Below are 115,343 nucleotides of genomic sequence, written 5' to 3' on the forward strand. Positions count from 1 at the left end.
ACATGCCCATAATTCTTCTGGAGTAATATAATCGTTTAATAATTGTTTGCCGTCTTCTTTAAAAGCACCACCGTTGGCATCTATATTTCTACCAACTTCTTCTAAACGATCTCTTGTATCCATCATAATTTTACGCGGAGACAACTTTTTACCTGTTAAATTAGCAGGACAAGAAGAAGTACATCTACCACATTCTGTACACGTGTAAGCGTTTAAAAGCTGTACTTTATTAAGATCTAAAACATCTGATGCACCAAACTTTTCTGGAACCTCATCTTCTGCTCCTTCTGCAGGTGCAGCATAAGGATCTGCATCCGGATCCATCATCAATTTTACTTCATTAGTTACAGATTCTAAGTTTGTAAATTGTCCTTTCGGATTTAAGTTTGCAAAGAATGTATTCGGAAAAGCTAATAAAATATGTAAATGTTTTGAATAGTATAAATAATTTAAGAATACTAAGATTCCTAAAATATGTATCCACCAAGATGCTCTTTCAATAAGGTGTAAAGTTTCTGCTGTAAAACCATCAAATAATGGCGCAACAAATTGACTTATCGGGTTTCCAATTCCGGCTTGCTGAAAACTTGTATCTGTTGCATTCATCACAATAAAAAGTGTCATTAAAACCATTTCGAAATATAGAATCATATTTCCATCTGCTTTTGGCCAACCTTTCATTTCAGAACTTAAAAAACGTTTAATATTGGCAACGTTTCTTCTTGTCCAGAAAATAATTACTGCTACAAATACTAAGAATGCTAAAATTTCGAAAGTTCCTATTAAAAATCCGTAGAAAGCGTCTCCTAAGAAACCTAAAAAGATTCTATGGGTTCCGAAAAGGCCATCAATAATAATTTCTAAAACTTCTATATTTATGATGATAAAACCAACATATACAACAATGTGTAGAAATCCAGAAATTGGTCTTTTCACCATTTTAGATTGCCCTAAAGCAATCTTTATCATATTTTTCCAACGTTCTTGCTTGTTGTCTGTTCTATCTATTTTTTTACCTAAATTAATATTTCTATATAATTTACGGATATTCATCACAAAAAAGCTGATACCAGCAATTAATGCGATGGCAAAAAGGATATTTGGTAAGTACTGCATGTAAATGGGGCTAATTATTAGTTAAAATTAGGTTTTATTTCTTCGTCGTAAGGTTCTGGACTTTTACCAAAGATAGAAAAATGTATATATCTTTTTGGATTAAGTTTAATATCTCTTAGCAATTCTTCTAATTCTTTTGTGGCTGCTTCTAAATTATCGTACATTCTTTTGTCGTTAATTAGTTTACCTATTGTACCGTCTCCTGAATTTATTTTTTTAGACATTGCATTAAAATTACTAACTGCTTCTTCTGCTTTTCTAATAATTTTATTAAAGTCTACAGTGTTTAAACTATCAGAAACTTTACTAAAGTTTTCAGTAATATTTTTAGTGTTTTCAAAAGTAACTTTTAAGTTCTCTTGATTATCTACAACCATGGCATTTACTGCTTGTATTGTGCTTCTAATATCTTGTATGGTTCCAGATAAATTAGAAACAGAACTATTTATACCGTTAATTGTTTTGTCATTTAAAATCTTATTAACACCACTAAATAATGTATCTGCTCTAACAATTACTCTTTCTATTTTTTGTTGTAACGGATTTAATCTTTCTCCGATAGAAGTAAAAAGACTTTCTTCCATTTCACCTTCTAAAATATCTCCAGGAACAGCCATTTCACCTTCGTAATTGGGCACAATTGCTAAATTAGAACCACTTAAAGGATTTGGTGAATAAATTTTTACAATACTTTTTTTAGAAAACTGAAAATCATTATCTACAATAAAAGTAACAATTAAGTGTCCTCTTTTTTCTACACTCGTATCAAACTCTATCTTATCTACCTTACCTACTTTTAAACCATTTATTGTTACTGCACTAGATCTAGAAAGCCCTCCAATTTTTGCGTATTCTACTTTAAAAACACGTGACCCAGGATCTAATATATTTTGTCCTTTTAGGAAATTAAATCCCCAAACAAATATTACAATAATGATTAATGCAATTATTCCTGTTTTTAATTCTTTAGACATGTATAGACGTTTTACAACAAAATTAGTGATAATTTTTGTTAGAATCTGTTTAATTTACTGCATTTTTAAAGCTTCTTTAACAGAAATTTTCTCTCCGTTTTTAACCGCAACAATAAATGCACTTTTGTAACCTTTTGATTTTGCAAGAGATAAAGCCTTTTTTACTAAATTATAAGAAGTTGAGTTACCGTAATAATACTTGTAATAACCACCTACTTTAACGCGCTCTATATTTTTTAAACCTTTAAAATTATAAGATTTTGTAGCAATCTTATTTTTACCAGAAGCTACTTGCACTTTAAATTCTACTTCATCAAAATAATTTTTACTAGTTACATCTTCTAAAACTGTGTTTAATTTTTGATTTTTGATGTAATTATAAATAGCATCTGCAATTTCATTTGCCATTTTTGTTTGACCGCTACTAGAGTTTAAAAACCTACCTTCTTTTTTATTTGTTAAAAAGCCCAACTCTACCAAAACACTTGGCATAATCGTTTCTCTTAAAACCTGAAAGTTATCTTGCTTAACCTTCCTGTTATTCCTCTTTAATTTAAATGTAAAATTATTTTGAATAAGGCTTGCAATGGCTAAACTTTTATCTAAGTTTTCTTCTTGTAACAAAGACAATCCAATTACAGATTCTGCAGAATTAGAATCGAAACCTTCATATCTGTTTTGATAATTATCTTCTAATAAAATTGCAGCATTTTCTCTTTTTGCAATTTCTAAGTTTTTTTTATTTCCTCTTAAACCTAAAACAAAAGTTCCTGCTCCGTATGCGTTTGATGTGTGCGAATCGCAATGTATTGATACAAATAAATCTGCCTTCGCATGATTTGCGATATCACCTCTTTTCCATAAATCTATAAAAACATCAGACTTTCTAGTAAAAATAACTTTAACATCTTTATATTTCTTTAAGTTAGCACCTACTTTTAATGCTACTTTTAAAGCAATATTTTTCTCTTTGTATCCGTTACCTAAATTACCAGGATCTTTTCCTCCGTGACCAGCATCTAAAACCACTACGTACTCTTTTTGAGCATGTATTGCAATACTGTTTCCTACAAATATGAAGAGTAGTAGAAAAAGAATTTTACTTTTGATGATATTTTTGTGTTTTTGTTGGGATTGCATCAATAAAATTTAACTAATTTTGAATTCTTAAATTTGGTGTTTCAAATATTACGCCATATTTTTATTCATTTACAAAAATAGTATTAAAAGCATTGCAAACAAACCTATCATATATACTTTTATTTTGCTGCTTCTTTTTTACAAAGTTAGGTTTTTCTCAAGATATTAAACCTACTAAAAAAATAGTAGTCCCAATAAAAAAGAAAGATACTATTCCGAATACAAAAAGAGATAGTATTTTTTCAGTAAAAAAAGACTCTTTAGCTATCAAACAAAAAGATTCTGTTTCTGTAGATTCTATAAAACCTAAAGAAACTATAGAAGATCTTATTACCCACGTTGCCAAAGATTATACTATTCAAAATGCCAAAGACAAATCTGTAACCTTATATAACGAAGCTAATATTACGTATACAGATATCGATTTAAAAGCAGGTATTATAAAAATTGATTATACTAAAAACACTCTTTTTGCAAAAGGAATTATAGACAGTACAGGCTACACACAAAGACCTATTTTTAAACAAGGTAACGAAGAATCAGAACAAGATTCTATAATCTATAATTTTAAATCTAAAAAGGCAATAATTTACGGTTTAAAAACCAAACAAGGCGAAATGTTTACGTTTGGTAATAAGACAAAACGTGTAAACGATTCAACAATTTATGTTAGAGATATAAAGTTTACAACTTCAGAAAAATTAGATTATTTTATTGGTACCAATAAAGCTAAAATTATTCCTGGTAAAAAGATTATTGTTGGTGGTAGTCAATTATACATTGCAGATATTCCAACACCAATTTACTTACCTTTTGCATATTTTCCTATCACACAAAATAGTATTTCTGGTTTTTTAATTCCGGCTTTTGATACTGGAAGTAGCGATCGAGGAATCGGATTTCAAAATGGAGGTTATTACTTTGCAATTAATGATTATGTAGATCTTGGTATTACGGGTGATGCTTATTCTAACGGTAGTTGGGGATTTAGAGCAAACTCTAACTATAAAGTTCGTTATCGCTTTAACGGATCTTTTAATTTTAGTTTCGAAAACAATATAAATGGTATTAGAGGTTTTGATGATTTTAGCAAGAGTAACAATTTTAATTTAAGATGGTCGCATAATCAAGACACAAAAGCGAGCCCTAATTCTCGATTTACAGCTTCTGTTAACTTAGGAAGTAGTAAGTTTTTTAGAGAATCTCAAAATCAATTTAACATTGCACAAACACAAACTAACACGTTTAATTCTTCTATAAATTATAGCAAAACATTTGTTGGCACACCTTTTAATTTAAATGTTACAGCGCAACATCAACAAAATACAAATACAGAAAAAATTACCATGACGTTGCCTGCTTTAACATTAAATATGAGCAGAATTTATCCTTTTGCAGGTAAAAACGGCGTAAAAAAGAACGCAATTCAAAAAATGGGTTTTAACTATATTTTAGATAGTAAATACCTTATTAATACTACAGATGATGATTTTTTAACGGCTAAAATGTTTGAAACTGCAAGAGCTGGTATGCAACACAGAACTGGAACAAATACCAATTTTAAAGCATTTAAATATTTTACGGTTTCACCAAGTGTAAATTATACAGAAACTTGGCAATTCGATTATATTGATAAAAAATACGATGCTGTTAATGAAACTGTTGTTACAGATACAATTAGCGGATTTAAAACATTTAGAGAATATAATGCCGGTTTAAGTTTATCTACTAATATTTATGGTACTTTTAATATAAACAGAGGACGAATAAAAGCTATAAGACATACAATTAGACCGTCGATCTCTTATTCTTACAGACCAGATTTCGAAGAACAATACATCCGTAAGGTACAAGCGAGTACAGATCCTAATGACTTAGAAGAATTTACAATTTTTGATCAGGGAATTTATGGCTCTCCTTCTTCCGGAATTAGTAATTCAATCGGAATTACCTTAAACAACGTTTTAGAAGCTAAAGTTGCACCCAAAAACCCTGATAGTGATGCCGAAGATGAAAAAATATCAATTTTAAATAATTTAAATTTTAGTAGTTCTTATAATATTGCTGCAGATAGTTTGCGTTGGTCTAATGTTAATTTTTCTGCAGGTACTAGGCTTTTAAAAGACAAATTATCAATAAACTTTAGTGGTTCTATAGATCCTTATAAAGTAGTGGCTTCAGAATCTGGATCGCCAATTAGAATTAATGAATTTAACTCTAACTTTTTAGGAAGATTGTCTAACGCCAGTTTAACAGCTAATTACTCTATTTCTAGTTCTGACTTTAAAAAAGATAAAGAAGGCAAAAAAGACAACAACAGAGATCCAAATAACACACCAGATGTTATAGGTGCAAATATTGATCCGACCAATAGATTCGGACAAGTTAACAATGCAGTAAATAATACAGAAGAAGATAAAAACAAATCAGCAAAACTATACCACGCAGACATACCATGGACTTTAAGTTTGGCGTATTCTACAAGTTATGTAAATAACGGAATCGACGGAGGAAATATTGGTATTCATAGCGTTATTTTTAACGGAAATGTAGAATTATCACCTAAATGGAAATTAGGATATTCTTCTGGATATGACTTTAAGAATGGTGCATTTACATTTTCTAGATTTAATTTTACAAGAGATTTAGATAGCTGGAATTTTAACTTTAATTGGGTTCCTTTTGGAACCAACTCTTCTTACACATTTTTTATCGGTGTAAAATCTTCTGTATTATCAGATTTAAAATGGGATAAAAATAAACCACCAGATAGAAGACTTTTTTAAAATGAATATAATATCCTTTTTAAGTTTAACAACTTTTGGATTTTATTTTTAATTAATTATTGGCTTGGTACTCATTTTTTGTGCGGCATATAATTATAATGGTGAAATTGATAGTATATTTAACTTTCTAAACAAGTTACTACGATGAAAAAAATAATTACAACTAAAAATGCGCCTGCACCTATTGGGCCATACAATCAAGCTGTTTTAACAGGTAACACATTATACACTTCTGGGCAAATTGCTATTAATCCACAAACCGGAGAATTGGTTTTAGATTCTATTACAAATGAAACAAAACAAGTAATGGAGAATATGAAACAAGTTTTATTAGCGGCAGAAATGACTTTTGAAAACGTAATTAAATCATCAATTTTTATTTCTGATATGCATAACTTCTCTGAAATAAACGCGGTTTATGGTACTTATTTTAATGAAGAAACGGCACCTGCTAGAGAAACTGTAGAAGTTGCAAACTTGCCTAAATTTGTGAATGTAGAAATTAGCATGATTGCAGTTAAATAAAGAGTAGAAAAATCAAAAAAAATCCTGATAGAATTTTCTATCAGGATTTTTTTTTAATCTTAATTTACAAACTACAAAGTTGCAGCATATTCAATTAAATCTACAATTTTAGTAGAATACCCTATTTCATTATCATACCAAGAAACAACTTTTACAAAATTATCGTTTAAAGCAATACCTGCTTTGGCGTCAAAAATAGAAGTTCTAGTATCTCCTACGAAATCTTGAGAAACAACCATATCTTCAGTATAACCTAAAATACCTTTCATTGGTCCGCTTTCTGATGCAGCTTTCATTGCAGCACAAATTTCATCATAAGAAGCAGATTTTTCTAATTTAACAGTTAAATCAACTACAGAAACATCCATTGTAGGAATTCTAAATGCCATACCAGTTAATTTTCCGTTCATTGCAGGAATTACTTTTCCTACTGCTTTTGCAGCTCCTGTAGAAGAAGGAATTACGTTACCAATTGCAGAACGTCCACCTCTCCAGTCTTTCATAGAAGGACCATCAACAGTTTTTTGTGTTGCTGTTGCAGCGTGTACAGTTGTCATTAAACCTTCTACAATACCAAAGTTATCGTTTAAAACTTTTGTAATTGGCGCTAAACAGTTAGTTGTACAAGATGCGTTAGAAAATATTTTTTGATCTGCTTTTAATTCTGTGTTATTAACACCCATTACAAACATAGGCGTATGATCTTTAGAAGGTGCAGATAATACTACTTTTTTAGCACCAGCTTCTAAGTGTTTACCAGCAGTTTCTTCTGTTAAGAAAAACCCTGTAGATTCTATTACGTAATCTACATCAACTTCGTTCCACTTTAAATTTGCAGGATCTCTTTCGGCAGTAATTCTAATTTCGTTACCGTTAACAACTAACTTACCATCTTTAACATCAACAGTACCATCAAAAGCACCATGAACAGAATCGTATTTTAACATGTAAGCTAAATAATCTACATCTAATAAATCATTAATTGCTACTACTTGTACATTATCTCTTTTTACTGTAGATCTGAATGCTAATCTTCCAATTCTTCCAAATCCGTTAATTCCTACTTTTATCATTTTTTTTACTTTAATTACTAGTTAATATTATGTTGTCATTATATCAGAAACTCTTAAAAGTTCTTGATTTATAGAATGACCACCTTTTATTGCTTCTGCAATACTTGTACTTATTACTTCGTTGTCTTTTAAACCTACCATAAGGTTTGTTTGTCCGTCTAATAACAATTCTACAGACTTAACACCTAATCTACTTGCTAAAACTCTATCAAAACAAGAAGGAGAACCACCTCTTTGCATATGCCCAAGAACAGACACTCTTACATCATATTCTGGCAAGTTTTCTTCTACATATTGCGCTAATTCGTAAACATTTTTACCCGATTTATCACCTTCTGCAACTACAACAATACTAGAAGATTTACCTGTTCTTCTACTCTTTTTAAGAGATTCTAACATTCTATCTAATCCCAGATCTTCTTCTGGAATTAAAATTTCTTCTGCTCCTGCACCAACACCTGCATTTAAAGCTATAAAACCAGCATCTCTACCCATTACCTCTACAAAGAATAATCTGTTATGAGAAGATGCGGTATCTCTAATTTTATCAATTGCTTCTACTGCTGTATTTAAAGCGGTATCATATCCTAATGTATGTGATGTACCAAAAATATCGTTATCTATAGTACCAGGAATTCCTATAATCGGAAAGTTGTATTCTTCATTAAAAATTACAGCTCCGGTAAAAGAACCATCTCCACCAATTACAACCATGGCTTCAATTTCATTTTCTTGCAAGTGTTCAAAAGCTTTTGCTCTTCCTTCTTTAGTTCTAAATTCTTGCGATCTTGCAGATTTTAAAACGGTACCACCTTTATTAATGATGTTATTTACGCTTCTAGCTGTAAGTTCTATAAAGTCACCTTCAATAAGTCCTTCATAACCTCTATATATACCCACACAACTAACTCTGTAGTATGCACATGCTCTAACTACAGATCTTATTGCTGCATTCATTCCTGGAGAATCTCCTCCAGAAGTCATGACTGCTATTTTTTTAATTTTCTTCATATTCTATATTGTAAAATTACTGCTTTTTAAGCACTTAAATAAATAAATCTACGAAATCGTTTTAGCCTATTTCCCCTTTATTATAAAGGAATCTTAATTTAAAAAATGATTAAAACTTAATGTTTTTAGTAAAAATAATAAATAATTTTGAAGTCTATTTAAACTATAAGTTATCAAACTAAAATCGTTAAAATTTTAATTTAAAAATTATATTAATTAATACTTCGGATTAATTTCCTTCAAAATTGTCAGGTAAAACTACCTTTGTTTTTGTGGTGTCTTTATTTTGTAGTTTACTCTTTTCTAATTTGGTTTTTTTCTTAAAACCTAACTTTTTTAAAAGCCCAGAAAGTGTGTTAAAATTAACTTGATAAGACAAACCTACACCTTGCGTATAACCTTGGTCTTCTATTGTGTATTGAATTTCGTTTTGTCTATTAAAAATAACTCCTCTAAAATTACCTTCTTTATTTAATAGAACCTCTACTTTAACTTCACCAACAACACTAGATTGTGTTTGAGTACCAATAGGAACCCCAACTTTACCGTTTATAATAACTCTTTCACTTACTTGCGTACTAACAGACAGATCTACTTGATTATCTGTATTTAATCGATCTAGATCGTTATTGCTTTGTCCTTGCTGATAATCTACACCCAACTGAAATTTACTATCCGGACTATTAAATAAACTAGAAAAAGCTGCTGCTATTGCACTAGAAGCTGTACTTGTAATGGTTGCATTGGCATCAAAATTTACTTTATCAGGATTTACAAAATTACCAAATGCTAATAATGATATAAACTGTGTAGTTTTTTCATTTACATTATTATCATTTAATATAAATTCTAATTCGTTTGCAATTGTTGGGTCTACGTTGGTAAGCTGAATATCTAATTCTTGCTTCGAATTAAACAAACCGCCAGTAATTCTTGTTACTAAATCTACTTCTATATTTCTGTTCGAATTAAAGTTTTCTAATAAAACTCCGGGATTTGCTTTTGCCTTATAAACAGCTGTTACATCTAAATTTGCATTTGCCGGATTCCCGTTCCAAGAAACAGTTCCTCCTTTTTGAATTACAAATGGCTTATTTACAAAACCACCATACTTAAAATCGTACACTCCGCTATCTACTACATAATCGCCAAACATATTAAACTTACCACGTGTGTTAATTTCTATTTGAAGATTACCAGAACCTTTACCAGATAACTGACTTCCGTAAACCTCATCAATAACAACTTGTGCAATTGCATCTTTTGTTACTTCTAAATCGATGTTTAAAGTCAAGCCTTTTAATGCTTCTAAAGCAATTTCGTTTTGCCTTTCTTTTACAACTGTTTCATCCGACTTAAAATGAATTAAGCTAAAACTATCTACGGTTTCTACATCTTTTAACGGAACTACAAAAATTGTTCCGGGCATTGTTTTAGCATTTACATCTATCGTTAATCTATCTGTTAACCCAAAAATATCTGCAGAACCATCAATATATGCTGTACCATAATACAAAGCTTCTTCTTCATTTTCGGTATCTAAAACCATTAAATTATCACTTTCAATTTTTAATCTTAAAAACCATTGTTTAAAATTAAAATGAGAGATATCTCCTTTTAGAATACCTCTAGTTTTATTTTTTGTGTCTAATAATTTAAAGTCTTCTAGAATAAATGATTGCTGCAATAAAGTAATTTCAGATTCGCCTTCAAAATCATAATCTACATTTAAATAAGGAAATTTTAATCCTGCATTTTTAAGACGTAAAGCTCCTTCCATATCCGGATTGCTTAAAAATCCTCTTAACGTAAAATCTCCAGAAGCTGTTCCTCTTAAAGAGGATAAAACATCTTGCCCTAACGGACTAAATGCATCTAATTTAAATTCTTCTAAAAAAACATTTAAATCTATTATTGGTCTTTGTGCAGAAAAATCTAAAGCACCAGTTGCTGCAATACTTTTAACGTCTTTATTTTCTATGGATAAATCTACACGGTATTTTTTATAAGAATTCTCTCCTTTAACATTTACAAACAAATTACCTTGTTTAAAATCGTTTACTTGAAAATCTTTTACCGTTAAAGAACCTTCTGGCGTATAGTTACCTTCGCTTTGAACAAAATCTAAATGCCCAGACAACACACCTTTTAAATCTAAACTATCTATTTTGGGTAAAAAACTTTGCAATTTAACTTTGGTAAAATCTGCCAAAAGTATTTTTTGTTCGGTACCTTTTAAATTACCTGTAAATTCTATTTTTTGTTCTCCGGAAACAAATTTAAATTGACTAAAATTGAATTCGTTTGTATTTAAATCGAATGTTATTTTATCTGTATTTTTTTTATCAGGATTAATATTCCAGGTGTTTTCTTTAAAAACAAAAGACGATTTCTCGAAACCTAAAACAGATTTTCCCTCTGGATTAAAAGTGTAAAAGAAATCTAAATTAAAATCTTCATTTTTCTTTTTTCCTCCTTTAAAAACAGATTTAAAATACAACGTATCGTTCTCTGTTCTGTTTAATAAATTTAACTTAGAAATATTATAATAATCTGTATTAATTTCTTCTGCAGTTAAAGAAGTATTATAAAGCGGATTCTTATTATCGGTTCTTAAAGAAATTGTTTTAACCTCTGTGCCATAAGCATCTATTTTGGGCGAATTAAATGTAAGCCTAAAGAAATTTTCATCAGAAATTATTCTTCCTTTTATTTTAGTTTTATCATCAATTGAAATTTCAGGAAAAAAAACATTTACAATTTGATTGTAAACAGTAAAATTAAAATCTAAAAACTGATTTGGAGCAACATCATAAGGATTATAATTGGTATAAATACTTCCTAACGCATTTTGCGCAACTTTTGGCAACTCAGAAAACGAAAACTTACCTGTAATATACCCTTGCGCAATATCTTTAGACGCAACATCTATGGTTTTAACACTATCTTTTATTGATGATGTAACCGCAAATTCTTTAAATGTGTATTCTTTTTTCTGATTAGTATACAATACATTTTTAAAAACTGCTTTCCCAAGAATATCATCAAAAGTATTTCCTTCTATATCTAATTCTATATTTCCTTTTACAACTGCCGTAGAATCTCTAACAAATAAATTAGTTTCTTTTAGATTTAAGTATTCGATATCAGACTTAAAATCGAACTTATGAATTTTTGCTGATAAATCTGCCAATCCATTAAACTTCATTTTAAAATTCGCATCATCAATAACTAAATCTCCATCGAATTTATTATTTTGATATTGGCCATTTGCCACAATATTTTTGTACGAATATTGGTTAAAATTTAATTCAGAAATATTACCAATAAACTTTGTATTGATGTTTTCTAATTTAAATCCGCTACCATTAACATCACCAATTAAAGAAACGGTACCAAACAAAGGATCATTAAAAAAAGTACCAATATTAAAATTGATTAACTCGATATCACCAACATAAGAAGCCGTATCAATTTCATCTATATTATCAATTTCTAAATCTGAAACCACACTACCAATTTGAGAATTCATCTTTAAAGAAGCTCTCATTCTAGTTGGTGTTACATTTACATTTCCGGCTATTCTAAATAAACCTAACTTGTTAAATTCTGTAGGTAAATTTTTACCTAACAAATTAGGTAGAATACTTTTTAGATCGTTATAAGTTGCAGTTAAATTATTTAAATCTCCATTAAAAACAAAGCCTCTTTCTGTATTAACCAAATTTTTAAAAGCTAAATTTCCTTTTAACTTAATTCCTTTTTCTGATGATAAATTTAAGTTGGTTAATTTAAAATCGTTTAGTTTCCCATTCATATCTCCAGAAAAACTAACTACCTCATTTCCGTTTAATTCTTTGTAAAACTTTTTTAAATCCTGAATTTTAATACTGCTTTTATCAAATTTTGCCCTTATATCTACTTTATCATTAAATTCTTTTAGATCTTCTCGCTTGTAAATAAAATCGATATCACCAAAAACATTCGAATTTTCCGTTTGTAATTGTGTGTCGTAAAACTTCATATCCGTTTTAGTAAACTTATAATCTGTTGTAAAATTGGTAATTTCTAAACCTTGATTCGTTTCAAAATGTAATCCTCTTGCATTTATAGACACATTGGCCCCTTCAATAGATAAATCTTGTACATTTCCACCAATCTTATAAGCTGCAAAGCTTAACGGCTTTTTATTGTTTTCATTTATTAATTTAAAATCTAAGTTTTGTACATATACGTTGGCAGCCTTTAAAATAAATTTTGGAGCTAAGGAATCTTTTTTCTTATTGCTATTAAATGAGTTTAGAAAAACAGCCATATTATCTTCTGTTTCTCCTTTATAAGTTTTCATGTAATATTGCGCATCTTGTAATGTAATATCGCCGAATAACAATTGATTATTTAAAACTTTTTTAGCACTTAATAACGAAGTGTTTAATGCTGAAACAAAAATTAAAGTATCTTTATGATGATCTCTAATTTCCACATCTTTAAAAGCCACACTTCCTAAAAAAGAAAGATTTACCTTGCCAATGCTTAAATTTGTATTGTAACTTTCATTAATTTTTTTAGTTGCATATACTCCTAACTTTGTTTGTACAAAAGATGTAGAAAGTAAGATGCTTATTAATAGCAGAAAGAGCACAAAGTACCCTAACCATTTTAATATTTTTTTACTAAAGTTTTTAATGATAGTGTGTTTTAGTTTTTATAGAATATTTAAAGAAAAGTAATCAAAAATATTGCCACGTATTACAAAGAACGTGCAAATTTAACAAAGAATTAAATTTCTATTATTAAAAAAGGAAAATCAACTTAAAATTATACTTAATTTTGCAATTTATATAGCTTTTTAATTTTTTATGAAAACACCCATTTATATTTTAGGTATAGAATCTTCTTGTGATGATACAAGTGCATCTGTAATTTGTAACGGTAAAGTACTAAGCAATGTCGTTGCAAACCAAGAAGTACATTCTAAATATGGTGGTGTTGTGCCAGAATTAGCTTCTAGAGCGCATCAACAAAACATTGTACCCGTTGTGCAACAAGCCCTAGAACAAGCTAATATTGATAAAGAAAAATTATCTGCAATTGCATTTACACGCGGTCCTGGTTTAATGGGCTCACTTTTGGTTGGTACCTCTTTTGCTAAATCTTTGGCACTTGGTTTACAAATTCCTTTAATTGATGTAAATCATATGCAAGCTCATATTTTAGCTCATTTTATAGAAGATGAAGACAGTAAAATTCCACCATTTCCTTTTATTTGTTTAACAATTAGCGGTGGTCACACCCAAATTGTAAAAGTTTCTGATCATTTTAAAATGGAAGTTTTAGGCGAAACAATTGATGATGCTGTTGGAGAAGCTTTTGATAAATCTGCAAAAATTTTAGGATTGCCTTATCCTGGTGGACCTTTAATAGATAAATATGCGAGATTAGGAAATCCGAAAGCATATCCTTTTACAAAACCAAAAGTAGGCGATTTAGATTTTAGCTTTAGTGGTTTAAAAACCGGAATTTTATATTTTATTCAGAAGCAACAAAGAATAAATCCTAAATTTATTGAAGAAAATCTTAACGATATCTGTGCTTCTATACAATATACAATTGTAGAAATTCTAATGACCAAATTAAAAAATGCGGTTAAACAAACAAACATAAAACATATAGCAATTGCTGGTGGTGTATCTGCAAATTCAGAAATTAGAAACCGATTAGAATTAGCAGAAAAACATTTTGGTTGGACAACTTACATTCCAAAATTTGAATTTACTACAGACAACGCTGCAATGATTGCGATAACAGGTTATTTAAAATATTTAAACAATACATATTCTGATGTTTCTGTTACCGCAAAGGCTCGCTTAAAAGTAACAGATTAACATTATGAAAAACCTTGCATATAGACTTTCATTTCTAATATCCTATTTTTTAATTTGGATTGCATATTTTGTCTTTGCTCGTTTATTCTTTTTACTTTTTTATGTTTCTGAAACTTCAAAACTAGATTTCATTACCATCTTAAAAACCTTTGGTTATGGTTTACGACTAGACGCTTCTTTTACTTCATATTTAAGCATTATCCCGTTTTTTCTTGTCGTAATTTCTATTTTAACAAGTCCTTTACAAATCAGAAATATTATTAAATTGTATTCTTATTTCACTATTACAATTATAACTTTATTTTTAATTATTGATGCAAGTCTTTATGCTGCTTGGGGCGTTCGTTTAGACACAACTTTTTTAAGTTACCTTAACACCCCAGAAGTCATGATTGCTTCTGCATCTAATTTTCAAATTATTTCTGGATTAATTTTATGGTTCTTAATTTCTTTTGCTTTTATTAAACTTTTTCAGAAAACAATAAACAAAACTTTTAAAACTTTTAATATCGAAAACCGAATACAAATACCGTTATTTCTTTTACTTACAGCTTCTTTAATTATACCTTTAAGAGGAGGTTTACAAGAGATTCCTGTAAATCAAAGTAATGTTTACTTTTCTAAAAAAATGTTTGCAAATCATGCTGCCATCAATTTTATTTGGAACTTTTCTAACACAGTAACTCATAAAACCAGTAACATCAATATTTATAAACAGTTTGATGAAGAAGTAGCTGTAAACATCATCAATAAAACTAAAAACCAACTTTTAAAAAGCGATAGAGATTCAATTTTAAACATAAAAAAACCAAATGTTATTTTAATTATTTGGGAGAGTTTAACCGCTAAAGTTGTTGGCGCATTAAATGGTGAACCTACTGTTACCGAAAACTTAAACAGGTTATCTAAAGAAGGTATTTGGTTTACAAATTTCTACGGAAATGGAGATAGAACAGATAAAGGAATTCCTGCAATTTTAAGTGGCTATTATCCGCAGCCGATTAAAAAAATAATGAGAATGCCCAACAAATCTAGAAGTTTACCAATGTTGCCTAAAGAAATGAGTGCTTTGGGTTACAATACGTCTTTTTATTATGGTGGCGATTTAAACTTCGGGAACTTAAACACTTATTTAAGAATTGCAGAAATAGATAAAATTGTTGATGGTAGCGAGTTTGATAAGAAAGATTGGAACTCTAAATGGGGAGCTTTCGATAACGTATTTTTAGAACGTTTTGGTAATGATTTAGCTAAAAAACAAGAAAAACCTTTCTTTGCTATTGCCTTAACATCTACTAGTCACGAACCTTTTGAATTAAACGACACTTATAAATTTGGCAAAAAAAATCAAGATGATTTATTTAGAAGCTCTCATGCTTACACAGATAAATATATTGGTAAATTTATTGATTTTGCAAAAAAACAAGATTGGTATAAAGAAACACTAATTGTTATTATGGCAGACCACGGGCATAGTTCTCCTAAACATGAAGGTGAATACTTTTCACCAAAAAAATTTCAAATTCCCATGCTTTGGTTAGGTGGCGCGCTGCACCAAAAAGGAATAAATATTGATAATATAACAAGTCAAGTAGATTTTTCTTACACGCTTTTAGATTTATTAAAAGGAAATAATTCTGAATTTAAGTTTGGTAAAAATCTCTTTAACAATTCAGATAAGCAATATGCGCATTATGTATTTAACAAAGGTTTTGGTACAATAAATAAAGATGGTTTTTATCTTTATGATTATGTAAGCAAAAAACCTATTACCAAATATGGTAAAACAAGCGCTAATTTAGATTCTTTAGGCAAAGCATTAACGCAAGATTCTTATCAAGATTTTTTAGAAAGAAAATAACTTAACTTCAACTATTCAAATAATTATAAGTTAAAAGAATAAGAGTAACTTAGCTAAAAATATTTATTTGTGATTTTAAAACTTAGAAAGTTTGGTTTTCTTACCAAAGGATTCGTTTACATAATTATTGGCATTTTAACCTTTTTAACCGCCTTAAATATTGGCGGTAAAATTTCTGATAAAAATGGTGTGATTTCATTTTTAGAAAATCAGATTTTTGGTAAAGTACTTTTATTAATTGTTAGTTTAGGCTTAATGTCTTTTGCTTTGTGGAGAGCATATAAGTTTTACGATGTTCTTAAAAACGAAGATTCCAATAAAAAATATTTTTCTGCTGTAAGTTACCTTTTTAGAACCTTTTTTTATGGGTCTTTTGCTATTTCAATATTTTTAAAAATTTTTAATCAAACATCAAACGATGTTACTAAAGAAACTTTAGTTTCAAGAATCTTACAAATAGAAAATGGTAATGTAATTTTAATTCTTATTGGTATTATTTTCTCAGGATCTGCAATCTATCAATTTTACAAAGTAATAACTAATAGTTATTTAGAGGATATTAAAAAAAATGAAAACATTGCTTCATTTAATTTTTTAAAAAAAACTGGAGCATTTGGAATCTTTGCTAGAGGAATTTCTTTTCTCATTTTTTCTTGGTTTATTTTTTCTGCAGGTTTTAATAATAATCCAGAAAAAATTAAAGGCACTCAAGAAATGTTTCGCTTTCTAAATTCTTTAACTTTTGGTAATATTTTAATGGCTGTAATGGCACTAGGTTTTGTGTGCTACGGAGTTTTTCAATATTTTTATGGAAGATATAGCAATTCTTAAAATCTAAAAAAACACATTATTTATGAAAAGTATTTCTTTTTTGTTGGTTTTTCTTTTTTCAATAAGTTTAAAAGCACAAGAATTGCCTAAAGGCTTTGTTTATCTTGATAATATAATTCCGACAGTAAAAGTTGAGTTAAGATATTTTTCGAACAATAACTTTATAGGTAAACCAATTGATGGTTACCGAAGCGATTGTATCATCACAACTACAACAACCGCAAAAGCATTAAAAAAGGTTCAAGAAGAACTAGCAGATAAAAACTTAGGTCTTAAAATCTTTGATGCTTATAGACCACAAAAAGCAGTAAAACATTTTGTAAAATGGGCTAAAGTTTTAGATGATACTTTAATGAAACAAACGTATTATCCAAAAGTTAGAAAATCTAAGCTTTTTAAGCAAGGTTATATCGCCTCACTTTCTGGTCATTCTAGAGGAAGTTCTGTTGATTTAACAATTGTGAATTTAGAGACAAACAAAGAATTAGACATGGGTAGTATTTATGATTTTTTCGGTTCAGAATCACATCCATCTTATACTGGTATCACAAAAGACCAACAAGAAAACAGAATGTTACTGCGTAAAATTATGATAAAACACGGCTTTAATCCATATAAAAATGAGTGGTGGCATTTTACAATAAGAAACGAACCTTTTCCTAAAACTTATTTTAATTTTGAAGTAAACTAATTAAGTTTAACAAAAACTAAACAAGTTCAATTTATTTAGGCATTATATTTGTATATACACGGTTAGAAAATTATTCTACATGAAAAAAAAACTTATTTTATTTACTTTATTCACCTGTATTTTATCGACATCTAACGCTGTTGCTCAATTAGATAAAAGCAATGGAGCTAGCAATAAAGGCAAAATTAAAGCTGTAGTTCTAAATAACGCAAAAACATTAGAAAAACCTAAATCAATTGAGTTAAAAGGCAATAATGGCTTTAAACAAGCGTATGATAATGAGCAAAAAAAATTAAAGAAAAAACAAGAAGAAGATAAAATCAATAATAAAGGCGTCATTTCTCAAAAAAGGATTAATGAAGCTCGATTTTTAAAAGCATTCAAAAAAATTAACGGTCAATACATTTATCCTGTTATAGATCAAGATCTCGGTAGCTTTAGAACCAACTCTAATAGTGTAAATATAATTTGTAGAGATTTTCAATATCCAGACGGTGACCGAGTTACCATAATGGTTAACAACATTCCTGTAGTTACAAACATTACTTTAAAACAAAGATATCAAAGCTTTACAATACCGCTAGAAGTTGGTATTAATAAGATTTCTTTTGTTGCATTAAATCAAGGTACTTCTGGACCAAACACAGCAGCTTTTAAAGTTTATAACGATGCAGGTGATTTACTTTCTTCTAATGAATGGAATTTAGCAACAGATGCCAAAGCAACGTTAGTGATCGCAAAAGACAAATAAATACCCAACGAAATCGTTGTAGTTAAATGTATAAAATCAAGTTTTTTTATTCTATTTAAAACAGTTATTTTTGTATTTCGATTATTCATATTTAATAAAATAATCTCACAACAAACAATTTATCACTAGAATGAAAAAAATCACTAAACAAACGTATTTAGACTGGTACAAAGACATGCTTTTTTGGCGTAAGTTCGAAGACAAACTAGCTTCAGTTTACATTCAACAAAAAGTTAGAGGTTTCTTGCATTTATATAATGGACAAGAAGCAATTTTAGCAGGAGCATTACACGCAATGGACTTGTCTAAAGATAAAATGATTACTGCATACAGAAATCACGTACAGCCAATTGGTATGGGAGAAGATCCTAAAAAAGTGATGGCAGAATTATATGGTAAAGCAACTGGTACTTCTAAAGGTATGGGTGGTTCTATGCATATTTTTTCTAAAGAATTTGGTTTTTACGGTGGTCACGGTATTGTTGGTGGTCAAATTCCTTTAGGTGCTGGTATCGCATTTGGTGATAAATATAAAGGTAGCGATGCTGTAACTTTAACATGTTTTGGAGACGGTGCTGCAAGACAAGGTTCTTTACACGAAGCTTTTAACATGGCAATGTTATGGAAATTACCTGTAATATTTATTGTTGAAAACAATGGATACGCAATGGGTACTTCTGTAGAAAGAACAGCAAATCATACTGATATTTGGAAATTAGGTTTAGGTTATGAAATGCCTTGTGGACCTGTAGATGCAATGAATCCTATTAAAGTTGCTGAAGCTGTAGATGAAGCTATTCAAAGAGCAAGACGAGGAGACGGACCAACATTTTTAGAAATGAAAACTTACAGATACAGAGGTCACTCTATGTCTGATGCACAACATTATAGAACTAAAGACGAAGTTGAGGAGTACAAAAAAATTGATCCTATTACTCAAATTTTAGATGTAATTAAAGAAAAAGAATATGCTACTGCAGAAGAAATTGCTGCAATAGACAAAGAAGTGAAGGCTAAAGTAAAAGAATGTGAACAATTTGCAGAAGATTCTCCTTATCCAGAAACTCAGCAAATGTTCGACATGGTTTATGAACAAGAAGATTATCCTTTTATAAAATAAAATATGGCTACAGTAATAAACATGCCCCGATTAAGTGACACCATGGAAGAAGGTGTTGTGGCAAAATGGTTAAAAAATGTTGGAGATAAAATTGAAGAAGGAGACATTTTAGCCGAAATTGAAACAGACAAAGCTACAATGGAGTTTGAGTCGTTTTATGAAGGAACATTATTACATATTGGTATTCAGGAAGGTGAAACCTCTCCAGTTGATGTATTGTTAGCTGTTATCGGTGAAGAGGGTGAAGATATTTCTGATATTTTAAATGGAAATTCTTCTAACGATAAAGCTTCTGAATCTAATAAAGAAGAAAAATCCGAAGAACCAAAAACAGAAAAATCTGAAGAAAATACTTCTAGTAGTTCTGTTACTATTCCTGAAGGAGTGCAGGTAATTACTATGCCTCGTTTAAGTGATACAATGACAGATGGTACTGTAGCAACTTGGTTAAAAAACGTTGGTGACGCAGTTGAAGAGGGTGATATGCTTGCAGAAATTGAAACCGACAAAGCAACAATGGAATTTGAATGTTTCTACGAAGGAACTATTCTTTACATTGGTGTGCAAGAAGGTGAAACTGCACCAGTTGATAGTTTGTTAACTATTATTGGACCAGAAGGTACAGATGTTTCTGCAATTGTAGAAAACGGAGGTGCTGTTTCTAGTTCAAATGATGCAGAAACTAAAAAGCCAGAAGCTAAAAAAGAGACTAGCAAAGAAGAAAGTAAACCTGAAGATTCTAAATCTACAGAAACAACTAATAACAATTCTACAAACTCTAATGGTGGTAGAATTTTTGCTTCACCATTGGCTAAAAAAATAGCTTCTGATAAGGGCATCAATTTAGTAGACGTAAAAGGTACTGGTGAAAATGGTAGAATTATAAAAAAGGATGTTGAAAATTACACACCTTCTGCTAAAACTGAAGAAAAAGCATCTGCAACTAATACACAAGCAGAAACTACAGTTGCAGCAGGTGTAGAAAACTCTAGAGAAGTTAAAAACTCTCAAATGAGAAAAGCAATTGCTAAGTCTTTAGGTAATTCTAAATTTACTTCTCCAGACTTTAGTCTAAATATTGAAGTAAGCATGGATAATGCAATGGCTTCAAGAAAAACAATTAATGCAATACCAGATACAAAAGTATCTTTTAATGACATGGTTGTTAAAGCTTGTGCAATGGCATTAAAGAAACATCCACAAGTAAATACATCTTGGTCTGATGCAAATACAATTTATCACGATCATATTCATGTTGGTGTTGCAGTTGCTGTTGCAGACGGATTGCTTGTACCTGTAATCAAGCACACAGATCAATTAAGTTTAACTCAAATTGGTGCTGGTGTTAGAGATTTAGCAGGTAAAGCAAGAAATAAAAAGATTACTCCTGCAGAAATGCAAGGAAGTACTTTTACTGTTTCTAACTTAGGTATGTTTGGTATTGATAATTTTACATCAATAATTAACCAACCAAACTCTGCAATTTTATCTGTTGGTGCAATTGTTGAAAAACCAGTTGTAAAAGACGGACAAATAGTAGTTGGTAACACAATGAAATTAACGTTAACTTGTGACCACAGAACTGTTGATGGTGCTGTTGGTGCTCAGTTTTTACAAACTTTAAAAACATATATAGAAAACCCTGTTACAATGTTAGCTTAGGTTTTTAAAAAATTTTTAATTTGAAAAGCCCGCTTTTAAGCGGGCTTTTTTATTTTTTGATGCATTTATGACTACACTAGAAGATAGATTAAAAAACCCTGTTTGGTACGCATTACAAGAAACACACAATAAATTTCTTATAGAATACGATGGCGTTCAATTTTACAATCCTGAAATAAATAATTTTGGTTCTTTTTTTCAAGCTAATAAAACATTAGATGCAGCAGACAAATACTCTAAAATAACAGATACTTTTTTCTTCGTTTCCGAAAAAGATACTCCCGCCGTTCATACTGATAAAATTAAACTAGAGAAAAAAATTAATGGTTGTCAAATGATTTTAGATCAATTAATAGAAGTTGATCTTATTGATGAGATTACACCTTTAACCGAAAAACACATAGAAGAAGTATATGACCTTATATGGTTAGTGATGCCTGGTTTTTACCAAAAGAGAGGTTTTGAAATGGGTAAATTTTTCGGAATTTTTAAGGAAGGAAAATTAGTAGCAATTACTGGCCAAAGGATGCAAACTAATGATTTTATAGAAATTAGTTCTGTTGTAACACATCCAAATTTTACAAGACGTGGTTTAGCAAAACAATTAATTTATCACACAACCAAAGATATTTTAAACGATAAAAAACTGCCTATTTTACATACAAACAAAGGCAATGCGGCAATACCCTTGTATGAAAAGCTAGGTTTTAAATATACTAGAGATATGAATTGGTGGCTTTACAAAAAGCTATAGCACAAAAAAGCCCTAAGATATATCTTAGGGCTCTTTAAGTTTAATATTTAAAAGCTTATTGTTTTGTTGTAGTACTTTTTGTTGTAATTTTCATTTCCATTCCGCCTGCATTCATGTTCATAATTAAGTTTAAGGTTTCTTGAACACCAGAATCAGCATTTACAATTAATTTTCCTTTTACATCTCCAGTACCCATACCAGAAACGGTTCCAGAAACATCAATATAAACCTTGCCTGCAGCAATTTTAGATACTGTATAAACAGTTTTTACAGTCATTCCCTGTTCGTTTACTTCATCTTCCCAAGAAGAACCTACAGATACTTTTTCTTCCGGATAAGTAACCCCTTTAGTTTGTTTTGTAAACTGATCCATCATAGGATTAGAAGGATCAACTTTTGTTTCTAAAATTTCACCTCTTGATGTTAAAGTAGAGATAATTTTTGCCTGCATCATTGGCTTAAACTGTTGACTCATCATCTTACCCATTTCATCTAAATCTTCTTCTTTTGTAGAAGAATCATAAGTCATCACATTACCACCTTGTAACATATTCATGTTAATAGACTTAATGTTAGATGAAGTTGTAATTTTTTCATCAGAAGCCTCTGAAACTTCCATAGACATTGTCATTTTCATATCAACACCACCTTGAGCGCCCATACTTTGAGACTGGTCTAAATTTACTAAATAAGTATCTCCTTTTTTATAATTAGCTCTTAACAACACAGATTCTTGAGCAACTGAATTAAAAGCAATAGACAATACAAATAATAATAACAATTTTTTCATTTTTATCTTTTTAAATTTTAGTTTTATATTGTCACGAAAATACTGTTTTAAAATAAAAAAACGCTCGAAAATTTCGAACGTTTTTTAAATTAAATATCTAAGTAGCTTAAACATCTTGATTTACATCCCAAGCTTCTAATGTTTCTTTCAAAGTTTTAATAAACATTCCTCCTAAAGCACCATTTACAACTCTGTGATCATAAGAATGAGAAACAAACATTTTTTGTCTGATTCCAATAAAATCACCTTCTGGAGTTTCTATTACTGCAGGCACTTTTCTAATAGCACCTAAAGCTAAAATTGCAACTTGTGGCTGATTGATAATTGGAGTCCCCATAACAGAACCAAAACTACCAACATTAGTAACTGTATAAGTTCCTCCCTGGATTTCGTCTGGTTTTAATTGATTATTTCTTGCTCTAACAGCTAAATCGTTTACCGACTTTGTCATACCAACTAAATTTAGTTGATCTGCATTTTTAATAACAGGCACAATTAAATTACCATCTGGTAAAGCAGCAGCCATACCTAAATTAATATTTTTCTTTTTGATGATAGTATCGCCGTTTAAAGCAATATTTATTAAAGGATATTTTTTTATTGTAGAAGCTACAGCATGCATTAAAATCGGCGTAAAAGTTAACTTTTCTCCTTCACGTTTAAAGAAGGCATCTTTAACTTTAGATCTCCATTTTACAATATTTGTAACATCGATTTCTATAAAAGATTGCACGTGTGCAGATGTCTGTACAGAATCTACCATATGTTTAGCAATCAATTTACCCATTCTGCTCATCTCTATCACCTCATCTTCTCCGTTTACAGAAACTGGTGCTGCTTTTGCTACAGTTTTTTCAACATTCTTAGCAGGCTGAACAGCTTTACTTGTTGTTTTAGGTGAATTGTTTCTGTTTTCTAAAAACGATAAAATATCCTCTTTGGTAACTCGCCCGTCTTTTCCAGAACCAGAAATAAGTTCTAATTCTTCCATAGAAACATTTTCTTTCTGAGCAATATTTCTAACTAACGGAGAATAAAATTTACCAGATTCTGAATTTTTAGAAATAGGTGTAGCCTTAATTTCTGCAGCCTTCTCTATTGTTTGCTCAACAGCAGCTACTTCGGTCGTTTTTTCTTCAGAAACTTCTTTAGTTGTTTCTGTTTTTACTTCTCCTGCATCTTCACCTTCTGTTTCTATAACAGCAATTACATCACCTACAGCAACTACGTCATCTTTTTGAAATAAAATTTCGATTAAAGTTCCTTCAACTTCACTAGGTACTTCAGAATCTACTTTATCCGTAGCAATTTCTACAACTGCTTCGTCTAATTCTACTGTATCTCCTACTTCTTTTAACCAAGAAGTTATTGTTGCTTCTGCAACACTTTCCCCCATTTTAGGTAATTTCAATTCAAATCTTGCCATTTCTATCTGATTTTAGAGATTGCAAAAGTACTAAATTTCATTCATTTTACATCAAAAAAATTAGTCCAAAATTAATTTTACAACGAAGTCTCATTTACATTATTCATAATTTTAAAATAATAAAGCCAATAATTTTATATAATTTTTATTTTTTAGCCTAAAATTTAAATATATCACAATAAATAAATCTACTTAATTCAATCATCATTTTAATTGTACACGTTTATTGACAAAGTAAAAAAATCACTCTTTATCACGCATATTAATAGATTAAAAAATCTATCTATGCAGTTATTTTATTCTTTTAAAAAAATTGAAAAACTAATCGATAAAATAATTATTTATCATTTTTAGCAACTATATTACTTTTGTTTTTAATTTTTGATGCAAAACTATCATTAGCTTCAGCTTCTAGCAAACTATAGGCTTTATTAAGAACATCATCTTTTAGCGTACTTTGTTGTAAAATGTCATATTTAGGTATAAAAGCTTCTCTTACGATACCATTGGCAGTATAAACTTTATCTGTAGAAATTCTATAACCGTATTTATCTTTAGTAAATAAGTAATCTTTTGTTTCTCCAGCTAATTTCATCATTTTAGTACCTAAAATTTTTCCTCTATTTATAGCATCTAAACCAATGGCTACGTCTTGCCCAACACTACCCGTCCATTTTCCTACCAAAACAATAACTGGTTGTTTAAATTGAATTCCTCTAGGATTAACAAATTCTAATCTACTTTTTATAATAGCAGGATTGTTACCATATTTATCTTTTGTAACATTCTTTTTAAAAGGTACTTCAGAATCTATAAACCTGCTTAAAATTGCATTTGCAACGTATGAATTTTTACCGTCTGTGGTATTTCTTAAATCTAAAATTAAACCTTTAGCATTTATATTTGCATTTAACTGATTATCGAAATATCTGATAAAGTTTGCGTGATTTAGCGAATTATTAATTTTAATAACAGTAAAATCATCTTTTTTAAGAACAGAAAGCAATTTTCTTTCTTCTCTAATTTTAATATTATCTACGTTTAAACTTATTTTTCTATCATCAACTAATTTTAAAGTTAAAACCCTAGACTCATTTAATCTACCTGAAATAATTTTATTTGCAATCCACTCTCTTACTTCTGGTATCTTTTTATTAACGCATTGTACAGGAAAATCATCTATAACTTTATTAAATTCTTTGCTATTAAAATTTAAAACTTCTGCCCCAATAATATTTTTTCCAAAATCTTTAATTTGTGAAAACCAAATGTTTTGAACGTAAAACTTATCTTCTTTAAGAACAATGTGTAGGGGCGAATGTAAACGAAAAGAAGATTTAGTTTTAGCGTTTAATTGTAAGTTACTGTCATAAAACTCATTTAATAAATATTCAAAAAAAAGTATTTTTTCTTGATTTGTCTTTACTTTTGATACAATTTCAGCGTATTTTTCTTTAACACAACTAAAATCGGTTTTTTTATCGTTTAAATAAATGTAATCGTTAGACAAATCTTGAATAATCTTTCCAAAATCTTGACTCATTTCATAATTATCAACATAATTATTTTTTTGAGAAAAAGTTAATTGAAAAGTTATTAATAATAAAAGGGATAGCAAATTTTTCATTTTTTCTTTTTTGTGCGAATTATCATAACTCGTAAAAATCACTATAAACGCGAATCTACTTTTTTAAAGTTAAAATTTTCATCTCTACAAAAAGCAAAGCAGCATCAAACTTATTAACAAAATGTTAATAAGTTTGACTAATTGATGTTAATAACTAAAAAACAAAATACAACCTCAAGAAGAAGAGAAAAACCCGCAAAACTAATTAACATATTAACAACTGAATATCAATACATTAAAAACCATTCTCCTTAAGAAAAACAGAAACTATTTTAAAAGTTAATAACGAATAAAGAACCAATACACCATTCACTAAAACCTCCTGAAGACCAAGGTTATTAACAATTTACAAATTAGTCATAAAAAAAAGGTTTTATTTTTTTAGCAAAAAAACAAAACCCTTTAAAAGATATATTACAATAAAGCTTAATCTTATTCGACCCAATTTCTAGGTTTAGCTAAAACGTCTAGCAATTTTGCTTCGTTGGAATTTTCTTCTGGTTGATGATTATATTTCCATTGAACAATTGGCGGTAAACTCATTAGAATACTTTCAATTCTTCCGTTTGTTTTTAGTCCAAATAAAGTTCCTCTGTCGTGAACTAAATTAAACTCTACGTAACGTCCACGCCTTACTTCTTGCCAATCTTTATGACTTTTATCAAATTCAACCTCTTTTCTTCTATTTACGATAGGTACATAACTTTCTAGAAAACTATCTCCTACTTGAGTAACAAAATCAAATCGATCTTTTATAGAGAATGCTTCTGTTTCTTTTAAGTAATCAAAAAACAAACCACCAATTCCGCGGGCTTCGTTTCTGTGAGCATTCCAAAAATACTCATCACATACTTTTTTAAACTTCGGATAAAACTCTGAATTATGAGCATCGCAAGCAGTTTTGCAAACAGAATGAAAGTGTATTGCATCTTCTTCAAACAAATAATAAGGCGTTAAATCTTGTCCGCCACCAAACCATTGCGTTACTATATTACCAGCATCATCGTACATTTCAAAATAGCGCCAATTAGCATGAACCGTAGGCACAAAAGGATTTATAGGATGCAAAACCAAACTTAAACCGCAAGCAAAAAAATTACCTTCTTTTACTTTAAATTGATTTCTTAAAACCTCTGGCAAATCACCGTGAACAGCAGATATATTTACACCTCCTTTTTCAAAAACATTTCCATTTTCTATAACACGTGTTCTTCCTCCTCCGCCTTCTGGCCTTTCCCAAATGTCTTCTTTAAACTTAGTTCCTCCATCAATTACTTCTAATTTAGAAGTAATTGTGTCTTGTAAATTTTCTATGTATTTATAAAACTGATCTTTCATGTGTTTTATTTAAAATAGTAATTGTTTTTGTAGTTGCAGCAGTTACAGATAAAGGCAAAACAATAATGATTCCTATAACAGGAACTAACAGACAAAGCATAAACACAATTCCGTTTCCTATAGCTATACCTTTGTTTTTACGAACAAAATAAATACTTTCTTTATAATTAAAATGACGCTCTAATGTGTAATCTATATTACCAAAACCTGCATAATAAGACTGTACTAAAAACAGTAAAATTGTCGAAAAAATATTAACTACAGGAATAAATTTTAATAATAAAATAGGAATTGTAATTAACAATTCTTTTGATAAATTTCTGATATTAATTCGAATCCCTCTAATTAATTGTTCGTTAAAACTTGTTTTTCTATGTTGATGCTTTAAACTTCCGTTGATATAGATTTCTATTTTTTCTGAAACCGGACTCATAAACGGAGCCGAAAAAGCTAAAACAATATGTTTGTATAAAATTAAACCTATAACCAGCACAAAAATTCCGCCAACAAAAGAGGCAAAAGATGTAAAGGCTTGTTTTCCCCAATCCCAAATCCAAATTTTTGATAAAAATTGACCTACATTATCAGACAATCCGTAAGCTGTAAAACCAATAATGGTTGCGGTAACAATGCTAATAATTATAGGAATTATAAAATATTTCCAAAGTTTTAATTTTGAAATTAAATTGACAGCTCCTAAATATGCTTTTATTGCAGAAAGTATATTTTTTATCATTAGCCTTGGTTTGCGTTAGCGATTGAAATGGCATCCTTTTTGCTTTTTCTGCAAAAAGATATAATGGAAAGCGCGACTTTGTTTTTTTTAACAAAGTAACGCCCAAATTACTTATTTAAATCATAGATTTATTACAATAAGTAGCTTGTTCAAAATTTCTAATATTCATAGAAATGATAGGCACATTAGGAAAAAGCGTTGTTAGTGTAGCTACAATAGCATAAGAAAGATCAGATTTTTGTTCTTCTGTTCTTCCTTCCATAATGTTACCAAAAACATGTATAAAATCTGCTTCGGCACTTTGTACTAAAGAATGTTTAAACGGATTTAGACGTACTTTAATATCATCTCTATCAAATAATCCGGTAGAAAATGCTGTTTCAAAAACAGCTTCAAGCACCTTTCTAGGTTCTTGAAGCTTTAAAATATTTTCTGAACAGTCTAAAATAAAATGAGGCATTTTTTAATTTGCTTTATATTCTTTTACCGCATCTACAAATGCTTTTGCATGATCTAACGGAATGTTTGGTAAAATACCGTGTCCTAAATTTACAATATACTTGTCTTTACCAAACTCGTTAATCATTTGAGTAACCATTTTCTTAATTTCTGATGGTGGAGAGAACAATCTTGTTGGATCGAAATTACCTTGTAAAGTAATGTTTCCGCCAGATAAATATCGTGCATTTCTTGCAGAACAAGTCCAATCTACACCTAATGCAGAAGCACCAGATTTAGACATTTCATTTAAAGCAAACCAACAACCTTTACCAAATGCAATTACCGGAGTAATATCTTTTAAAGCATCGATTATTTGCTGCATATATTGCCATGAAAACTCTTGATAATCTACGGGTGATAACATTCCACCCCAAGAATCAAATACTTGAACAGCGTCTACACCTGCCTCTACTTTTGCCTTTAAATACGCGATAGTTGTATCTGTAATTTTTTGTAATAAAGAATGTGCTACAACTGGGTTTGTAAAACATAATTCTTTTGCTTTATCAAAGTTTTTAGAACCTTGACCTTGTACACAATAGCAAAGAATTGTCCAAGGTGAGCCTGCAAAACCTATTAACGGAATTTCATCATTCAACTTTTCTTTAGTTGCTTTAATTGCATCCATTACATAACCTAAAGAATCTTGAATATCTGGAATAATAACAGCGTCTAAATCTTTTTGAGTACGAATAGGATTTGGTAAATAAGGTCCAAAATTTGGTTTCATCTCCACATGAATGTTCATTGCTTGTGGAATTACCAAAATATCAGAAAATAAAATTGCAGCATCCATACCGTATCTACGGATTGGTTGTACAGTAATTTCTGATGCTAATTCTGGAGTTTGACAACGTGTAAAGAAATCGTATTTGTGTTTAATTTCCATAAACTCTGGCAAATATCTTCCTGCTTGACGCATCATCCAAACTGGTGGTCTATCTACAGTTTCTCCTTTTAATGCTCTTAAAAATAAATCGTTTTTTATCATTTTATAGCTTTTGGCTATTAGCTTTTAGCTTTTGGCTTTGGCTTTTAGCTATTCTTTATTGTATTTATTAATCCGTTAATCATCTTGCCTTCTTTTTCTATAAGTTCAAAAATGATCTTTAATTCTTCTGATTCTATTAATTCTAATTCTTGAATTATTATAAGTTGAGTTTCAACCTCAAAAAGCGAACCTATCGCAATTTCTAAAAATCGTTTAAATTCAACTACACTATTTCTACTAGATCCTTCGGCTATATTTGATGGAATTGAAACGGCAGCCCTTGTAATTTGACTTTTCAATCCAAACTTTTCATCAGAAGGTAATTTTTGAGCTATTTTATAAATTTCTTTGACAATAACAATTCCTTGTTCCCAAATCTTTAATTTTCTAAAATTTCTCATAAATTCTCTACTAAAAGCAAATAGCTAAAAGCTATCGGCTACTTTTTTCATAGCCTTGTCAGTTGCATTTGCTATTATTTTTATATCCTTATCTTTTAATGCTGATGATAAAAACCAAGCTTCAAATTGACTTGGAGGTAAAAACACTCCATTTTTTATCATTTCCCAAAAGAAAACACCAAACTTTTCTGTATCAGAAGTTTGAGCTTCTTCAAAATTTGTAACTTTCGTTTTTGTAAAGAACGGATTTAACATAGAACCAAATCTATTTACAGTTAAATCTACGTTGTATTTCTTAGCTGTTTCCAATAAAATCACTTCTATTATCGCACCAACTTCTTCGAACTTTTCATACGGATTTTGTTTTTTCAACTCTGTTAAAGTTGCTATTCCACCAGCCATAGCTATCGGATTTCCAGATAAAGTACCTGCTTGATACATTCCTCCTAACGGCGCAACATTTTCCATGATTTCGTTTCTTGCACCATAAGCACCAACAGGAAAACCTCCGCCAATTACTTTACCTAAACACGTAATATCTGCTGTAACACCTAATAATTCTTGTGCGCCACCAAATTTAGAACGAAAACCGGTCATTACTTCATCAGCAATTAGCAACGCTCCTTTGGTTTCTAAAAATTCTTTTAATTCTTTTAAGAAATTATTTTGCGGAATTACAACTCCCATATTACCACCGATTGGCTCTATGATTACACCGGCAATATCATCGTGCTCTTCAAAGTGTTTTTTTACACTTTCTAAATTATTATATTCTGCTATTAATGTATTTTTTACCGCACCTTCTGGCACACCTTTAGAACCTGGTAAACTTAACGTTGCCAAACCAGAACCTGCTGCAACTAATAATGCATCTTGATGCCCATGATAACAACCAGAAAACTTAATAATTTTATCTTTTCCTGTAAATGCTCTTGCTAAACGAATTCCGCTTAAAACAGCTTCTGTACCAGAGTTTACAAAACGAACTTTGTCCATTTCCGGAAAAGCATCACAAACAATTTTTGCTAATTTTATTTCTGCCTCTGTTGATGCACCAAAAGAATAACCGTTCTTTAAAGCTTTATCAACACCTTTTTGCACTTTTTTATGTCTGTGACCTAATATCATTGGCCCGTAAGAAAGTACTAAATCTACATATTCATTTCCATCAACATCTGTAATTCTAGTTCCTTTTGCTTTTTTAATAAACAACGGATTTCCGCCAACAGAAGAAAATGCTCTTACAGGAGAATTTACTGCACCTACAAGGTTTTTTAAACCCTTTTTATATAATTTTTGTGATTTTTTAAAGCTCATACTTTACCAGTTATTAGTCTTTAGTTGTTAGTCTTTAATATTCTTGCCGCTTCTTTAGCAAAATAAGTAATAATTATATCTGCACCTGCCCTTTTCATAGACAACAGACTTTCCATCATCACTTTTTCTCCGTCAATCCAACCTTTTTCTGCAGCAGCTTTAACCATTGCATATTCTCCGCTTACATTATAACATGCAATTGGTCTATCGAAATTGTTTTTTAAATCTCTAATAATATCTAAATAAGAAAGTGCGGGTTTTACCATTAAAATATCCGCTCCTTCTTGATCATCAAAAGTAGCTTCTCGCATTCCTTCATCACTGTTAGAAGGATCCATTTGATACGTTCTTCTATCACCAAATGTAGGTGCAGAATCTGCCGCATCTCTAAAAGGACCATAAAAAGCTGACGCATATTTTACAGAATATCCCATAATTGGTAAATTAGTAAAACCGGTATTATCTAAAGACTGTCGAATCATATCTATTGTTCCATCCATCATACCAGAAGGCGCAACCATATCTACACCTGCTTTTGCATGAGAAATTACTTGTTTAGCAAGGTTTACCAAAGTTGCATCATTATCTACATCATTGTCATGTATAATTCCGCAGTGACCATGAGAAGTATATTCACAAAAACAAACATCCGTAATTACATATAAACTTGGGTAATTTTTCTTGATAAAACGAATTGCTTTTTGCATAATTCCGTCATCATTCCATGTTTCTGTACCTTCATCATCTTTTTCTGATGGAATTCCAAACAAAAGAACCGCAGGTATATTTAAAGAAACTACCTCATCTAATTCTTTTGAAATTCTATCTAAAGAAAAACGCTTGATTCCGGGCATAGAAACAATTTCTGTTTCTATGTTTTCTCCTTCTTCTATAAAAAGTGGATAAATAAAATCGTCTACAGAGAGTTTAGTTTCTCTAACTAATCTTCTAATACCTTCTGTTTTTCTTAATCTTCTCGTTCTAAACATGTATACTAACTTTAGTTATTTCGAAGAAAACTGACGAAATAATTATTATTAAATGCTCTTTGTCATTAATTAATTTGAAGAAGTTTCTTCTCCGGCATAATGGCTATTTACCAATTCTAAAACACTATCTACACTTGGTAAATTAGCAACTTGTACATTTTCGAAATGCTTTCTAGCTTCTACTGCAGTAGTTTCTCCAATACAAAATGCAGTTTTATCTTTAGAATTCACTTCTAAATAACTGTTTATTCCTGAAGGACTATAAAACAAAACCCCAGAAAATTCATCAGAAATTTTAACCGGACTTAACATTGTCTTGTAAGCTTCTACTTCGTTCACAACAATTTCATGTGCTTGCAAATAGGTAGGAAAAACATCTAATCTTACGTCGCTACAGAAATAAGTAATTTCTTTTACCTCTGTTTCTTTAGAGATATATTCTGCAAGTTTTAAAGCATTTTTAGCAACGTGCGTTACTTTTCCTATTCTTTTTTCTATTAACTTCTTTGTTCTTCTACCAACACAATAGATATTTTTAAAATCTAATTCTTCTTTGGTAAAAGAGTTTAAAATAGCTTCAACACCATTTTGACTAGTAATTGCAACGTTTTCATGCGAATGCTTAACTACTTTTGGTGAAATTCTATTAAATCTTATTTTTATGAAATCACTATCTTCTATACCTATCGCAGAAGAAAGATTTTCTTTTTGTAATTCCGATAATTTTTTAGTTGAATAAACTTTCGCAATCGAATCGTCTTTACCTTCATCTTCTTGCATTAATTCTTTACCACCTCTATTTATTACATAATCGGCGCAATCTTTTGCTAAAAATTTATGACTTCCAATTTTTGCAGTTTTGGTTACTGTAATTTTTTTAGAACCGTCTCTTTTTAATAAAATTCCTTTAAAATTAATTTCGCCCGTTTTATCATCAACATACGCTAAAGCACCTATTGGCGCTGTACAACCACCTTCTAGCAATCTTAAAAACTCACGCTCTATACCAACACAAACCTTAGTTTCATGATGATTTAGTTGCTCGCAAGCATCCATTACATATGTATCGTTTTCTAAAGCAGCAATCATAATTGCACCTTGAGCTGGTGCAGGAATCATCCAAGTTAATGGTATTGCACCTTTATCTCTTAAACCTAATCGCTCTAAACCAGCAGCTGCAAAAACAGCTCCGTTCCAAGTCTCGCTAGTTCTAAGTTTTTCTAAACGCGTATTTACATTTCCTCTTAAATCTTCTACCGAATGTGTAGGGTAACGATTTAACCATTGTGCTTTTCTACGTAAACTTCCAGTTGCAATTACTCCGTTTGGTTGACCAAAAAACTCTTCAGTATCTTTTAAAACCAAAATATCTGTATAGTTTGCACGCTTTAAAACTGCGGCTTGCACAATACCTTCTGGCAATGCTGTAGGTACATCTTTTAAAGAATGTACTGCAATATCAATATCGCCATTTAACATAGCAATATCTAAATTTTTAGTAAAAATACCTGTAATTCCCAATTCGTACAGAGGCTTATCTAAAACAATATCTCCTGTAGATTTTATTGGAACCAAAACAGCTTCATAACCTAATTCCTCTAATTCTTTGCGTACTTTATTTGCTTGCCAAAGCGCTAATTGGCTATCGCGAGTACCTATTCTTATTATTTTTTGCATGGAGTTTTAATTATGATTGAAACACTTTTTGAATAACTTCTATACTTTCTGAAACAGAAGTTTCTTCATCTTTTAAATGCTTAACAAACTGTGTAGTAATTTTTTGTATAAATCTCGAAGTTAAGATTTCTGCCTGATTTTCATCAAAATTTATAATTTTCTTTTTCTGAAAATTAATTTCATCTTTCTTAATAACTTCTAAAGATTCTTTTAACGCGGCAATTGCTGGGGTAAACCTTCTATGGTTTAACCAACTATTAAATTCTGCCTTGTGAGTTTCTATAATTTCTTTTGCAAACGGAATTTCTTGTTGACGAACAGCTAAAGTTTCATCAGTAATTTTAGAAAGTTCATCTACATTCACTAAAGAAACACCTTTAACCTCTAAAACATCTTTTGCCACATTTTCTGGCATCGATAAATCTAAGATTAAAGTTTCTTTTTTATTTACAATATGTTTTTTTGTAATTGTTGGCTTATCTGCACCTGTAGACACAATAATTACATCTGCATTTGCAACCTCTTCTGTTAAGTTTTCGATAACTGATTTACGAATAGAAGCATGCTCTTTTACAAAAGCATCTGTTTTTTCTTCGGTTCTATTGATTAAACTAACCTGTTTATTCTGCGTATATTCTGCTAAGTTTTTACAAGTATGTTTTCCCATTTTACCCAAACCGAAAACTAAAATATTTTTAGAATTGTAATCTGGTAAATTCTTAATAATGTATTGCACTGCAGCATAAGAAACTGATGTCGTACCAGAACTTAACTTTGTATCGTTTTTTACACGTTTACTTGCTTGCAGAACAGAATTTACAAGTCTCTCTATATAAGCATCTGTAGTTTTTAATTGTTTTGCCAATTTAAAAGATTGTCTTAATTGACCAACAATTTCATAATCTCCTAAAATCTGACTTTCTAAACCTGTACCAATCCTAAATAAGTGGCTAATTGCCTCTTGATCTTTATTGATATTACAAATAGCATTAAATTCTTTAACAGTACCTTCAGAAAAATCACAAAGCAATTCTATAAGAAGACAAGGTCTATTGGCAAAACCAAAAATTTCTGTTCTATTGCATGTAGAAATTATAAAGATAGATTTTATACCTCTTTCTTTAGCTGCATTTAAAAGTGCGGCTTGATTTTCTTTGGATACAGAAAATTTACCACGCATTTCTGCATCTGCCTTTTTATAACTTACACCAATATTGTAAAAATGTACTTGTCCTAATTCCTTCATAAATTGTAAAAGATGATGCAAAAATAAAAAGAGCAATCAAAAAAAAGTATCGCTTAAAGAACTTTTAATAACGTTCTGTGTTTTTTAATGCTTTTATTATTAAAAAACATTCTAAAATCCTTATTTTTGTAGTGTTAACAAGTAATTAAACATTTTTTATATAGAATGATTCTAAATAAAAGGAGTTTCAATATTTAAGAAAATTATGTTTAAAAATGTCGGAGAAAGTTCTTTTGATGAAATAAACCTAGAAAAAGGGTTTTATGTTCTTCATTTTCAGAACGAAAGCAAAAATGCAATCAATTTTGAAAGAGATATTGATAGTACATTTATACAAATGCACTTCTGTTTACGCGGTAATTCTAAATTTTTATTTAATTCTGGCGATTATACTTTTGATGTTTTAGACAATCGATCTATACTTTTATACAATCCGCAGAGAACATTACCTATTAATTTAGAAATTCAACCAAAAACAACATTGGTTTCTTTATTAATTTCTATTGAAAAATTTCACTCTTTATTCTCTAAAGAATCAGGCTATATTCCTTTTCTAAGTGACGAAAACAGCAATCGTAAATTTTACGACGATACAGAAATCAAACCAACGGTTTCTATTGTTTTGCAACAAATCATCAACTCTAACATTAACAGCTCTATTAGGCAATTATACGTAAAAGGAAAAATATACGAGTTACTAAGTCTTCATTTTCAAAAAGAAGAAAGTACAGATGCAGAATATTGCCCGTTTTTAGTTGACGAACAAAATGTTATTAAAATTAGAAAAGCAAAAGATATTATAATTTCTAGAATGTCTGAACCACCAAGCTTGCAAGAACTAGCAACTGAAATTGGTTTGAATTTAAAAAAATTAAAAGAAGGCTTTAAACAAATTTATGGCGATACAGTTTATAGTTTTTTATTCGACTATAAAATGGAACACGCAAGAAAATTATTAGAATCTAATAAGTATAATGTAAATGAAGTTGGCTCGCAGGTTGGTTACAGTACCGCAAGTCATTTTATTGCCGCTTTTAAAAAGAAATTTGGTACAACACCAAAAAAATATGTAATGAGTTTAAATAAATAATTATAATTTGGAACAACTTACACATTACGACATCGAAAACAAGCAACAACAATTTCCTATAACAATTGTATGTGATGCTATTAGAACTCCAGAAAATATTGGAATGTGTTTTCGTATTTCTGAAAGTTTTGGTGTAGAGAAAATATATTTTCATGAAAACTCACCAACTACAGAAAATAGAATCGTAAAAAAAACTGCTAGAAATACTCTTAACCAAATACAACACGAAGCTTACACAAATTTCGAAACATTAATTTCTGAATTAAAAGCAGCTGGTAACACAATTATTGGTATAGAAATTACTGATAAAAGTATCGATATTCAAGATTTTAATTTTAAAAATCACGAAAAAATCGTATTACTTTTGGGTAGCGAAAGAAACGGTATCGAAAATATAAACTTAGTAGATAAAACTGTTGCAATACCAATGTTTGGCAGAAACTCTAGCATGAATGTAATACATAGTTTAGCGATAACTTTATATGAAGTTACCAATCAAATATCAAAAAAATAAGTAAACAACCACTTTTGAAGCATATATAAATGAAAGGTATTTTATTAAACAATTTAGGGTCACCAGATTCTACGGATACAAAAGATGTAAAAAAATATTTAGGAGAATTTTTAATGGACGAGCGTGTAATTGATATTCCTTTTTGGAAACGCTGGATTCTTATTAAAGGAATTATCTTAAAAATTAGACCAAAAAAATCAGGTGCAGCTTACAAAAAAATTTGGTGGAAAGAAGGTTCTCCATTAGTTGTAATTTCTGAAAGGTTTACTAAAAAAGTTGCCAAAAAAGTAGATATTCCTGTAGAATTAGCAATGCGCTATGGTTCTATGTCTATGGAAAAAGGGATTAAAAACCTGGTTGATAAAGGTGTAACAGAAATTATGTTGGTTCCTTTATATCCGCATTACGCAATGTCTTCTTACGAAACTGTTGTTGTTTTAGCAGAAGAAATTATTGCAGAGAAATATCCGCAGGTAAAATTAGATACTTTACCACCGTTTTATAACAAACCAGATTATATAAAAGCGATGAGCAATAATATTGCAAATCATTTAAAAGGTTTCGATTATGATCATGTTTTATTTTCTTACCACGGAATTCCAGAACGTCACATCAAAAAATCTGACCCAACAAACAGTCATTGTAAAATAGATGGTTCTTGTTGCGAACGAAATTCTGTAGCGCATCATACTTGTTATAGACATCAATGTTTTGAAACTACAAAAGCAATTGCTAAAGAATTAGGTTTGGACGAAACAAATCATAGCAATTCATTTCAATCTCGATTATTAAAAGATCCTTGGTTAAAACCTTACACAGATTTCGAATTAGAAAAATTTCCAACAATTGGTAAAAAGAAACTTGCTGTAATTACACCCGCTTTTGTTGCTGATTGTTTAGAAACTTTAGAAGAAATTGCCATGGAAGGTAAAGAAGAATTTTTAGAAGCTGGCGGTACAGAGTACAAACACATACCTTGTATGAACGACAATGATGATTGGGTAGACGTTATGGTTTCTTGGATAAATGATTGGAAAAACAAATAATTTATATGGATTTTCTTTACGTTAAAGCATTACATATCGTTTTTGTAGTAACTTGGTTTGCAGGTTTATTTTATATTCCGAGATTGTTTATTTATCAAACAGAAGCAGAAAATAAATTAGAACCTGCAAAATCTATTTTGCAAACTCAGTACAAATTAATGACCAAAAGGTTGTGGTATATAATCACATGGCCTTCTGCAATTTTAGCAAGTACTTTTGCTTTTTGGATGCTTATAGAAAATCCTACTTATTTATCCGAACCTTGGATGTTGGTTAAACTAGCATTTGTTCTTGCCTTGTACTTCTACCATGGTTTTTGTCATTCAATATTTAAAAAACTTCAAAAAGATATTGTAAAATATTCTGCTTTCAGATTGCGAATATTTAACGAAATATCAACTATAATTTTATTTGCAGTCGTATTTTTAGTAACCGTTAAAAGTGCAATAAATTGGATTTGGGGAGTTATAGGAATTATTCTTTTCGGAATTTTAATGATGCTTGGTATTAAATTATACAAAAAAATTAGAGAGAAAAAATCTTGGGAAAAAGCAGAAAAAGAGGTTTTAGACAAAGATTAACTTAACCTCTTATACTTTGCTCGAACGGAATTCTATTTAAAATAGATCTTCCTAATGTAACCTCATCTGCATATTCTAATTCGTCACCAACAGAAATTCCACGTGCAATAGTACTTGTTGTAATTTCAAACTGTTCTATTTGCTTAAAAATATAAAAGTTAGTTGTATCACCTTCCATTGTAGAACTTAGTGCAAAAATTAATTCTTTAATTTCTCCGCTACTCACTTTATTTATTAAAGATTCTATTTGTAAATTCTGCGGCCCAATACCTTCGATAGGAGATATTTTACCGCCTAAAACATGGTACAATCCTTTAAACTGAGCTGTACTTTCAATAGCCATTACATCTCTAATGTCCTCTACTACACAAACAATCTCTGGGTTTCTCTTCGGATTTTGGCAAATATCACACAAAACAGTATCAGAAATATTATGGCATTTTTCACAAGTTTTTACATCATTTCTAAGATGCAAAAGAGCTTCAGATAAATATTTTGTATTTTCTGATGGTTGCTTTAATAAATGTAACACTAAACGCAATGCAGTTCTTTTACCAATTCCTGGTAATCTAGAAACTTCATTCACCGCATTTTCTAGTAATTTCGAAGAAAAATCCATAACTGCAAATTTAACTCTTTCAATAGAAAAGAATCAATAAAAAAGAAAAAAGACTGCTAAAAAACATATATTCGTAATCAAATAAAAACTAAAATGAAACCCGAATATATCATCTTATTAATTGTTGCATATTTTACTGTTTTAATTCTTATTTCTTACATCACAGGTAAATCTGCAGACAATAAAACCTTTTTTAAAGCAAATAATTCATCACCTTGGTATTTGGTCGCTTTTGGTATGATAGGCGCATCACTTTCTGGTGTTACATTTATTTCTGTTCCGGGTTGGGTAGAAGGTCAAAACATGAGTTATTTTCAAATGGTTTTGGGCTATATTGTTGGTTATGCTGTTATTGGTTTGGTTTTATTACCATTGTACTACAAGTTAAACCTAACCTCTATTTACACTTATTTAGAAGATCGATTTGGTAAAAGCTCATACAAAACCGGTGCTAGTTTTTTTTTGTTATCTAGAACTATTGGTGCCGCTTTTAGACTTTTTTTAGTTGCTAATGTTTTACAATTGTTGTTGTTTGATAGTTATGGCGTTCCGTTTTGGGTTACAGTTTCAATCACCATACTTTTAATATGGTTGTACACCTTTAAAGGAGGTATAAAAACAATTGTATGGACAGATACATTACAAACTTTATTTATGTTAATAGCAGTTGGTGTATGTATTTATACGATTTCTGATGAAATGGAAATTGGTAATCTTTTTGCATATATAGCAGATAACGAACTTTCTAAAACTTTCTTTTTTGAAGATGTAAATGCAGGTAATTATTTCTGGAAACGATTTTTAGCAGGTGCTTTTATCTCTATAGTTATGACAGGTTTAGACCAAGATATGATGCAAAAAAACTTAACCTGCAGAAACCTAAAAGATGCTCAAAAAAACATGTTTTGGTTTACAATTGTACTTGTTATCGTTAACTTTTTCTTTTTAGCATTAGGTGTTTTACTTACAGATTATGCAAAATCTAACGGAATTGACGCACACAAAGACGAGCTTTTTCCTATAATTGCAACTAAAGGTTCTTTAGGTTTAGCAACTGCAATCTTTTTCCTTTTAGGTTTAATTGCCGCGGCATACTCTAGCGCAGATTCTGCTCTAACATCTTTAACAACTTCTTTTAGCATTGATATTTTAGAAATTGACAAAGAAAAAGACAAAGCAAAACAAGAAAAAACCAGAAAAAAAATACACATACTTTTTTCTTTAATTTTAATAGCAACCATTTTAGTTTTTAAATATTTTATTGCTGATGCAAGTGTTATTGCTAAAATATTTACGTTTGCAAACTATACTTATGGCCCATTATTAGGCTTATATGCCTTTGGTCTTTTTACAGACATTAAAGTAAAAGATAAAATGGTGCCACTTATTTGTTTAGCTTCTCCTTTTCTAACCTATTTGGTTAATTATTTATCCTTAGAATATTTTAATTTTGATTTTGATTTTTCTCTATTAATCTTAAACGGATTTATAACTTTCTTAGGTTTGTACTTTTTTAAGAAAAAATAACATGAAAAAGTCGATTTCGATAATTGGTAGCGGACCATCAGCTTTATTTTTAGCTGCTTTTTTAGATCTAGAAAAATACGATGTTACTATTTACGAAAAAAATAAAACAGCTGGCAGAAAGTTTTTAGTTGCTGGTAAAGGCGGTTTTAATTTAACACATTCAGAATCCTTAGAAAAATTTACAGAAAAATATACACCAACCAATTTTCAAAAAGAATCAATTACAAATTTTACAAATCAAAACTTTAGAGATTGGTTATTAAAAATAGGAATTCCAACTTATATTGGAAGTAGCAAAAGAGTATATCCAAAAGAAGGTATTAAACCGATAGAAGTTCTAAATAATATTTTAAAATATTTAAAAAACAAAGGAGTTCAATTGAAGTTCAGTCATTGTTTTTCGACTTGGGATAATGGAAACAACATCATAATTAATGATAAACAAATAAAATCTGATTTTACCGTTTTTGCTTTAGGAGGTGCGAGTTGGAAGGTTACAGGTTCGGATGGAAAATGGCTTGATGTATTTCAATCCAAAGGAATTAAAACAGTACCGTTTGAAGCTTCAAATTGTGCTTTTAAAATTAATTGGGAATCAGAGTTTTTGAAAAAAAATGAAGGGAAACCACTTAAAAATATCGAAATTTATTGTGATTCAAAAAAACAAAAGGGTGAAGTAGTAATTACAAAGTTTGGCTTAGAAGGAAACGGAATCTATGGCTTAAGTCCGCAAATTAGAAACCAATTAAACGCTAACCATAAAGCAATAATTTATATTGATTTTAAACCGATTTTTGATCTAGAAAAAGTAAGCTTTAAAATTAAAAATGCTCTTTCTAAAAACACTACTCAAATTTTAAAAAAAGAATTAAAATTAAACAGCGCAGTAATCGATTTATTAAAAAACAACCTAAGTAAAGAAGACTATTTAAACTCTGATGTTCTTTCAAAAAAAATTAAAAAATTCCCATTAGAAATAGTAGCTACAAACTCTTTAGACAAAGCCATTTCTTCTGTTGGTGGCATTTGTTTAACCGCTATTAATAAACACGGAGAATTAAACGTCTTAAAAAATCAATTTTGTATCGGCGAAATGCTAAATTGGGATGCACCAACAGGCGGTTATTTAATTCAAGGTTGTGTTAGCAATGGAGTTTCTTTAGCTAATTACTTAAATAAATTGAGCTCTTAATTTAACATTGTACTTAAATTATTCAGTATTTTTACATAATTAAACTTTTTTTAAATGTCTAAAGACTTATCAAATTACCGAAAATCCTACGAAAAGGAAGAGTTATTAGAAAATAATTGCCCAGAAAATCCAATGGAATTATTTCAAACTTGGTTTAAAAATGCAGATGAATCAAATACTGTAGAAGAAACCAATGCCATGAATGTTTCTACGATTGGTAAAGATGGTTTTCCTAAAAACAGAATTGTCTTATTAAAGAAATTTACTTGGGAAGGTTTTGTTTTTTATACAAATTACACATCAGAAAAAGGAAAAGCAATAGAAGCTAATAATAACATCTGTTTATCGTTTTTTTGGCCAGCATTAGAGCAACAAATTATAATTAAAGGAGTTGCAGAAAAACAAATCGAAAACTTATCTGATGGTTATTTCGAATCGAGACCAGACGGCAGTAAGCTTGGTGCATGGGCATCTAACCAAAGTAGTGTTGTTAACTCTAGAAAAACATTAGAAGATAATTTAAAATCTTTTGAGAAGAAATTTGAAGGTAAGGAAATAAATAGACCAAAACATTGGGGCGGATATTTGGTAAAACCAATCTCTATAGAATTTTGGCAAGGTAGACCAAATAGGCTTCACGATAGAATAAGATATAGTCTAGAAAAAGATTTTTCTTGGAAAATTGAACGATTAGCTCCATAAATTTTTATATTTACCATAACCAACTAAAATTTAAATGAAAACACTTTATATAGTAAGACACGCAAAATCTTCTTGGGAATACTCTGGTATTGAAGATATTGATAGGCCCTTAAAAAAGCGTGGTATTAAAGACGCTCATTTAATGTCTAAATTTTTAACGAAAAAAATTGAAAAACCTGATGCTTTTATTACAAGTAGTGCTAACAGAGCATTACACACTGCTGTAATTTTTTGCGAAAACTTTGGTTTTCCGCATGCAAATCTTCAAATAAAAAGACAACTTTACAGTTTTAGCGATGGTTATTTAGTAAAAACTGTTAACGCACTAGACGATGGTTTTAATTCTGCAATTATATTTAGCCACGATCATGGTATAAATACTTTTGTTAATGAATTTGGAAATAGACCTATTGCACATGTAACAACATGTGGTGTTATAGGTATTCAATTTGAAGAAAAACACTGGAAAAATATTAGAAGAGGTAAAACAATTTTAGTAGAATTTCCTAAAAATCTTAAATAAAGTACTTTGTTAGAAATAAAAAAATTCGCAGCTATAGATATTGGTTCCAACGCAATTAGATTATTAATTTCGAACGTAATAATTTCTGATGACAAAGAACCTCAGTTTAAAAAATCATCTCTGGTACGTGTTCCAATTCGATTGGGTGCAGATGTATTTGTTAATGAAGGCATTATTAGTGATGCAAATATTAGCAGAATGATTAATGCTATGGAGGCTTTTAAATTACTGATGAATATTCATGGTGTAGAAAAGTACAAAGCTTGTGCTACTTCTGCAATGAGAGAAGCTTCTAACGGTGAAGTTGTAGTGAAAGAAATTTTTAACAAAACCGGAGTAAAAATTGACATTATTGGCGGTAAAGAAGAAGCCGCAATTATTTCTTCTACAGATTTAAATGAGTTAATCGAAGGAGATAATTCTTATTTATATGTAGATGTTGGTGGTGGAAGTACCGAATTTACAGTTTTTTCTAAAGGAAAAATTATAAATTCTAAATCTTTTAAAATGGGTACAGTTCGTTTATTAAATAATAAAAAATCTGTAAACAAAGAAATGTTTGCCAACGTAGAAAAATGGATTAAGAAAAACACAAAAGATTTAAAAAGAATTTCTTTAATAGGTTCTGGAGGAAACATCAACAAACTATTTAAAATGTCTGGTAGAACAGAAGGAAAACCAATTTCTTTTATCTACTTAAATGCTCAGTATCAGTTCTTAAAAAACATGAGTTATGATGAAAGAATTTCTGAGCTTAGTTTAAATCCAGATAGAGCTGATGTTATTATACCTGCAACAAAAATTTATTTATCGGCCATGAAATGGAGTGGTGCAAGAAAAATTTATGTACCAAAAATAGGTCTATCAGACGGAATAATTAAGAGCCTACACAACAACACCTTAACCTAAAAAAAACATTAACTTTTCTTTAACTTTTCTTTAACAATTGTTAATATTTTGTATCTTTATTGTGACTTTTATAGAAATAACGAGTCTTAACTAAAGAACATTAATATTAAAACAATTACAATGAAAAAGTATTACTTAGTGGTTTTTTCTTAATGATTGGAGCTGTAGCTTTCGGTCAAGATTTACCAACAAACCCAGAACCAGGAAAATGTTATGTACGTTGTAAAACTCCAGAAGTTTGGAAAAACGAAGATGTAACAATTGAGGTAGCACCTGCTTACAAAAAGATAGTTACTTATCCTGCAACATACAAAACTGTTACAGAAAGAGTTTTAATTAAAGAAGCAGATCAACGTTTAGTTGTTGTACCAAGTGTTTGGGAAACTAAAACAGTAACTTATACAGGTAAAGAAGATGCAAACAGCTTAAGAGTTGTAAAAGCTACTTTTAGTCCAGATTCTCAAGTAATTGAAACTAAAGCGGCTTCTGCTGTTTGGGAAATGAGCGAAAAAGCACCAGATTGTGAATCTAGTGACCCTAACGATTGTAGATACTGGTGTTATAAGCCAATTCCTGCAAAGTTTGTTACTGTATCTCAAACTGTATTAAAATCAGATGCTTCTACAACTAAAACTGTTGTACCTGGTTACGAAAAAACGTATACTAAAAAAGTAATGGTTTCTGGTCCTACAACTAAAACTATCGATGTACCTGCTGTTTATGGTTCTATCAAGAAAATTGTTTTAGTAAAAGACGCTTACCAAGAAGAAGTAACTGTTGCTGCTAAATATAAAACTGTAACTAAAGAAGTTTTAGTTAACAAAGGTGGTTTAACTACTTGGAAAGAAGTTGAATGTGAATTAGTAAACAACACTCCATTACCAATTAACTGGAATTTAGGAAGTGCTACTTTAACTAGTGCAGCTAAAAGAATTATCGACGCAAGATTATTACCTATCTTAAAAGACGGTGTAGCTGTTGCAATTGAGTCTCATACAGATTCTAGAGGAACTAAAGCTAACAACCAAAACTTATCTGAAAGAAGAGCACAAGCAGTTACAAACTACTTAATCTCTAAAGGTGTTAATCCTAGCCAATTAACTGGTAACGGTCTTGGTGAATCTAAATTAACTAACAGATGTGCTGATGGAGTTTCTTGTACAGAAGCAGAACACAGAGCAAACAGAAGAACAACTTTTAGAGTTGTAAATCAAAAATAATTAATAGTATTAGTACTATATTAAAACCGAAGCAATATGCTTCGGTTTTTTTGTTTTTATACGTTTTTTAATTACTTATTTTATGGACAACAGAAAACTCTAAACGGATTAACAATATTAACATCAATATTTCTAGTCCAAAATAAAGCAAACCTAACTTCGTAATTGAATTGTAATTATAAAGAATTATTGCAATTGATAAGAAGCAATAAAATAAATTTAAAAATGCTATTATCTTCAAACAAAAAAGAACTTTAATAGGGTTTCTAAAATAAAAGTAAACGTTATAAACTATTAAAATTATTGGAAAAACAGCTAAAAAATATAAAGTAGATTTAGATAAACCTATAAAAGGTTGAAACTTTACCAATACAAAACCTATAAAGAATGCGGAAACTAAAGCGCCTAAACCATCAATGATAAAAAGAGTCCTTGGTTTACTATTTAAATTCTTTAAAAAGGAAATCATTATAAATTCAAAATCGCAAAATTCATAAGAAATTACTTAAGATACGTTAGTAGTTCTCTATCACAGAATTGATAAAAGGATAATAATATTCGGTAAGAATTAAACCCTTTTTATAACCAATCATTCTACCTCTGTGATTTACAAAAACCAACGTAGGATATGATTTAACGTGATATTTACGAATTAAATCATATGTCTCTTTTAATCTTTTTGCTTCCACCAAATCTTTATTCCTAGGATTATCAGCTTCATATAATATCAGCTCTTTGTCAGCTATATTTTTAAATTTTTCTGAATGAAATAATTTTTTATCTAAAACCTTACATGGTCCACACCAATCTGAACCTGTGAAATAAATTAAGACAGGTTTTTTTTCTTTTTTAGATTTATTTAAAGCCTCTTTATAAGAAGACTCCCAATTTGCAGTTGGCAATGGTTGTTCTATTTTACTTTCCACAACATCTTCTAGAGGTAAATCGTCTATATCTTCTTGAGCAAATAAAATCGTTGTAAATAATATTACAAACGGTGATAAAAATATTTTTTTCATTCTAAGGTTTTAATTTAAAATATCAATTATAATACCAAATTTATACTTTTTCTTTTAAATGACTGTTTATTAAGGTATCAAACTTATTTTTAGAATCATTTAAAAACAATGTTTCAATAGGTAAATAACATAAATCACTTAATTTATCATGCAATCGCACGTAATCTTTTTCGGTAGTTAAAAGAAGTTTATTACTTGGTAAGTCATCGAAATTAGTTTTAATATCATTAATTTCTTTTTCACTAAAATGATGATGATCTGCAAACTCTAAATGCTTAAAATTGACATTTAAATTTGATAAAAATTCTAAAAAAGGTTTCGGGTTTGCAATTCCGGTTATCAGTAAAACTTCATAATTTGCAATATCAGTAGTAGAAAATTCTTTGGAACCCAAAACTTTATTTCCGTAAGAAATTGTAGTAAAAAAAACTTCTTTATCAAACTTTTTAAGTTTTTTTAAAACTTTCGCTTTTGATGATTGATCTAAATCGTTTGGGCATTTTGTAACCAATATTACATCTGCTCTTTTTGCACCTGTTTTGCTTTCACGCAAATTTCCTGTAGGCAGCAAAAAATCATCTACAAACAAATCGTTAAACTTTGTAAGCAAAATATTAAAACTTCCTTTTACTTTTCTATGCTGAAAAGCATCATCTAACAGAACAACTTCTGCATTTTGTTCGTTTATCAATTTTGCAACTCCCGCTACTCTATTTGCATCAACAGCAACCGAAATAGCTTTAAACTTTTTGAAGTATTGCAACGGTTCATCACCAACATCAATCGCTTTATGAATGTCTCTTACCAACACAAAACCTTTTGTTAGTCTTTTGTAACCTCGACTTAAAACCGCTGTTTTGTATCGATTTTGCAGTAATCTAATAAGATATTCTATCTGCGGAGTTTTACCTGTACCGCCAACACTTAAATTACCAACAACAATTATTGGCGTTTTAAAACTTGTTTCTTTAAACACGCCAACATCAAAAAATAAATTTCGAATTTTTGTTACAAAATCGTACAAAATAGCAAACGGAAATAGAAAAAATCTAAGTACTTTCATTGTGGTAAAAATACATTAAAAATGTTAACTTTGATTTTAGAAAAAAACACCAAATGAAGATAAAAGAAGTAACAAATTATTTAGAAGAATTGGCTCCTTTAAATTATGCTGAAGATTTTGATAATGTTGGCTTACTTGTTGGCAATTACAATACAGAAGTAAGCGGTGTTTTAGTTACCTTAGACACTTTAGAAGAAACTGTAGACGAAGCAATAACTAAGAACTGTAATTTAATTATTAGTTTTCATCCTATAATTTTTGGTGGATTAAAAAAACTTAACGGGAATTCTTACGTAGAAAAAGTTGTTTTAAAAGCGATAAAAAATGATATCGCAATTTATGCAACTCATACAGCTTTAGACAATTCTAATAACGGAGTGTCTGCAAAAATGTGCGAAGTATTAGGATTAAAAAATCAGAAAATATTAATTCCGAAAAAAGGAATTATAAAAAAACTAACAACTTTTGTACCTGTTAAAGATGCAAAAGAATTGCAAAAACACCTTTTTGATGCCGGCGCTGGAAATATTGGTAATTATAGTGAATGTTCTTTTAGCGTAAACGGCATCGGAACTTTTATGGGCAATGAAAACTCAAATCCTGTTCTTGGAGAAAAAGGTAAAAGACATTCTGAAAACGAAACTCAAATAAGTATTCTTTTTGAAAGTAAAAATGAATATGCTGTTTTAAATACTTTAAAAAATAAGCACCCATATGAAGAAGTTGCTTATGAAATAATTACTTTAGAGAATACACATCAAAACATAGGAATGGGAATGATTGGCGAATTACCAAGCGCTATGGATGAAAAAGAATTTTTAGTATATTTAAAGGATAAAATGAAAACAGCATGTGTTAGACATTCTGAATTGATTCATAAAAAAATAAAAACAGTTGCAGTACTAGGCGGATCGGGTAGTTTTGCTATTTCTAATGCCAAAAGAGCTGGTGCAGATACTTATGTAAGTGCAGATTTTAAATATCATGAGTTTTTTAAAGCTGAAAAAAGCATTTTATTGGCAGATATTGGTCATTATGAGAGCGAACAGTTTACAAAAAACCTTTTGGTTGACTATCTTACGAAAAAATTTAGTAATTTTGCAATCGTTTTATCAGAAAAAAGTACAAATCCAATTTATTACATATAAACATGGCAAAGAAGAAAGAAATTTCAGTAGAGCAAAAATTAAGAGCATTGTATGACTTACAATTAATAGACTCTAGAATTGACGAAATTAGAAACGTAAGAGGTGAATTGCCTTTAGAAGTTGAAGATTTAGAAGATGAAGTTGCCGGATTGAATAAGCGTATTTCTAACTTAGCAGAAGATGCTTCTAATTTAGAAACAGAAATCAATAACAAGAAACAAGCTATAGAAGATTCTAAAGCATTGATGTCTAAATATGAAGAGCAGCAAAAAAATGTTAGAAATAACAGAGAGTTTGATTCTTTATCTAAAGAAATTGAGTTTCAAGATTTAGAAATTCAATTAGCAGAAAAAAGAATTAACGAGTACAAAGCTAAAATTGCTCAGAAAAATGAAGTAATCGACGCTACCAAAGAAAAGTTAGCAAAACAAGAAAAGCACTTAAGCCATAAAAAGGCAGAATTAGATGCTATCTTAAAAGAAACTGAGAAAGAAGAAAAACTTTTAGGTGAAAAATCTGAAGAGTTTTCTAAATCTTTAGATGCGCACTTATTTTCTGCATACACAAGAATTAGAAATAAAGTAAAAAATGGTTTAGCAGTTGTAGCTATCGAAAGAGGTGCTTCTGGAGGTTCTTACTTTACAATACCACCACAAGTGCAATTAGAAATTGCAAACAGAAAGAAAATTACAATTGATGAGCATAGTGGACGTATCTTAGTTGATGCTGCATTAGCAAACGAAGAGAAAGAGAAAATGGATAAATTATTTTCTTAATCATCAAATTAATATCATAAAAAAACTCGAAGCTAAGCTTCGAGTTTTTTTATTTTACAGAATACATTATACTAGTAATCTAGCTTTTTAATGTAATTTAATTTTTCTTTCCAGATAGCCAAGTCTTCTTTAAACTCTTCGATTCTATTTTTTACATTTATTACTAAAGGATTATCATCTTTCGCATTCGAAAAGAATCCTAAATTATTTTCTAGTTGCTGCATTTCTCTTACTACTTCATCAATCTTTTTTCTAACAAACAACTGTTCAGAATCTAATTTTCTAAAATCATTATTAGCCATAAAACCATCTACAACATTTGTAAATTTTAACATAGCAACTTCTTTTTTGTCTAAAGATAAACTCTCTAATAATTTATCTATTTGCTTGTTAAACTTACCTTCTAAATGTCTTACATTTCTTGGCAAAGCACCTAAATCTTTCCAAGCTTGTATGGCATCTAAAACACTTTCTTTAGTATGTTCTTTGTCTTCTTTTAAAGACTCTAAAAATTCTTTTTTAGCGTTTACTACTTCTTGTTGCTCTTCACTCACAGAATTTTTATGCTTATGAAATCTATCAAAATATGTGTTACAAGCTGTTTTAAACTTATTCCAAATATCATCAGAAAACTTTCTAGGTACATGACCTATTTTTTTCCAATCAGACTGAATTTTCTTTAAAGTATCTGTTGCCACTGCCCAATCTTCACTATCTTTTAAAGATTCTGCAACTTCGATTAAAGCTAATTTTTTCTTTAAATTATCTTGCTGTTCTTTCTTTTCTTCTTTATAGAATTGATTTTTAGAGCTATTAAACTTTTTTGTAGCTGCTTTAAACTTTTGCCAAACTTCTTCACTCTTAGCATACGGTAATTTACCAGCATTAAAATACTCTTGTCTTAACTTTTCTATATCGTTAATACTGTTTTGCCAATCTTTATGGGTTTTATTACCAGAAGTATCATAAGCATCTAACCTTTCTATTACTAATAATTTCTGATTAATAATTTCTTGGTATTTCGATTTCATATCACGAAAGTATTCATGACGCTTATCGTGAATTTTTTTTGTAGCAGCACTAAACTTTTGCCAAACCTCTTCTCTTACTTCTTTTGCAACAGGACCAATGTCTTCTTTCCATATTTTATGAAGCTCTTGCAACTCTTTAAAAGCTGTATTAACATCATTAGAATTAGCTAATTCTTCTGCCTTAGCTACTATTTTTAATTTTTCTTCTAAATTATTTTTAAAATCTAAATCTCTAAAATCATTACTTAAATGTAATAAATCATAAAAACGCTCTACATGATGATGGTATGTTTTCCAAGTATCATTGTATCTATTTTTAGAAACTGGCCCAATAGAACGCCAAGTGTCTTGCAAAGCTCTAAACTCGTTATACATAGTTTTAGAGTCGGCATTTTCGATAAGATTTTTTAAACCTTCAATAACCTCTTCTCTTTTAGCTAAGTTAGCATTCATTTGCTTTTCTAAAGCATTATAATGTGCGTCTCTTTGCTTTTTATATTCAGACAATAAGCTATTATACTCTCCTTTTACAGGACTCGAAAATTGAAAATCGATAGAATTACCGCCTTCATCTAAAAAAGCTTTCTTCTTATCTGCTAATAATGCGCCAAATTTTGCATTAAAAGCCGTTTTAATACTTTCAACTTCGTTTTTAATTTTATTTACAGGATTGTTAGATAATGTATCTTGTAACTCTTTAACAAGTTCTTCTAAAGAAAGAATCGTATAATCTTTTTCTTCTTTAACTACAGATTCTTCTGAATCTTCTGCTTTTTCTGCTACAGAATTCTCTACTTCTTCTACAGCTTTTAAAATCGCATCATCTTCTGCTGATGAAGCCTCTGTATTTTTTTGTTCTAGATTAGAAGTCTCATTAACTACTTCTACTTTCTTATCCTCGTTATCATTATTGTTATCTAACATATCTACAATGTTTAAGTTCGTTTAATAATACACTATTATTATAGTTTATAAATATAAGTACAACTTACTAGTTATACAAAATGTTCGGTTAAAATATACTATTTGTTTTCGTTCCAGATGCGCCAAGATTCTTCTGCTTGTAATTCTAGCATTTCATAACCATTTTTAATTGCCGCACCTTTCTCTTTTCCTTTCGCTAAAAAACTAGATATTTCTGGATTATAAATTAAATCGAATAACAAGTGCTTTTCAGTTAAATATTGATACGGAATATTTGGACATAAATGCGTATTTGGCGAAGTACCAAGTGGTGTACAATTAATTATTACCGTAAAATCTTTTATTATTTCTTCGGATAAATCACTATAAGAAACTTCTTTTTTTCCTGAAGGATTTCTAGAAACGAATTTAAATTTGATATCATTTTTCTTTAAAGCATAGGCAATTGCTTTTGATGCACCGCCAGTTCCTAAAATTAAAGCTTTGGTATGATGCTTTTTAAGAAAAGGCTTAATTGATTTTTCAAAACCAACAACATCTGTGTTATAACCTTTTAAATTTCCTCTTTTGGTAAATTTAATTGTATTAACTGCCCCTATTTCTTCTGCCGTTTTATCTAACTTATCTAAATATTTAATTACTTCTTCTTTATACGGAATTGTAACATTTATACCACTTACAAATTCTTCATTTTTAATAACTGCTGGCAGTTCTTTTATATCTTGAAGATCAAAATTTTTATAATTATAAGTAGACAAACCTAATTTTTTAAATTTATCAGCAAAATAACCTCTAGAAAAAGAGTAAGAAATATCTTTACCTAAAAGACCAAAAACTTTATTTTTTTGTTTTTCCATAAAAATCGATTATTAAAATTAATGCAATACCTAAAATAATATAAAATATAGCAAACCATGTTTCTGATGAAGAAAAATCTGGCATAAATCTAGTGTAGTTTTCTACGATTCTATTTCCTTTATTATCTAGTAAATACTTATTATCAACAGCTAAATAAACAGCTTTTTTAAACGGCCAAACAATACCTAAAGAGCCTGTTATAAAACCTATTATAACAGCAGTAACTATTGCATTATATCTTTTTAAAACATATCCTAAAACATGACTTATAGAAACCAATCCAAAAGCAGAACCTGCCGTAAAAACTGATATTATTTTTAAGTATCTTATTTTTTCTGGATCAGATAAAACATCAAAATTACCTATTAGTAAATTGGTGACTACAAAAAATAATTCGTTAACAGCATCTACTAAAAGTAAAACGTAATTACCCATTAAAATTAAGATGAAAGAGCCCGAAAGTCCGGGTAAAGTCATACCAGAAACACCAACAATTCCACAGAAAAAAACAAACCATAAATTGTCATTTTCTCCTGCAGGTTTTAAAAAACTTATCCCTAAACCTATACTTGCACCAATTATTAACGAAATAATATTTTTACGATTCCATTCTCCAAAGTCTTTACCTATATAATAAATAGAACCGATTATCATGCCGAAAAACCAGCTCCAAACATAAAGCTCGTAATGCTCTAAAAAATAATCTAAAACCAATGAAATACTAAAGTAGCTAAAAATACTTCCACCCATTATCAGTAATAAAAACTGACCGTTGACGTATGAATAAAAACTCGAAAACCTACCGCTAATTAATAATTTAAGCGCTGTAATGTTTACTTTTCTAAAAGACTGAATTAACTCTTCATAAAACCCAAACACAAAAGAAACTGTTCCTCCAGAAACACCAGGTACTTTATTTGCAGCACCCATTGCCAAACCTTTTAAAAAAAGATACAACTTTTGTAAGAAAGTTCTTTCAACCTGCATTATGCTTTTTTAACCGCTAATTTTTCCATTAATAAAATAAGCACAAAACCAACTATTGCTAAAACTACTGCCATTAATAATTTCGGATCTCCATCAAAAGAATTCGGAGAAATACTAACTTGTTTTAATGGCACTTCTATTCCGTGAGAATTTATACGTGTAGTTATAGTTTCTTTCCAAGGCCAAATCTTGTTTAAAGAACCAATTATAAAACCTGTTAATACCGCTAATGTGTAGTTTTTATAATTTGCAAACATCCATTTTAAAATCTTAGAAAAAGATAACAAACCTACAATTGCACCCAAACCAACTGCCGCTATTGTTTTAATATCTCTATCATTTACGGCAGATAAAATTGGTTTATAAGCACCTAATAAAACTAAAATAAACGCACCAGAAACACCTGGTAAAATCATTGCGCAAATTGCAATTGCGCCTGCCAAAAACATAAATAACAAAGAAGAACTTTCTGTAACTAACGGATTAAGCGTTGTGATAAAATATGCTACAAAAGCACCTACGATTAAAATTGTGTAGGTTATAAAATTCCATTTTGTGATTTGTTTACCAATGTAAATAATACTTGCTAAAACTAATCCGAAGAAAAAAGACCATAATAAAACTGGTTCATTTTCTAACAACCACTTTATTGTTTTGGCTAAAGAAATTATACTTATAAAAATTCCGATAAAAAGAGCCAATAAAAAAGAGCCGTTTACTTGTTTCCAGGCAGCTTTAATTCCGTCTGATTTTAAAGTTTTTAACAAGCCTAAATTAACGTTAGCAATAGAGCCTAAAAGCTCTTCATAAATTCCAGAAATAAATGCAATTGTTCCTCCAGAAACACCAGGCACAACATCTGCAGCACCCATTGCCATTCCTTTTAAAGCTATGACTAAATAGTCTTTTATACCTCTTCCCATTTTATTTTGTTATTTTTGTAAAAAACGAAGATAATAGAATTTAAAGAGAAAATAGAACCTTTATTTTATTTGTAACTTTTTATTGACATAGAAAAATGGCCAAGAAAGGAAAAGAAAAAAACACTGCTAATAAAGCTAAACATACTAAGTTAATGAATAGAAAAATTAACAAAGTAAAGTTAGAAAAACAGTTACATAAAGAACGTTTAAAAGCAATTATTAAAAAAGCCAACGAAGCCAAAAATAATGAAGCATAGTTTAAAATATAATTTAGGCGTAGTTACTTCTTTACCTCTCTTACCTTTGCTATATTTTCAAGGAAAAAATATTAGAAAAAATGTACCAACATTACCAGAAGCAAAAGAAACTATAGGTTTTGTAAATAATAATTTCTCTTCGGATTTACACATTCTTACTATCGGAGAAAGTACAATTGCAGGTGTTGGTGTAGATTATCATATAAACGGATTTACCGGCGCTTTGGCAACAACGCTTTCTACTAAATTACAAAAAAATATACATTGGCGTGTGTATGCAAGAAGCGGATATACTGTAGCAAAAGTAACTACTAAAATAATACCTAAAATTGAAGAGACTAAAGTCGATATAATTGTTATCGGAATGGGCGGAAATGATGCTTTTACCTTAAATTCTCCAAAGAAATGGTTAAAAGATATCGAAAATTTAATTAATTCTATTCAAAAAAAGTTTCCAGAGACACCTATTTACTTTACAAACATGCCACCTATTAAAGAGTTTCCGGCATTTACAAAAACAATAAAATTTGTAATCGGAAATTTAGTTGAGATTTTGGGATCTGAACTGAAGAATTACCTTAAATCTAAAAAAAATATTTTTTATTATGATGAAGTTATCACGCTAAAAAACTGGAGTAAAAGAAACAATTTGTCTCATAAAAATTCAAGTCTTTATTTTAGTGATGGCGTTCATCCATCAGAATTAACTTATAAAATATGGGCTAAAGAAATGGCTACATTTATAAGTTCTAAATTTAAGGCATAAAAAAACCTCAAGCTTTTACTTAAGGTCTGTTTTATAAATAGATTATTTATCTATTGAGCCTAATACTCGCTTCATAAAAGTGTTTAAGGCCTCTTTTTTAGGAGCGCCATCTTTTACCATTTTATCAACTTCGATAGCTCCGTACATATTAGAAATCAACTCGCCGATAACATCTAATTCTTCATCTTTTAAAGAAGGAACCTCTGTTAAAGCTTCTAAAGTTTCTATGGTTTCTAAAACATAATCTTGATCGTTTTCTTCGATAAAATTTGTTAGGTGTTTAATTACAGGTAACTTCATAATTAAATAATTTCGCTTGCTAAGTCTTTTAAAACATCAAATTTATTTGTTTGTGCTTGATTTTTAAAACTTCCACTTTCAAAAGTTGCAAAAGTTGGCAAATTACTAACATCTGCTAATTTTCTGCTTTCTGGAAATTTTTCTGCATCTGCAATTACAAAAGCAACGCTTTCATTTTCTGAAGCTAATTTTTTAAACTTTGGCTTCATTATTCTGCAATTACCACACCAAGTAGCAGAATATTGCACAATTACCTTATCATTATTATTTACAATTTCTTGTAAATTGTCTTCTGTTAATTCTTGTAACATAGTTGTAGTTTTTTAAAATATTCGTGTTTAGAAAACTTCTAAACACGAATATTATCAATTATTTATTAGTGAGAAGCTAAATATTCTGCAGTTCCTTTTGCGTTAGGAGACATTGCATCTTTACCTTCTTCCCAGTTTGCTGGACAAACTTCTCCGTTTTTCTGAACGTGAGCGTAAGCATCAATTAAACGTAAAAATTCGTTTACATTTCTACCAACTGGCATGTGGTTTATTCCTTCATGAAAAACTGTTCCTTCCTCATCAATTAAATAAGTTGCTCTATAAGTTACATTGTCTCCTTCTACTTGTATTGTTTGAGTTGCTTCATCAAAAGTTTCATTAGAAATATCTAAAATACCTAAAATAGAAGATAAGTTTCTGTTGCTATCTGCTAAAATTGGGTAAGTTACCCCTTCGATACCACCATTGTCTTTAGAAGTATTTAACCATGCAAAATGTACTTCTGGTGTATCACAAGACGCACCAATTACAATAGTATTCCTTTTTTCAAATTCAGCTAAAGCTTCTTGAAAAGCATGTAATTCTGTAGGACAGACAAATGTAAAATCTTTAGGATACCAAAATAATAATACTTTCTTGTTCTTATTTTTTGCTTCTTCTAAAACATTAATTTTGAACGTATCTCCCATTTCGTTCATTGCGTCTACATTTAAATCTGGAAATTTTTTACCAACTGCTGTTGCCATTTTTTATAAGTTTTAAGTAATTATTAATTCGTTATTTGAGACCACAAAGATATAAATGAGTATAGATTATTTGTTAGAATTTAATGTTAAGTTTTTATTATACTATAAATTAAATTTATCAAAATCAATTAAAAAAATAGACTAAAATTATTCGAATTATTTTAATTAAAAATTTGTAAATTTAATGAGAAAACATTTTAAATAGTTTTTAGTTATTTTAAAATAAAAACTATAGATAATAATTATTCATAAAAAACCTGTAGGTTTGCATTGTCAAATTAAATATTATAAAAAATGAAAAACAATCCTCACGCTAATAGTCAACCACACGGAGATAATTTCGATTTAAATGAAAGTGCAGCTAATTGCCCTTTTTTAAGCGGAACTACAAAACAAACATCTGGTCAAGGTGTTAAAAACCGAGATTGGTGGCCAAACGAATTAAAATTAAATATTTTACGTCAAAACGCAGCAAAATCGAACCCAATGGGAGATGATTTTGATTATGCAGAAGCTTTTAAAAGTTTAGATTATGATGCTATCAAAAAAGATTTAAAAGAATTTATGACAGATTCTCAAGATTGGTGGCCTGCAGATTATGGACATTACGGAGGATTGATGATACGTATGGCGTGGCATAGTGCTGGTACATATAGAGTTGGTGACGGACGAGGAGGCGCAGGAGCAGGAAACCAACGTTTTGCACCAATTAACAGTTGGCCAGATAATGGTAACTTAGATAAAGCAAGATTGTTATTATGGCCAATTAAACAAAAATATGGTAACAAAATATCTTGGGCAGATTTAATGATTTTAGCAGGAAACTGTGCTTTAGAATCAATGGGATTTCCAACTTTTGGTTTTGCAGGAGGTCGAGAAGATGTTTGGGAACCTGAGCAAGATATTTATTGGGGAAGTGAAACCGAATGGGGAGCGAATGAGGAAAGATATGATGATGGCGAATTAGAAGATCCTTTAGCGGCAGTTATGATGGGTTGGATTTATGTAAATCCAGAAGGACCAAACGGAAATCCAGATCCGATGGGTTCTGCTCAAAATGTTAGAGAAACTTTTGGTAGAATGGCAATGAACGATGAAGAAACTGTTGCTTTAGTTGCTGGTGGACATACTTTTGGAAAAGCACACGGTGCTGCAGATCCTAATAAATATGTTGGTAAAGAACCTCATGGTGCTTCAATAGAAGAAATGAGTACAGGTTGGAAAAACAGTTTTGGTACCGGTGTTTTAGATGATACAATTACAAGTGGTATTGAAGGTGCTTGGACACCAAATCCTACTCGTTGGGATGCAGATTATTTTGATGTATTATTAAATTACGAATGGGAATTAACAAAAAGTCCTGCTGGCGCACATCAATGGAAACCAACCGCGGCTTCAAATGCTAAAATGGCACCAAAAGCTGGTGACGCAAATGGCAGACAAGATTTAATGATGACTACTGCTGATATTGCATTAAAAGTAGATCCTAAATATTTAGAAATTTCTAAAAAATTTCATGCAGATCATAAAGCATTCGAAGATGCATTTGCACGTGCTTGGTACAAATTAACTCATCGTGATTTAGGACCTACTTCTCGTTACTTAGGTCCAGAAGTTCCACAAGAAGAATTGTTATGGCAAGATCCAGTTCCTGCAGTAAACTATACATTAAGTGATGCTGATATTGCGAATTTAAAGGTTATGATAATTGATAGCGGTTTAACAATATCTCAATTAGTAACTACGGCTTGGGCTTCTGCTTCAACATTTAGAGGTTCAGATAATCGTGGTGGAGCAAATGGAGCGCGTATTGCTTTAGAACCGCAACGTAGTTGGGAAGTTAACAACCCAAAAGAATTGGCGAAAGTTCTAGAAGCTTTAGAAGGTGTGAAAAACAAGTTTGAAGGCGAAGTTTCTTTAGCTGATTTAATTGTTTTAGGAGGAAATGTTGGTCTAGAAAAAGCATTAAAAAATGCCGGTTATAATGAAACTGTTGCTTTTATTCAAGGTCGCGGCGATGCTACCCAAGAACAAACTGATGTTGAGCAATTTGGATATTTAGAGCCATTAGCTGATGGTTTTAGAAATTACATTAAAAAAGATTTAGCAATTGCTGCAGAAGATTTATTAATCGACAAAGCTAATTTATTAACACTTTCTGTACCAGAATTAACTGTTTTAGTTGGTGGATTAAGAGTTTTAGGAGCTAATTATGATGGTTCTGATTACGGAGTTTTTACAGACAATGTTGGGACTTTAACGAACGATTTCTTTAAAAATATTTTAGATTTTACTTACACGTGGAAAGCAACTTCTGAAGACGATAAATATTTTGAAGGAAGCAACAGAAATACCGGAGAAGTGAAATTTAAAGGTACGAGAGCTGATTTAATTTTTGGATCTAATACTGAACTTAGAGCAATTGCTGAAGTCTATGGTGCAAACGACGGTCAAGATCGTTTTGTAAAAGACTTTATTGCCGCTTGGACTAAAGTGATGAACTTAGACAGATTTGATGTAAAATAATCTATATAAATCTAAAAAGGATAGGTTTTGCAAAACCTATCCTTTTTTTTAAACTTTTAAATTATGAATATTTTAAATACTTTTTTTAACGCTATTCAATCTATGAATATCAATATGATTAAAACTTTGTTAAGAAAATTTCCTAACCTAGCGAACTCAAAAGACAAAAGGGGTTTTAGTCCTTTAGTTTTTGCAACTTATTTTGATAAAAAAGAAATTGCAGAAACCTTACTTAAGCATAACGCAAATGTAAACCATCAAGATGCGAAAGGAAATACTGCTTTGTTAGGTGTAGCATTTAAAGGCAATGTAGAAATTGCAGAATTGCTACTTAAAAACAATGCAAATATTAACATGCAGAACAACCAAGGTTATTCAGCTTTAATTTTTGCAACACTTTACAATCAAGAAAAAATGGTTGAGTTTTTACTTAACAAAAATGCAGATTTCAACTTAAAAGATGTTGAAGGTAAAACTGCTTTAGAACATGCAAAAATTAAAAGCTTTGATGCGATTATTACGTTGTTAGAAAATAAAAAATCTACTTGTTTGCAAACAATTTAATATCGTTTGCAGACACTTCTTTCTCTCCTAAAATCAACAATCTTTCTACAACATTTCTAAGTTCCCTTATATTTCCTGTCCAATCATATTCTTGTAAAAGTGCAATAGCATCTTTAGAAAATTCTTTTTTAGTTGAACCTTGTTCTTTAGAAATTTTATTAGCAAAAAACTCTACTAATAAAGGTATATCTTCTCTTCTATCATTTAAAGCAGGTACTTTAATTAAAATTACAGCCAATCTATGATACAAATCTTCTCTAAATCTTCCTTGTGCAATTTCTTCTTTTAAATTTTTATTAGTAGCTGCAACAATTCTTACATTTACTTTGATGTCTTTATCAGAACCAACTCTTTGAATTTTATTTTCTTGTAAAGCTCTTAACACTTTTGCTTGCGCAGACAAGCTCATATCCCCTATCTCATCTAAAAATATGGTTCCGCCATTTGCTGCTTCAAACTTACCAGCTCTATCTTTATTTGCTCCAGTAAAAGATCCTTTTACATGCCCAAATAATTCACTTTCTATTAACTCAGAAGGTATTGCTGCACAATTTACTTCAATCATTGGCGCTTTAACTCTATCTGATTTTTCGTGTAACCAATGTGCTACCAATTCTTTTCCTGTTCCGTTTGGCCCAGTTATTAAAACTCTTGCATCTGTTGCCGCAACTTTTTCTATAATTTCTTTAATATGAGAAATCGCATCACTTTCTCCTATCATTTCATAGTTTTTGCTGACTTTTTTCTTCAGTCTTTTGTTTTCGACAATTAAAACCTTTTTATCCAAAGCATTTCTAACTGTATTTAACAACCTGTTTAAATCTGGCGGCTTAGAAATATAATCGAAAGCACCTAAACGCATTGTATTTACTGCGGTATCAAGATCTCCGTGACCAGAAATCATCACAATTGGTATTTCTGGTTTTATTTTTTTTGCTTTTTCTAACACCTCAACACCATCCATTTTAGGCATTTTAATATCGCATAAAACCAAATCGTAATCGTTATTTTTTATCATCTCTATACCCAACAAACCATCTTCTGCTTCTTCAACATTATATGCATCATTTTCTTCAGAAATAATTTTTTTCAAAACTCTTCTAATTGCTGCTTCGTCTTCGATAATTAATATCTTGCTCATAAATTTTTATTTGAAACGTAATTTAAATAAATTTAATTCAAAATTATATCTAAACCTTTAATTCTTTTTCTTGTTTAATTTTCTATTGATTTTGATATAAGTGAACATCTCTTTGTGGAAAAGGAATCGAAATATTATGTTCTCTAAATGCTTTTTCTATCGCAAACCTTAAATCGCTTTGTACAAACCTTGTTTCGAAACTGTTATTTAAAGAAAAAACCAATTTAAAATTTAAAGAACTATCTCCAAAATCAGCAAAAAGCACTTTGGGTTCTGGTATTTTTAAAATTTTATCGTGGTCTTTTGTAACATCTATCAATATTTTTTTAACTAGCTCTACATCACTACCGTAGGCAACACCAACAGAAACGGACTCTCTAGTCTCTGTTCCGTTTTCAGTCCAATTAAATAATATTTTTGTTAAATATAAATGATTAGGTATTACCAATACTTTATTATCAATAGTTACAGCTCTTGTGGTTCTTAATCTAATATCTAAAACTCTACCAACTTTACTATCTAACTCTATAATATCGCCTACATGAACAGATTTATCAACCAAAATAAAAATACCAGAAATAATGTCTTGAAACAAAGTTTGCAAAGCCAAACCAACACCAATTAACAATACTGCAGAAGCAGCAAAAACAGCCGTAACATTAACCCCAGAAGCATCCATAGCCACTAAGAAAATAACCAAAAAAACTAGCCATCTTATATAACTAAAAACGCTAATAAATTTAACTTTATCATTTTCTGGCATTTTTCTAGTTACAAATCTGCGTACTAGTTTTAAGGCGAAAGCGGTTAACAAAAGCGCTACTGCAACAAATATTAATCCTTTTACAGTAATACTAATTTCATCACTAAATTTAAAAGTATAATCTAAAATAGATGTTGTTTCTTCTTTTATAGCTTCTTTTACTTTTTCTAAACTGTCTTGCATTTATCCTTTATATTTTAACCACTTATACAAATCTTTATAAGTTGCTTTTTTACCATACATTAAAATACCAACTCTATAAATTTTTGCTGCTAACCAAACCATAAACACAAATGTAACTAATAACAAAGCCATTGAAATTAATAATTCGTACCAAGAAACCCCAAAAGGAACTCTCATTAACATTACGATTGGCGCTGTAAAAGGAATATGAGAAAACAAGACAGCAATAGAACCATGCGGATCATTCATTACTGTGGCAAACCCAACATAAACTCCTAAAATTAATGGTAACATTATCGGCAACATAAATTGTTGCGTGTCTGTTTCGTTATCTACTGCCGCACCAACAGCTGCAAACAACGAACTATACAACATAAATCCTCCTAAAAAATAAAATATAAACAACACAAATAGCTTTAAAATTGGCAATTTTAGTATTTCTTGAACAACCATTTGCCCTTTATCACCCTCAGTTGCTTGTTTAACTGCATCCATTTGCTCTGCTGGCACTCTTGCTGATTGCATTTCTACAACATCTACACCAAATATTGAAGAAACAACCGTAAGAATTACAAATAATAAAACTCCCCAAATAAAGAACTGTAATAATCCTGCGGATGCATTACCTAAAATTTTACCCAACATTAATTGAAATGGCTTTACTGATGACACAATTATTTCTATAATTCTACTTGTTTTTTCTTCGATAACACTTCTCATCACAGAAGTACCATAAATCATTACAAACATCATTAATAAATAACCTGCAATTGCCCCAACACCAATTTTTAAACCATTAATTAATTTTGATGATTGCTCTCCAGAAAAATTGAACATTTTAATATCTGTATTGATTTTAGATGCTTCTATTTTATCTAAATCGATACCAAAATCGGTTAGTTTTATATTTCTGATTTTTTGTTCAATCTTATTTTCTAAAGAATTCATAACAGACATTCCTGGTGATTCTTTAGAGTAGAATTCTATTGATTTTGCTAAAACCTCTAAACTATCTTGTTTAGGAATTAACAATGCGCCATAAAAATCACCTTCTTCTACCTTCTTTTTTGTTTCCTCAACTCCTAAATCTGTGTAATCTAAATAATGAATCGTTTTTGTATTTTTAAAATCTGCTTTCGAAAAAAACTCAGAATTATCTACATAAACTATTTTTTTAATTTTTTCATCATTTTTTTGCATCAGAAAAAAGACTAATGCACCCATACCTACCATAATTAGCGGACTCAAAAAAGTCATAATTATAAATGATTTATTACGAACTTTAGCAATAAACTCTCTTTGTATAATTAACTTTAACTTGCTCATCTTCTTAATTATTTTTGTTTATTGCTTGTATAAAAATATCATTTGCGCTCGGAATAAGCTCTACAAAATGTTGTACTTCTCCTCTACTTGTTAAAAATGATAACAATTCATTTGCCGTTTTACCTGTTGGTATTTTTACGTTTAAAGTTAAACTGTCGTTTAATAATTTAAAATCTGATGGATACACTTTAAAGTGTTCTTTTAAAATACTTTCTACTTCTGTAGGATTTTGAGTATTTAAACCAACTTGAAATGTATTTGTTCTAAACTTACGTTTAATATCATCTAACTTACCGTCTAAAATTTTGTTTGATTTATCTATCAAAGCAATTTCATCACACATTTCTTCTACCGACTCCATTCTATGAGTCGAAAAAATTATTGTAGCACCTTCATCTCTTAATTGTAAAATCTCTTTAGCAATTAATTGCGCATTAATAGGATCAAAACCAGAAAAAGGTTCATCAAAAATTAATAATTTAGGATTGTGCATTACAGTAACAATAAACTGCACTTTTTGCGCCATTCCTTTAGAAAGTTCTTCTATTTTTTTATTCCACCAAGCAGAAATATCAAATTTTTCGAACCAATACTTTAATCTTTTTTTCGCTTCAGATTTACTCAAACCTTTTAATTGTGCCAAATACAAAGCTTGCTCGCCAACCTTCATAGACTTATACAAACCACGTTCTTCTGGCAAATAACCAATTTGAGCTGTATGATGTGGTGCTAGTTTTTCTCCATCTAAAATGACAGAACCACTATCTGCCATTGTTATTTGGTTTATAATTCTAATTAAAGACGTTTTACCTGCACCGTTTGGCCCTAACAAACCGTAAACACTTCCTTTAGGAATTGCAAGTGAAACATTATTTAACGCAGTATAATCTCCGTATCTTTTAACTACGTTATTTATTTCTAATAAATTCTTCATTGATTAAAGTAGATTTTCATTTTAGGTAAAAAGCCTAACAAAATTACATATTTTATAACTATTAGTGTAACATCAACTAAAAACGTTACAGTTTAATTTTATGTTAAATTTACTATGCATGCATAACTTTTTTGAAATTTACTATGCACGCATAATAAATTTTATTATATTTGAACCAATGAATAAAAATAAATCAATAGATCATCAATTAAGAGCAACATGGCAAGCCGTTGCAAAATTGTATAACGAACAAGCGTTAACACATAATAGCACAATGGCTACAGCTTTTGTTTTGTTAAATATTGATAAGGAAAACGGAACGCCGTCTACAGCTTTAGGACCGTTAATGGGAATGGAACCAACAAGCCTTTCTAGAATTTTAAAAAACATGGAAGACAAAGGTGCTATTTGCAGAGAAAAAAACCCAGACGATGGTAGAAGCGTAATTATTAAATTAACAGAATACGGTAAAGAAATGCGTAAAATTTCTAAAGGACATGTTATTCAGTTTAATGAAACAGTAATAAATAATGTTACAGAAAAAGACTTAGAAGGTTTTTTTAATGTGACCTCTACCATAAATAAATTAATAGCAGATAAAGAAATTTATAAAGAAATCAACAATAAAGCAGTTTAAAAAATCAAACAAATGACTAGAAGAATTAAAAAAGTAGCAATTATTGGTTCCGGAATTATGGGAAGCGGTATTGCTTGTCATTTTGCTAATATTGGTGTAGAAGTTCTTTTATTGGACATTGTTCCAAGAGAATTAACCGATAAAGAAAAAGCAAAAGGACTGACATTAGAAGACAAAGTTGTTAGAAACCGATTGGTTAATGATGCATTAACAGCATCTTTAAAATCAAAACCGTCTCCGATATACAATCAGAAATTTGCAAACAGAATTACTACAGGTAATTTAGAAGATGATATTGCAAAGGTTGCAGATGTAGATTGGATTATGGAAGTTGTTGTAGAAAGACTAGACATAAAAAAGATAGTTTTCGAAAAATTAGAAAAATACAGAACTCCGGGTACAATAATTTCTTCTAATACTTCTGGTATTCCTATCAAGTTTATGAACGAAGGAAGAAGTGAAGATTTTCAAAAGCATTTTGCAGTAACACACTTTTTTAATCCGCCAAGATATTTAAAACTTTTTGAAGTTGTTCCTGGACCAGATTGTAAACAAGAAGTTACAGATTTCTTAATGATGTATGGTGAGAAGTTTTTAGGTAAAACATCGGTTTTAGCTAAAGATACACCGGCTTTTATTGGTAACAGAATCGGTATTTTCGGAATTCAATCTTTATTTCATCAAGTTAAAGAATTAGGCTTAACAGTAGAAGAAGTAGACAAGTTAACGGGGCCTGTAATTGGTAGGCCTAAATCGGCTACTTTTAGAACTGTAGATGTTGTTGGTTTAGACACTTTAGTTCATGTTGCTAATGGAATTTACGAAAACTGCCCTAATGACGAAGCTCATGAGCTTTTCAAACTTCCTGATTTCATCAATACGATGATGGAAAACAAGTGGTTGGGTAGTAAAACCGGACAAGGTTTCTATAAAAAAGCTGTTGTTGATGGTAAAAAAGAAATCTTAACGCTAGATTTAGATACGATGGAGTATCGTTCTAAAAAAAGAGCAAAATTTGCAACGTTAGAATTAACAAAAACAATAGATAAACCAATCGACAGATTTAAAATCTTAGTTGGTGGTAAAGATAAAGCTGGTGAGTTTTACAGAAAAAACTTTGCAGCAATGTTTGCATACGTTCAAAATAGAATTCCAGAAATTTCTGATGAATTGTATAAAATTGACGATGCAATGAAAGCTGGTTTCGGTTGGGAAAACGGACCTTTCGAAATTTGGGATGCAGTTGGTATAGAAAAAGGTATCGAATTAATGAAAGCTGAAGGACATGAACCTGCTGCATGGGTTACAGAAATGTTAGCTGCTGGTTCTAAATCTTTTTACTCTGTTAAAGAAGGCGCAACTTATTTTTATGATGTTGCTTCTAAAGCTCAAACTAAAAAACCTGGTCAAGAATCATTTATTATTCTAGATAACATCAGAAAATCAAATCAAGTATTTAAAAATTCTGGAGTAGTTATCGAAGATATAGGAGACGGTATTTTAAATATAGAATTCCAGTCTAAAATGAACACAATTGGTGGAGATGTTTTAGCAGGAATTAATAAAGGTATCGACTTAGCTGAAAAAGATTTTCAAGGATTGGTTGTTGGTAACCAAGCGTCGAATTTCTCTGTTGGTGCAAATATTGGTATGATTTTTATGATGGCTGTAGAGCAAGAATATGATGAATTAAATTATGCCATTAAATATTTTCAAGACACAATGATGCGTATGCGTTATTCATCAATTCCAACAATTTCTGCTCCGCATGGAATGGCATTGGGTGGTGGTTGTGAAATCTCTTTACATGCAGATAAAGTTGTTGCAGCAGCAGAAACTTATATGGGATTAGTAGAGTTTGGTGTTGGTGTTATTCCTGGTGGTGGTGGTTCTAAAGAAATGGCTTTAAGAGCTTCAGATTCATTTAGCAAAGGAGATGTAGAGTTAAATGTTTTACAAGAAAACTTTTTAACAATTGGTATGGCTAAAGTATCTACTTCTGCACACGAGGCTTTCGATTTAGGCTTACTTCAAAAAGGTAAAGATGTAGTTGTTGTAAACAAAGACAGACAAATTGCTACTGCCAAAGCACATGCTAAATTAATGGCAGAAAGTGGTTACACGCAACCTGCAACTAGAAAAGATGTTAAAGTGTTAGGTAAACAAGCATTAGGTATGTTTTTAGTAGGAACAGATTCTATGGAACATTCTAATTACATTTCACAACACGATATGAAAATAGCCAATAAGTTAGCTTATGTTATGGCGGGTGGAGATTTATCTGAACCAACATTGGTTACAGAACAGTATTTATTAGACTTAGAGCGTGAAGCATTTTTATCGTTATGTACAGAACGTAAAACGTTAGAAAGAATTCAGGCAATGTTAAAAACTGGTAAACCTTTAAGAAACTAAAATTTTATGAAAACAGCATATATAGTAAAAGCATATAGAACTGCAGTTGCAAAGGCTCCAAAAGGTGTTTTTCGCTTTAAACGTGCAGACGAGTTGGGTGCAGAAACAATCCAACACATGATGAAAGAATTACCAAATTTAGACGTAAAACGTATAGATGATGTAATTGTTGGTAACGCAATGCCAGAAGGTTCGCAAGGATTAAATATGGCTCGTTTTATCTCTTTAATAGGATTGAATTCTGTTGATGTACCAGGAGTTACAGTAAACCGTTTTTGTTCTTCTGGATTAGAAACAATTGCAATGGCTGCTGCAAAAATACAAGCTGGTATGGCAGATTGTATTATAGCTGGTGGAGCAGAAAGCATGAGTTCTGTACCAATGACTGGTTTTAAACCAGAATTAAATTACGACACCATTAAAGATGGTCATGCAGATTATTATTGGGGAATGGGAAACACTGCAGAAGCAGTTGCAAATCAATTTAAAGTTTCGAGAGAAGATCAAGATGAATTTGCATATAATTCTCACATGAAAGCGTTAAGAGCACAAGCAGAAAATCGTTTTCAAGACCAAATTGTTCCAATAGAAGTTGAAGAAACTTATTTAGATGCAAATGGTAAAAAAGCAACTAGAAAATATACTGTAAATAAAGATGAAGGACCAAGAAAAGGAACCTCTACTGCAGTATTAAATAAATTAAGACCTGTTTTTGCCGCTGGCGGAAGTGTTACTGCTGGTAATTCATCTCAAATGAGTGATGGTGCTGCATTTGCTATGGTAATGAGCGAAGAAATGGTTAAAGAATTAAACTTAGAGCCAATTGCAAGAGTGGTAAACTATGCTGCTGCTGGTGTAGAACCTAGAATAATGGGAATTGGTCCTGTGGCTGCAATACCAAAAGTATTAAAACAAGCAGGTTTACAGCAAAATGATATCGAATTAATCGAGTTAAATGAGGCTTTTGCTTCACAATCTTTAGCAGTAATGCGAGAGCTAAACTTAAACCCAGATATTGTTAATGTAAATGGTGGTGCAATCGCTTTAGGTCATCCTTTAGGTTGTACTGGTGCAAAATTATCGGTACAATTATTCGATGAAATGCGTAAAAGAGATATGAAAAACAAATACGGAATGGTTACCATGTGTGTTGGAACAGGGCAAGGTGCTGCTGGTGTATTCGAATTCCTTAGTTAATAACAAATTAAACAAAAAAGAAAATGTCAGAATTATTAAGAGGCGGACAGTTTTTAGTAAAAGAAACTAACTGCGAAAACGTATTTACTCCAGAAGACTTTACAGAGGAGCAACAAATGATGAAGGAAGCTGTGATGGAATTTAATGATAGAGAAATCATTCCTCATAAAGCTCGTTTCGAAGCTAAAGATTATGCATTAACAGAAGAAGTTATGCGTAAAGCTGGTGAATTAGGATTTTTAGGTGTTGCAGTGCCAGAAGAATTTGGTGGTTTAGGTATGGGATTTGTATCTACAATGTTAACTTGTGATTATATTTCATCTGGAACAGGATCTTTTAGTACAGCTTTTGGTGCACACACAGGTATTGGTACAATGCCAATTACTTTATATGGTACACAAGAACAGAAAGAAAAATATGTACCTAAATTAGCTACCGGAGAATGGTTTGGTGCTTATTGTTTAACAGAACCGGGTGCTGGTTCTGATGCAAACTCAGGAAAAACTACAGCAGAACTTTCGGAAGACGGTAAATCTTACAAAATTAACGGACAAAAAATGTGGATTTCGAACGCAGGTTTTTGTAGTTTAATGATTGTTTTTGCTCGTATAGAAAATGATAAAAATATTACTGGTTTTATAGTAGAATATGATCCAGAAAATGCAAACGGAATTACTTTAGGTGAAGAAGAACACAAATTAGGTATTCGTGCAAGTTCAACTCGTCAAGTATTTTTTAATGATACAGTAGTACCAGCAGAAAATATGTTAGCTGGTCGTGGTGAAGGTTTTAAAATTGCCATGAATGCTTTAAATGTTGGTCGTATTAAATTGGCTGCAGCGTGTTTAGATTCTCAAAGAAGAGTTATTACGTATGCAACACAATACGCCACAGAACGTAAGCAGTTCAAAACTCCTATTGCAGATTTTGGTGCAATTAAGGTGAAATTGGCAGAAATGTCTACAAATGCTTACGTTGGTGAATCTGCTTCTTATAGAGCAGCTAAAGACATCGAAGATAGAATCGCATTAAGAGTTGCTGCTGGTAATACTCACCAAGAAGCAGAACTTAAAGGTGTAGAAGAATATGCAATAGAATGTTCTATCTTAAAAGTTGCCGTATCAGAAGATGTACAAAGTTGTGCAGATGAAGGTATTCAAATTTTTGGTGGAATGGGATTCTCTGAAGAAACTCCTATGGAATCTGCTTGGAGAGATGCTAGAATTGCTAGAATTTACGAAGGTACAAACGAAATTAACAGAATGCTTTCTGTTGGAATGCTTATCAAAAAAGCAATGAAAGGTCATGTAGATTTATTAGGACCTGCAACAGAAGTAGCTAATAGTTTAATGGGAATTCCTTCTTTTGAAACTCCAGATTATTCTGAGTTATTTTCAGAAGAAAAACACATGATTGCCAAATTAAAGAAAACATTTTTAATGGTTGCTGGTGCAGCACTTCAAAAATATGGGCAAGAAATCGAGTCTCATCAACAGTTATTAATTGCTGCTTCAGACATATTAATTGAAATTTATATGGCAGAATCTGCAATTTTAAGAACAGAGAAAAACGCGAAACGTTTTGGCGAAGATTCTCAATCGGTACAAATTGCGATGTCTAAATTATATTTATATCACGCAGTAGACATTATCGAAGAAAAAGGTAAAGAAAGTATAATTTCTTTTGCTGAAGGTGATGAGCAGCGTATGATGTTAATGGGATTAAAGCGTTTTACTAAATATACAAACTATCCAGATATTGTAGATTTACGTAACGAAATCGCAGAAAAAGTGAAAGCAGAAAATAAATACTGCTTCTAAAATATTTATAAAATTTTCTTAAACTTATCCAAGGTTTTTGAATTTAGTTGTTTGTTTGAGAGACCATCTGTTAAAGGATGGTCTTTTTTTATACAAGTAATAATTGTAACTTAGTTGATAAATTATTACCGATGAAACTTGTCATGAAAATCTCTGTCTCTTTAATAACTAGCATACTTTTTATTTTTTGTACTTCGGATAAGAATAAAGTTCAAGCTCAAAATCAAAAATTAAATTTTAACGATTATTGGTATCAAGGCAAAGCAGAAATAACATCATATACATTAAAGCAATCTCGTTACGGCGAGATATACGAAGGTACTGCGGTAAACATATACGTAACAGAAGACTTTTTACCAGAAAAACAAGTAAAAGCAGATACTAAGAGTAAATCTACAATACCTGTATTAAAGTTAAATAGCACAAAAAAATTTGTCACTGGCATATATCCTTATTCTTTAATGACAAGCACCTTCTCTCCTATCAACAGCAATAAAGAGACAATAAAAATTTCTTTTTCATCACAAGAATGGTGCGGAAACACATTTGTGCAATTAAATAGTCGAGAAAAATTTGAAATTGATTTTCATTCATATTTTGAAAATAATTCTGATAGACAATTAGGATTAAAAAAAGATATTTTAGAAAATGAATTATGGAATCGATTAAGGTTAAACCCTAAAAACATTGCAATTGGTCGTATGAAGATTATTCCGTCTTTCGAATATATGGCTTTAAATCATAAACGAATTATGGCCTATGATGCAGAAACTGCTTTAAAAGAAATTAAAGGATTTCTATATTTTTCTATTTTTTATCCAACATTAAAAAGAAAACTCACTATTAAATTGACAAAAGATTTTCCTTATACTATAGAATCTTGGGAAGAAGTTTCAACAATAAATAACACAAAATACACAACAACAGCAACAAAGATTAAAACAATTCTTTCACCTTATTGGCGTAAAAACAAAAAAGGAAACATAGAAGAAAGAAAAGCTTTAGGTTTGTAATTCTATCAATTAAACTTATAAAATAATGAAAATAAACAACCTTCTTCTAATTGCCTTATCAGTAATAACTCTAAGTTGTAATCAATCTGAAAAAGAAAAATCAATAAACAAGAAACTATTGATTGATGGAATAAAGCATTTATCTAGTGATGATTTAGAAGGTAGAGGTTTTTCTAAACCCGGAAATTATAAAGCGCAAAAATACATCGCAACTAAATTTAAAGAAATTGGTTTAGAAACTGAAGAATCGTCTAATTACATTCATAAATTTCCTTACACTTTTTCTGGCAAAAGAAGACAAAGAATGTTTCCAGTTGAAAATTCAGATTCAGATGCATCTAAAATAAAAGATACAACTGTATTTGGCGGGAATGTAATAGGTAAAATTACTGGAAGCATCGATAAAACCATTGTTATAACCGGTCATTTAGATCATTTAGGCATTAAAAATGGTAAAATTTATAATGGTGCAGATGATGATGCTTCTGGTACTGCAGCTTTATTTGCAATTGCAGATTATTTTAAAAAAAACAAACCAAAACATACATTAGTTTTTGCAGCAGTAGATGCTGAAGAAATTGGTTCTTTAGGTGCAGATTATTGGCTTAAAAATTACAAACAGAAGAATAAAATTGTACTAAATATTAATATGGATATGATTGCCCATAATGATTCTTTACAACTTTATGCTGCCGGTTTACACCATTATCCTAAACTTAGAGCCAGTTTAGAAAATATAAAATCACCAATAAATTTACTTTTTGGTCATGACAATCCTGATGATAAACAATTAGATAATTGGACATATTCTTCGGATCACAGAGTTTTTCATAGAGAAAAAATTCCGTTTATTTATTTTGGTGTAGAAGACCATAAAGATTACCATAAAGCTACAGATACATTCGAAAACATTAATACAGAATTTTACGTAGAAGCAGTTAAACTAATTGTAAAATCTATCGAAAATTTTGACACCAATTTAACCTATGAATAATTTCATAAAAAAGGGATTTATACTTGCTGGATGTACAAATATTGTCGCAGTTTTAATTTTATCAAGACTTTTTACAAATGAAACAATAAACAAATACGACACTACAGTAATGTCTAATTTTGGTTTGTTAATGATTATAGTTTGGGGGTTTGCTTATCTATCAGTTTCTAAAAGCTATTACAAAGCAAAATGGTTAATTGCCGTTTTTGCAATTGAAAAACTAATTTACAGCATCATCTGGATTCAATGGAGATTATCTAATAATGTAACTCCCATCTTTGAAGAAGATAAAATGGCAGGCATTTTTTATGCTATTTATGGTATAAACGATATCTTATTTTTCGTCTTTTTTTCTTACGTATTTGCAAAATTATTAAAATAAAGTAATTTTAAAATAGCTAATCTCTTTTTTATCAATACTTTTGCACGCAATTTGAAAACAAAGTAATGAAACGTATTAAAGAATATAAAAAACTTTTTAAAGTTGAAGGTCCTATAGATTTAAAAGAATTAAAAAAATCTTATAGAGGATTGGTTAAAGAGTGGCATCCAGATAAATTTCAAGATGAAACAGATAAAGAAGAAGCAGAAATTAAGAGTACCCAAATTATCGATGGATATCACTTCTTGGTAAGTATTGCTCCAGAAACTAAAGCTGCTAACTTAGATGCTTATAAAAAAACAATTACAGAATTTCAAGTAGCAGATTGGCATCATAAAAGTATGTTACTAGAAGTTACTTTTACAGATGGTAATAAGTACGAATATTTTGGTGTTAGTAAAGTTCTATTTGGAAAATTTATAAATGCAAAATCTATGAATAATTTTGGTAGAAGAAATATCTTTAACAAATTTACTTACAGAAAATCTATGAAAGCTTCTGCGACAGTTTAAATAAGATTGTATTTCACATATAAAAAAAGAGATTGCTTTAACAGTAATCTCTTTTTTATTGCATTAAAAATAAATTTATTATTCTAAAGCACTTAAATAACGCTCTGCATCTAAGGCTGCCATACAACCAGAACCCGCTGCAGTAACAGCTTGTCTATATTCTTTATCTTGAATATCTCCGGCTGCAAAAACTCCTGGTAAATTTGTTTTTGAAGATTTTCCTTTAGTAATTAAATAACCTGTTTCATCCATATCTAAAACACCTTTAAATAAATCTGAATTTGGCTTGTGTCCAATTGCAATAAAAACTCCAGTTACAGAAATATCATGAGTTTCTTTAGTTTGATTATTTATTACTCTAACACCTTCAACAACATTATCTCCTAAAACCTCATCGATTTCAGTATTAAATAAAACCTCGATATTTGCAGTTTTATTTACTCTATGTTGCATTGCTTTTGATGCTCTCATGTAATCTTTACGCACTAACAAAGTTACTTTATTACATATATTGGCTAAATAAGTAGCTTCTTCTGCTGCCGTATCTCCTGCCCCAACAACAACAACATCTTGTCCTTTATAAAAGAATCCGTCACAAGTAGCACATGCAGAAACACCTCCACCAATCAAACGTTGTTCACTTTCTAAACCTAAATATTTTGCTGTTGCTCCTGTAGAGATAATTATTGTCTCTGCTTCAATTTCTTTGGTTTCATCAACAATAACTTTGTGAATACCACCAACTTTGTCACTCAAATCTACTTTAGTTACAAGACCGAAACGAACCTCTGTACCAAATCGTTCAGATTGTTTTTTCAAATCCTCCATCATTGCAGTACCATCTGTACCATCTGCATAGCCAGGAAAATTATCAACCTCTGTTGTTGTTGTTAACTGTCCGCCCATTTGCATTCCTGTATACATTACAGGTTTCATATCTGCCCTTGCTGCATAAATTGCTGCAGTATAACCCGCAGGACCAGAACCTATAATTAAACATTTTATTTTTTCTACTGTATCTGACATAATAAATTTGTATCGAATTTTGTTATGTAAAAATATACCTTTTTACAAGTTATAAGAACGAATGTTTATAAATTTTAATAATGAAAATATAATTAATTTTAATTCTTTAAAAATCATCAATATTTTAATAAAAAAGGTTTTAGTTTCTAAATATTATTCTATATTTGCAATCCTTAAATGAGAAATCATTTTCGGGGTGTAGCGTAGCCCGGTCATCGCGCCTCGTTTGGGACGAGGAGGTCGCAGGTTCGAATCCTGCCACCCCGACTAAAATGAATACCAATAGAAACTAAAACCTTGTAAATCGTATGATTTACAAGGTTTTGTAGTTTTTGGGTTATCATAAGAATTGTATTAATATAGTTTAGTTTGGTTCACAATTCGGTTCACAGTTTCAAAACACAAAAAGTGTGAACCAACTGAAACCTTAATAAACTGTTTTTGAGATAGTTGATTTGACTTTCGTCTAGAAGAATGTTTAATTAAAAGACGACAACTATGCAATCACAAATTAATTTTACCTTATCTTTTTGGGTAAACGCAACACGTATTAAAAACAACCAAGTATCTGTATATGGCAGAATAACTGTAAATGGCAAAAGAGCTAATATTAGCTTACAACGAAAAGTTATTCTATCTGAATGGGATTCTAGAAAAGGGAGAGCAAAAGGTAATAAACAAGAATCACGTTTACTCAATAGATATTTAGACCAGGTTAAAAATAGAGTTTATACAGCTTATGATGAGCTAATAAAAGAAAAAGCATTTATCTGCTCTCAATCTATTAAAGCTCGTTTTTTAGGTGAAGACAATGAAGAATATTCTTTGCTTACTTTAATCGATTATCACAACACTCAAATGAGTGAATCTTTAACTTATGGAACTTTAAAAAACTACTTCACAACTCAAAAGTATATCAAACTATTTTTGACTAATAAAAGAAAAATTCAAGACATATATTTATCTCAATTAACATATCGTTTTGTTGTTGACTTTGAAAAATTCTTGCGTTCATATGTTCCTTCAGACCATCAAAAACAGATGGAAAACAACACAGTAATGAAACATATTCAAAGACTCCGTAAAATGGTAACTTTAGCTTATAAAATGGAATGGATTGACAAAGACCCCTTTATAAAGTTTAAGCCCACTTATATTAAAAATGAACGCGAATTTTTAAGAGAAGATGAGTTACAAAAAATCATTGAAAGAGAATTTGATATAGAAAGATTAATCCTGGTCAAAGACTTATTTATTTTTAGTTGCTATACAGGATTATCTTACATCGATGTTATGCAGCTGAACGAAGATAATATAGGTTTAGGTATTGATGGAGGTAAATGGATTATCACAAATAGACAGAAGACGCACAATAAAGTTAAAATACCTCTATTACCAATAGCTGAAATTTTGATTAAGAAATATAAAGGTCACATCAAAACAAAAAAAACTAAAACATTATTCCCTAACATTTCAAATCAAAAATTAAATTCATACTTAAAAGAAATTGCAGATTTAAGTGGCATAAAAAAGAATCTTACTTTCCATATCGCTAGACATACTTTTGCTACTACCATAACTTTAAGTAATGGTGTGCCTATAGAAACTGTTTCAAAATTATTAGGTCATACAAAAATTGCTACAACTCAGATTTATGCTAAAGTTATTGAAAGAAAAGTTAGTGATGATATGGCTTCATTAAGAAGTAAATTAGAGAAAACTACTTACAGAAGTAAAAATATAGAAATAGGCAGATAAATTTGAGGTTTTAATTTTTTAACATAGTATTTAATCTTTTTTATTACTATTTTGTACCTTTGTTTTTAGAATGTCAAAGTTATCTCATAAAATATTAGCTGTTTTAATGTCGTTTGTAGTTTTATTTTCTACAACTTCATTTGCTATCACAAAACATTTTTGTGGTGATACTCTTTTAGATACTGCTATTTTTTCAGAAGCTTCAACTTGCGGAATGGAAAATCAGAAAGATACTTCTGTAGCTATTTCTGGTTGTTCAATCATAAAAAAAGATTGTTGTAAAGATGAACAAGTATTAATTGATGGTCAAGACGAAGTACAATTACAGGTTGATAAAATATCTTTTAACCAAGAATTATTTATTGCTTCGTTTATCTACACATATATTAATCTTTTTGAAAATTTAGAGAATAATGTATCTTCATTCGAAGAATACGAACCACCACTCGTCATAAAAGAAATCTTCAAGATTGACGAGACTTATTTAATTTGATTTTTAAACAATAGACTATAATATCCTATAACTGCAATGTTGTAAGGGTAATTTGTTGTATTCGATGTTTTTCTAACATCTATGTCTAATTGTTTAATAATCAAAATATAATGCTAAATAAAAGCATCAAATTCTTAATAGAAAATAAACTTGTAGCAGTTTTACTACTCTTATTATTTGTAGGTTGGGGTACCGTAAACGCTCCTTTTAATTGGGATATTCCATTTTTACCAAGCAATCCTGTAGCTGTTGATGCTATTCCAGATATTGGCGAAAATCAGCAAATAGTATTCACAAAGTGGGATGGTCGTTCACCTCAAGATATTGAAGATCAAATTACATATCCATTAACAACTTCGTTATTAGGTATTCCAGGAGTTAAAACAATTCGTAGCTCTTCTATGTTTGGTTTTTCAAGTATCTATATTATTTTCGAAGAGGATATTGAGTTTTATTGGAGCAGAAGTAGAATTTTAGAAAAACTAAATTCATTACCTAACAATTTATTACCAGAAGGTGTAAATCCTGCTTTAGGTCCAGATGCCACAGGTTTAGGTCAAATATTTTGGTACACTTTAGAAGGTCGTGATGAAAAAGGAAACGTTACTGGTGGTTGGGATTTACAAGAATTGCGAAGTATTCAAGATTACTACGTAAAATACGGATTATCGTCTGCAAGTGGCGTTTCTGAAGTTGCCTCAATTGGTGGTTATGTTCAAGAATATCAAGTGGACGTGAATCCAGAATTAATGCGTCAATACAATATTGGTTTAAATCAAGTTGTAAAAGCCGTTAAAAGTAGTAATCAAGATATTGGAGCACAAACTTTAGAAATAAATCAAGCTGAATATTTAGTTCGTGGTTTGGGGTATATTAAATCTATCGAAGATATTGAAAACGCAGTAGTTACTTCCGTAGATTTTACAGCAATCAAAATAAAAGATATTGGTAAAGTTTCTTTAGGTCCTGCAACAAGAAGAGGTTTGTTAGATAAAGAAGGTGCAGAAGTAGTTGGAGGTGTCGTAGTTGCAAGATATGGAGCAAATCCTATGGAAGTAATTACGAATGTAAAAGCTCAAATTGAAGAATTAAAAGGAGGTTTACCAACAAAAGTTTTAGCTGATGGTAGAACATCACAAGTAACTATTGTTCCTTTTTACGATAGAACAGAATTAATTGAAGAAACTTTAGATACACTAAATGAAGCGTTAACATTAGAAATTTTGATTACCATTTTGGTAATTATTGTAATGGTTTTCAATCTTCGAGCTTCTATTTTAATATCTGGTTTATTACCTGTTGCAGTTTTAATGGTTTTTGTAACGATGAAACTATTTAATGTGGATGCAAATATTGTAGCACTTTCAGGTATTGCAATTGCGATAGGAACTATGGTTGATGTTGGCGTAATTCTCGCCGAAAATATGATTCGTCATTTAGATGATAAAAAATTACAAACGCGTGAAGATGGAACAAAATATACTACAGACGAAGTAATTTATAATGCAACTGCAGAAGTTTCTGGTGCCATTTTAACAGCAGTTTTAACAACAATTATAAGTTTTGTACCTGTTTTTACAATGATTGGTGCAGAAGGTAAATTGTTTAGACCTTTGGCGTTTACAAAAACAATGGCACTATCAGCTTCTTTGGTTATTGCTTTGTTTTTAATTCCCCCTTTTGCAGCTTATTTATTCAGAAAAACAACACTAAAAAAATCTTTTAATCATATTATAAATATCGCTTTAATAGTGGCTGGTATTGTAATTACAATTAGTGGTTATTGGTTAGGTGTAATTCTAATTGCTTTTGGCGTTAATGGTTTATTAGTTGTTATAGGAAAACTAAACAAGAAAAATAACAACCATATAAATATCATTATTTCTTGTACTGCTATTATATTCTTACTTGCAGAATATTGGCGACCATTAGGTTTTGACAGAAGTATCTTTATCAACTTAATTTTTGTAGCCATTATTTGCTTTGGTATTTTAGGAATATTCTCGGTTTTAAAAAACTATTATAGTCAAATTCTACAATGGGCATTAGCAAATAAAGTGTTGTTTTTAATGATACCAACATCAGTTCTTATATTTGGATTTTGGATATTTTATAACACAGGTAAAGAATTTATGCCCTCTTTAAATGAAGGTTCTTTTTTACTGATGCCAACCTCAATGCCACATTCTGGTGTCGAAGAAAATAAACGCGTTTTAAAACAATTGGATATGGCAGTAGCCACCATTCCAGAAATTGAAACTGTGGTTGGTAAAGCCGGTAGAACAGAATCAGCTTTAGATCCTGCACCTTTGTCAATGTATGAAAATATGATTCAGTATAAAACTGAATATATGAGAAATTCAGAGGGAAAAAGACAACGTTATAAAGTAAATGAAGATGGTGCTTTTGAATTGAAAAATGGTGGTTTTGTAACAAATCCAAATAATACTGAAAATGTCTCCTTGAGCGCAGTCGAAAGGTCTCAACTTATCGAAGATGAAGATGGAGAATACTACAGAAATTGGCGACCAGAAATTAGTTCTCCAGATGATATTTGGAATGAAATTGTCAAAGTCACCAAATTACCAGGCGTTACTTCTGCTCCAAAATTACAACCCATAGAAACAAGATTGGTAATGCTTCAAACAGGTATGCGTGCACCAATGGGAATAAAAGTAAAAGGGCAAGATTTAAAACAAATTGAAGCTTTTGGTTTGCAATTAGAGAGCCTTTTAAAACAAGCAGAAGGTGTTAAAGTAGAAGCTGTTTTTGCAGATAGAATTGTTGGTAAACCATATTTACTGATTGATATTGATAGAGAAAAAATAGCACGTTATGGAATTTCTATTGAAGACGTTCAGAATGTTCTAAAAGTTGCAGTTGGTGGTATGCAATTAACTCAAACTGTGGAAGGAAGAGAACGTTATGGTATTCGAGTTCGTTATCCAAGAGAATTGCGTAATAATCCTGAATCGATAAAAGACATTTATATTCCTATTGAAAAAGGGAATCCTGTTCCTTTAAGTGAGTTAGCAACGATTAGATATGAGCAAGGTCCACAAGTTATAAAAAGTGAAGATACTTTTTTAATTGGTTATGTACTGTTTGATAAATTAGATGGTTTTGCAGAAGTTGATGTAGTAGAAAATGCACAAAAATTGTTTCAAAAAAAAATAGATTCTGGTGAATTAACGGTTCCAAAAGGCATCAGTTATAAATTTACGGGAACTTATGAAAACCAATTACGTGCAGAAAAAACACTGTCTGTTATAGTTCCATTAGCATTAGCAATTATTTTCTTGATTTTATATTTTCAGTTTAAATCGGTTGCTACATCATTTATGGTTTTTACAGCCATAACCATTGCTTTTGCAGGTGGTTTTATTATGATTTGGTTATATGGGCAAGATTGGTTTTTCAATTTTAGCTTTTTTGGTGAAAATATGCGAGACTTATTTAATATGAAAACCATCAATTTAAGTGTGGCAGTTTGGGTTGGTTTTATTGCATTGTTTGGCATTGCCACAGATGATGGTGTAGTTATGGCAACCTATTTAACACAAACTTTTAAACGTGAAAAACCTGCAGATAAAAAGAGCATACGAGCTTCAGCTTTGCAAGCTGCAGAAAAAAGAATTCGTCCTTGTTTAATGACTACTGTTACAACAATTTTAGCATTATTACCAGTTTTAACCTCTACAGGAAAAGGAAGCGATATTATGATTCCAATGGCGATTCCAATTTTTGGAGGAATGGTCATAGATATCACATCTTATTTTCTTTTACCTGTTTTATATAGTTGGAGAGAAGAATTCAAATTAAAAAAAGCAAACAAATGAAAAATTTAATTTTTACACTCATAAGTTTTTTAGCTTTTGGTTTTTCAAATGCACAAGAATTAAATGTACTTATTGAGCAAGCTCTAAAAAATAACCCAGCAATTCAAAAATTTGAATTGCAATATAATATTGCTTCAGAAAAAGTGAATGAAGTAAATACATTGCCAAATACTGAATTTGGTGTTGGGTATTTTGTAAGTGAACCAGAAACAAGAACTGGAGCACAACGTTTTAGAATTTCTGTGAAGCAAATGTTGCCTTGGTTTGGTACAATTACTTCCAGAGAAAGCTATGTTTCTTCTATGGCAGAGGTTAAATATGAAGACATTGTTATAGCCAAACGAAAACTAATTACTTCAGTTTCCCAATCATATTATAATTTGTATGCAAATAAAGCAAAGCAAAATGTTTTAAAAGAAAATATAAAACTACTTCAAACTTATGAAACATTAGCATTAACATCCGTTGAAGTTAATAAGGCATCTATGGTAGATGTATTGCGTTTGCAAATGCGCCAAAATGAAATGGAGCAATTATTGGCAATTTTAAATCAACAGTATTTAGCAGAACAAACTACCTTCAATAAGTTATTGAATCGTGATAAATCAATTATTATAAATGTTGTGAGTGATTTGAATTTTCCTGCAGAAAATTTTGATACCAAAACTAATAATTTATCAGTTCATCCAGAATTATTAAAGTACGATAGATTGTATCAATCTATAGAAAAATCAGAATTATTAAATCAGAAAGAAAGCGCTCCAATGATTGGTTTTGGTTTAGATTATATAAATGTTACAGAACGTCCAAATATTAGTTTTAGTGATAATGGTAAAGATATTTTGATGCCAATGGTAACCCTTTCTATTCCTATTTTTAATAATAGTTATAAATCAAAAACCAAACAAAACAGCTTACAACAAGAAGAAGTTTTAGCACAGAAGCAAGAACGAAAAAATAAATTAGAAACGTTTTTAGATAAAGCAAAAAACGAACGCATTTCTGCAAGAATTAGTTATAAAACACAAACTAAAAATCTGAAACAAGCTAAAAATGCAGAAGAAATTCTAATTAAAAACTACGAAACTGGTACTATAGATTTTAATGATGTATTAGATATTCAAGAGTTACAATTGAAGTTTGAAATGAATCAAATAGAGTCTATAAAATCTTACTTCGTACAAACCACAATTATTAATTATCTAACCAATTAAATTATGGCAAGAAAAATTTTTATAAAAAACATGGTTTGTAATCGCTGTATAATGTTTATTAAAACAAAATTTGAAAAGTTAGATATTGAACTAAAACATATTGAGCTTGGTGCTATAATTTTCGAGGAAGAGTCAGAAAATGATTTCGAAAAAATTAAAACTGCTTTAGAAGAAAATGGTTTTGAAATTTTAATAGGACAGGAAGAAAAGTTAGTAGAACAAACTAAAATAACAATTATTAAATTATTGCAGAAATTACCATTACAATTAGATAAAACACTTTCTAAATATTTAGAATCAAAATTAAATTTAGAATACTCAAAAATCAGTAAAATTTTTTCTTTAAAGGAGCATATTACCATAGAAAAGTATTTTATAAAGTTAAAAATAGAAAAGGCAAAAGAGTTGATTCAATTGCAAGAAAATAATTTTACAGAGATAAGTCAGCAATTAGATTATAGCAATGTAAACCATTTTAGTAGTCAATTTAAAAATGAAACTGGTATGAGCTTATCATCTTACAAAAATGAGCAGAGAAATTTCAGGAATCCTTTAGACCAAATTGTGTAGATATGAACCATAATTATAATACAATACCTTTTTGTTCTGTAGTAACTTTGATTACTTATAAAATGAATAATAAAATGAAAACTAAAATAATTTCAATTTTTCTTATTGCTTTAACTACCATAGTTTTTGCACAAGAGAAACAAGTAACAGAAGGAAATATAAACAACCTTCCAGTAAGAGAACACACCATAACTTTACGTGAAGCAACTGTAAATAAAGCAGGAAAAGATGTTATGGGAATGACCGTTAATGGCACAATTCCTGGACCAACTTTAGCATTTACAGAAGGAGAATATGCAGTTATTTATGTAAAAAATGAAATGAGTGTAGAAACCTCTGTTCATTGGCACGGTCTTTTATTGCCAAATTTTTATGATGGTGTTCCATACTTAAATACACCACCTATAGAACCTGGGCATACACAGAAATACGAATTCCTAATAAAACAATCTGGTACCTATTGGTACCATTCTCACACGATGTTGCAAGAACAAAGTGGTGTTTATGGCTCCATTGTTATTCAACCTAAAGAAAAATCGTTAGAATATGATAAAGAATTGGTATTGATGTTATCTGATTGGACTAACGAAAAACCAATGAGTGTTCTTAAAAATTTGAAAAGAGGTAACGAATGGTATGGTATCAAAAAAGGAACAGCTACACCATTAAATAAAGTGATTGCTCGTGGAGCATTTGGTGCACAACTTAATTTCTGGAGACAACGTATGGAAGGAGCAGATATTGCAGATGTATATTATCCAGCGTTTTTAATTAATGGGGAAGAAAACATTGAGTATGCAGATTTTAAACCTGGCGAAAAAGTAAGGTTACGTATTATTGATGGTGGTGCTTCAACCTCTTTTTGGATGACTTTTGGTGGCGAAGATCCACTGTTGGTTTCTGCGGATGGATTAGATGTTATACCCGTTAAAAAGAATAAAACGTTTATAGGTATAGCAGAGGCATATGATTTTATTGTAACCATTCCTGAAGACGGAAAAATAGAATTTAAAATTACAGCACAAGATGGTTCTGGTACAGCATCAGCATTTTTGGGAACTGGTAAAGTTTTAAAAGCACAAGAAATTCCGAAGCCAGACAAAATTGGAATGATGATGAAAATGGCAAAAATGGATATGAAAATGGGTGCACACGCATTAAAATATCGTCCAAGTAAAGATGAACGATTTAAAATAAAAGCTGAATATGGTATGCAGATGGATAAAATGGATGGAGAAATGAAGATGGATCATTCCAAAATGTCTGGGATGGATATGAACAAACCAAAAGATACTATGGCAATGAGTAAAATGAACCATTCTAATATGACAGGAATGGAGATGAAAAAAGAGAATACTATGCCAGCAATGAAAATGGAAGGAATGGATCTATTTGCTGAATATAACTACGATTATTTGAAGTCGCCAGAGAAAACCAACTACGATAAAAATGTTCCTGTAAAAGAAGTTTTATTAAACCTTACAGGAAATATGAATCGTTATATCTGGAGTATGAATGGTGTGCCATTATCTGAAGCTGATAATATCAAAATAAATAATAAAGAGGTAACAAGAATTACGTTCAATAACCTTACAATGATGCACCACCCAATGCATTTACACGGTCACTTTTTTAGAGTAATTAATATAAATGGTGATTATTCACCATTAAAGCATACAGTAAATGTGCCACCAATGCAAAAAGTAACTTTAGAGTTTTATGGAAATAATGGAGATGAAGCTGGCGACTGGTTTTTCCATTGCCATATTCTTTACCATATGATGGGTGGTATGGCAAGAGTAATGTCTTATGACACCCCAAGAGATCCAAGAATGGATGAATTTCCAGCTTCAAAAATTATCGCAGAAACAGATAAATGGTATTCTTGGGGATTGGCAGATATTGCTTCAAATAACACAGCAATTAATTTAACAACTTCTAATTTAAGAAATCAATTTAATGCATCTTTCGAATACGGATGGAACAAAAATTTGGAAGGAGAATTTACTTATGAACGCTATCTACACGATTATTTAAGAGTATTTGGTGGGGTAAATATAGAAAATGAAACACGTGGTAGTTTAGACAAATTAAACACTACAGCAGTTGTCGGTCTTCGCTATTTAACACCTTACTTATTCAATTTAGATGTTCGAGTAGATAATAAATTAAGACCAAGAATTGGATTAGGACGCAGTATAATGATTTTTCCTAAACTGTCTGTTTTCGGTTATTATGAATATCAAATAGATTTAGGTTTTGTAAATACTTTACCAACAAATAAAGATTTCACTTCAGAAACAGTTTGGAGCGCAGGAGCAGAATATATGCTATCAAGAAATTTCTCTTTAATGGCGAGTTACGACAATCGTTTTGGCGCTGGTGGTGGATTATCAGTAAGATTTTAAGAATGAATAGTAGTAAATCAAATATAAATTTAAAAACAAATAAAATGAAAGATTTAAAAATTAGTGTAGTAGTAATATTATTGTTAACGGTTTCTTTTACCAATGCACAGAAAAAAGAAAAAATGAACCACGGAGATATGAAAATGGATCACAGTAAAATGAAAATGCAAGACGCAAAAGCTGAAGCAATTTTAACCGCTTATTTCAATTTAAAAGATGCTTTAGTAGCAGATGATGAATCAAAAGCAAAAGAATTGGGTGCTTCATTAGAAAAAAGTTTAAACAGTCTTGATGTTTCTAAATATACGGATGCTCAAAAATTAGAATTAAAAGATATTATTATTGATGCTAAAGAACACGCAGAACATATTTCTAAAAGCCCAATAGCACATCAAAGAGAACACTTTAAGGTTTTAAGTAAAGACATTATAGATATGGTTGCTATAACTGGTGCTTCTAATAAATTATATGAGCAATATTGCCCAATGTATGAAAAAGGAAGTGCTTGGTTAAGTATGAATAAAGAAGTGCGTAACCCTTATTATGGCAGTAAAATGCTTAAATGCGGAAAAGTACAAAGAGAAATTAACTAAATGAAAACTGTTAAAATCATATTGTTGATTTTATTGGTCGCTTTTGTGGGAATACAATTTATTCCCACAGAACGTAACCAAACTGATATTGTACCAGTAACCGATTTTATGTTGGTAAATAATGTGCCAAATAATATAAAAAATAAGTTGCAAGTATCTTGTTATGATTGCCATAGTAACAACACTAAATACCCTTGGTATAATAAAATACAACCAGTTGCTTGGTTTTTAGAAGAACATATTAAAGATGGCAAAAAAGAATTAAATTTTAGTGAATGGGAATCATTATCAAATCGAAGAAAAGCCAGCAAATTACGATCAATTATTAAGCAAATAGAAAGCGGAGAGATGCCATTAAATTCTTACACGTTAATTCATAAAGATGCAAAGTTCTCAAAGGTGGAAACGAATGAAATGATAAATTTTATTACACAATTAAAAGATAGTTTATAAATAAAAAATTGGTAAAAGATACTTGAACTTGAGAGGAAGTCTTATTTTTTTTGGTTGATTGAATACAGTCTAACTCTCATTTTTGGGTATTTTTTTAAAAAGAGACTAAAATGAAAGAATGTTGTAAAAACAGTTTTCAAGAGACAGAAAAAAAGTCTAATGTAAAAAAATGGTTCAATTATATAGTATATGTAATACTATTTTTAATAGTTGGTGGTGCATTGGTACTTCAATTATTTAGTTAATAAATAAGTTAAAATGCCTAAAGAAAACACTGTGGAAAAATCTAAAAGTACAGACTTTTATAAACAGCTATTTAAAAAAGTAGCACTTACTACGATTATGGTTATTGCTTTATCTTTAAGTTATACCTTATGGATTGTTGTAGATTCTGATAGTAAATTTCTACCTTTCTTAATTGTTAGTTTGGCATTTTTTAAAACCTTTTTTATTGTAAAGTTAACTTTTACACAATTAAGTAAAATAATAGGAGAAAGTCATCAACTGACACACATTCTTACTTTATTTGGAATCTTAATTATTTTAATTGTGCTATCATTTTCAGCAGATTACCAGGCGTTATATATTTTAAATTCAGCAAATTTTAAATTCGAAACGATTCCCAATAACTTGTTTTTCTTACAATTTTTCGAGTTTTTGTATTTCAGTTTTATAACCTTTTCTTCTGTTGGTTATGGAGATATTGTACCCATTTCTATATCAGGAAAACTAATTGTTATTTTAGAAGTTGTTTTAAGCTTTTTCGTTTTAGTTTTTGGTATTGCAAACATCAATAGAATCCATGTAAACAAATAATCCTTTTTAAAACTTAAATTATGAAAGTACTTAAATTTATTACTCTATTAACTGTTTTCCTTTTAACAGTTAATCTTACAAATGCACAGGTTACTTCTAACACTAAAGACACAAAGGAAGTAAAAGCCGTAATGAAAGCTTATAAAGATGCAATACAAAATTTAACAACAGAAGGCACTTTTGAACTCTTTACACCAGATGCTATCATATTCGAACAAGGTAAATTAGAAGGTACATACAAAGAATATATATCTCACCATTTGGGACCAGAATTAGGCCATTTTAAAAGTTTTATTTTTTCTGATTATGAGATTCAGACAACTGTAAATTCGTCCTATGCTTATACAACTGAAAATTATATCTACACAATAGTTCTAAAAGGTAATAAAACCAAGGACACAAAAGAAAGAACCATTAAAAGTAAGGGAGTAGCAACATCAATATTGCAAAAAATTGATGGAAAATGGAAGATAATTCATTCTCATACCTCATTTAAAAAACTAAAAATCTAATTGATTATGAAAAATATTTTAGTTCCAACGGACTTTTCAAAAACTTGTGATAAAGCAGCTCATTTAGCAATTGAAATTGCCACACTTTTTGATGCTGAAATTCATTTTTTACATCAAATACATACACCAGTAGACTGGGTTAAGTTAAACAAAACAGACGAGCATAATTATCCTGATACTCAAAAAGCGATTGGCATTGCCAAAAGCAAGTTAAGAAGTCTTGATAAAGATGCGGAACACAAAGGTTTAAAATCGAGGACTTTCTTGGAGTTTATTTCAGATGTAAAAGCAATTTCTGCACATTCTCACAATTTTCATCACGACTTCATAATAACAGGTAGTAAAGGCACACAAGAAGATTTCTCAAAACAATTTTTTGGGAGCAATACTCAAAAAATTATTAGAGATATCCACGTCCCAATTTTAGTTGTTAAAGAAGAGGCTACACTATTTCCTTTTAAAAACATTGTTTTTGTTTCTGATTTTAAGGAAGATATGTCTAATGCTTTTAAACAAGTTGTTAAAATAGCCGAGAAATGTAATTCAAAAATTCACTTATTAAATATCAATACAAATAAAGATTTTAATAATATTAAAAATGGTATAGTGCCAATAAGAGAATTTTTAACAAACTTTCCAGAATTAGAAAATTATGAAATGCACGTTTATAATGAATCTACCATTTTAAAAGGCATAGAAACTTTTCAAAAAGATAATGAAGTAGATTTAGTAGCAATGTATACACATAATAGAAGTGGTTTATCTAATATATTCTCTAAAAGTATTGCAGAAAACATCACAAATAACTCGAAAAAACCTGTGATGACAATTCATTTATAAATAAATTAAAATAATGAAAAGCTACGACACTCTTTCTGAAGCAATAAGCACTTTACAAGCAAACGGATACACGTATAACCTAAATATGTGCCCAAAACATATAGAATGTAACTCATTAAAATTAAAATTACATCCAGAAGATTTTGATGTAGATGAAATGCATCGTTTTGAAGGAATGAGCAGTACTGATGATAACAGCGTTCTTTACGCTATTTCATCTAAAAATGGAATTAAAGGATTGTTGGTAGATGCTTATGGTGTATATGCAGAAAACATTTCTGAAGCAATGCGAAAAAAACTAAAATAAATAAAATGAACATACTAAAAAAAACAAACCAAAAACTCTCATTATTAGGCTCTGTTTCCTTGGGTACAGGTGTAATGATTGGCGCAGGTATTTTTGTGCTAATGGGTCAAATTGCAGAGTTAGTAGGTGACTTGTTTCCAATTGCATTTATAGCAGGTGCAATAGTAGTTGGTTTTAGTTCATATTCTTACGTTAAATTTTCAAACGCATATCCTTCTTCTGGTGGTGTAGCAAAATTTTTAACAAAAGCATTTGGTCCTGGAACAGCTGCAGGTTCTTTCTCTCTATTAATGTACATATCAATGGTAGTTGCCGAAAGTTTAGTTGCTGGTACTTTTGGTGCTTATACTTTACGCTTATTTCCGCCAGAATATTCTGGATATGCATCCATATTAGGTGTAATTCTTATTGGAGTAGCGTATATAATAAATATTTCTGGTAATAAAATTATTGAAGTTACAGCCACTTTTACAGCAATAATTAAAGTAGCAGGCATTTCATTGTTAGCAATTTCTGGTTTAATAATTTCAGGTTTGCCAACCATAACAGGTAATTATGTAGCATCTAATAGTCAAGCTTTACCAGAAGGATTTGGATTTGTGGCTGCCTTGGCATTGTCAATCCTTGCTTTTAAAGGGTTTACTACGATAACAAATCAAGGTGGTGACATTAAAAATCCACATAAAAATGTGGGGCGCTCCATTATTATTTCAATTGCTGTTTGTACAATTATCTACGTTGTTTTAGCATTATCGGTTGCTGGTGGATTAAGTATTGAAGAAATTATAGTAGCAAAAGATTATGCTTTAGCAGCAGCAGCAAAACCGCTGTTTGGTGTATGGGGTTCAATTTTAACAATTCTACTGGCTATTGTAGCAACAGTTTCTGGTGTAATTGCCAGTGTATATTCTGCTTCAAGAATGTTAGGAATGTTGGGTGGTATGAAACAAGTTCCTGACATGAACAAAATGAAGAAACTTAAAAATCCTTCACTAATTTTTACTGTCTCTTTAGCGATTCTACTAACCATTTTATTTGATTTAACTCGCATAGCTTCCATTGGTGCTATCTTTTATTTAATAATGGATATTGCTATTCATTGGGGACTTTTCAGACACCTTAAAAAAGAAGTAAAATTTAATCCAATTATTCCAATAATAGCAATAGTAATGGATATTGTTATTTTATCAGCATTTATTTATTTAAAATATGTTAACGACCCTTTTGTACTTGTAGTAGCAGGTATAGGAATAGCTCTTGTTTTCCTGTTTCAATTTCTTTTCATGAAATCACACACAGATAAAGATGGAAATATGAAAATGGGAATGGAAATGGATGAAGAAGAAATGATGAAAATGTAAAAATTAAAAATTATGAAACACACATATAAAATAACAGGAATGACCTGTAATGGTTGCAGAAGTCATGTAGAAAAAATACTTTCAAAAGTTGAAGGTGTTGCTAAAGCATCTGTAGATTTAGAAAAAGCTGAAGCAACCATAGAAATGGAATCTCATATTAAATTAGAAACTTTTCAAGAAGCTTTAAAAACTGATGGAGACAGATATAGTATTCTTATTCCAAATAATAATAAAATGAAACACACATATCATATTCACGGAATGACTTGCAATGGTTGTAGAAGTCATGTAGAAAAAACACTTTCAGAAATCGTTGGTGTTTCCAAAGCATCTGTTAATTTAGAAAAAGCAGAAGCAATGATTGAAATGGATGCTCATATTAAATTAGAAACATTTCAAGAAGCTTTAAAAAATGATGGTGGACGATATAGTATTCACAAACAAGGAAGACACCATCATATAAAAGAAGAAAAAAAAGAAGTTCCTAAAGGAAAAGGAACTGGTACTTTTTATTGCCCTATGCATTGTGAGGGTGAAAAAACGTATGAAAAACCTGGTGATTGTCCAGTCTGTGGTATGGATTTAGTGGAAGAACAAAATTTATCAACTACAAATTCAGAACAATGGACCTGCCCAATGCACCCAGAAGTTGTAAAAGATGAAGCTGGTGATTGCCCAATTTGTGGAATGGATTTAGTGCCAATGGAGGCTGATAGTTCTGCCGAAGAAAAAGCATATAAAAAATTATCTAAAAAGTTTTGGATAGCAGTTGCGTTTACATTGCCTATTTTCTTTATAGCAATGAGCGAAATGCTGGCTAATAATCCATTATACGATATTTTAGAACAGAAGAACTGGAATTGGATTCAGTTTGTATTATCAATTCCAGTAGTATTTTATGCAACTTGGATGTTTTTTGAACGTGCTTATAAAAGTATAAAAACTTGGAATCTAAATATGTTTACACTTATTGGTATTGGTGCTGGTGTAGCTTGGTTGTTTAGTTTTTTTGGTATGCTTTTTCCTGATGTTTTTCCAAACCAATTTAAAACAGAATATGGAGCAGTACACGTTTATTTTGAAGCAACAACCGTAATTTTAACCTTGGTTTTAATGGGGCAATTATTAGAAGCTCGTGCGCATAGTAAAACAAATTCTGCTGTAAAAGAATTGTTAAAATTAGCACCTAATAAAGCAACCAAAATAGTAGATGGCGAAGAGGTTGAAGTATCTATTGATAAAATAGAATTAGATGATATTTTGAAAGTAAAACCAGGTGATAAAATTCCAGTTGATGGAAAAATAACAGAAGGGCAAACAACTGTTGATGAATCTATGATCACTGGAGAACCAATTCCTGTAAACAAATCAGAAGGCGATAAAATAAGCAGTGGAACAATAAATGGGAATCAGTCCTTTTTAATGAAAGCCCAAAAAGTGGGTAGTGATACATTACTTTCTCAAATTATTCATATGGTAAACGATGCCAGTAGAAGTCGTGCGCCAATTCAAAAATTAGCAGATACCGTTTCTGGTTACTTCGTTCCAATAGTGGTTTTAATTTCTGTGCTTACATTTATTGTTTGGGCAATTTGGGGCCCAGAACCTGCGTATGTATATGCATTAGTAAATGCAATTGCAGTTTTAATTATTGCTTGTCCATGTGCATTAGGTTTGGCAACACCAATGTCTGTAATGGTTGGTGTTGGTAAAGGTGCTCAAAATGGGGTGCTAATTAAAAATGCGGAAGCTTTAGAAAAATTAGACAAAGTAAATTCACTAATCATTGATAAAACAGGAACAATTACGGAAGGAAAACCAACTGTGGAAAAAATTGGTTCTTTTGATGATAATTATACTGAAAATGAGGTTTTAAATTATATTGTTTCTTTAAATTCAAATAGTGAACATCCTTTAGCAGAAGCTACTGTAAAATATGGAAAAGAACAAAATGCAGAAATTTTAAAGTCTAATTCTTTTTCTGCTGTTACCGGTAAAGGTGTTGAAGCTAAAATTGATGGAAAAAATGTAGCCTTAGGTAATCCTAAAATGATGGAATATGCTAAAGCGGATATTACTTCTAAAATGAAAGATGAAGCTAAATCTTACCAAAAACAGGGTAAAACAGTTTCTTATTTATCAATAGATGAAACCGTTGTTGGGTATGTAGTTATAGGAGATAAAATAAAAGAAACAAGTGCTAAAGCGATTAAAGCACTTCAAGATAAAGGCATTGATGTGATAATGCTTACAGGTGATAATCACGATACTGCAAAAGCAGTAGCATCAGAATTAAATTTGGCAGATTTTAAAGCCAGTATGTTACCAGAGGACAAACTCAAAGAAGTTGAGAAATTACAAAAAAACGGAAAAGTAGTTGCTATGGCAGGTGATGGTATTAATGATGCACCAGCATTGGCAAAAAGTGATGTAGGTATTGCAATGGGAACTGGAACTGATGTTGCTATTGAAAGTGCAATGATAACTTTGGTTAAAGGAGATTTACACGGTATTGTTAAGGCAAGAAATTTAAGTCATGGTGTAATGAGAAACATTAAACAGAATTTATTTTTTGCATTGATTTACAACATATTAGGTGTACCAATTGCTGCAGGTGTTTTATTTCCTTTTTTCGGTATATTATTATCTCCAATGATTGCAGCATTAGCAATGAGTTTTAGCTCGGTTTCTGTAATTGTGAATGCATTAAGGTTAAAAACAATTAAAATATAATTATATGAAAAAATTAGTAATCGTACTTGTATTAATAACAACAATCTTTAGTTGTAAAAATGAAACTAAAAAAACAGATAATTATGAACATAAAAACCATCCTACAAAATCAGTAAAAGAGAACATACCAAAAAAGAAAGTATTAAGTCCACACCAATCTACTATGGCAATGGTTGGTGATGCTCATATTCATATGGATTATTCTTCTCCTGGTGTTAGAGGAAGAATAATTTTTGGTGGTTTAGTTGGTTATGATAATGTTTGGCAAGCAGGTGCGCATAATGCCACTTGGATAGAAACAAATGAAGATTTACTGATTAATAATGAAGTGCTTCCGAAAGGTAAATATGGGTTTTTCACAATTCCATCTAAAGGAGATTGGACTGTTATGATTAACAAAAATTGGGATCAGCATGGAAAAGATGAATATGATGAAAATGATGATGTGATTCGGTTTAAGGTAACTCCTAAAATTTCAGAAGATATTCAAGAACATCTAGAGTATAAGGTTTCAAAAACCAGCGAAAATTCTGGGACAATAAATATGAAATGGGAAAAAGTAAACGTTGAATTTCCCTTTACAATAAACTAATATGGTTAACAGGAGTACTGCATCAAAAATCCGGAAAACACATCGTTATTTAGGAATCTTTTTAGGTATCCAGTTTTTGATGTGGACGATTAGTGGGCTCTATTTTAGTTGGACAGATATTGATGAAATTCATGGTGATCATTTCAAGAAAGAATTACCACATCAAACAATATTCAAGAATTTGATTGGTTCGTCTCAACTAGAAAATGAGCAAAGCATAAAATCTTTAGAGTTAATAGAAATTGCAAATCAACCCTATTTTTGGATCAATGAAAGTCAGCTATACAATGCAATTTCAGGTTCCAAAAAGGAAGAAATCACAGAGCAAGAAGCTCTTAAAGTTGCAGAACGTTATATGTTACCTGATTTAAAAGTTGAAAGTATTCATAGAATTGAGACTGTTGGGAAACATCACGAATATCGTGGAAGACCATTACCAGCCTATGAAATTTCATATAAAACGGATGAAAACCTAAAGGCTTATGTCGCAATTAATAATGGTGCTTTTCAAACTGTAAGACATAGAGATTGGCGTTGGTTTGACTTTTTATGGATGACACATACAATGGATTATCAAGGGAGAGATAATTTTAATACAATCGTTTTAAGAGCATTTTCACTATTAGGATTAATTACTGTGTTAAGCGGTTTTACATTATGGTTTATATCTTCACCATCAATTAGAAAATTAAAAAAAGAAAATAATCATTAATAATAAAAAAAGAAAATTATGGAATCAAATCAACACTCAAACAAAGAAAACGGAATGAGCAATTACACAAAATTCTATTTAATGTTAGGTTGCTCTTTTATAGCAATGTACATCACAATGTATTTAAATACGTATGTATTTGACCACGTATATTTTAGTCTAACACGCTTTTATATGGTCTGTCTAGGAATATCTACGATGGCATTAATTATGTGGTTTTTTATGCGAAATATGTATAAAAACAAAAAGAAAAACATTGTTATTTTAATAGGTAGTGTGGTACTTTTTTTAGGTGCTTTGGGGTTAGTACGTGAACAAAAATCTACAGTTGATGATGTTCTTTGGATGAAAGCAATGATACCACATCATTCTATAGCGATATTAACAAGTGAACGTGCAGATATTCAAGATCCAGAAGTTAAAAGATTGGCTGATGATATTATCAAAGCACAACGTAAAGAAATTGAAGAAATGAAAGCCATGATAAAACGTTTAGAAAATGAAAAATAATAAGATTATAATTTACATAGGTATTCTTTTAGTAGGGCTTTTAATGGGGTGGTTTCTATTTGGAAATGCATCAAATAAGGAGGCAGTTCATAATCATGATGCCACTGTTACAACAAATCAAATGTGGACGTGTTCTATGCATCCGCAAATTATGAAATCAGCTCCTGGTGATTGTCCAATTTGTGGTATGGATTTAATTCCTGCAGAAAATAATTCAGATGGTTTAATGGCAGACCAATTTAAACTTACAGAAAATGCAATGGCTTTAGCAAACATCCAAACGTCTATTGTTGGTAATGATAAAGTAGAAAATAATGGAATTCTATTATCAGGAAAAATTGTAGAAAATGAAGAAGAAAATGCTATACAAGTAAGTTATTTCTCTGGTAGAATAGAACGTTTAAACATCAATTCTACAGGTGTAAAGGTTAATAAAGGGCAACTATTAGCAACTATTTATTCACCAGAATTATTTGCTGCACAACAAGAATTAATTACTGCTTCCTCTTTAAAAGAAACACAACCAACATTATACAAAGCTGTTCGTAACAAATTGAAATTATGGAAACTTTCAGAAACTCAAATTAATCAAATTGAGACATCAGGTAAAGTAAAAGAAAACTTTCCTGTGTATGCAACTGTTTCTGGTACAGTTTCAGAAAAATTGGTAGCAGAAGGAGCGTCTGTAAAACAAGGGCAACCTTTATTTAAAATAGCAAACTTTAACACTCTTTGGGCAAATTTTGATGTGTATGAAAATCAGATTGGTTTGTTTAAAAAAGGTCAAGAAATTTCTATAACAACAAATACCAATAAAGTAATTAATGCAAAAGTAGATTTTATAGACCCTGTTTTAGATACAAAAACAAGAACCGTAAAATTAAGAGTTGTACTTAATAATAGAAACAACCTATTAAAACCAGGAATGTTTGTTGAAGGAAAAATTAAAGGAATAAATTCAAATGAAGGAGCAATTATTTCTATTCCAGCATCAGCAGTTTTATGGACAGGAAAACGCTCTGTTGTTTATGTAAAAATGAATGAGAATGCTCCTGTTTTTGAAATGCGCGAAATTACATTAGGCAATAGAATTGGCGATAACTACGAGGTTTTAAAAGGTTTAAAAAATGAAGATGAAATAGTAACTAATGGAACTTTTACGGTTGATGCTGCTGCACAATTACAAGGCAAAAAATCTATGATGAATAAAAAAGGTGGTAAAGTAATGACAGGTCACGAAAATCATCTTGGTATGGAAAAGAATACTTCATCAATAACAATTAGCTTCAATAAAAACGAGAGAATAGAAGTGTCAGAAGATTTTCAAAACCAATTAAAAACAGTTTTTAATGCGTATATAAAATTAAAAGATGCTTTGGTTAAAGAAGAAACTAATAAATCAATTTCAGCTTCAAAAAAGCTATTAGAAAACATATCTAAAGTAGATATGAAACTACTAAAAGATAATGAAACTCATACAAATTGGATGTCTTTAGTAAAAGAAATAAAAAAAGCTACTACATCAATTTCTAAAGCATCAAATATTAAAGAACAAAGAAGTCATTTTAAAAATTTGTCTTTAAACCTAATAAAAGCAATTCAAATATTCGGTATCAACACAAAAGTGTTTGTAGAATTCTGTCCTATGGCAAATAATAACAAGGGTGCGTATTGGTTGAGTAAAGAAGAAAAAGTAATAAATCCTTATTATGGTGATAAAATGTTAACCTGTGGTGAAGTAAAACAAGTAATAGAATAATAAAACAAATTAATAATTAAATTTTAAACAAATGAAAAAAGTAATTTTAAGTGTAGTAATTATTGCAGCAACAGTATTTGTAAGCTGTAAAAACGAAGGTAAAAAAGAAACAAATACCAACAAAACTGAAGTTTCTAAAGAAGTGGCAACAATAGAAATTTCTTTTGGTGTAAGAGGAAACTGTGGTATGTGTAAAAGTACCATAGAAAAAGCAGCAAACAATGTTGATGGTGTTGCAACTGCAGTTTGGGATGTAGATAAAAAGAAAATTGCTGTTTCTTTTGATGAAAGTAAAACGAATGTAATGGCTATTCATAAAGCAATTGCAGCTTCAGGTTATGATACAGAAAAAGCGAAAGGAGATATAGATGCTTATGATAATTTACCTGGTTGTTGTAAATATGACCATACTATGGAAATGAATCAATCTAATTAATAAAACTACAAAGAGAAGAAGTGCTTTTTAAAAGTACTTCTTTTTAGAATTACAAAGTGTGATTTCTTTTTTGCACAACCATTGCACTAATTAATTTATATCTTTGTTACAATGAAATATTTAGCCTTCATATTATCAATTTATATTTTAGCCCTTAATTTAGCACCTTGCGAAGATTATGCTGCGCTTGATAATGAGGTTAAAACAGAAAATTTACAAGCAACAAACAGTGATCATCAACATCAAGATTTAGACTTATGCTCTCCTTTTTGTATTTGTCAATGTTGTCATATTAATACAATAGATTTCAAATTTATAGATGTAAATATTATCTCATACTACATTTCTACCCAAGACTTTTTCTACCAAAATGGTACAGAAAAAGACTTTACTACTTCAATTTTACAGCCACCAAGGGCTTAATTCAGTTTTTCAAAGGATAATTATATCCAATTTAGAACCTAAAGGTTCTTTAAATCTCGTGTAATTCTATTTTTTTTTACGAATTATATCAATAAGTTTAACTGAATTAACATATTCACTATGATTAATAAAATCATTGATTTTTCAATCAATAACAAATTTATAATTGGTTTGCTAACGCTTACCATTATCGGAGCTGGTATTTGGAGTATGACCCAAGTACCAATAGATGCAGTTCCAGATATTACAAATAACCAAGTACAGGTCATTACTCAAGCACCAAATTTAGGTACAGAAGATATTGAGCAAATTATTACTTATCCTGTAGAGATTGCTATGAGTAACCTACCTAATGTTCAAGAAATTCGTTCTGTATCTCGTTTTGGTTTGTCTGTAGTTACTATTGTTTTTAACGATGATATGGGGACATATTTACCTCGTCAATTAGTTGCTGAAAAATTGAACGACATCAAAGAACAAATACCTGCTGGTTTTGGTGAACCCTCTATGGGTCCAATTTCATCAGGTTTAGGCGAAATATATCAATATACATTAAAAGTAAAACCTGAATTTAAAGATAAATATTCTGTAACTGATTTACGTACGATGCAAGATTGGATTGTACAACGTCAAATGGCGATGGTAGAAGGTGTTGTAGAAGTAAATGCAATTGGAGGTAAAATAAAACAATATGAAGTCGCTGTTGACCCTAACGAATTACGTGCGATTGGACTAACCATTACCGACGTTTTTGAAGCACTGGAAAATAACAACCAAAATACTGGTGGTGCGTATATCGAAAAAAATCATCAAGCTAATTTCATTCGTGGAGAAGGATTAGCTCGTAGTTTAAATGATATAAAAAAAATTGTTGTAAAAAACACTAATAATATTCCTATTACTATTGGCGATATTGCCAAAGTACAATTTGGTGCTGCTATTCGTTATGGTGCATTAACACAAGATGGCGAAGGAGAAGTTGTAGGTGGTTTGGTAATGATGCTTAAAGGCGCTAATTCAAATGATGTAATAGAAAATGTTAAAGTTAGAATGGCTCAAATTGAAAAATCTTTGCCAGAAGGTGTGATAATTGAACCTTTATTAGACCGAAGTAAGCTAATAGCTGAAACAACATCAACTGTAGCAACAAACCTTATTGAAGGTGCATTGATAGTCATTTTTGTCCTTATTTTCTTATTAGGAAACTGGCGTGGTGGCTTAATCGTTGCATCAACCATTCCGCTATCATTATTATTTGCTTTTATATTGATGAATGGATTTGATGTTTGGGCGAATCTAATGAGTTTAGGTGCAATTGATTTTGGTATTATTGTAGATGGCGCAGTAATTATTGTAGAAAGCACCGTTTTTCTCATTGCATCAAAAATATTAAAGAAAAAGAAATTAACATCCAAAGAACGTGATGGCGTTGCAGCAGATGCTTCAAAAAAAATGATGAATGCTGCCTTTTTTGGTCAGCTTATTATTCTAATCGTATTTCTGCCAATATTGGCTTTAGAGGGTATTGAAGGGAAAATGTTTAAACCTATGGCATTGACTTTCATTTTTGCAATGATTGGTGCAATGGTGCTGTGTTTGACTTATGTACCAATGATGTCCGCATTAATTTTAAGAGCTCCAAAATCAGAAAAAAAATCTTATGGAGATAAATTTGTGCATTGGGTTGAACATAAATACCAACCTATATTAGAAAAAGCATTAAAAAAAGGAAAACTAATAATTGGTGTTTCTGTTATTTTATTTGGTATTACTGTTTTTATGTTTACAAGAATGGGGGGGCGAGTTCATACCTCAACTTGATGAAGGTGATATTGCTTTTCACGCTATTTTAAAACCTGGTAGTTCATTAACTGAAACTATTGAAACAACAACAAAGATTGAGCAAATTGTTAAAACAAAGTTTCCAGAAGTTGAAAAAATTGTAAGTCGAATTGGTGTTGCAGAAATACCTACAGATCCTATGCCTATGGATATTGCAGATATTTTTGTGATTTTAAAACCAAAAAGGGAATGGACTTCAGTTAATTCTAAAAAAGAACTCATTGAGCAAATGAAAGAAGCTGTTGAAATAATTCCTGGTGTAAATTACGAATTTACCCAACCAATTGAAATGCGTTTTAATGAATTATTAGAAGGTGTTAGAGAAGATATAGCTATAAAGATTTATGGTGAAGATATAAATGTATTATCTCAAAAAGCAGAAGAAATATCTAAAATTATTGCAGGTACAGAAGGTATTGGAGATATGAAAGCCGAAGCTACAACTGGCTTACCACAAATTACAATAACGTATAATAGAAATAAATTAGCTCAATATGGCCTTCAAATAAATAAAATGAATCAATTGGTACAATCTGCTTTTGCTGGTGGTACTGCAGGTATCATTTTTGAAGGAGAAAAAAGATTTGATTTAGTAGTAAGATTAAATGCTACCAATCGTAAAAATATTTCTGATGTTCAAAATTTATACATCAATTTACCTTCTGGAAATCAAATTCCTCTTCGTGAAATTGCAGATGTAAGTTATAAAGCTGGCCCAATGCAAATAAGTAGAGATAATACAAATAGGAGAACCTATGTTGGAATAAATGTTAGAGGACGTGACGTAAAATCATTAGTAATGGAAATAAAATCAAAGTTAGATGCCCAATTAGAATTACCAACAGGTTATTTTATACGTTATGGTGGTGCTTTTGAGAATTTAGAACGCGCAAGTAATCGTTTACTAACAGTGGTACCTATTGCATTATTATTAATTTTTGTACTTATTTATTTTGCCTTAAAATCATTACCTCAAACTTTAATGATTTATATCGCAATACCAATGGCAACTATTGGAGGTGTTTTTGCATTATGGTTAAGAGATATGCCTTTTAGTATTTCTGCAGGTGTAGGTTTTATTGTGTTATTTGGTGTTGCAGTTTTAAACGGATTGGTTATGATTAGTGGTTTAAATGAACTAAAAGAAGAAGGTGTAACCAATTTAAAAGATAGAATTATAGAAGGCACAAAACGAAGAATTAGACCAATTATGTTAACTGCTTTTACAGATGTTTTAGGTTTTTTACCGATGGCAATTTCGGCATCAGCTGGTGCAGAAGTGCAACGACCTTTAGCAACGGTTGTAATTGGTGGTTTACTAACTTCTACATTGTTAACATTATTCGTTTTACCAATTTTATATCATTGGGTAGAAAACAAATCATTCAAATTGAGAGCTAACAAAAAAATGATTGCAGCAACAGCTATGGTAGTTTTTCTCTTTTTGTTACCTACAAAAGGAAACGCACAAGATATCAATGATGCGTTGCCAGTTATTTCGATGCAAGAAGCTGTGAATTTAGCCAAAGAAAACTACCCTTTATTGAAACAAAAGCAATTAGAAATCAACAAACAAGAGCAGCTTAAAAATACAGCTTACGATTTTGGTACTACTCAAATTTTTACAGGAGGTGAAGAAGTTAATAATGGGAATGGCATTTATACAACTATAGGTATTGGTCAAAACAACATTGATGTGTTTGGTATTTCTGTAAAAAAACATTTGCAAAAACAACGCATTCAATTAGCTCAAAAAGCATTTATTCTTTCAGAATTAGATTTAGAATTGGAAGTAAAAAAAGCGTGGGCAAATGCACTACAAAGTAAAAGGAATTATCATTTATTCAAAGAGTTAGATTCTATTTTTTCAACTTTTGAAAAAGCAGTAGCATTAAATTATGAAGTAGAAGCTATTTCTAAATTAGAATACTCTGCAGCTAAAACTCAAGTACTAAAGATTAAAAACAAGTTGATGCAATCAAAAAGAGAATATAGGATTGCATTACAACAACTAAATTTATGGCTAGTTACTGATACTTTCTATACCGTTCCTAATGATTTTGAAATATCGTCCGAAATTGATGTTGATGCTTTTAACCCAGAAAAACATCCTTTGTATGGAATGGCACAATTACAATTAGCAGAAGCAGAAGCAAATTATAAGGCAGCAAAAGCAGATAATTTACCCAAACTAAATCTACAAGGTGGTTTACAAAAAGTAAATGGAAATTCAGGTTTTTACACATATCAAGCAGGAATTTCAATTCCTTTTTTATCAGGTACAAATAAAGCAAAAGTTAAAACTGCAAGAATAGATAAGGAAATTGCAGGCACCAACATTCAGTTTAAAAAACAAGAAGTACAATCGAAGTTTAAACAATCAAAAGAGAATTATCAAAAATGGAAAAAAGCTTGGTTCTTCTATAAAATGGAGGTGTTACCTCTTGTAAAAGAACAAAAAGTGGGAGCTTTATTTGCTTATAAAGAAGGAGAGATAGATTACACGAGGTTTACACTACTCATAAAAGAAGCTATTCAAACTGAAATAGAAGCACAGGAAGCATTAATAAATTATTTAGAAAGCACATTCCAATTACAATATTTTAAACAATAAGAAAATGAAAAATACACGATATATAATCTTAACATTACTAACTGTTTCTTTTTTACTTATTGCTTGTGGAAATAAGGAGAATCAAAAGAATGAAGAAGCACATTTGCACAGCGATAATATAAAGTCAGAAACCAAAGAAGCTCATAGTGATGAGGAAAAAGTTCTGCTTTCACAAAAGCAATTTGAAACTTTAAAAATGAAAATTGACACAATAGCCTTAAGAAATTTGGTTGGGTATGTAGAAGCTAATGGTACACTAGAAGTACCTCCTCAAAACGAAGCAGCAATAACTTCAGTGGTTGGTGCAAATGTAGTATTTATAAATGTTATTGAAGGCGACAAAGTAAACAAAGGTCAAGTAGTTGCCTATTTATCACATCCTAATATCATAAAAATGCAGACTGATTATTTGAATGCAGTAAGCAACAGTAATTTTTTAAAGAAGAACTATCAACGTCAACAAAAATTATATAATGCAGGAGTTGGCTCTGGTGCAAATTTTCAAAAAGCAGAAGCTGAATATGATGCCTCAAAAGCGATGGCAAACGGCTTAGAAGCACAATTAAAACTATTAAACATAAACACCTCATTAGTTAAAAATGGTACAATTGCTCAAAGTATTTCATTACGAAGCCCAATAGAAGGTTATGTTCAAAAGGTTGAAGTGAAAACAGGTCAGTATGTAGAACCACAAACCGAACTTTTTGAAATTGTAAACACACATCACGTTCACGCAGATTTAATGGTATTCGAAAAAGATGTTTATAAAGTAAAGAAAGGTCAAAAAGTAACCTTTAATGTGCAATCAATACAAGATAAAGAACTAACAGCAGAAATTTATTCAGTAAGTAAAACATTTGAAGATAATCCTAAAGCTGTTCACGTTCACGCAGAAATTGAAAACAAAAAAGGAAATTTAATTCCAGGTATGTATATAAAAGGTAAAATTCAAGTCGACAATACAGCATCAAGGGCATTACCAGAAAGTGCTGTCATAAAAGAAGGTGATAAATTTTATGTTTTTTCAGTAAAAAAAGAAAATGATGATTGGAGTTTTAAGCCTGTTGAAGTAATTTTAGGAGCTAAAGATGGTAATTGGCTAGCTGTTCAATTTACTCGAAAATTAGACAAATCCACAAAATTTGCATACAACAATGCATATTATTTAATGGCTGAAATGAAAAAAGGAGACGCAGAACACGAACATTAAACTATGAAAACAATAGAACAACTTTTAGAATCAAAAAAGATAAGGGTTACAGCAATGCGTCTATTAATTTATAAATTCCTTGCAAATAAACAAGTAGCTGTAACGTTAAGTGATATAGAAAATGCTTTTGAAAAAGCAGAAAGAACAACGCTTTATAGAACTATAAAAACGTTTGAAGAAAAAGCAATAGTGCATCAAATTGATGATGGTACAGGAATTACAAAATATGCATTATGTGAAAAAGGATGCAATTGTGAGATTGAAACCGATTTACATTTACATTTTCATTGCAATAACTGTAATGAAACCATTTGTTTAACAGAACATAAGATTCCCCAAATTAAAGTACCTGATGGATTTGTTTCAGAAAATGTAAACTTGGTAGTAAAAGGGATTTGTGATAAATGTAGTGGACAATAATGCACTACTGTTGTATCGTATTTTAGCACTTTCGGTTTTTCCCAACACATAAATCCAACGCTCTAAAAACCGAAAGAGCTAAAATTTTTCCAAAATTCGTAATTATATATTTAAGTATTTGCTTAAATACGTAATTAATTATATATTTGCACCTATAAAACATGTCTTATGAAATTAGAAATAACCTGTACAAGGGCGGAAGCCAACCATAAGCAGTTACAAAACTGTATGGAGACATTGGATAAAATGGAAGGAAGTTTTCAAAAAATGACAAAACTTTTGTCAATTGCTGGGAACGATGTAAGGTTGAAAATTCTTTTTCTCTTAAATACTGAAAATGAACTATGTCCTTGTGATTTGGCAGATATTCTAAAAATGAGTGTGCCTGCAATCTCTCAACACATTCGTAAAATTAAGGACGCTGGAATTATCTCTTCAAGACGAGATGGTCAAACACTTTACTATTCATTAAATAGAGATGAAACAGAGATATTTAGTAGCATTTTTGAGTCTATAGAATTAATTAGAAAAACAGCTTAATTTATAAAGAAATGAAAACAGAAAAAACATCAAAAAATGCAGCATACACAGGTTTATTTGCTGCTGTAGCAGCATCATCTTGTTGCATACCTCCTGTTATAGCATTAATTGCTGGCGTTGGAGGAAGTGCGTCTGCCCTATCTTGGATGGAACCTTTTAGACCTTATTTAATTGGTTTAGCTATAGTCGCAATTGGCTATGCCTGGTATAATTATTTAAAACCAAAAAACGCTGATGATTGTGGTTGTGAAGTTGATGCAAAACCAAAATGGTTTCAAACCAAAGGTTTTTTAATTGGTATTACATTGTTTGCAGCAGTTTCAATTGCTTTCCCTTATTATGCTCATATTTTTTATCCTGATAATAAAAAAGAAGTCATAGTAGTAAACCAATCTAATATTCAGACTTTAAAAGTTGATGTAAAAGGAATGACTTGTGTTTCATGTGAAGATCACGTTAAACACGCCGTAAATGAATTAGATGGAATTGTTAATGTAGCTGCTTCATATGAAAAAGAAAATGCAGAAATTAAGTATGACAGTACAAAAACATCCAAAGAAGATATAGAGAAAGCCATAAATGCAACGGGTTATACTGTTACCAATAAATTGAAAGATGAGTAATAAAACAATAGAACTTTCCATAACAGGAATGACCTGTAACGGTTGTTCTTCACATATTGAAAAGGACATAAAGAAAACTGTTGGGATTGTAGATAGTTCTGTTAATCATATAACAGGTAAAGGAGATTTCACAATAGATACCGACAAGATTGAAAAAGAAGAATTAATCAATGCCGTGAATAACATTGGTAATTATTCTGTAACAAATAATCTTGAAAAAGAAGACTGTTGCTCTTCAAATTCGGACACCATAATTCAAAAAGAATCTAGCAATGAAAAGCATCAATTTGATTTAATTGTTATAGGCGGTGGTTCGGCAGCATTTTCAGCAGCAATTAAAGCTGAAGGTTTAGGGCTTAATACGCTAATGGTGAATGGTGGGCTAGATTTTGGAGGCACTTGCGTTAACGTAGGCTGTGTTCCCTCTAAAAACTTAATTAGAGCAGCAGAAACTGCATATCATGCTACTCATTCAAACTTCAAAGGTGTTAAGCCAAAAGGAGTCGATATTGATTTTAAACAAATTATAAAAGATAAAAAAGAATTAGTTTCCGCATTACAACAACAAAAATATTTAGATGTTGTAAGTGATTTTGAAAACCTAACGATGCTTCAAGGATGGGCTGAATTTGTAAATAGAAATAGCATTATTGTTGACGGAGGTAAAAGATATACAGCGACTAATATTGTAATCGCGACAGGTGCTACTACCAATATTCCAAGAATAGAAGGATTAAATGATGTTGGTTATTTAACGAATGTTTCTTTATTCGATTTAGAAGAAAAACCAGAGAGTCTGACCATTATGGGTGCTGGTTATATTGGTTTAGAAATAGCACAAGCTTATAGCCGATTAGGTGTAAAGGTGCGAATCATAGAATTTACAGATAGACCATTGCGTAGTCAAACCATTGATATTACAGATGTTTTGGCAGAGCAACTGAAAAGTGAAGGTATTGAGATTTTACCAAATTTTAGAGCCTTTAAATTCGAAAAAAAAGGGAATCATACAATTATACATTGTAATTGCCCTGATGGTTCTACAACTCAAATTATTGAAAAAGGGCATATTGTTGTAGCTACTGGAACAAAACCAAATACCTCTAAACTAGGACTTAATAATATTGACTTAAAATTAAGTGAAAAAGGACATGTTTTAGTGAATGAAAAAATGGAAACTAATATTTCCAATATTTACGCAGCAGGTGATGCAACTAATACACCACCATTTGTTTATACCGCAGCAACAGAAGGGAATACTGCAATAAACAATGCTTTTACATTATTGAAAAGTAGTGTCGATTATTCGTCATTGCCTTGGGTAGTATTTACAGACCCTCAAATTGCAGGAGCAGGTATGGATGAGTTGGAAGCTGAAAAGGCAGGTATTCCTTTTGAAGTAAGTAAACTAGATTTAATTCATGTTCCACGTGCATTAGCAGCACAAGACACCAGAGGGTTTATTAAATTGATTCGTAATACTGAAACGGATAAATTAATAGGAGCTAGGATAATCGCCTCAGAAGGAGGAGAACTCATTCAGCAATTAAGTATGGCTATTAAATTCGGAATAACCATTAAAGATTTAGCTCAAAGTTTTTATCCGTATTTAACATTAGGAGAAGGAATCAAATTAGCAGCAATTACATTTGGAAAAGATGTTTCCAAATTAAGTTGTTGTGCTAGTTAAATAGTCAAAACATTTATACATAACATAAGTTGTGGTGGTAAATAACAGTCACAACTTATGCCTATTTAATCAAAAAAACATCTAAATGTCATTAGAAGATTATAAGACTAAATTATGTCCAACATTAATAATCATTCCAGATATTACTGGTTTTAATGATTATATGAATAATTCTAATCTTGAGTATAGTCAAAAGGCAATTGGTGAGTTATTAGAGTCCATTTTGGATAATAACATTCTAAATTTAAAGGTTTCAGATATTGAAGGAGATACTATTTTATTTTATAGTTATGACCTTAATAAAACTATTGATCAAATAATATATCAATGTGAATTAATGTTTCAAAAATTTCATGATAAATTAAAAACATTTAATCCTGATAATTGCAATTGTGGTACATGTGAAAGGTTACACAATCTAACCCTAAAATTTGTGGTGCATTTTGGTAGACTTAGTTCTCTAATGTTGAAGGATTATTGTAGACTTTTTGGAAAAGATTTAAAAATAGCTCACACGTTATTAAAAAACAGCATAGATTTTCGAGAGTATATTCTTGTTACAGATAATGTTCTAGTTAATTATAAAAGAGAAAGAAAAATTTCTATGATTAATTCTAGTTGGCAAGAAGGTAAAGAGTCAGTTACAGATATTGGAGAAATTAATTTCTTATATAAACAGTTAGAAATAACATAAGTTAATTATTATCTTTTACAAATTGTATAGCCCAATCTCAAGCAACCAACAGATATTTAAACTGCAAAAGGTAAAATGTAATTGGGAAATTATAAATGAAATTCAATTTCCGTATTTAAAAAGCACTGACCTTACAATACCAAATCTAAAAGTAAGCAAAGAAATTTTATTGAAAAAAAACCAAGGCTATAACCCATACATATTTGTAATTAATCGCTACTTTTAATTTATGATGCTTATAAACTTAGTCAAAAATTACAAAAAAAGGTGTCTTTACTAAAAGGTTAGTAAGCTTTAGGATAATAATAAGAATAGAGTAAATAATGCACTTCCATTGCACTTAATAAAATAGCATCTTTGGTGTTATAAATTTTATTATGAAAAAAAAGAAACTTAATTTAAAAGACCTAAATCCAAGCTCTAATAAAGAACATAATCACAACCATAATAATCAATCAAATAATTTCAAAGAGTATTTTCCTGCCATAATTAGTTTTACAATGCTAATAATAGGGATAGCTTTAGATTATTTTAAGGTATTATTCTTTAATGATTGGCAACGAATTATTTGGTATGGAGTTGCTTATCTCCCTGTTGGTTTCCCTGTGGTTAAAGCAGGTTGGAAAAACATAAAAAAAGGCGATGTTTTTACTGAGTTTTTCTTAATGTCGATAGCAACAATAGGCGCATTTGTAATTGGCGAATTTCCTGAAGGTGTGGCAGTAATGCTTTTTTATGCAGTTGGAGAACTATTTCAAGCTGCAGCAGTAAATAAAGCCAAGGGTAATATCAAAGCTTTACTCGACGTTCGTCCAAAGGAAGCCTTGGTTTATCGGAATAATGATTATGTTTCTGTTAACCCTGAAGAAGTTGAAATAGGCGAAAAAGTAAAGGTTCGTGTTGGTGAGAAAATTCCTTTAGATGGTATTTTATTATCCGAAAAAGGGTCTTTCAATACAGCAGCTTTAACTGGTGAAAGCAAGCCAGATACGATTTCAAAAAGTGAAAAAGTATTTGCCGGTAGCATTAATATGGATGGTGTAATAGAAATCGAAACTACAAAAGAATTTAAGGATAGTTCAATTTCTCGAATTCTACATATGGTGCAGAACGCAACAGCTCGTAAATCTAAAACAGAATTATTCATTAGAAAATTTGCTCGTATCTACACTCCTATTGTGGTTTATTTGGCTATTGCGATAACATTTTTACCATACTTTTTTGTAGATGATTATGTGTTTAGAGATTGGCTATATCGTGCATTAATATTTTTAGTAATTTCCTGTCCTTGTGCCTTGGTTATTTCTATTCCTTTAGGATACTTTGGTGGTTTGGGAGCAGCTTCAAAAAATGGAATATTGTTTAAAGGCGCTTCATTTTTAGACGCTATGACCAAGATAAATACATTGATAATGGATAAAACTGGCACTGTAACAAAAGGAGTGTTTAAAATTAAAGATATTAAAGCCATTAACTGGGAGGAAAAAGAATTTATGAAATACTTAATGGCTATGGAAGAACAATCTACGCATCCTATAGCAAAAGCTATTTTAGAGTATAAAGCAGATGGTAAAGATTTTGAAGCTACCAAAGTTTCAGAAATTGCAGGTAAAGGATTAAAAGGAAACGTAAATGGCAAACCTGTTTTAGTGGGTAATAAAGCCTTAATGACAGCAAATAATATCGAAGTTTCCAAAGAAATTGACACTATTGTAGAATCTATCGTTTTAGTGGCTATTGATAATGCTTTTGCAGGCTATGTTGTTATTGCAGATGAATTGAAAGAAGATGCTAAAGAAACAATTTCAGCATTGCATAAAGTTGGTATTAAAAAAATAATGATGCTTTCTGGAGACAAAGATTCCATTACCCAAAAAGTAGCAGCAGAACTAAATATTGAAAAAGCTAAAGGCGGTTTATTGCCAGAAGATAAATTGAATGAAGTAGAAAAATTAAAACAAAATTCAGAAAATAAGATTGCTTTTATTGGTGATGGAATTAATGATGCGCCTGTTTTGGCTGCAAGTGATGTTGGTATTGCAATGGGTGGTTTAGGTAGCGATGTTGCTATTGAAACAGCAGATGTTATTATTCAAACAGATCAACCTTCAAAAGTGATAAAAGCAATTCAAATTGGTCGTTCTACAAGAAAAATTGTATGGCAAAATATTGGATTAGCATTTGGTGTAAAAGTGATTGTGTTAATTTTAGGAGCTGGTGGATTAGCTACAATGTGGGAAGCCGTTTTTGCAGATGTAGGTGTTGCGTTATTAGCTATTTTAAATGCTGTGAGATTACAGAAAATGAAATGGAGTGTGAATTAAAAAACAACTCCATAAATTAAATATTAATGAAATATAAATATGTGCGATAAATAAAGTGATAACTAAAATCATACTAATTTAGATATTAGTATGATTTTTTACAGATGAAAAAAATTGAAAAAGATTGAAAAAATTGTTAAAGAATTAGACTATAATTTAGATTTTTTAGAAAAAGAAACAGAAGGAGTATTAGAAAAAGCAGAAGAAAGTATTAGAATAACAAAAAGAGCATTAGAACAAATAAGAATACTTTTTTTTAAGGAAAAAATTAATCCCGAAAAACGAAGAGATTGGTTTTTTCAAAAGCATTAAACCTTATGTTTTTAGTAAACTAATATATTATGTCAAATTATTTAGTATAGAAAGTAAAAGACCAAGAAGTAGTAATAAATCTCAAGTAAAATACTTCAATAATCACATAGATAGGCTTCAAAACTATTTTAATGATAATCTAGAATTTTATCATTATTTCAGAAGAGGAGCCATTTTTTTAGATGAAGAATATTTTATGAGAGGTAAAGCAGATATTAGGCTATTTCCAGACTCATTATCATTTTTTACAGATGATAAATTTTCTACGAGTCACGATACAACTGTGGCTACTATTATGGCATATGATATGTTAATCATCTATCTAAAAAGAGAAATAGATAAACTTGAAAACAATAATAGTATGGAAACCAATTTCAATGCATTTAAAAAGCAGTCAAAACTTTTTTGGACTGGAAATAAAACCGATTTAATAGAGCTTATCTATGCACTTCATAGTTCTGGTTCCGTAAATAGTGGTACTGCAGATATTAAAGAAATGGCATCAGCTTGCGAGCAAATGTTTAATATAGACCTTGGTGATTATTATAGGACATTTTTAGAAATTCGTTCACGCAAAATTAATCAAACCAAATTCATAGATAAACTTAAACAATCCTTAGAAAATAAGATGTTAGATTCTGATGAATAAATACCCAAGTTGGGTGTTTTTAAGTGCAAATTATTTACATATAATTTGCACTTTTTTGTTACCAAAAAAAAATAATGAGAATAGCAATCAATGTCAATACAACGTATTAAAAATGTAGATATAAAATTACCCAAGTTGGGTTTTACTTGTGTATAAACTTCAATAAATCATATCATATTTGCCTAACGAAAGTCAAATCGTTGGTTCACACTCACATAATAACAGAAAAATCGTGAACTAAATTAACCAAAAGAAGCTGCTTGAATGTGGGGGCATTCAACAGCTTCTTTACTAAAATTGTTAGAAAATGGCAGCAACTATTATTACTACAGAAGATTTAAGAGAGTTCAAAGAAGAATTATTAGAAGACATTAAAGCAATGATTAACCATCAATCAGGTTTCGCACCTAAAAAATGGTTAAAATCTCCAGAGGTTAGAGACTTGTTAAGTATTTCTCCAGGTACATTACAAAATTTAAGAATCAATGGAACACTCCCCTATTCTAAAGTTGGTGGTGTTATTTATTACGACTACGAAGAAATTCAAAAAGTACTAGAAGAAAATCGCATTCATAACAAGTTCTAAACGTCATTGCGAACAAAGTGAAGCAATCTCATCATAAAAAAAAGGAATATATTATATATAGTCAGAATCTAAATCCGACCTATTTTATTTTTAGTAGAAATTCAATTTTTATGGAACTGGTGAATCCAAAGAGTTTACGGTCTGGATTCGTAAGTGTAATAAAAAGTAGAATTCAATAAAAATGAAAGTGAGTCTTGATTTTTTGAATACTTTTTGATCAAGCAAAAAAGTATTGATATAAATTATGCAAAACGTAAACTTCATAAAACACCTAAAAGGAGTTTTCTTTCAATTTTCAAAAGACAATCGTTTAAACCCAACACATATAAGCTTGTATGTAGGGTTATTCCAAATCTGGAATAATAATCGATTTCCTGAAGAATTTTATATCAATCGTGAAGAGGTAATGTGCTTTTCTAAAATTGGCTCAAAATCAACATATCATAAATGCATAAAAGATTTAAGTCATTGGAAATATATCATTTACTACCCTTCACACAATCCTTACAAAGGGAGTAAAATTAAGATGTTCAAATTCGAGACAAGTTCTGGACAAGTTGTGGTACACAACAGTACCAAAAATGAGACAAGTACTGGACAAGCACTGGTATCTATTAATAAACATATACAAACTAATAGAAACATTAAAAACATTTATAAACTTGACAAGCCCAGAATTGAAAATGAAGTTATCGATTTTTTTAAAAAAGAAAAATGGCCAACAATTGAAGCTCAAAAATTCTTCAACCATTACCAAGGTATTGGTTGGAAAGTGGGCGGTAAAACAAAAATTGTCAATTGGCAAGCAACAGCTAAAAATTGGATGATAAAATCCGAAGAAATAAAAAATAAAGAAACGCAAAAATCAGTTAGCCAAAATCAAGACAACCTAAAGACCAGTAAAAATAAAAATTACAACGAACCTTTATGATTAAAATACAACCACATATCATTCAAGAAGGAAGTGTGCAATTTCAATTGGGCGTACAGAATGGAAATCAAATAAAATACGATTTTCCAAAAATGTTAATCTATTTAGAAGCAAAAGGAAAATTATTATTTGGCAAAAATTTCAAAATATATTCAGAAGATGAAACTGTTTTATATAAACTATGTATCTATTTCATTCGTGATTTTGAAACTTGCAGAAAATTAAAGATAGATCCAAACAAAGGTATTTTATTGTCAGGACCAGTAGGTTGTGGAAAAACAAGTTTAATGAAATTATTACCGTTTATTGTACCTCATCAAAATCAACATAGTCTAATCCCTGCAAGAAATATCACTTTCAGTTTTAATAAAAGCGGTTTTAAAATTATTGAGGATTATGGAAATAATGGCTTTTATTGTTTTGATGATTTAGGTGTAGAAACCACAGGAAGACATTTTGGTAAAGATTGCAATGTAATGGGAGAAATTCTCTTGTCTCGCTATGATTTGTTCTTAAAACGTAAAATTAGAACACACACCACTACAAACTTAAATGCACAAGAATTAGAGAGCAGATATGGTATTCGTGTACGTTCCAGAATGCGTGAATTATTTAATTTGATTGCTTTTGATAAAGAAAGTTTAGATAAACGAAAATAGTTTTCAAATCATTTAGTTTAAATTTTGTAAATTGTTAACTTTGTAAAATAATGCAAGTAGCTAAAAATATAGAAAGTTTAAGGAATTTATCACAAATTCTATCTCCTGCTAATTTTAAAAAAATAGTAAAGGATAAGAATTATTTTGATACATTTTATCGTATTAACAAACACACTAAAATATCAGATTCTACCACTAACTTTGAAGTCATTAATGCTATTTACAAATCACTTTTAGGTACTTACAAAAATGAATATATTTATAAAAACATCCTTTTAAATCAAAAACTTCTTAAAAAGTATAGCTTAAAAAATTCAATAGCACTATCAGAATTTAAAATTGGTAATTCAATAGCAGACTTTGTTATTTTAAATGGTGAAGCTCGTGTTTATGAAATAAAAACTGAATTAGATGGTTTAGATAAATTGGATAAACAATTAGCAGATTATAAAAAATTTGCTGATAAAATCTATGTGGTTTCAAATTCAAAACACATTCCTAATCTATTAGTTAAGTTTCATAACACAGAAATTGGTTTAATTGAATTAACAAAAAGAAACGCGCTTAAAACTATTAAAAAAGCAGAACAAAATTTTTCATTTTCCCACGAAACACTATTCAAGAGTTTAAGAAAAGATGAATATATTAGTTTACTGAAAAAACATTTTGGAGCAATTCCTGTTGTTCCTAACACACTAATTTTTAGAGAGTGTTTTAAACTTTCAAAAAAAATAGATATTTTAGAGTTTCAAAAATTAGTTATCAAAGAATTAAAATTTAGAAATATTTCTAATCCAGAATTATTTAATGATGATTTAGTCCCAGATTCATTAAAACATATCTGTTACACTTTAAATTTTTCAAAAAAAGATTTCATTGAATTAGAAGATTTTCTTTATAAAAAAAGTAAGCTATGTATTTCCCATATGTCAGAGGTAAACAATTTGAATTAATCGCGTTACGAGAATTATGTGGTTTACTACCAAATTTTTCAACTAAAATTTCACCTGTAATCGAACCAATTAAAGGTTCTTCTACCTTAAAATCTGCATTAAAAACTTTAGCATCTGAAAATGTAAACTTTAGTGTTATTATCAATCCTAAAGTGGGTGGTTTAGTTGGTGAGGGTAATAAAATTATAGGTCTTTTAAAAGAGGTATTGCAACATTATAATAATTATCAAGTTGCAATAATTATAGACACAAAAATTGAAGAGCAAATTCCAGCTTTAATTGAAGGTGTAAATAGTTTAGAGTTAGATTATAAAGGCGTTACTTTAATTCATAATTCTGAAATATCAGAAGTTAGTATTACTGAAATTCAAAGTAACATAAACGTTATTTACAATATTATTTACTTTAGTCATACAAGTAGGCGTTATTATAGATTATTCACTGAAGATAGCAGAATTTCATTAGATGATTATTTTAGAGATATGCCAAGAAATGCAGATTATCTTGAAGTAGGGGAAAGTCCTTTTTCTGAAGAATACAGTTTTTATAAAGCTGAAGGGTTTTTCGGTTTTTCTGATTTTTTAACGGTTGGTGACAATTATTCAGATTCAGGTTTTTTACCAAGAGCTGTTGCAATGCATTTATCTTACATTAATGCATCAGGTAAAATAATGGTAAAACATTTTGTATCTGACTCAAATGGTGATGTATCTGATATAGGAGGTAAATTCGCAGAAGCACTTGAAAAACTTGTTAATTGGTGTGTTAGCAATAATATAAACACCAAAGCTGTTGAAGTTTATAAAGATCTTCATAATCGAGGACATTTCCCTGGTTTAGGTACCTTAAAAAAACTATCAATAATGAATCATATCGAATTAATTGTAGATAAGATTTAATTATGAATTGTTGTGTAAATTGTTTCAATAGCGAATACTTAATAAGTATAATTAATGCTGATGACAGAAATGGAAATTGTGATTTTTACAATTCAATAAGCGTATCTATTTATGCAGCAAGAGAATTAGCTCCTTTTTTTCGGAATATAATTTCTTTGTATGAAGTGGATGTTGATTCAGAATTTAATTTAGCACAATCCGTAAAAAAAGACTTTAATCTCACTACTAATTTAGTTGATGATAATAAACTATTATTTGAATCAATTTTTGTAGATGAAGAAGAAATTTTAAATGAATTATTTAATGAGAATGTATCATCAGAAATAAAGATTGAACTAATTTCTGAAACAAATCAAATTCATAGTATTTGGAAGGAATTCAAGGATGAAATCAAATCTGTAAATCGATATCATATTAAAAATACCATTGATTTAAAAAAATTAGCTAATTTCTTCAATCACGAAAGCTTCTATAAAACAATAAAAAAAGGGCGTATCTTTTATAGATGTCGTATATCAGATAAAATTGGTTTTAATTCAAACCAAATGGGCAATCCACCTAACGAACTCGCTACTGGTGGTAGAGCAAATCCTAAAGGAATATCTTATTTATATATAGCTGATAAGTTAGAAACATCATTATATGAAACAAGAGCATCTTTATTTGATTATGTTACAGTTGGCGAATTTCGGTTAAATGAGGATTTAAAAATTCTTAATTTAAGAAATCCGAAAGACGACCCTATTCCTTGGTCTGAAAATGAAGCCATAGAAGATTTTTTAACCTATGTTCCATTTATACAGACTTTACAAAAAGAGATCTCGTTACCAATAAGAAAAAGAGATAAACAATTAGATTATATTCCTACTCAATATATTTCGGAATTTATCAAATCATTAGGTTTTGATGGTGTAGAATATCAGAGTTCATTATTTGCTGAAGGTTATAATTTAGCCGTTTTCAATCCAGATAAATTAGAATGCATTGCTACAAAAGTTTATGAAATTGAAAATATAAAACTACATCATAAGTTACTTGATAATAGTTAAACTCCCCACAAACCAAAATCCAGTTTGTTGCAAAAGCAAAAAATCTCTGTCTTTTGGTTTGTTCCGCGCGCCAATGCAAGTTTAGCGTTTTAAAACTCTAAAGGTAGTTGCATTTTACAGCTTGTTCCATTCGCAAACTCATTACACAACTCTAAAAAGCAACGCGTTTATATTATTTCATAAAACACAAAACTCCCCAAAGCTATCTTTACATAATGCGCAATTATACTGCTCTTCCACAAAAGTTCCAGGCACTATAACGCCATTATGTAAAATAGCCGCTCTTCCAACGCTCACATAGTTAGTAATTAATAACATTTAGCTATTTAAACAATATTTTGTAATTGTTGCATTGTTTTTATAAGTGCTTTTTTAGTTTCAATAAATTAGTGTTATAAATCATTGAAAATTAGAAATAATAAGAATAATTCTAAAGCACCTATAAAATCAAGAAAAAGCCAATAAGAGTATATTTTTTTATTTGTAAGAAAATGGGATAATATCGTTTTCACAAAAGCAAATGCTAATCCAATATTAAAAACAATTTGTAAACGTAGAAACTTATTTACAAAAAACACATTTTTCGAAGCATTCACTTTTTATAAAAACAATCATAAAAATAGTACAGTACAAATAAAAAAACACACACTTATTTTCGCTTCTGCCAGCGCACTACGTACTTCGTCTTTAATAATTTCCATTCAATCGCCATTGGGCTAACATTTTTAAAGATTGATAAACTCCACGCTCAAATCCAGCCTCTGTTTTTCAATCTTTAAAAACGATAATATTCGTTGATGTTTTTTCCTTATCTCATTCATCTGCACAAAAATTCTGCTAAATTCATTTAGTTTCTTTATCAAAATTCTTTGTTTGCCTCATTTCGTTAAGTAAAAAATAATTTAGAGCAAATAAAAAAGGACACTTAAAATATAAATGTCCTTTTCTGATACTAATTTTTGATATTATTTTTTGCGTTGTTTTTTAATGGTTTTTACGAATTGTTTCATCATAATTGAAGCAATAAAACTAACGATTGCTCCCAAAGTAGCTAATACAATCGTTGTAATAATATCTTCTGAACCAATATGAGTAATTGCTGATAAAAATGTTCCGCCCAAAACACCAACACTTAAATTAGGATGTGAGGCTTGAAAACTCATATTACTTATTTTTTTGAGTTGTTACAGATCCTCCCTTTTTCTTATTATCAGAAACTACAGCTTGACTTACTGCAGTTGCCACAGTTCCTGCAACTGTCATATAAGTAGCAATGGTTACAATAGTTGCTGGTATAGCAATAGGAGCTGCAATAATTGCTCCACCTGCAGTAGCTAATGCAATACCTATATTTCTTAATATTCTAAAAAATTT

General features: G+C 30.2%; 106 protein-coding genes, 1 tRNA gene and 1 pseudogene (3 of these 108 only partly in view). 72 read left to right on the forward strand and 36 right to left on the reverse strand.

All coding sequences use genetic code 11. The annotated features are described in order from the left end of the window. The 3 genes in view from WG950_RS05120 to WG950_RS05130 are tightly spaced (at most 54 nt apart) and all read right to left on the reverse strand, a layout consistent with a single transcriptional unit that may run on beyond the window. Window positions 1-1,116, reverse strand: the 5' portion of a protein-coding gene (locus WG950_RS05120; RefSeq protein WP_340934583.1) for a (Fe-S)-binding protein. 201 nt of this gene lie to the left of the window's left edge; 1,116 of the gene's 1,317 nt are visible here — the first part of the coding sequence; the start codon lies at window positions 1,114-1,116; the stop codon falls past the left edge of the window. Between the two features lie 17 nt (window positions 1,117-1,133). Next, on the reverse strand, window positions 1,134-2,090 hold the full coding sequence (locus tag WG950_RS05125; protein WP_340934585.1) for an MlaD family protein: 957 nt from the start codon (window positions 2,088-2,090) through the stop codon (window positions 1,134-1,136). Window positions 2,091-2,144: 54 nt separating this feature from the next. Beyond that, window positions 2,145-3,230 (reverse strand): N-acetylmuramoyl-L-alanine amidase, encoded by a 1,086-nt coding sequence (locus tag WG950_RS05130; RefSeq protein WP_340934587.1) that lies wholly within the window; start codon window positions 3,228-3,230, stop codon window positions 2,145-2,147. Between the two features lie 92 nt (window positions 3,231-3,322). On the opposite strand from WG950_RS05130, the gene WG950_RS05135 reads away from it, so the two are divergent. Continuing rightward, window positions 3,323-6,016, forward strand: a complete 2,694-nt coding sequence (locus tag WG950_RS05135) for a putative LPS assembly protein LptD (protein WP_340934589.1) — start codon at window positions 3,323-3,325, stop codon at window positions 6,014-6,016. A 144-nt stretch (window positions 6,017-6,160) separates the two neighbouring features. Continuing rightward, window positions 6,161-6,541: a Rid family detoxifying hydrolase gene (locus tag WG950_RS05140; RefSeq protein WP_340934591.1), complete on the forward strand. Its 381-nt coding sequence runs from the start codon at window positions 6,161-6,163 to the stop codon at window positions 6,539-6,541. A 71-nt stretch (window positions 6,542-6,612) separates the two neighbouring features. Here WG950_RS05140 and gap read toward each other — a convergent pair whose 3' ends face one another. The 3 genes from gap to WG950_RS05155 all read right to left on the reverse strand — a co-directional run bounded on the left by gap (window position 6,613) and on the right by WG950_RS05155 (window position 13,267). Continuing rightward, window positions 6,613-7,614: a type I glyceraldehyde-3-phosphate dehydrogenase gene (gene gap, locus WG950_RS05145; RefSeq protein WP_077808715.1), complete on the reverse strand. Its 1,002-nt coding sequence runs from the start codon at window positions 7,612-7,614 to the stop codon at window positions 6,613-6,615. 27 nt (window positions 7,615-7,641) lie between these two features. Then, window positions 7,642-8,625 (reverse strand): 6-phosphofructokinase, encoded by a 984-nt coding sequence (gene pfkA, locus WG950_RS05150; protein WP_077808714.1) that lies wholly within the window; start codon window positions 8,623-8,625, stop codon window positions 7,642-7,644. A gap of 229 nt (window positions 8,626-8,854) precedes the next feature. Further along, entirely contained in the window at window positions 8,855-13,267 is a 4,413-nt protein-coding gene (locus WG950_RS05155; RefSeq protein WP_340934593.1) for a translocation/assembly module TamB domain-containing protein, read from the reverse strand. A 217-nt stretch (window positions 13,268-13,484) separates the two neighbouring features. Between WG950_RS05155 and tsaD the strand changes: the two genes are divergently transcribed. The 8 genes from tsaD to WG950_RS05195 all read left to right on the forward strand — a co-directional run bounded on the left by tsaD (window position 13,485) and on the right by WG950_RS05195 (window position 22,180). Beyond that, a complete protein-coding gene (gene tsaD / locus WG950_RS05160; RefSeq protein ID WP_340934595.1) occupies window positions 13,485-14,510 on the forward strand; it encodes a tRNA (adenosine(37)-N6)-threonylcarbamoyltransferase complex transferase subunit TsaD in 1,026 nt (341 codons plus the stop codon). A 4-nt stretch (window positions 14,511-14,514) separates the two neighbouring features. Then, the gene (locus WG950_RS05165; RefSeq protein ID WP_340934596.1) at window positions 14,515-16,371 is read left to right on the forward strand and encodes an LTA synthase family protein; all 1,857 of its coding nucleotides are present in this window, start codon (window positions 14,515-14,517) and stop codon (window positions 16,369-16,371) included. Between the two features lie 69 nt (window positions 16,372-16,440). Continuing rightward, window positions 16,441-17,202, forward strand: a complete 762-nt coding sequence (locus WG950_RS05170) for a DUF1206 domain-containing protein (protein ID WP_340934597.1) — start codon at window positions 16,441-16,443, stop codon at window positions 17,200-17,202. Window positions 17,203-17,224: 22 nt separating this feature from the next. Next, entirely contained in the window at window positions 17,225-17,893 is a 669-nt protein-coding gene (locus WG950_RS05175; RefSeq protein WP_340934599.1) for a M15 family metallopeptidase, read from the forward strand. Window positions 17,894-17,972: 79 nt separating this feature from the next. Continuing rightward, entirely contained in the window at window positions 17,973-18,644 is a 672-nt protein-coding gene (locus tag WG950_RS05180) for a hypothetical protein (protein WP_077808708.1), read from the forward strand. Between the two features lie 130 nt (window positions 18,645-18,774). Continuing rightward, complete coding sequence (pdhA, locus tag WG950_RS05185) at window positions 18,775-19,764, forward strand: pyruvate dehydrogenase (acetyl-transferring) E1 component subunit alpha (protein ID WP_077808707.1); 990 nt, start codon at window positions 18,775-18,777, stop codon at window positions 19,762-19,764. 3 nt (window positions 19,765-19,767) lie between these two features. After that, window positions 19,768-21,426, forward strand: a complete 1,659-nt coding sequence (locus WG950_RS05190) for a pyruvate dehydrogenase complex dihydrolipoamide acetyltransferase (protein ID WP_340934601.1) — start codon at window positions 19,768-19,770, stop codon at window positions 21,424-21,426. Window positions 21,427-21,493: 67 nt separating this feature from the next. Continuing rightward, entirely contained in the window at window positions 21,494-22,180 is a 687-nt protein-coding gene (locus tag WG950_RS05195) for a GNAT family N-acetyltransferase (protein ID WP_340934603.1), read from the forward strand. A gap of 55 nt (window positions 22,181-22,235) precedes the next feature. On the opposite strand, the gene WG950_RS05200 is transcribed toward WG950_RS05195, so the two are convergent. From WG950_RS05200 to hemA, 12 genes are all read right to left on the reverse strand, one after another. After that, window positions 22,236-22,970 (reverse strand): DUF6263 family protein, encoded by a 735-nt coding sequence (locus WG950_RS05200; protein ID WP_340934604.1) that lies wholly within the window; start codon window positions 22,968-22,970, stop codon window positions 22,236-22,238. A gap of 106 nt (window positions 22,971-23,076) precedes the next feature. Next, entirely contained in the window at window positions 23,077-24,396 is a 1,320-nt protein-coding gene (locus WG950_RS05205; protein ID WP_340934606.1) for a dihydrolipoamide acetyltransferase family protein, read from the reverse strand. 337 nt (window positions 24,397-24,733) lie between these two features. Continuing rightward, entirely contained in the window at window positions 24,734-26,023 is a 1,290-nt protein-coding gene (locus tag WG950_RS05210) for a S41 family peptidase (RefSeq protein WP_340934608.1), read from the reverse strand. 432 nt (window positions 26,024-26,455) lie between these two features. Then, complete coding sequence (hemF, locus tag WG950_RS05215; RefSeq protein WP_340934610.1) at window positions 26,456-27,361, reverse strand: oxygen-dependent coproporphyrinogen oxidase; 906 nt, start codon at window positions 27,359-27,361, stop codon at window positions 26,456-26,458. After that, window positions 27,342-28,097 (reverse strand): EI24 domain-containing protein, encoded by a 756-nt coding sequence (locus WG950_RS05220; RefSeq protein WP_340934611.1) that lies wholly within the window; start codon window positions 28,095-28,097, stop codon window positions 27,342-27,344. Before WG950_RS05220 ends, hemF begins: the two co-directional genes overlap by 20 nt. A 115-nt stretch (window positions 28,098-28,212) precedes the next feature. Further along, window positions 28,213-28,557 carry a 5-carboxymethyl-2-hydroxymuconate Delta-isomerase gene (locus tag WG950_RS05225; protein WP_077808698.1) on the reverse strand — a complete coding sequence of 115 codons (345 nt, stop codon included), beginning with the start codon at window positions 28,555-28,557 and terminating at the stop codon, window positions 28,213-28,215. A gap of 3 nt (window positions 28,558-28,560) precedes the next feature. Further along, a complete protein-coding gene (gene hemE / locus WG950_RS05230; protein WP_079738335.1) occupies window positions 28,561-29,589 on the reverse strand; it encodes a uroporphyrinogen decarboxylase in 1,029 nt (342 codons plus the stop codon). A 44-nt stretch (window positions 29,590-29,633) separates the two neighbouring features. Beyond that, the gene (locus tag WG950_RS05235; protein ID WP_340934614.1) at window positions 29,634-29,990 is read right to left on the reverse strand and encodes a four helix bundle protein; all 357 of its coding nucleotides are present in this window, start codon (window positions 29,988-29,990) and stop codon (window positions 29,634-29,636) included. Window positions 29,991-30,014: 24 nt separating this feature from the next. Then, the gene (hemL, locus tag WG950_RS05240; RefSeq protein WP_340934616.1) at window positions 30,015-31,307 is read right to left on the reverse strand and encodes a glutamate-1-semialdehyde 2,1-aminomutase; all 1,293 of its coding nucleotides are present in this window, start codon (window positions 31,305-31,307) and stop codon (window positions 30,015-30,017) included. A 20-nt stretch (window positions 31,308-31,327) separates the two neighbouring features. Further along, entirely contained in the window at window positions 31,328-32,296 is a 969-nt protein-coding gene (gene hemB, locus WG950_RS05245; protein WP_340934618.1) for a porphobilinogen synthase, read from the reverse strand. A 69-nt stretch (window positions 32,297-32,365) separates the two neighbouring features. Then, entirely contained in the window at window positions 32,366-33,973 is a 1,608-nt protein-coding gene (hemC, locus tag WG950_RS05250; RefSeq protein ID WP_340934621.1) for a hydroxymethylbilane synthase, read from the reverse strand. Window positions 33,974-33,983: 10 nt separating this feature from the next. Beyond that, the gene (gene hemA, locus WG950_RS05255; RefSeq protein WP_340934624.1) at window positions 33,984-35,219 is read right to left on the reverse strand and encodes a glutamyl-tRNA reductase; all 1,236 of its coding nucleotides are present in this window, start codon (window positions 35,217-35,219) and stop codon (window positions 33,984-33,986) included. A gap of 205 nt (window positions 35,220-35,424) precedes the next feature. Here hemA and WG950_RS05260 point away from each other — a divergent pair, with 205 nt between their 5' ends. Genes WG950_RS05260 through WG950_RS05275 form a run of 4 tightly spaced genes read left to right on the forward strand, consistent with a single transcriptional unit; the run spans window position 35,425 to window position 38,450 of the window. Continuing rightward, complete coding sequence (locus tag WG950_RS05260; protein WP_079738330.1) at window positions 35,425-36,309, forward strand: helix-turn-helix domain-containing protein; 885 nt, start codon at window positions 35,425-35,427, stop codon at window positions 36,307-36,309. A gap of 7 nt (window positions 36,310-36,316) precedes the next feature. Continuing rightward, window positions 36,317-36,823 (forward strand): TrmH family RNA methyltransferase, encoded by a 507-nt coding sequence (locus tag WG950_RS05265; RefSeq protein WP_079738329.1) that lies wholly within the window; start codon window positions 36,317-36,319, stop codon window positions 36,821-36,823. A 29-nt stretch (window positions 36,824-36,852) separates the two neighbouring features. Further along, window positions 36,853-37,869 carry a ferrochelatase gene (hemH, locus tag WG950_RS05270; RefSeq protein ID WP_340934630.1) on the forward strand — a complete coding sequence of 339 codons (1,017 nt, stop codon included), beginning with the start codon at window positions 36,853-36,855 and terminating at the stop codon, window positions 37,867-37,869. Window positions 37,870-37,874: 5 nt separating this feature from the next. Beyond that, window positions 37,875-38,450 carry a CopD family protein gene (locus WG950_RS05275; protein WP_340934634.1) on the forward strand — a complete coding sequence of 192 codons (576 nt, stop codon included), beginning with the start codon at window positions 37,875-37,877 and terminating at the stop codon, window positions 38,448-38,450. Window position 38,451: 1 nt separating this feature from the next. Here the strand turns inward: WG950_RS05275 and recR are convergent, their stop codons facing one another. Next, window positions 38,452-39,069 (reverse strand): recombination mediator RecR, encoded by a 618-nt coding sequence (recR, locus tag WG950_RS05280; protein WP_340934636.1) that lies wholly within the window; start codon window positions 39,067-39,069, stop codon window positions 38,452-38,454. Window positions 39,070-39,162: 93 nt separating this feature from the next. Here recR and WG950_RS05285 point away from each other — a divergent pair, with 93 nt between their 5' ends. The 6 genes from WG950_RS05285 (at window position 39,163) to WG950_RS05310 (ending at window position 45,142) form a co-directional block, all read left to right on the forward strand. Beyond that, entirely contained in the window at window positions 39,163-40,596 is a 1,434-nt protein-coding gene (locus WG950_RS05285) for a sodium:solute symporter (RefSeq protein ID WP_340934638.1), read from the forward strand. Window position 40,597: 1 nt separating this feature from the next. Continuing rightward, a complete protein-coding gene (locus WG950_RS05290) occupies window positions 40,598-41,788 on the forward strand; it encodes an NAD(P)/FAD-dependent oxidoreductase (RefSeq protein ID WP_340934640.1) in 1,191 nt (396 codons plus the stop codon). A 54-nt stretch (window positions 41,789-41,842) separates the two neighbouring features. After that, complete coding sequence (pdxH, locus tag WG950_RS05295; RefSeq protein WP_079738325.1) at window positions 41,843-42,490, forward strand: pyridoxamine 5'-phosphate oxidase; 648 nt, start codon at window positions 41,843-41,845, stop codon at window positions 42,488-42,490. A 34-nt stretch (window positions 42,491-42,524) separates the two neighbouring features. Beyond that, window positions 42,525-43,013, forward strand: a complete 489-nt coding sequence (locus tag WG950_RS05300; RefSeq protein ID WP_077808685.1) for a SixA phosphatase family protein — start codon at window positions 42,525-42,527, stop codon at window positions 43,011-43,013. A 6-nt stretch (window positions 43,014-43,019) separates the two neighbouring features. Further along, complete coding sequence (locus WG950_RS05305) at window positions 43,020-43,922, forward strand: Ppx/GppA phosphatase family protein (protein WP_079738324.1); 903 nt, start codon at window positions 43,020-43,022, stop codon at window positions 43,920-43,922. A 152-nt stretch (window positions 43,923-44,074) separates the two neighbouring features. Continuing rightward, window positions 44,075-45,142: an OmpA family protein gene (locus tag WG950_RS05310; RefSeq protein ID WP_340934647.1), complete on the forward strand. Its 1,068-nt coding sequence runs from the start codon at window positions 44,075-44,077 to the stop codon at window positions 45,140-45,142. A gap of 515 nt (window positions 45,143-45,657) precedes the next feature. Here the strand turns inward: WG950_RS05310 and WG950_RS05315 are convergent. Together WG950_RS05315 and lpxK are read right to left on the reverse strand one after the other, a co-directional pair. Further along, window positions 45,658-46,161 carry a thioredoxin family protein gene (locus WG950_RS05315; protein ID WP_340934648.1) on the reverse strand — a complete coding sequence of 168 codons (504 nt, stop codon included), beginning with the start codon at window positions 46,159-46,161 and terminating at the stop codon, window positions 45,658-45,660. 40 nt (window positions 46,162-46,201) lie between these two features. Then, a complete protein-coding gene (gene lpxK, locus WG950_RS05320; protein ID WP_340934651.1) occupies window positions 46,202-47,224 on the reverse strand; it encodes a tetraacyldisaccharide 4'-kinase in 1,023 nt (340 codons plus the stop codon). A gap of 53 nt (window positions 47,225-47,277) precedes the next feature. On the opposite strand from lpxK, the gene WG950_RS05325 reads away from it, so the two are divergent. Both WG950_RS05325 and WG950_RS05330 read left to right on the forward strand, forming a co-directional pair. Continuing rightward, complete coding sequence (locus WG950_RS05325; RefSeq protein WP_340934654.1) at window positions 47,278-48,372, forward strand: Nif3-like dinuclear metal center hexameric protein; 1,095 nt, start codon at window positions 47,278-47,280, stop codon at window positions 48,370-48,372. A gap of 2 nt (window positions 48,373-48,374) precedes the next feature. Next, the gene (locus WG950_RS05330) at window positions 48,375-49,148 is read left to right on the forward strand and encodes a zinc ribbon domain-containing protein (RefSeq protein WP_077808678.1); all 774 of its coding nucleotides are present in this window, start codon (window positions 48,375-48,377) and stop codon (window positions 49,146-49,148) included. Between the two features lie 71 nt (window positions 49,149-49,219). Here WG950_RS05330 and WG950_RS05335 read toward each other — a convergent pair whose 3' ends face one another. From WG950_RS05335 to WG950_RS05350, 4 genes are all read right to left on the reverse strand, one after another. After that, on the reverse strand, window positions 49,220-51,103 hold the full coding sequence (locus WG950_RS05335) for a DUF349 domain-containing protein (RefSeq protein WP_340934656.1): 1,884 nt from the start codon (window positions 51,101-51,103) through the stop codon (window positions 49,220-49,222). A 98-nt stretch (window positions 51,104-51,201) separates the two neighbouring features. Continuing rightward, on the reverse strand, window positions 51,202-51,960 hold the full coding sequence (gene aroE / locus WG950_RS05340) for a shikimate dehydrogenase (RefSeq protein ID WP_340934660.1): 759 nt from the start codon (window positions 51,958-51,960) through the stop codon (window positions 51,202-51,204). Next, entirely contained in the window at window positions 51,941-52,948 is a 1,008-nt protein-coding gene (locus WG950_RS05345) for a DUF368 domain-containing protein (protein ID WP_340934663.1), read from the reverse strand. The genes aroE and WG950_RS05345 overlap by 20 nt, the downstream gene beginning before the upstream one ends. Further along, window positions 52,948-53,871, reverse strand: a complete 924-nt coding sequence (locus tag WG950_RS05350) for a DUF368 domain-containing protein (protein ID WP_340934665.1) — start codon at window positions 53,869-53,871, stop codon at window positions 52,948-52,950. The genes WG950_RS05345 and WG950_RS05350 overlap by 1 nt, the downstream gene beginning before the upstream one ends. Before the next feature lie 95 nt (window positions 53,872-53,966). Here WG950_RS05350 and WG950_RS05355 point away from each other — a divergent pair, with 95 nt between their 5' ends. Continuing rightward, window positions 53,967-54,128: a hypothetical protein gene (locus tag WG950_RS05355; protein ID WP_340934667.1), complete on the forward strand. Its 162-nt coding sequence runs from the start codon at window positions 53,967-53,969 to the stop codon at window positions 54,126-54,128. Next, the gene (locus WG950_RS05360; protein WP_340934668.1) at window positions 54,118-54,894 is read left to right on the forward strand and encodes an SGNH/GDSL hydrolase family protein; all 777 of its coding nucleotides are present in this window, start codon (window positions 54,118-54,120) and stop codon (window positions 54,892-54,894) included. The genes WG950_RS05355 and WG950_RS05360 overlap by 11 nt, the downstream gene beginning before the upstream one ends. 42 nt (window positions 54,895-54,936) lie before the next feature. Here the strand turns inward: WG950_RS05360 and WG950_RS05365 are convergent, their stop codons facing one another. The 3 genes from WG950_RS05365 to WG950_RS05375 all read right to left on the reverse strand — a co-directional run bounded on the left by WG950_RS05365 (window position 54,937) and on the right by WG950_RS05375 (window position 56,212). Next, window positions 54,937-55,194 carry a DUF6952 family protein gene (locus WG950_RS05365; protein ID WP_077808672.1) on the reverse strand — a complete coding sequence of 86 codons (258 nt, stop codon included), beginning with the start codon at window positions 55,192-55,194 and terminating at the stop codon, window positions 54,937-54,939. 2 nt (window positions 55,195-55,196) lie between these two features. Next, on the reverse strand, window positions 55,197-55,505 hold the full coding sequence (locus tag WG950_RS05370) for a thioredoxin family protein (protein WP_340934669.1): 309 nt from the start codon (window positions 55,503-55,505) through the stop codon (window positions 55,197-55,199). A 65-nt stretch (window positions 55,506-55,570) separates the two neighbouring features. Next, window positions 55,571-56,212, reverse strand: a complete 642-nt coding sequence (locus WG950_RS05375) for a peroxiredoxin (protein ID WP_340934671.1) — start codon at window positions 56,210-56,212, stop codon at window positions 55,571-55,573. 294 nt (window positions 56,213-56,506) lie between these two features. Here WG950_RS05375 and katG point away from each other — a divergent pair, with 294 nt between their 5' ends. Continuing rightward, a complete protein-coding gene (katG, locus tag WG950_RS05380) occupies window positions 56,507-58,738 on the forward strand; it encodes a catalase/peroxidase HPI (protein ID WP_340934675.1) in 2,232 nt (743 codons plus the stop codon). Between the two features lie 63 nt (window positions 58,739-58,801). Next, complete coding sequence (locus WG950_RS05385) at window positions 58,802-59,302, forward strand: ankyrin repeat domain-containing protein (RefSeq protein ID WP_340934677.1); 501 nt, start codon at window positions 58,802-58,804, stop codon at window positions 59,300-59,302. On the opposite strand, the gene WG950_RS05390 is transcribed toward WG950_RS05385, so the two are convergent. The 4 genes from WG950_RS05390 to WG950_RS05405 all read right to left on the reverse strand — a co-directional run bounded on the left by WG950_RS05390 (window position 59,280) and on the right by WG950_RS05405 (window position 63,649). Further along, the gene (locus WG950_RS05390) at window positions 59,280-60,443 is read right to left on the reverse strand and encodes a sigma-54-dependent transcriptional regulator (protein WP_340934679.1); all 1,164 of its coding nucleotides are present in this window, start codon (window positions 60,441-60,443) and stop codon (window positions 59,280-59,282) included. The genes WG950_RS05385 and WG950_RS05390 overlap by 23 nt on opposite strands. An 82-nt stretch (window positions 60,444-60,525) precedes the next feature. Continuing rightward, window positions 60,526-61,389 carry a mechanosensitive ion channel family protein gene (locus WG950_RS05395; RefSeq protein WP_340934681.1) on the reverse strand — a complete coding sequence of 288 codons (864 nt, stop codon included), beginning with the start codon at window positions 61,387-61,389 and terminating at the stop codon, window positions 60,526-60,528. Then, window positions 61,390-62,715, reverse strand: coding sequence for an ABC transporter permease (locus tag WG950_RS05400; protein WP_340934682.1), 1,326 nt, complete (start codon window positions 62,713-62,715; stop codon window positions 61,390-61,392). A gap of 4 nt (window positions 62,716-62,719) precedes the next feature. Further along, entirely contained in the window at window positions 62,720-63,649 is a 930-nt protein-coding gene (locus WG950_RS05405; protein WP_340934686.1) for an ABC transporter ATP-binding protein, read from the reverse strand. Window positions 63,650-63,827: 178 nt separating this feature from the next. On the opposite strand from WG950_RS05405, the gene WG950_RS05410 reads away from it, so the two are divergent. From WG950_RS05410 to WG950_RS05445, 8 genes are all read left to right on the forward strand, one after another. Beyond that, the gene (locus WG950_RS05410) at window positions 63,828-64,286 is read left to right on the forward strand and encodes a MarR family winged helix-turn-helix transcriptional regulator (RefSeq protein ID WP_340934688.1); all 459 of its coding nucleotides are present in this window, start codon (window positions 63,828-63,830) and stop codon (window positions 64,284-64,286) included. 12 nt (window positions 64,287-64,298) lie between these two features. Beyond that, a complete protein-coding gene (locus WG950_RS05415) occupies window positions 64,299-66,701 on the forward strand; it encodes a 3-hydroxyacyl-CoA dehydrogenase/enoyl-CoA hydratase family protein (protein WP_340934690.1) in 2,403 nt (800 codons plus the stop codon). A 6-nt stretch (window positions 66,702-66,707) separates the two neighbouring features. Further along, a complete protein-coding gene (locus WG950_RS05420; RefSeq protein WP_079738307.1) occupies window positions 66,708-67,898 on the forward strand; it encodes an acetyl-CoA C-acyltransferase in 1,191 nt (396 codons plus the stop codon). Between the two features lie 23 nt (window positions 67,899-67,921). Next, window positions 67,922-69,718, forward strand: a complete 1,797-nt coding sequence (locus WG950_RS05425; RefSeq protein ID WP_077808660.1) for an acyl-CoA dehydrogenase family protein — start codon at window positions 67,922-67,924, stop codon at window positions 69,716-69,718. 143 nt (window positions 69,719-69,861) lie between these two features. After that, window positions 69,862-70,731: a septum formation inhibitor Maf gene (locus tag WG950_RS05430; RefSeq protein ID WP_340934698.1), complete on the forward strand. Its 870-nt coding sequence runs from the start codon at window positions 69,862-69,864 to the stop codon at window positions 70,729-70,731. Window positions 70,732-70,756: 25 nt separating this feature from the next. After that, window positions 70,757-71,725, forward strand: a complete 969-nt coding sequence (locus WG950_RS05435; protein WP_340934700.1) for a M20/M25/M40 family metallo-hydrolase — start codon at window positions 70,757-70,759, stop codon at window positions 71,723-71,725. Then, complete coding sequence (locus tag WG950_RS05440) at window positions 71,718-72,107, forward strand: hypothetical protein (protein WP_340934702.1); 390 nt, start codon at window positions 71,718-71,720, stop codon at window positions 72,105-72,107. Before WG950_RS05435 ends, WG950_RS05440 begins: the two co-directional genes overlap by 8 nt. Window positions 72,108-72,172: 65 nt before the next feature. Beyond that, on the forward strand, window positions 72,173-72,619 hold the full coding sequence (locus WG950_RS05445) for a KTSC domain-containing protein (RefSeq protein WP_340934703.1): 447 nt from the start codon (window positions 72,173-72,175) through the stop codon (window positions 72,617-72,619). Window positions 72,620-72,697: 78 nt separating this feature from the next. Here WG950_RS05445 and trxB read toward each other — a convergent pair whose 3' ends face one another. Continuing rightward, a complete protein-coding gene (gene trxB, locus WG950_RS05450; RefSeq protein WP_340934705.1) occupies window positions 72,698-73,645 on the reverse strand; it encodes a thioredoxin-disulfide reductase in 948 nt (315 codons plus the stop codon). Between the two features lie 192 nt (window positions 73,646-73,837). Here trxB and WG950_RS05455 point away from each other — a divergent pair. The 38 genes and pseudogenes from WG950_RS05455 (at window position 73,838) to WG950_RS05640 (ending at window position 113,969) form a co-directional block, all read left to right on the forward strand. Further along, a tRNA-Pro gene (locus tag WG950_RS05455) sits at window positions 73,838-73,912 on the forward strand. A gap of 231 nt (window positions 73,913-74,143) precedes the next feature. Further along, entirely contained in the window at window positions 74,144-75,403 is a 1,260-nt protein-coding gene (locus WG950_RS05460) for a site-specific integrase (RefSeq protein ID WP_077808655.1), read from the forward strand. A 70-nt stretch (window positions 75,404-75,473) separates the two neighbouring features. After that, window positions 75,474-75,896 (forward strand): HYC_CC_PP family protein, encoded by a 423-nt coding sequence (locus tag WG950_RS05465; RefSeq protein ID WP_254712390.1) that lies wholly within the window; start codon window positions 75,474-75,476, stop codon window positions 75,894-75,896. Between the two features lie 110 nt (window positions 75,897-76,006). Then, complete coding sequence (locus WG950_RS05470; RefSeq protein ID WP_303435443.1) at window positions 76,007-79,735, forward strand: efflux RND transporter permease subunit; 3,729 nt, start codon at window positions 76,007-76,009, stop codon at window positions 79,733-79,735. After that, the gene (locus tag WG950_RS05475; protein ID WP_303435444.1) at window positions 79,732-80,949 is read left to right on the forward strand and encodes a TolC family protein; all 1,218 of its coding nucleotides are present in this window, start codon (window positions 79,732-79,734) and stop codon (window positions 80,947-80,949) included. The genes WG950_RS05470 and WG950_RS05475 overlap by 4 nt, the downstream gene beginning before the upstream one ends. 3 nt (window positions 80,950-80,952) lie before the next feature. Continuing rightward, complete coding sequence (locus WG950_RS05480; protein ID WP_340934710.1) at window positions 80,953-81,519, forward strand: helix-turn-helix domain-containing protein; 567 nt, start codon at window positions 80,953-80,955, stop codon at window positions 81,517-81,519. 74 nt (window positions 81,520-81,593) lie between these two features. Continuing rightward, window positions 81,594-83,927, forward strand: coding sequence for a multicopper oxidase domain-containing protein (locus WG950_RS05485; RefSeq protein WP_303435446.1), 2,334 nt, complete (start codon window positions 81,594-81,596; stop codon window positions 83,925-83,927). 44 nt (window positions 83,928-83,971) lie between these two features. After that, the gene (locus WG950_RS05490; protein WP_303435447.1) at window positions 83,972-84,520 is read left to right on the forward strand and encodes a DUF3347 domain-containing protein; all 549 of its coding nucleotides are present in this window, start codon (window positions 83,972-83,974) and stop codon (window positions 84,518-84,520) included. Continuing rightward, the gene (locus WG950_RS05495) at window positions 84,521-84,973 is read left to right on the forward strand and encodes a heme-binding domain-containing protein (protein WP_303435448.1); all 453 of its coding nucleotides are present in this window, start codon (window positions 84,521-84,523) and stop codon (window positions 84,971-84,973) included. A gap of 110 nt (window positions 84,974-85,083) precedes the next feature. After that, complete coding sequence (locus tag WG950_RS05500; RefSeq protein ID WP_340934713.1) at window positions 85,084-85,218, forward strand: hypothetical protein; 135 nt, start codon at window positions 85,084-85,086, stop codon at window positions 85,216-85,218. A gap of 13 nt (window positions 85,219-85,231) precedes the next feature. Further along, window positions 85,232-85,789 carry an ion channel gene (locus WG950_RS05505; RefSeq protein ID WP_303435449.1) on the forward strand — a complete coding sequence of 186 codons (558 nt, stop codon included), beginning with the start codon at window positions 85,232-85,234 and terminating at the stop codon, window positions 85,787-85,789. A 20-nt stretch (window positions 85,790-85,809) separates the two neighbouring features. Continuing rightward, entirely contained in the window at window positions 85,810-86,301 is a 492-nt protein-coding gene (locus WG950_RS05510; RefSeq protein ID WP_339882712.1) for a YybH family protein, read from the forward strand. 6 nt (window positions 86,302-86,307) lie between these two features. Next, window positions 86,308-87,141 carry a universal stress protein gene (locus WG950_RS05515; protein WP_303435451.1) on the forward strand — a complete coding sequence of 278 codons (834 nt, stop codon included), beginning with the start codon at window positions 86,308-86,310 and terminating at the stop codon, window positions 87,139-87,141. 13 nt (window positions 87,142-87,154) lie between these two features. Then, window positions 87,155-87,448, forward strand: coding sequence for a hypothetical protein (locus WG950_RS05520; protein ID WP_026775404.1), 294 nt, complete (start codon window positions 87,155-87,157; stop codon window positions 87,446-87,448). Window positions 87,449-87,453: 5 nt separating this feature from the next. Continuing rightward, on the forward strand, window positions 87,454-88,809 hold the full coding sequence (locus tag WG950_RS05525) for an APC family permease (RefSeq protein WP_303435452.1): 1,356 nt from the start codon (window positions 87,454-87,456) through the stop codon (window positions 88,807-88,809). A gap of 12 nt (window positions 88,810-88,821) precedes the next feature. Continuing rightward, window positions 88,822-91,542 carry a heavy metal translocating P-type ATPase gene (locus WG950_RS05530; RefSeq protein WP_340934716.1) on the forward strand — a complete coding sequence of 907 codons (2,721 nt, stop codon included), beginning with the start codon at window positions 88,822-88,824 and terminating at the stop codon, window positions 91,540-91,542. A 4-nt stretch (window positions 91,543-91,546) separates the two neighbouring features. Beyond that, window positions 91,547-92,134 (forward strand): DUF2911 domain-containing protein, encoded by a 588-nt coding sequence (locus WG950_RS05535; protein ID WP_303435454.1) that lies wholly within the window; start codon window positions 91,547-91,549, stop codon window positions 92,132-92,134. A 1-nt stretch (window position 92,135) separates the two neighbouring features. Then, window positions 92,136-92,846: a PepSY domain-containing protein gene (locus WG950_RS05540; protein WP_303435455.1), complete on the forward strand. Its 711-nt coding sequence runs from the start codon at window positions 92,136-92,138 to the stop codon at window positions 92,844-92,846. A gap of 18 nt (window positions 92,847-92,864) precedes the next feature. Then, window positions 92,865-93,356, forward strand: a complete 492-nt coding sequence (locus WG950_RS05545) for a DUF305 domain-containing protein (protein WP_303435456.1) — start codon at window positions 92,865-92,867, stop codon at window positions 93,354-93,356. Continuing rightward, window positions 93,346-95,115, forward strand: coding sequence for an efflux RND transporter periplasmic adaptor subunit (locus WG950_RS05550; protein ID WP_303435458.1), 1,770 nt, complete (start codon window positions 93,346-93,348; stop codon window positions 95,113-95,115). Before WG950_RS05545 ends, WG950_RS05550 begins: the two co-directional genes overlap by 11 nt. A gap of 31 nt (window positions 95,116-95,146) precedes the next feature. Then, window positions 95,147-95,551, forward strand: a complete 405-nt coding sequence (locus WG950_RS05555; RefSeq protein WP_303435459.1) for a heavy-metal-associated domain-containing protein — start codon at window positions 95,147-95,149, stop codon at window positions 95,549-95,551. A gap of 111 nt (window positions 95,552-95,662) precedes the next feature. Next, window positions 95,663-95,974, forward strand: coding sequence for a DUF6660 family protein (locus tag WG950_RS05560; RefSeq protein WP_340934721.1), 312 nt, complete (start codon window positions 95,663-95,665; stop codon window positions 95,972-95,974). A 120-nt stretch (window positions 95,975-96,094) separates the two neighbouring features. Continuing rightward, a pseudogene (locus WG950_RS05565) lies at window positions 96,095-100,430 on the forward strand (CusA/CzcA family heavy metal efflux RND transporter). Window positions 100,431-100,434: 4 nt separating this feature from the next. Then, the gene (locus WG950_RS05570; RefSeq protein WP_340934723.1) at window positions 100,435-101,640 is read left to right on the forward strand and encodes an efflux RND transporter periplasmic adaptor subunit; all 1,206 of its coding nucleotides are present in this window, start codon (window positions 100,435-100,437) and stop codon (window positions 101,638-101,640) included. Window positions 101,641-101,643: 3 nt separating this feature from the next. Next, a complete protein-coding gene (locus WG950_RS05575) occupies window positions 101,644-102,060 on the forward strand; it encodes a Fur family transcriptional regulator (RefSeq protein WP_340934724.1) in 417 nt (138 codons plus the stop codon). Window positions 102,061-102,228: 168 nt separating this feature from the next. Further along, window positions 102,229-102,600, forward strand: coding sequence for a metalloregulator ArsR/SmtB family transcription factor (locus tag WG950_RS05580; RefSeq protein ID WP_340934726.1), 372 nt, complete (start codon window positions 102,229-102,231; stop codon window positions 102,598-102,600). A gap of 11 nt (window positions 102,601-102,611) precedes the next feature. Further along, window positions 102,612-103,223, forward strand: a complete 612-nt coding sequence (merTP, locus tag WG950_RS05585) for a mercuric transport protein MerTP (protein WP_340934729.1) — start codon at window positions 102,612-102,614, stop codon at window positions 103,221-103,223. Beyond that, the gene (gene merA / locus WG950_RS05590; protein ID WP_340934731.1) at window positions 103,216-104,913 is read left to right on the forward strand and encodes a mercury(II) reductase; all 1,698 of its coding nucleotides are present in this window, start codon (window positions 103,216-103,218) and stop codon (window positions 104,911-104,913) included. The genes merTP and merA overlap by 8 nt, the downstream gene beginning before the upstream one ends. A gap of 85 nt (window positions 104,914-104,998) precedes the next feature. Continuing rightward, complete coding sequence (locus tag WG950_RS05595) at window positions 104,999-105,607, forward strand: DUF2652 domain-containing protein (protein WP_340934733.1); 609 nt, start codon at window positions 104,999-105,001, stop codon at window positions 105,605-105,607. Window positions 105,608-105,984: 377 nt separating this feature from the next. Then, window positions 105,985-107,931, forward strand: coding sequence for a heavy metal translocating P-type ATPase (locus WG950_RS05600; RefSeq protein WP_340934735.1), 1,947 nt, complete (start codon window positions 105,985-105,987; stop codon window positions 107,929-107,931). Between the two features lie 114 nt (window positions 107,932-108,045). Next, window positions 108,046-108,243 (forward strand): hypothetical protein, encoded by a 198-nt coding sequence (locus WG950_RS05605; RefSeq protein ID WP_340934737.1) that lies wholly within the window; start codon window positions 108,046-108,048, stop codon window positions 108,241-108,243. Between the two features lie 22 nt (window positions 108,244-108,265). Beyond that, window positions 108,266-108,892: an RteC domain-containing protein gene (locus WG950_RS05610; protein ID WP_340935240.1), complete on the forward strand. Its 627-nt coding sequence runs from the start codon at window positions 108,266-108,268 to the stop codon at window positions 108,890-108,892. Between the two features lie 307 nt (window positions 108,893-109,199). Next, entirely contained in the window at window positions 109,200-109,478 is a 279-nt protein-coding gene (locus tag WG950_RS05615; protein WP_088352991.1) for a helix-turn-helix domain-containing protein, read from the forward strand. A 244-nt stretch (window positions 109,479-109,722) separates the two neighbouring features. Next, window positions 109,723-110,409: a hypothetical protein gene (locus WG950_RS05620; RefSeq protein ID WP_340934743.1), complete on the forward strand. Its 687-nt coding sequence runs from the start codon at window positions 109,723-109,725 to the stop codon at window positions 110,407-110,409. Next, entirely contained in the window at window positions 110,406-111,068 is a 663-nt protein-coding gene (locus WG950_RS05625; protein ID WP_077811304.1) for an ATPase, read from the forward strand. Before WG950_RS05620 ends, WG950_RS05625 begins: the two co-directional genes overlap by 4 nt. Window positions 111,069-111,118: 50 nt before the next feature. Continuing rightward, the gene (locus WG950_RS05630) at window positions 111,119-112,021 is read left to right on the forward strand and encodes a sce7726 family protein (protein WP_077811303.1); all 903 of its coding nucleotides are present in this window, start codon (window positions 111,119-111,121) and stop codon (window positions 112,019-112,021) included. Next, window positions 111,982-112,920, forward strand: coding sequence for a sce7725 family protein (locus tag WG950_RS05635; RefSeq protein WP_077811302.1), 939 nt, complete (start codon window positions 111,982-111,984; stop codon window positions 112,918-112,920). The genes WG950_RS05630 and WG950_RS05635 overlap by 40 nt, the downstream gene beginning before the upstream one ends. A gap of 164 nt (window positions 112,921-113,084) precedes the next feature. Next, entirely contained in the window at window positions 113,085-113,969 is an 885-nt protein-coding gene (locus WG950_RS05640) for an RES family NAD+ phosphorylase (protein ID WP_340934744.1), read from the forward strand. A 965-nt stretch (window positions 113,970-114,934) separates the two neighbouring features. Here WG950_RS05640 and WG950_RS05645 read toward each other — a convergent pair. Next, window positions 114,935-115,132, reverse strand: coding sequence for a hypothetical protein (locus WG950_RS05645; protein ID WP_340934746.1), 198 nt, complete (start codon window positions 115,130-115,132; stop codon window positions 114,935-114,937). A gap of 1 nt (window position 115,133) precedes the next feature. Further along, a protein-coding gene (locus WG950_RS05650; RefSeq protein ID WP_340934748.1) for a hypothetical protein crosses the window boundary here: on the reverse strand, window positions 115,134-115,343 show its 3' portion. It continues 36 nt past the right edge of the window; 210 of the gene's 246 nt are visible here — the last part of the coding sequence; its start codon lies beyond the right edge, outside the window — the gene reads right to left on this strand; its stop codon occupies window positions 115,134-115,136. Further along, window positions 115,342-115,343, reverse strand: a 2-nt sliver of a protein-coding gene (locus tag WG950_RS05655) for a DUF5675 family protein (protein ID WP_340934750.1). 460 nt of this gene lie beyond the right edge of the window; a 2-nt sliver of its 462-nt coding sequence is all that appears in the window; its start codon lies off the right edge, out of view; only part of the stop codon is in view: it crosses the right edge, with 2 bases visible at window positions 115,342-115,343. Before WG950_RS05655 ends, WG950_RS05650 begins: the two co-directional genes overlap by 38 nt.

This window comes from Polaribacter marinaquae, assembly GCF_038019025.1.
Lineage (GTDB): Bacteria > Bacteroidota > Bacteroidia > Flavobacteriales > Flavobacteriaceae > Polaribacter > Polaribacter marinaquae.

Bases quoted from the DNA above. Each gene is read 5' to 3' on its own strand.
- WG950_RS05275 (WP_340934634.1), top strand. From the start codon at position 37,875: ATGGATTTTCTTTACGTTAAAGCATTACATATCGTTTTTGTAGTAACT.
- WG950_RS05315 (WP_340934648.1), bottom strand. From the start codon at position 46,161: ATGAAAAAAATATTTTTATCACCGTTTGTAATATTATTTACAACGATT.
- WG950_RS05180 (WP_077808708.1), top strand. From the start codon at position 17,973: ATGAAAAAAAAACTTATTTTATTTACTTTATTCACCTGTATTTTATCG.
- WG950_RS05225 (WP_077808698.1), bottom strand. From the start codon at position 28,557: ATGCCTCATTTTATTTTAGACTGTTCAGAAAATATTTTAAAGCTTCAA.
- WG950_RS05200 (WP_340934604.1), bottom strand. From the start codon at position 22,970: ATGAAAAAATTGTTATTATTATTTGTATTGTCTATTGCTTTTAATTCA.
- WG950_RS05370 (WP_340934669.1), bottom strand. From the start codon at position 55,505: ATGTTACAAGAATTAACAGAAGACAATTTACAAGAAATTGTAAATAAT.
- WG950_RS05210 (WP_340934608.1), bottom strand. From the start codon at position 26,023: ATGAAAAATTTGCTATCCCTTTTATTATTAATAACTTTTCAATTAACT.
- WG950_RS05550 (WP_303435458.1), top strand. From the start codon at position 93,346: ATGAAAAATAATAAGATTATAATTTACATAGGTATTCTTTTAGTAGGG.
- pdxH (WP_079738325.1), top strand. From the start codon at position 41,843: ATGTCTAAAGACTTATCAAATTACCGAAAATCCTACGAAAAGGAAGAG.
- hemC (WP_340934621.1), bottom strand. From the start codon at position 33,973: ATGCAAAAAATAATAAGAATAGGTACTCGCGATAGCCAATTAGCGCTT.
- hemA (WP_340934624.1), bottom strand. From the start codon at position 35,219: ATGAAGGAATTAGGACAAGTACATTTTTACAATATTGGTGTAAGTTAT.
- WG950_RS05415 (WP_340934690.1), top strand. From the start codon at position 64,299: ATGACTAGAAGAATTAAAAAAGTAGCAATTATTGGTTCCGGAATTATG.
- WG950_RS05325 (WP_340934654.1), top strand. From the start codon at position 47,278: ATGAAGATAAAAGAAGTAACAAATTATTTAGAAGAATTGGCTCCTTTA.
- WG950_RS05335 (WP_340934656.1), bottom strand. From the start codon at position 51,103: ATGTTAGATAACAATAATGATAACGAGGATAAGAAAGTAGAAGTAGTT.
- WG950_RS05165 (WP_340934596.1), top strand. From the start codon at position 14,515: ATGAAAAACCTTGCATATAGACTTTCATTTCTAATATCCTATTTTTTA.
- WG950_RS05635 (WP_077811302.1), top strand. From the start codon at position 111,982: ATGTATTTCCCATATGTCAGAGGTAAACAATTTGAATTAATCGCGTTA.
- WG950_RS05500 (WP_340934713.1), top strand. From the start codon at position 85,084: ATGAAAGAATGTTGTAAAAACAGTTTTCAAGAGACAGAAAAAAAGTCT.
- WG950_RS05440 (WP_340934702.1), top strand. From the start codon at position 71,718: ATGAATAATTTCATAAAAAAGGGATTTATACTTGCTGGATGTACAAAT.
- WG950_RS05140 (WP_340934591.1), top strand. From the start codon at position 6,161: ATGAAAAAAATAATTACAACTAAAAATGCGCCTGCACCTATTGGGCCA.
- WG950_RS05175 (WP_340934599.1), top strand. From the start codon at position 17,225: ATGAAAAGTATTTCTTTTTTGTTGGTTTTTCTTTTTTCAATAAGTTTA.
- WG950_RS05365 (WP_077808672.1), bottom strand. From the start codon at position 55,194: ATGAAGTTACCTGTAATTAAACACCTAACAAATTTTATCGAAGAAAAC.
- WG950_RS05355 (WP_340934667.1), top strand. From the start codon at position 53,967: ATGGCCAAGAAAGGAAAAGAAAAAAACACTGCTAATAAAGCTAAACAT.
- WG950_RS05465 (WP_254712390.1), top strand. From the start codon at position 75,474: ATGTCAAAGTTATCTCATAAAATATTAGCTGTTTTAATGTCGTTTGTA.
- recR (WP_340934636.1), bottom strand. From the start codon at position 39,069: ATGGATTTTTCTTCGAAATTACTAGAAAATGCGGTGAATGAAGTTTCT.
- WG950_RS05445 (WP_340934703.1), top strand. From the start codon at position 72,173: ATGAAACGTATTAAAGAATATAAAAAACTTTTTAAAGTTGAAGGTCCT.
- pdhA (WP_077808707.1), top strand. From the start codon at position 18,775: ATGAAAAAAATCACTAAACAAACGTATTTAGACTGGTACAAAGACATG.
- WG950_RS05400 (WP_340934682.1), bottom strand. From the start codon at position 62,715: ATGAGCAAGTTAAAGTTAATTATACAAAGAGAGTTTATTGCTAAAGTT.
- WG950_RS05645 (WP_340934746.1), bottom strand. From the start codon at position 115,132: ATGAGTTTTCAAGCCTCACATCCTAATTTAAGTGTTGGTGTTTTGGGC.
- katG (WP_340934675.1), top strand. From the start codon at position 56,507: ATGAAAAACAATCCTCACGCTAATAGTCAACCACACGGAGATAATTTC.
- WG950_RS05190 (WP_340934601.1), top strand. From the start codon at position 19,768: ATGGCTACAGTAATAAACATGCCCCGATTAAGTGACACCATGGAAGAA.
- WG950_RS05330 (WP_077808678.1), top strand. From the start codon at position 48,375: ATGGCAAAGAAGAAAGAAATTTCAGTAGAGCAAAAATTAAGAGCATTG.
- hemE (WP_079738335.1), bottom strand. From the start codon at position 29,589: ATGATAAAAAACGATTTATTTTTAAGAGCATTAAAAGGAGAAACTGTA.
- WG950_RS05615 (WP_088352991.1), top strand. From the start codon at position 109,200: ATGGCAGCAACTATTATTACTACAGAAGATTTAAGAGAGTTCAAAGAA.
- WG950_RS05220 (WP_340934611.1), bottom strand. From the start codon at position 28,097: ATGATAAAAAATATACTTTCTGCAATAAAAGCATATTTAGGAGCTGTC.
- WG950_RS05125 (WP_340934585.1), bottom strand. From the start codon at position 2,090: ATGTCTAAAGAATTAAAAACAGGAATAATTGCATTAATCATTATTGTA.
- WG950_RS05470 (WP_303435443.1), top strand. From the start codon at position 76,007: ATGCTAAATAAAAGCATCAAATTCTTAATAGAAAATAAACTTGTAGCA.
- WG950_RS05310 (WP_340934647.1), top strand. From the start codon at position 44,075: ATGATTGGAGCTGTAGCTTTCGGTCAAGATTTACCAACAAACCCAGAA.
- WG950_RS05505 (WP_303435449.1), top strand. From the start codon at position 85,232: ATGCCTAAAGAAAACACTGTGGAAAAATCTAAAAGTACAGACTTTTAT.
- merTP (WP_340934729.1), top strand. From the start codon at position 102,612: ATGAAAACAGAAAAAACATCAAAAAATGCAGCATACACAGGTTTATTT.
- WG950_RS05350 (WP_340934665.1), bottom strand. From the start codon at position 53,871: ATGGGAAGAGGTATAAAAGACTATTTAGTCATAGCTTTAAAAGGAATG.
- WG950_RS05555 (WP_303435459.1), top strand. From the start codon at position 95,147: ATGAAAAAAGTAATTTTAAGTGTAGTAATTATTGCAGCAACAGTATTT.
- WG950_RS05510 (WP_339882712.1), top strand. From the start codon at position 85,810: ATGAAAGTACTTAAATTTATTACTCTATTAACTGTTTTCCTTTTAACA.
- tsaD (WP_340934595.1), top strand. From the start codon at position 13,485: ATGAAAACACCCATTTATATTTTAGGTATAGAATCTTCTTGTGATGAT.
- trxB (WP_340934705.1), bottom strand. From the start codon at position 73,645: ATGTCAGATACAGTAGAAAAAATAAAATGTTTAATTATAGGTTCTGGT.
- WG950_RS05425 (WP_077808660.1), top strand. From the start codon at position 67,922: ATGTCAGAATTATTAAGAGGCGGACAGTTTTTAGTAAAAGAAACTAAC.
- WG950_RS05205 (WP_340934606.1), bottom strand. From the start codon at position 24,396: ATGGCAAGATTTGAATTGAAATTACCTAAAATGGGGGAAAGTGTTGCA.
- WG950_RS05410 (WP_340934688.1), top strand. From the start codon at position 63,828: ATGAATAAAAATAAATCAATAGATCATCAATTAAGAGCAACATGGCAA.
- WG950_RS05525 (WP_303435452.1), top strand. From the start codon at position 87,454: ATGAACATACTAAAAAAAACAAACCAAAAACTCTCATTATTAGGCTCT.
- WG950_RS05530 (WP_340934716.1), top strand. From the start codon at position 88,822: ATGAAACACACATATAAAATAACAGGAATGACCTGTAATGGTTGCAGA.
- WG950_RS05435 (WP_340934700.1), top strand. From the start codon at position 70,757: ATGAAAATAAACAACCTTCTTCTAATTGCCTTATCAGTAATAACTCTA.
- WG950_RS05480 (WP_340934710.1), top strand. From the start codon at position 80,953: ATGGCAAGAAAAATTTTTATAAAAAACATGGTTTGTAATCGCTGTATA.
- WG950_RS05235 (WP_340934614.1), bottom strand. From the start codon at position 29,990: ATGAGAAATTTTAGAAAATTAAAGATTTGGGAACAAGGAATTGTTATT.
- WG950_RS05300 (WP_077808685.1), top strand. From the start codon at position 42,525: ATGAAAACACTTTATATAGTAAGACACGCAAAATCTTCTTGGGAATAC.
- WG950_RS05130 (WP_340934587.1), bottom strand. From the start codon at position 3,230: ATGCAATCCCAACAAAAACACAAAAATATCATCAAAAGTAAAATTCTT.
- WG950_RS05620 (WP_340934743.1), top strand. From the start codon at position 109,723: ATGCAAAACGTAAACTTCATAAAACACCTAAAAGGAGTTTTCTTTCAA.
- WG950_RS05495 (WP_303435448.1), top strand. From the start codon at position 84,521: ATGAAAACTGTTAAAATCATATTGTTGATTTTATTGGTCGCTTTTGTG.
- WG950_RS05580 (WP_340934726.1), top strand. From the start codon at position 102,229: ATGAAATTAGAAATAACCTGTACAAGGGCGGAAGCCAACCATAAGCAG.
- WG950_RS05485 (WP_303435446.1), top strand. From the start codon at position 81,594: ATGAAAACTAAAATAATTTCAATTTTTCTTATTGCTTTAACTACCATA.
- WG950_RS05575 (WP_340934724.1), top strand. From the start codon at position 101,644: ATGAAAACAATAGAACAACTTTTAGAATCAAAAAAGATAAGGGTTACA.
- aroE (WP_340934660.1), bottom strand. From the start codon at position 51,960: ATGGAAAAACAAAAAAATAAAGTTTTTGGTCTTTTAGGTAAAGATATT.
- WG950_RS05430 (WP_340934698.1), top strand. From the start codon at position 69,862: ATGAAAATCTCTGTCTCTTTAATAACTAGCATACTTTTTATTTTTTGT.
- hemL (WP_340934616.1), bottom strand. From the start codon at position 31,307: ATGAGCTTTAAAAAATCACAAAAATTATATAAAAAGGGTTTAAAAAAC.
- WG950_RS05460 (WP_077808655.1), top strand. From the start codon at position 74,144: ATGCAATCACAAATTAATTTTACCTTATCTTTTTGGGTAAACGCAACA.
- WG950_RS05195 (WP_340934603.1), top strand. From the start codon at position 21,494: ATGACTACACTAGAAGATAGATTAAAAAACCCTGTTTGGTACGCATTA.
- WG950_RS05515 (WP_303435451.1), top strand. From the start codon at position 86,308: ATGAAAAATATTTTAGTTCCAACGGACTTTTCAAAAACTTGTGATAAA.
- WG950_RS05375 (WP_340934671.1), bottom strand. From the start codon at position 56,212: ATGGCAACAGCAGTTGGTAAAAAATTTCCAGATTTAAATGTAGACGCA.
- hemB (WP_340934618.1), bottom strand. From the start codon at position 32,296: ATGTTTAGAACGAGAAGATTAAGAAAAACAGAAGGTATTAGAAGATTA.
- WG950_RS05260 (WP_079738330.1), top strand. From the start codon at position 35,425: ATGTTTAAAAATGTCGGAGAAAGTTCTTTTGATGAAATAAACCTAGAA.
- WG950_RS05285 (WP_340934638.1), top strand. From the start codon at position 39,163: ATGAAACCCGAATATATCATCTTATTAATTGTTGCATATTTTACTGTT.
- WG950_RS05560 (WP_340934721.1), top strand. From the start codon at position 95,663: ATGAAATATTTAGCCTTCATATTATCAATTTATATTTTAGCCCTTAAT.
- WG950_RS05595 (WP_340934733.1), top strand. From the start codon at position 104,999: ATGTCATTAGAAGATTATAAGACTAAATTATGTCCAACATTAATAATC.
- lpxK (WP_340934651.1), bottom strand. From the start codon at position 47,224: ATGAAAGTACTTAGATTTTTTCTATTTCCGTTTGCTATTTTGTACGAT.
- WG950_RS05600 (WP_340934735.1), top strand. From the start codon at position 105,985: ATGAAAAAAAAGAAACTTAATTTAAAAGACCTAAATCCAAGCTCTAAT.
- pfkA (WP_077808714.1), bottom strand. From the start codon at position 8,625: ATGAAGAAAATTAAAAAAATAGCAGTCATGACTTCTGGAGGAGATTCT.
- WG950_RS05345 (WP_340934663.1), bottom strand. From the start codon at position 52,948: ATGCAGGTTGAAAGAACTTTCTTACAAAAGTTGTATCTTTTTTTAAAA.
- WG950_RS05630 (WP_077811303.1), top strand. From the start codon at position 111,119: ATGCAAGTAGCTAAAAATATAGAAAGTTTAAGGAATTTATCACAAATT.
- merA (WP_340934731.1), top strand. From the start codon at position 103,216: ATGAGTAATAAAACAATAGAACTTTCCATAACAGGAATGACCTGTAAC.
- WG950_RS05535 (WP_303435454.1), top strand. From the start codon at position 91,547: ATGAAAAAATTAGTAATCGTACTTGTATTAATAACAACAATCTTTAGT.
- WG950_RS05420 (WP_079738307.1), top strand. From the start codon at position 66,708: ATGAAAACAGCATATATAGTAAAAGCATATAGAACTGCAGTTGCAAAG.
- WG950_RS05290 (WP_340934640.1), top strand. From the start codon at position 40,598: ATGAAAAAGTCGATTTCGATAATTGGTAGCGGACCATCAGCTTTATTT.
- hemF (WP_340934610.1), bottom strand. From the start codon at position 27,361: ATGAAAGATCAGTTTTATAAATACATAGAAAATTTACAAGACACAATT.
- WG950_RS05625 (WP_077811304.1), top strand. From the start codon at position 110,406: ATGATTAAAATACAACCACATATCATTCAAGAAGGAAGTGTGCAATTT.
- WG950_RS05390 (WP_340934679.1), bottom strand. From the start codon at position 60,443: ATGAGCAAGATATTAATTATCGAAGACGAAGCAGCAATTAGAAGAGTT.
- gap (WP_077808715.1), bottom strand. From the start codon at position 7,614: ATGATAAAAGTAGGAATTAACGGATTTGGAAGAATTGGAAGATTAGCA.
- WG950_RS05545 (WP_303435456.1), top strand. From the start codon at position 92,865: ATGGAATCAAATCAACACTCAAACAAAGAAAACGGAATGAGCAATTAC.
- WG950_RS05385 (WP_340934677.1), top strand. From the start codon at position 58,802: ATGAATATTTTAAATACTTTTTTTAACGCTATTCAATCTATGAATATC.
- WG950_RS05490 (WP_303435447.1), top strand. From the start codon at position 83,972: ATGAAAGATTTAAAAATTAGTGTAGTAGTAATATTATTGTTAACGGTT.
- WG950_RS05570 (WP_340934723.1), top strand. From the start codon at position 100,435: ATGAAAAATACACGATATATAATCTTAACATTACTAACTGTTTCTTTT.
- WG950_RS05475 (WP_303435444.1), top strand. From the start codon at position 79,732: ATGAAAAATTTAATTTTTACACTCATAAGTTTTTTAGCTTTTGGTTTT.
- WG950_RS05520 (WP_026775404.1), top strand. From the start codon at position 87,155: ATGAAAAGCTACGACACTCTTTCTGAAGCAATAAGCACTTTACAAGCA.
- WG950_RS05405 (WP_340934686.1), bottom strand. From the start codon at position 63,649: ATGAAGAATTTATTAGAAATAAATAACGTAGTTAAAAGATACGGAGAT.
- WG950_RS05395 (WP_340934681.1), bottom strand. From the start codon at position 61,389: ATGCAAGACAGTTTAGAAAAAGTAAAAGAAGCTATAAAAGAAGAAACA.
- WG950_RS05540 (WP_303435455.1), top strand. From the start codon at position 92,136: ATGGTTAACAGGAGTACTGCATCAAAAATCCGGAAAACACATCGTTAT.
- hemH (WP_340934630.1), top strand. From the start codon at position 36,853: ATGAAAGGTATTTTATTAAACAATTTAGGGTCACCAGATTCTACGGAT.
- WG950_RS05360 (WP_340934668.1), top strand. From the start codon at position 54,118: ATGAAGCATAGTTTAAAATATAATTTAGGCGTAGTTACTTCTTTACCT.